The sequence below is a fragment of the Leptospira mtsangambouensis genome, from assembly GCF_004770475.1.
Lineage (GTDB): Bacteria > Spirochaetota > Leptospiria > Leptospirales > Leptospiraceae > Leptospira_A > Leptospira_A mtsangambouensis.
On sequence record NZ_RQHK01000015.1, the window covers coordinates 230,685 to 343,949 of the forward strand.

At 38.4% G+C, this 113,265-nt stretch carries 117 protein-coding genes and 3 tRNA genes (1 of these 120 cut by a window edge); 55 read left to right on the forward strand and 65 right to left on the reverse strand.

All coding sequences use genetic code 11. The features are described from left to right. Nucleotides 1-48, forward strand: the 3' portion of a protein-coding gene (locus EHR01_RS11685) for a P83/100 family protein (RefSeq protein ID WP_135694954.1). The gene continues 1,629 nt to the left of window position 1, outside the view; the window shows 48 of its 1,677 coding nt (coding positions 1,630-1,677); its start codon lies beyond the left edge, outside the window; it ends in the stop codon at nt 46-48. Nucleotides 49-162: 114 nt separating this feature from the next. Here EHR01_RS11685 and EHR01_RS11690 read toward each other — a convergent pair whose 3' ends face one another. Further along, a complete protein-coding gene (locus tag EHR01_RS11690) occupies nt 163-1,269 on the reverse strand; it encodes a tetratricopeptide repeat protein (protein WP_135694955.1) in 1,107 nt (368 codons plus the stop codon). Between the two features lie 112 nt (nt 1,270-1,381). On the opposite strand from EHR01_RS11690, the gene ilvB reads away from it, so the two are divergent. From ilvB to EHR01_RS11705, 3 genes are all read left to right on the forward strand, one after another. Continuing rightward, entirely contained in the window at nt 1,382-3,088 is a 1,707-nt protein-coding gene (gene ilvB, locus EHR01_RS11695; RefSeq protein WP_135694956.1) for a biosynthetic-type acetolactate synthase large subunit, read from the forward strand. After that, complete coding sequence (gene ilvN / locus EHR01_RS11700) at nt 3,085-3,573, forward strand: acetolactate synthase small subunit (protein ID WP_135694957.1); 489 nt, start codon at nt 3,085-3,087, stop codon at nt 3,571-3,573. The genes ilvB and ilvN overlap by 4 nt, the downstream gene beginning before the upstream one ends. A gap of 65 nt (nt 3,574-3,638) precedes the next feature. After that, nucleotides 3,639-5,390, forward strand: coding sequence for a peptidase MA family protein (locus tag EHR01_RS11705; protein ID WP_135694958.1), 1,752 nt, complete (start codon nt 3,639-3,641; stop codon nt 5,388-5,390). On the opposite strand, the gene trxB is transcribed toward EHR01_RS11705, so the two are convergent. Further along, nucleotides 5,387-6,328 (reverse strand): thioredoxin-disulfide reductase, encoded by a 942-nt coding sequence (trxB, locus tag EHR01_RS11710; RefSeq protein WP_135694959.1) that lies wholly within the window; start codon nt 6,326-6,328, stop codon nt 5,387-5,389. The genes EHR01_RS11705 and trxB overlap by 4 nt on opposite strands. Nucleotides 6,329-6,388: 60 nt before the next feature. Further along, nucleotides 6,389-6,910: a tetratricopeptide repeat protein gene (locus tag EHR01_RS11715; RefSeq protein ID WP_135694960.1), complete on the reverse strand. Its 522-nt coding sequence runs from the start codon at nt 6,908-6,910 to the stop codon at nt 6,389-6,391. A 97-nt stretch (nt 6,911-7,007) separates the two neighbouring features. Between EHR01_RS11715 and xerD the strand changes: the two genes are divergently transcribed. The 4 genes from xerD to hslU are packed head-to-tail and all read left to right on the forward strand — an operon-like array spanning nt 7,008 to nt 10,347. Further along, nucleotides 7,008-7,916 (forward strand): site-specific tyrosine recombinase XerD, encoded by a 909-nt coding sequence (gene xerD / locus EHR01_RS11720; RefSeq protein WP_004787041.1) that lies wholly within the window; start codon nt 7,008-7,010, stop codon nt 7,914-7,916. Beyond that, on the forward strand, nt 7,916-8,347 hold the full coding sequence (locus EHR01_RS11725; RefSeq protein WP_004787643.1) for an ATP-binding protein: 432 nt from the start codon (nt 7,916-7,918) through the stop codon (nt 8,345-8,347). Before xerD ends, EHR01_RS11725 begins: the two co-directional genes overlap by 1 nt. Nucleotides 8,348-8,393: 46 nt before the next feature. Continuing rightward, nucleotides 8,394-8,927: an ATP-dependent protease subunit HslV gene (gene hslV / locus EHR01_RS11730; protein ID WP_100744608.1), complete on the forward strand. Its 534-nt coding sequence runs from the start codon at nt 8,394-8,396 to the stop codon at nt 8,925-8,927. 1 nt (nt 8,928) lies between these two features. Beyond that, complete coding sequence (gene hslU, locus EHR01_RS11735) at nt 8,929-10,347, forward strand: ATP-dependent protease ATPase subunit HslU (protein ID WP_135694961.1); 1,419 nt, start codon at nt 8,929-8,931, stop codon at nt 10,345-10,347. 57 nt (nt 10,348-10,404) lie between these two features. On the opposite strand, the gene EHR01_RS11740 is transcribed toward hslU, so the two are convergent. Together EHR01_RS11740 and EHR01_RS11745 are read right to left on the reverse strand one after the other, a co-directional pair. After that, nucleotides 10,405-12,267 carry a chorismate-binding protein gene (locus tag EHR01_RS11740; protein ID WP_135694962.1) on the reverse strand — a complete coding sequence of 621 codons (1,863 nt, stop codon included), beginning with the start codon at nt 12,265-12,267 and terminating at the stop codon, nt 10,405-10,407. Beyond that, complete coding sequence (locus EHR01_RS11745; protein ID WP_135694963.1) at nt 12,264-13,100, reverse strand: hypothetical protein; 837 nt, start codon at nt 13,098-13,100, stop codon at nt 12,264-12,266. Before EHR01_RS11745 ends, EHR01_RS11740 begins: the two co-directional genes overlap by 4 nt. An 87-nt stretch (nt 13,101-13,187) precedes the next feature. Here EHR01_RS11745 and EHR01_RS11750 point away from each other — a divergent pair, with 87 nt between their 5' ends. From EHR01_RS11750 to EHR01_RS11775, 6 genes are read left to right on the forward strand one after another with little or no spacing between them, the layout of a single operon-like run. Beyond that, nucleotides 13,188-13,430 carry a biotin/lipoyl-containing protein gene (locus EHR01_RS11750; RefSeq protein ID WP_135694964.1) on the forward strand — a complete coding sequence of 81 codons (243 nt, stop codon included), beginning with the start codon at nt 13,188-13,190 and terminating at the stop codon, nt 13,428-13,430. Further along, nucleotides 13,427-14,290: a metallophosphoesterase family protein gene (locus EHR01_RS11755; RefSeq protein WP_135694965.1), complete on the forward strand. Its 864-nt coding sequence runs from the start codon at nt 13,427-13,429 to the stop codon at nt 14,288-14,290. The genes EHR01_RS11750 and EHR01_RS11755 overlap by 4 nt, the downstream gene beginning before the upstream one ends. An 11-nt stretch (nt 14,291-14,301) precedes the next feature. Further along, the gene (locus EHR01_RS11760; protein ID WP_100718354.1) at nt 14,302-15,354 is read left to right on the forward strand and encodes an Mrp/NBP35 family ATP-binding protein; all 1,053 of its coding nucleotides are present in this window, start codon (nt 14,302-14,304) and stop codon (nt 15,352-15,354) included. Nucleotides 15,355-15,401: 47 nt separating this feature from the next. Continuing rightward, complete coding sequence (locus EHR01_RS11765) at nt 15,402-16,094, forward strand: hypothetical protein (protein WP_135694966.1); 693 nt, start codon at nt 15,402-15,404, stop codon at nt 16,092-16,094. 50 nt (nt 16,095-16,144) lie between these two features. Continuing rightward, nucleotides 16,145-16,531, forward strand: a complete 387-nt coding sequence (locus tag EHR01_RS11770; protein WP_135694967.1) for a peptide chain release factor family protein — start codon at nt 16,145-16,147, stop codon at nt 16,529-16,531. After that, the gene (locus EHR01_RS11775; RefSeq protein ID WP_135694968.1) at nt 16,513-18,438 is read left to right on the forward strand and encodes a PP2C family protein-serine/threonine phosphatase; all 1,926 of its coding nucleotides are present in this window, start codon (nt 16,513-16,515) and stop codon (nt 18,436-18,438) included. Before EHR01_RS11770 ends, EHR01_RS11775 begins: the two co-directional genes overlap by 19 nt. Before the next feature lie 94 nt (nt 18,439-18,532). Here the strand turns inward: EHR01_RS11775 and groL are convergent, their stop codons facing one another. The 3 genes from groL to EHR01_RS11790 form a co-directional block, all read right to left on the reverse strand. After that, on the reverse strand, nt 18,533-20,179 hold the full coding sequence (groL, locus tag EHR01_RS11780) for a chaperonin GroEL (protein WP_135694969.1): 1,647 nt from the start codon (nt 20,177-20,179) through the stop codon (nt 18,533-18,535). A 24-nt stretch (nt 20,180-20,203) separates the two neighbouring features. Further along, nucleotides 20,204-20,494: a co-chaperone GroES gene (groES, locus tag EHR01_RS11785; RefSeq protein WP_004784852.1), complete on the reverse strand. Its 291-nt coding sequence runs from the start codon at nt 20,492-20,494 to the stop codon at nt 20,204-20,206. A gap of 137 nt (nt 20,495-20,631) precedes the next feature. Next, a complete protein-coding gene (locus tag EHR01_RS11790; RefSeq protein ID WP_135694970.1) occupies nt 20,632-22,215 on the reverse strand; it encodes a helicase HerA-like domain-containing protein in 1,584 nt (527 codons plus the stop codon). A gap of 163 nt (nt 22,216-22,378) precedes the next feature. Here EHR01_RS11790 and EHR01_RS11795 point away from each other — a divergent pair, with 163 nt between their 5' ends. Further along, complete coding sequence (locus EHR01_RS11795; RefSeq protein WP_135694971.1) at nt 22,379-24,796, forward strand: hybrid sensor histidine kinase/response regulator; 2,418 nt, start codon at nt 22,379-22,381, stop codon at nt 24,794-24,796. Here EHR01_RS11795 and EHR01_RS11800 read toward each other — a convergent pair. Beyond that, entirely contained in the window at nt 24,793-25,413 is a 621-nt protein-coding gene (locus EHR01_RS11800) for a response regulator transcription factor (protein WP_004785732.1), read from the reverse strand. The two genes, EHR01_RS11795 and EHR01_RS11800, sit on opposite strands and share 4 nt — an antisense overlap. A gap of 187 nt (nt 25,414-25,600) precedes the next feature. On the opposite strand from EHR01_RS11800, the gene EHR01_RS11805 reads away from it, so the two are divergent. The 5 genes from EHR01_RS11805 (at nt 25,601) to greA (ending at nt 31,166) form a co-directional block, all read left to right on the forward strand. Continuing rightward, on the forward strand, nt 25,601-26,071 hold the full coding sequence (locus EHR01_RS11805) for a cyclic nucleotide-binding domain-containing protein (RefSeq protein ID WP_004786276.1): 471 nt from the start codon (nt 25,601-25,603) through the stop codon (nt 26,069-26,071). Nucleotides 26,072-26,223: 152 nt separating this feature from the next. Beyond that, the gene (locus EHR01_RS11810; protein WP_002975368.1) at nt 26,224-26,460 is read left to right on the forward strand and encodes a DNA-binding protein; all 237 of its coding nucleotides are present in this window, start codon (nt 26,224-26,226) and stop codon (nt 26,458-26,460) included. 11 nt (nt 26,461-26,471) lie between these two features. Then, nucleotides 26,472-27,188: a flagellar filament outer layer protein FlaA2 gene (gene flaA2, locus EHR01_RS11815; protein ID WP_004786860.1), complete on the forward strand. Its 717-nt coding sequence runs from the start codon at nt 26,472-26,474 to the stop codon at nt 27,186-27,188. Nucleotides 27,189-27,204: 16 nt separating this feature from the next. Beyond that, nucleotides 27,205-28,191, forward strand: a complete 987-nt coding sequence (gene flaA1 / locus EHR01_RS11820; RefSeq protein ID WP_135694972.1) for a flagellar filament outer layer protein FlaA1 — start codon at nt 27,205-27,207, stop codon at nt 28,189-28,191. 209 nt (nt 28,192-28,400) lie between these two features. After that, nucleotides 28,401-31,166, forward strand: coding sequence for a transcription elongation factor GreA (greA, locus tag EHR01_RS11825; RefSeq protein WP_135694973.1), 2,766 nt, complete (start codon nt 28,401-28,403; stop codon nt 31,164-31,166). Here the strand turns inward: greA and EHR01_RS11830 are convergent. Next, nucleotides 31,139-32,950: a M23 family peptidase gene (locus tag EHR01_RS11830; protein ID WP_135694974.1), complete on the reverse strand. Its 1,812-nt coding sequence runs from the start codon at nt 32,948-32,950 to the stop codon at nt 31,139-31,141. The genes greA and EHR01_RS11830 overlap by 28 nt on opposite strands. Before the next feature lie 123 nt (nt 32,951-33,073). Between EHR01_RS11830 and EHR01_RS11835 the strand changes: the two genes are divergently transcribed. The 7 genes from EHR01_RS11835 to EHR01_RS11865 all read left to right on the forward strand — a co-directional run bounded on the left by EHR01_RS11835 (nt 33,074) and on the right by EHR01_RS11865 (nt 40,134). Beyond that, the gene (locus EHR01_RS11835; protein ID WP_135694975.1) at nt 33,074-33,628 is read left to right on the forward strand and encodes an LPS assembly lipoprotein LptE; all 555 of its coding nucleotides are present in this window, start codon (nt 33,074-33,076) and stop codon (nt 33,626-33,628) included. Nucleotides 33,629-33,693: 65 nt separating this feature from the next. Further along, entirely contained in the window at nt 33,694-34,131 is a 438-nt protein-coding gene (locus tag EHR01_RS11840) for a Fur family transcriptional regulator (RefSeq protein WP_238838654.1), read from the forward strand. Further along, a complete protein-coding gene (tgt, locus tag EHR01_RS11845) occupies nt 34,131-35,246 on the forward strand; it encodes a tRNA guanosine(34) transglycosylase Tgt (RefSeq protein ID WP_135694977.1) in 1,116 nt (371 codons plus the stop codon). The genes EHR01_RS11840 and tgt overlap by 1 nt, the downstream gene beginning before the upstream one ends. Nucleotides 35,247-35,339: 93 nt before the next feature. After that, complete coding sequence (locus tag EHR01_RS11850; RefSeq protein WP_002975418.1) at nt 35,340-35,675, forward strand: STAS domain-containing protein; 336 nt, start codon at nt 35,340-35,342, stop codon at nt 35,673-35,675. A gap of 66 nt (nt 35,676-35,741) precedes the next feature. Beyond that, entirely contained in the window at nt 35,742-37,145 is a 1,404-nt protein-coding gene (locus tag EHR01_RS11855; RefSeq protein ID WP_135694978.1) for a lipoprotein LipL71, read from the forward strand. A 71-nt stretch (nt 37,146-37,216) separates the two neighbouring features. Beyond that, a complete protein-coding gene (gene nadC / locus EHR01_RS11860) occupies nt 37,217-38,080 on the forward strand; it encodes a carboxylating nicotinate-nucleotide diphosphorylase (protein ID WP_135694979.1) in 864 nt (287 codons plus the stop codon). Continuing rightward, nucleotides 38,080-40,134: a RelA/SpoT family protein gene (locus EHR01_RS11865; protein ID WP_135694980.1), complete on the forward strand. Its 2,055-nt coding sequence runs from the start codon at nt 38,080-38,082 to the stop codon at nt 40,132-40,134. The genes nadC and EHR01_RS11865 overlap by 1 nt, the downstream gene beginning before the upstream one ends. Here EHR01_RS11865 and EHR01_RS11870 read toward each other — a convergent pair. Continuing rightward, entirely contained in the window at nt 40,124-41,452 is a 1,329-nt protein-coding gene (locus EHR01_RS11870) for an alpha-amylase family protein (protein ID WP_135694981.1), read from the reverse strand. The genes EHR01_RS11865 and EHR01_RS11870 overlap by 11 nt on opposite strands. Before the next feature lie 54 nt (nt 41,453-41,506). Between EHR01_RS11870 and EHR01_RS11875 the strand changes: the two genes are divergently transcribed. The 4 genes from EHR01_RS11875 to EHR01_RS11890 are packed head-to-tail and all read left to right on the forward strand — an operon-like array spanning nt 41,507 to nt 46,754. Next, nucleotides 41,507-43,354: an extracellular solute-binding protein gene (locus EHR01_RS11875; RefSeq protein ID WP_425269985.1), complete on the forward strand. Its 1,848-nt coding sequence runs from the start codon at nt 41,507-41,509 to the stop codon at nt 43,352-43,354. Nucleotides 43,355-43,384: 30 nt separating this feature from the next. Next, nucleotides 43,385-44,446: a hypothetical protein gene (locus EHR01_RS11880; protein WP_238838653.1), complete on the forward strand. Its 1,062-nt coding sequence runs from the start codon at nt 43,385-43,387 to the stop codon at nt 44,444-44,446. A 3-nt stretch (nt 44,447-44,449) separates the two neighbouring features. Beyond that, nucleotides 44,450-46,006: a hypothetical protein gene (locus EHR01_RS11885; protein ID WP_135694983.1), complete on the forward strand. Its 1,557-nt coding sequence runs from the start codon at nt 44,450-44,452 to the stop codon at nt 46,004-46,006. 1 nt (nt 46,007) lies between these two features. Further along, a complete protein-coding gene (locus tag EHR01_RS11890; RefSeq protein ID WP_135694984.1) occupies nt 46,008-46,754 on the forward strand; it encodes a purine nucleoside phosphorylase YfiH/LACC1 family protein in 747 nt (248 codons plus the stop codon). Here EHR01_RS11890 and EHR01_RS11895 read toward each other — a convergent pair. From EHR01_RS11895 to EHR01_RS11910, 4 genes are read right to left on the reverse strand one after another with little or no spacing between them, the layout of a single operon-like run. After that, on the reverse strand, nt 46,735-47,145 hold the full coding sequence (locus tag EHR01_RS11895) for a response regulator (protein WP_004785265.1): 411 nt from the start codon (nt 47,143-47,145) through the stop codon (nt 46,735-46,737). The genes EHR01_RS11890 and EHR01_RS11895 overlap by 20 nt on opposite strands. 17 nt (nt 47,146-47,162) lie before the next feature. Beyond that, entirely contained in the window at nt 47,163-48,242 is a 1,080-nt protein-coding gene (gene leuB / locus EHR01_RS11900; RefSeq protein WP_135694985.1) for a 3-isopropylmalate dehydrogenase, read from the reverse strand. Then, nucleotides 48,239-49,456, reverse strand: coding sequence for an aspartate aminotransferase family protein (locus EHR01_RS11905; RefSeq protein ID WP_135694986.1), 1,218 nt, complete (start codon nt 49,454-49,456; stop codon nt 48,239-48,241). The genes leuB and EHR01_RS11905 overlap by 4 nt, the downstream gene beginning before the upstream one ends. Next, the gene (locus EHR01_RS11910; RefSeq protein ID WP_135694987.1) at nt 49,453-51,207 is read right to left on the reverse strand and encodes a phospho-sugar mutase; all 1,755 of its coding nucleotides are present in this window, start codon (nt 51,205-51,207) and stop codon (nt 49,453-49,455) included. Before EHR01_RS11910 ends, EHR01_RS11905 begins: the two co-directional genes overlap by 4 nt. Before the next feature lie 46 nt (nt 51,208-51,253). On the opposite strand from EHR01_RS11910, the gene EHR01_RS11915 reads away from it, so the two are divergent. Both EHR01_RS11915 and EHR01_RS11920 read left to right on the forward strand, forming a co-directional pair. Beyond that, nucleotides 51,254-52,342 carry a pyridoxal phosphate-dependent aminotransferase gene (locus EHR01_RS11915; RefSeq protein ID WP_135694988.1) on the forward strand — a complete coding sequence of 363 codons (1,089 nt, stop codon included), beginning with the start codon at nt 51,254-51,256 and terminating at the stop codon, nt 52,340-52,342. Then, on the forward strand, nt 52,324-53,082 hold the full coding sequence (locus tag EHR01_RS11920; protein WP_135694989.1) for a ribonuclease H-like domain-containing protein: 759 nt from the start codon (nt 52,324-52,326) through the stop codon (nt 53,080-53,082). The genes EHR01_RS11915 and EHR01_RS11920 overlap by 19 nt, the downstream gene beginning before the upstream one ends. On the opposite strand, the gene EHR01_RS11925 is transcribed toward EHR01_RS11920, so the two are convergent. The 4 genes from EHR01_RS11925 to hemW all read right to left on the reverse strand — a co-directional run bounded on the left by EHR01_RS11925 (nt 53,079) and on the right by hemW (nt 54,994). Next, nucleotides 53,079-53,510, reverse strand: coding sequence for a CBS domain-containing protein (locus EHR01_RS11925; protein WP_135694990.1), 432 nt, complete (start codon nt 53,508-53,510; stop codon nt 53,079-53,081). The genes EHR01_RS11920 and EHR01_RS11925 overlap by 4 nt on opposite strands. A gap of 75 nt (nt 53,511-53,585) precedes the next feature. After that, a tRNA-Ala gene (locus EHR01_RS11930) sits at nt 53,586-53,658 on the reverse strand. A 9-nt stretch (nt 53,659-53,667) separates the two neighbouring features. Continuing rightward, nucleotides 53,668-53,741, reverse strand: a tRNA-Ile gene (locus EHR01_RS11935). Nucleotides 53,742-53,821: 80 nt separating this feature from the next. Next, on the reverse strand, nt 53,822-54,994 hold the full coding sequence (gene hemW / locus EHR01_RS11940) for a radical SAM family heme chaperone HemW (protein ID WP_135694991.1): 1,173 nt from the start codon (nt 54,992-54,994) through the stop codon (nt 53,822-53,824). Between the two features lie 4 nt (nt 54,995-54,998). Between hemW and EHR01_RS11945 the strand changes: the two genes are divergently transcribed. From EHR01_RS11945 to EHR01_RS11965, 5 genes are all read left to right on the forward strand, one after another. Then, the gene (locus EHR01_RS11945) at nt 54,999-55,481 is read left to right on the forward strand and encodes a hypothetical protein (protein ID WP_135695084.1); all 483 of its coding nucleotides are present in this window, start codon (nt 54,999-55,001) and stop codon (nt 55,479-55,481) included. Nucleotides 55,482-55,542: 61 nt separating this feature from the next. Next, a tRNA-Ile gene (locus tag EHR01_RS11950) sits at nt 55,543-55,616 on the forward strand. Between the two features lie 26 nt (nt 55,617-55,642). Beyond that, nucleotides 55,643-56,218 (forward strand): bifunctional nuclease family protein, encoded by a 576-nt coding sequence (locus EHR01_RS11955; RefSeq protein ID WP_100719440.1) that lies wholly within the window; start codon nt 55,643-55,645, stop codon nt 56,216-56,218. Between the two features lie 132 nt (nt 56,219-56,350). Next, a complete protein-coding gene (locus EHR01_RS11960; RefSeq protein ID WP_135694992.1) occupies nt 56,351-56,716 on the forward strand; it encodes a phasin-related domain-containing protein in 366 nt (121 codons plus the stop codon). An 87-nt stretch (nt 56,717-56,803) separates the two neighbouring features. Then, a complete protein-coding gene (locus EHR01_RS11965) occupies nt 56,804-58,084 on the forward strand; it encodes an MFS transporter (protein WP_135694993.1) in 1,281 nt (426 codons plus the stop codon). Here EHR01_RS11965 and EHR01_RS11970 read toward each other — a convergent pair. Together EHR01_RS11970 and EHR01_RS11975 are read right to left on the reverse strand one after the other, a co-directional pair. Continuing rightward, nucleotides 58,081-58,704: a hypothetical protein gene (locus EHR01_RS11970; RefSeq protein WP_135694994.1), complete on the reverse strand. Its 624-nt coding sequence runs from the start codon at nt 58,702-58,704 to the stop codon at nt 58,081-58,083. The two genes, EHR01_RS11965 and EHR01_RS11970, sit on opposite strands and share 4 nt — an antisense overlap. 122 nt (nt 58,705-58,826) lie before the next feature. Further along, on the reverse strand, nt 58,827-59,984 hold the full coding sequence (locus tag EHR01_RS11975) for an Lsa36 family surface (lipo)protein (RefSeq protein ID WP_135694995.1): 1,158 nt from the start codon (nt 59,982-59,984) through the stop codon (nt 58,827-58,829). 108 nt (nt 59,985-60,092) lie between these two features. Here EHR01_RS11975 and EHR01_RS11980 point away from each other — a divergent pair, with 108 nt between their 5' ends. Then, the gene (locus EHR01_RS11980; RefSeq protein WP_135694996.1) at nt 60,093-60,464 is read left to right on the forward strand and encodes a PilZ domain-containing protein; all 372 of its coding nucleotides are present in this window, start codon (nt 60,093-60,095) and stop codon (nt 60,462-60,464) included. Between the two features lie 268 nt (nt 60,465-60,732). Then, complete coding sequence (thiC, locus tag EHR01_RS11985) at nt 60,733-62,241, forward strand: phosphomethylpyrimidine synthase ThiC (RefSeq protein ID WP_135694997.1); 1,509 nt, start codon at nt 60,733-60,735, stop codon at nt 62,239-62,241. A 254-nt stretch (nt 62,242-62,495) separates the two neighbouring features. On the opposite strand, the gene EHR01_RS11990 is transcribed toward thiC, so the two are convergent. From EHR01_RS11990 to EHR01_RS12005, 4 genes are all read right to left on the reverse strand, one after another. Then, entirely contained in the window at nt 62,496-63,626 is a 1,131-nt protein-coding gene (locus tag EHR01_RS11990) for an acyl-CoA dehydrogenase family protein (protein WP_135694998.1), read from the reverse strand. A 51-nt stretch (nt 63,627-63,677) separates the two neighbouring features. Further along, nucleotides 63,678-65,831, reverse strand: a complete 2,154-nt coding sequence (locus EHR01_RS11995) for a cAMP/cGMP-dependent 3',5'-cyclic-AMP/GMP phosphodiesterase (protein ID WP_135694999.1) — start codon at nt 65,829-65,831, stop codon at nt 63,678-63,680. 18 nt (nt 65,832-65,849) lie between these two features. Continuing rightward, on the reverse strand, nt 65,850-66,161 hold the full coding sequence (gene trxA, locus EHR01_RS12000; protein ID WP_004786415.1) for a thioredoxin: 312 nt from the start codon (nt 66,159-66,161) through the stop codon (nt 65,850-65,852). A 73-nt stretch (nt 66,162-66,234) separates the two neighbouring features. Then, complete coding sequence (locus EHR01_RS12005; RefSeq protein WP_135695000.1) at nt 66,235-67,044, reverse strand: hypothetical protein; 810 nt, start codon at nt 67,042-67,044, stop codon at nt 66,235-66,237. An 86-nt stretch (nt 67,045-67,130) separates the two neighbouring features. Here EHR01_RS12005 and EHR01_RS12010 point away from each other — a divergent pair, with 86 nt between their 5' ends. After that, on the forward strand, nt 67,131-67,343 hold the full coding sequence (locus EHR01_RS12010) for a hypothetical protein (protein WP_004787634.1): 213 nt from the start codon (nt 67,131-67,133) through the stop codon (nt 67,341-67,343). Between the two features lie 70 nt (nt 67,344-67,413). Here the strand turns inward: EHR01_RS12010 and EHR01_RS12015 are convergent, their stop codons facing one another. The 3 genes from EHR01_RS12015 to EHR01_RS12025 all read right to left on the reverse strand — a co-directional run bounded on the left by EHR01_RS12015 (nt 67,414) and on the right by EHR01_RS12025 (nt 69,220). After that, entirely contained in the window at nt 67,414-68,268 is an 855-nt protein-coding gene (locus tag EHR01_RS12015) for a hypothetical protein (RefSeq protein WP_135695001.1), read from the reverse strand. A 65-nt stretch (nt 68,269-68,333) separates the two neighbouring features. Then, a complete protein-coding gene (panD, locus tag EHR01_RS12020) occupies nt 68,334-68,690 on the reverse strand; it encodes an aspartate 1-decarboxylase (RefSeq protein ID WP_004785828.1) in 357 nt (118 codons plus the stop codon). Next, entirely contained in the window at nt 68,687-69,220 is a 534-nt protein-coding gene (locus EHR01_RS12025) for a type II toxin-antitoxin system antitoxin SocA domain-containing protein (protein ID WP_135695002.1), read from the reverse strand. The genes panD and EHR01_RS12025 overlap by 4 nt, the downstream gene beginning before the upstream one ends. Here EHR01_RS12025 and lipB point away from each other — a divergent pair. Genes lipB through murJ form a run of 4 tightly spaced genes read left to right on the forward strand, consistent with a single transcriptional unit; the run spans nt 69,203 to nt 73,407 of the window. After that, on the forward strand, nt 69,203-69,862 hold the full coding sequence (lipB, locus tag EHR01_RS12030; RefSeq protein ID WP_135695003.1) for a lipoyl(octanoyl) transferase LipB: 660 nt from the start codon (nt 69,203-69,205) through the stop codon (nt 69,860-69,862). The two genes, EHR01_RS12025 and lipB, sit on opposite strands and share 18 nt — an antisense overlap. Before the next feature lie 60 nt (nt 69,863-69,922). Continuing rightward, nucleotides 69,923-70,903, forward strand: coding sequence for an LIC_12071 family protein (locus EHR01_RS12035; protein ID WP_135695004.1), 981 nt, complete (start codon nt 69,923-69,925; stop codon nt 70,901-70,903). A gap of 3 nt (nt 70,904-70,906) precedes the next feature. Further along, a complete protein-coding gene (locus EHR01_RS12040) occupies nt 70,907-71,770 on the forward strand; it encodes an STAS domain-containing protein (protein WP_135695005.1) in 864 nt (287 codons plus the stop codon). Nucleotides 71,771-71,781: 11 nt separating this feature from the next. After that, nucleotides 71,782-73,407: a murein biosynthesis integral membrane protein MurJ gene (gene murJ, locus EHR01_RS12045; protein ID WP_135695006.1), complete on the forward strand. Its 1,626-nt coding sequence runs from the start codon at nt 71,782-71,784 to the stop codon at nt 73,405-73,407. 165 nt (nt 73,408-73,572) lie between these two features. Here murJ and ileS read toward each other — a convergent pair whose 3' ends face one another. Genes ileS through EHR01_RS12060 form a run of 3 tightly spaced genes read right to left on the reverse strand, consistent with a single transcriptional unit; the run spans nt 73,573 to nt 79,190 of the window. Further along, on the reverse strand, nt 73,573-76,314 hold the full coding sequence (gene ileS, locus EHR01_RS12050; RefSeq protein WP_135695007.1) for an isoleucine--tRNA ligase: 2,742 nt from the start codon (nt 76,312-76,314) through the stop codon (nt 73,573-73,575). A gap of 58 nt (nt 76,315-76,372) precedes the next feature. Next, the gene (locus EHR01_RS12055) at nt 76,373-77,002 is read right to left on the reverse strand and encodes a leucine-rich repeat domain-containing protein (RefSeq protein WP_135695008.1); all 630 of its coding nucleotides are present in this window, start codon (nt 77,000-77,002) and stop codon (nt 76,373-76,375) included. Nucleotides 77,003-77,015: 13 nt separating this feature from the next. Further along, complete coding sequence (locus EHR01_RS12060; protein ID WP_135695009.1) at nt 77,016-79,190, reverse strand: hypothetical protein; 2,175 nt, start codon at nt 79,188-79,190, stop codon at nt 77,016-77,018. 268 nt (nt 79,191-79,458) lie between these two features. Between EHR01_RS12060 and EHR01_RS12065 the strand changes: the two genes are divergently transcribed. Together EHR01_RS12065 and EHR01_RS12070 are read left to right on the forward strand one after the other, a co-directional pair. Next, a complete protein-coding gene (locus EHR01_RS12065) occupies nt 79,459-80,988 on the forward strand; it encodes a methyl-accepting chemotaxis protein (protein WP_135695010.1) in 1,530 nt (509 codons plus the stop codon). Continuing rightward, nucleotides 80,975-81,538, forward strand: a complete 564-nt coding sequence (locus EHR01_RS12070; RefSeq protein ID WP_167482951.1) for a hypothetical protein — start codon at nt 80,975-80,977, stop codon at nt 81,536-81,538. Before EHR01_RS12065 ends, EHR01_RS12070 begins: the two co-directional genes overlap by 14 nt. A gap of 6 nt (nt 81,539-81,544) precedes the next feature. Here the strand turns inward: EHR01_RS12070 and speD are convergent, their stop codons facing one another. Then, complete coding sequence (gene speD / locus EHR01_RS12075; protein WP_135695011.1) at nt 81,545-82,306, reverse strand: adenosylmethionine decarboxylase; 762 nt, start codon at nt 82,304-82,306, stop codon at nt 81,545-81,547. A gap of 81 nt (nt 82,307-82,387) precedes the next feature. Between speD and EHR01_RS12080 the strand changes: the two genes are divergently transcribed. Continuing rightward, the gene (locus tag EHR01_RS12080) at nt 82,388-84,019 is read left to right on the forward strand and encodes an alpha-glucosidase (protein ID WP_208721770.1); all 1,632 of its coding nucleotides are present in this window, start codon (nt 82,388-82,390) and stop codon (nt 84,017-84,019) included. On the opposite strand, the gene EHR01_RS12085 is transcribed toward EHR01_RS12080, so the two are convergent. The 7 genes from EHR01_RS12085 to EHR01_RS12115 form a co-directional block, all read right to left on the reverse strand. After that, complete coding sequence (locus EHR01_RS12085; RefSeq protein ID WP_135695013.1) at nt 84,008-84,301, reverse strand: STAS domain-containing protein; 294 nt, start codon at nt 84,299-84,301, stop codon at nt 84,008-84,010. The genes EHR01_RS12080 and EHR01_RS12085 overlap by 12 nt on opposite strands. A gap of 119 nt (nt 84,302-84,420) precedes the next feature. Then, entirely contained in the window at nt 84,421-85,179 is a 759-nt protein-coding gene (locus EHR01_RS12090) for a polyprenol monophosphomannose synthase (RefSeq protein ID WP_135695014.1), read from the reverse strand. A 26-nt stretch (nt 85,180-85,205) separates the two neighbouring features. Further along, entirely contained in the window at nt 85,206-85,520 is a 315-nt protein-coding gene (locus EHR01_RS12095) for a hypothetical protein (RefSeq protein WP_135695015.1), read from the reverse strand. Continuing rightward, the gene (locus EHR01_RS12100) at nt 85,517-87,124 is read right to left on the reverse strand and encodes an ArnT family glycosyltransferase (protein WP_135695016.1); all 1,608 of its coding nucleotides are present in this window, start codon (nt 87,122-87,124) and stop codon (nt 85,517-85,519) included. Before EHR01_RS12100 ends, EHR01_RS12095 begins: the two co-directional genes overlap by 4 nt. A gap of 433 nt (nt 87,125-87,557) precedes the next feature. Then, nucleotides 87,558-89,078 carry an SDR family oxidoreductase gene (locus tag EHR01_RS12105; RefSeq protein ID WP_135695017.1) on the reverse strand — a complete coding sequence of 507 codons (1,521 nt, stop codon included), beginning with the start codon at nt 89,076-89,078 and terminating at the stop codon, nt 87,558-87,560. A 70-nt stretch (nt 89,079-89,148) separates the two neighbouring features. After that, entirely contained in the window at nt 89,149-90,273 is a 1,125-nt protein-coding gene (locus EHR01_RS12110; protein ID WP_135695018.1) for a methyl-accepting chemotaxis protein, read from the reverse strand. Nucleotides 90,274-90,332: 59 nt separating this feature from the next. Beyond that, entirely contained in the window at nt 90,333-92,135 is a 1,803-nt protein-coding gene (locus tag EHR01_RS12115; RefSeq protein ID WP_135695019.1) for an ABC transporter ATP-binding protein, read from the reverse strand. 117 nt (nt 92,136-92,252) lie between these two features. On the opposite strand from EHR01_RS12115, the gene EHR01_RS12120 reads away from it, so the two are divergent. Beyond that, nucleotides 92,253-92,984, forward strand: a complete 732-nt coding sequence (locus EHR01_RS12120; RefSeq protein ID WP_135695020.1) for a pseudouridine synthase — start codon at nt 92,253-92,255, stop codon at nt 92,982-92,984. Here EHR01_RS12120 and EHR01_RS12125 read toward each other — a convergent pair. Both EHR01_RS12125 and EHR01_RS12130 read right to left on the reverse strand, forming a co-directional pair. Continuing rightward, entirely contained in the window at nt 92,974-93,804 is an 831-nt protein-coding gene (locus EHR01_RS12125; protein WP_135695021.1) for a thioesterase family protein, read from the reverse strand. The two genes, EHR01_RS12120 and EHR01_RS12125, sit on opposite strands and share 11 nt — an antisense overlap. 79 nt (nt 93,805-93,883) lie before the next feature. Continuing rightward, the gene (locus EHR01_RS12130; protein ID WP_135695022.1) at nt 93,884-94,324 is read right to left on the reverse strand and encodes an LIC_13387 family protein; all 441 of its coding nucleotides are present in this window, start codon (nt 94,322-94,324) and stop codon (nt 93,884-93,886) included. Between the two features lie 92 nt (nt 94,325-94,416). Between EHR01_RS12130 and EHR01_RS12135 the strand changes: the two genes are divergently transcribed. Beyond that, on the forward strand, nt 94,417-95,241 hold the full coding sequence (locus EHR01_RS12135; RefSeq protein ID WP_135695023.1) for a helix-turn-helix domain-containing protein: 825 nt from the start codon (nt 94,417-94,419) through the stop codon (nt 95,239-95,241). Here the strand turns inward: EHR01_RS12135 and EHR01_RS12140 are convergent. Together EHR01_RS12140 and EHR01_RS12145 are read right to left on the reverse strand one after the other, a co-directional pair. After that, nucleotides 95,221-95,751 (reverse strand): MepB family protein, encoded by a 531-nt coding sequence (locus tag EHR01_RS12140; RefSeq protein ID WP_425269986.1) that lies wholly within the window; start codon nt 95,749-95,751, stop codon nt 95,221-95,223. The two genes, EHR01_RS12135 and EHR01_RS12140, sit on opposite strands and share 21 nt — an antisense overlap. Nucleotides 95,752-95,760: 9 nt before the next feature. Beyond that, entirely contained in the window at nt 95,761-96,087 is a 327-nt protein-coding gene (locus EHR01_RS12145) for a DMT family transporter (RefSeq protein WP_135695025.1), read from the reverse strand. A 224-nt stretch (nt 96,088-96,311) separates the two neighbouring features. On the opposite strand from EHR01_RS12145, the gene EHR01_RS12150 reads away from it, so the two are divergent. The 3 genes from EHR01_RS12150 to EHR01_RS12160 are packed head-to-tail and all read left to right on the forward strand — an operon-like array spanning nt 96,312 to nt 97,649. Further along, nucleotides 96,312-96,692, forward strand: coding sequence for an ArsR/SmtB family transcription factor (locus EHR01_RS12150; RefSeq protein WP_135695026.1), 381 nt, complete (start codon nt 96,312-96,314; stop codon nt 96,690-96,692). Beyond that, nucleotides 96,655-97,131 carry an SRPBCC family protein gene (locus EHR01_RS12155; protein WP_135695027.1) on the forward strand — a complete coding sequence of 159 codons (477 nt, stop codon included), beginning with the start codon at nt 96,655-96,657 and terminating at the stop codon, nt 97,129-97,131. Before EHR01_RS12150 ends, EHR01_RS12155 begins: the two co-directional genes overlap by 38 nt. Before the next feature lie 47 nt (nt 97,132-97,178). Next, a complete protein-coding gene (locus EHR01_RS12160) occupies nt 97,179-97,649 on the forward strand; it encodes an SRPBCC family protein (protein WP_135695028.1) in 471 nt (156 codons plus the stop codon). A gap of 67 nt (nt 97,650-97,716) precedes the next feature. Here the strand turns inward: EHR01_RS12160 and EHR01_RS12165 are convergent, their stop codons facing one another. Continuing rightward, complete coding sequence (locus EHR01_RS12165) at nt 97,717-98,112, reverse strand: DoxX family membrane protein (protein WP_135695029.1); 396 nt, start codon at nt 98,110-98,112, stop codon at nt 97,717-97,719. A gap of 108 nt (nt 98,113-98,220) precedes the next feature. On the opposite strand from EHR01_RS12165, the gene EHR01_RS12170 reads away from it, so the two are divergent. Together EHR01_RS12170 and EHR01_RS12175 are read left to right on the forward strand one after the other, a co-directional pair. Then, the gene (locus EHR01_RS12170) at nt 98,221-98,658 is read left to right on the forward strand and encodes a MarR family winged helix-turn-helix transcriptional regulator (RefSeq protein WP_135695030.1); all 438 of its coding nucleotides are present in this window, start codon (nt 98,221-98,223) and stop codon (nt 98,656-98,658) included. 126 nt (nt 98,659-98,784) lie between these two features. Beyond that, nucleotides 98,785-99,414, forward strand: a complete 630-nt coding sequence (locus EHR01_RS12175; RefSeq protein ID WP_208721771.1) for a glutathione S-transferase family protein — start codon at nt 98,785-98,787, stop codon at nt 99,412-99,414. On the opposite strand, the gene EHR01_RS12180 is transcribed toward EHR01_RS12175, so the two are convergent. From EHR01_RS12180 to EHR01_RS19350, 21 genes are all read right to left on the reverse strand, one after another. Beyond that, nucleotides 99,403-100,056 carry an SOS response-associated peptidase family protein gene (locus tag EHR01_RS12180; protein ID WP_135695031.1) on the reverse strand — a complete coding sequence of 218 codons (654 nt, stop codon included), beginning with the start codon at nt 100,054-100,056 and terminating at the stop codon, nt 99,403-99,405. The two genes, EHR01_RS12175 and EHR01_RS12180, sit on opposite strands and share 12 nt — an antisense overlap. A 303-nt stretch (nt 100,057-100,359) precedes the next feature. Next, the gene (locus EHR01_RS12185; protein ID WP_135695032.1) at nt 100,360-100,923 is read right to left on the reverse strand and encodes a DUF4256 domain-containing protein; all 564 of its coding nucleotides are present in this window, start codon (nt 100,921-100,923) and stop codon (nt 100,360-100,362) included. Nucleotides 100,924-101,282: 359 nt separating this feature from the next. Then, nucleotides 101,283-101,618 (reverse strand): hypothetical protein, encoded by a 336-nt coding sequence (locus EHR01_RS19340; RefSeq protein WP_244310098.1) that lies wholly within the window; start codon nt 101,616-101,618, stop codon nt 101,283-101,285. Then, nucleotides 101,579-102,169, reverse strand: a complete 591-nt coding sequence (locus tag EHR01_RS12195) for an LBF_2127 family putative lipoprotein (RefSeq protein WP_135695033.1) — start codon at nt 102,167-102,169, stop codon at nt 101,579-101,581. The genes EHR01_RS19340 and EHR01_RS12195 overlap by 40 nt, the downstream gene beginning before the upstream one ends. A gap of 260 nt (nt 102,170-102,429) precedes the next feature. Next, nucleotides 102,430-103,050, reverse strand: a complete 621-nt coding sequence (locus EHR01_RS12200) for a hypothetical protein (RefSeq protein WP_135695034.1) — start codon at nt 103,048-103,050, stop codon at nt 102,430-102,432. Nucleotides 103,051-103,322: 272 nt separating this feature from the next. Next, nucleotides 103,323-103,655, reverse strand: a complete 333-nt coding sequence (locus tag EHR01_RS12205) for a helix-turn-helix domain-containing protein (RefSeq protein ID WP_244310099.1) — start codon at nt 103,653-103,655, stop codon at nt 103,323-103,325. Continuing rightward, complete coding sequence (locus tag EHR01_RS12210; protein ID WP_135695035.1) at nt 103,612-104,004, reverse strand: type II toxin-antitoxin system RelE/ParE family toxin; 393 nt, start codon at nt 104,002-104,004, stop codon at nt 103,612-103,614. Before EHR01_RS12210 ends, EHR01_RS12205 begins: the two co-directional genes overlap by 44 nt. Nucleotides 104,005-104,274: 270 nt before the next feature. Beyond that, nucleotides 104,275-104,673: a type II toxin-antitoxin system tRNA(fMet)-specific endonuclease VapC gene (gene vapC / locus EHR01_RS12215; RefSeq protein ID WP_135695036.1), complete on the reverse strand. Its 399-nt coding sequence runs from the start codon at nt 104,671-104,673 to the stop codon at nt 104,275-104,277. Continuing rightward, nucleotides 104,673-104,903: a type II toxin-antitoxin system antitoxin VapB gene (vapB, locus tag EHR01_RS12220; RefSeq protein WP_135695089.1), complete on the reverse strand. Its 231-nt coding sequence runs from the start codon at nt 104,901-104,903 to the stop codon at nt 104,673-104,675. Before vapB ends, vapC (EHR01_RS12215) begins: the two co-directional genes overlap by 1 nt. A gap of 260 nt (nt 104,904-105,163) precedes the next feature. Continuing rightward, a complete protein-coding gene (locus EHR01_RS12225; RefSeq protein WP_135636116.1) occupies nt 105,164-105,424 on the reverse strand; it encodes a toxin-antitoxin system HicB family antitoxin in 261 nt (86 codons plus the stop codon). Next, nucleotides 105,417-105,854 carry a putative toxin-antitoxin system toxin component, PIN family gene (locus EHR01_RS12230; RefSeq protein WP_135695037.1) on the reverse strand — a complete coding sequence of 146 codons (438 nt, stop codon included), beginning with the start codon at nt 105,852-105,854 and terminating at the stop codon, nt 105,417-105,419. The genes EHR01_RS12225 and EHR01_RS12230 overlap by 8 nt, the downstream gene beginning before the upstream one ends. Before the next feature lie 704 nt (nt 105,855-106,558). Continuing rightward, nucleotides 106,559-106,984 carry a type II toxin-antitoxin system VapC family toxin gene (gene vapC / locus EHR01_RS12235; protein WP_135695038.1) on the reverse strand — a complete coding sequence of 142 codons (426 nt, stop codon included), beginning with the start codon at nt 106,982-106,984 and terminating at the stop codon, nt 106,559-106,561. 21 nt (nt 106,985-107,005) lie between these two features. Next, complete coding sequence (locus EHR01_RS12240; protein WP_135637608.1) at nt 107,006-107,200, reverse strand: type II toxin-antitoxin system VapB family antitoxin; 195 nt, start codon at nt 107,198-107,200, stop codon at nt 107,006-107,008. A gap of 306 nt (nt 107,201-107,506) precedes the next feature. Continuing rightward, nucleotides 107,507-108,199 (reverse strand): hypothetical protein, encoded by a 693-nt coding sequence (locus EHR01_RS12245; protein WP_135695039.1) that lies wholly within the window; start codon nt 108,197-108,199, stop codon nt 107,507-107,509. Between the two features lie 207 nt (nt 108,200-108,406). Continuing rightward, entirely contained in the window at nt 108,407-108,769 is a 363-nt protein-coding gene (locus EHR01_RS12250) for a DUF5615 family PIN-like protein (protein ID WP_135695040.1), read from the reverse strand. Then, a complete protein-coding gene (locus tag EHR01_RS12255; RefSeq protein ID WP_135695041.1) occupies nt 108,759-108,983 on the reverse strand; it encodes a DUF433 domain-containing protein in 225 nt (74 codons plus the stop codon). Before EHR01_RS12255 ends, EHR01_RS12250 begins: the two co-directional genes overlap by 11 nt. A gap of 309 nt (nt 108,984-109,292) precedes the next feature. Next, the gene (locus EHR01_RS12260) at nt 109,293-110,411 is read right to left on the reverse strand and encodes an HNH endonuclease (RefSeq protein ID WP_135695042.1); all 1,119 of its coding nucleotides are present in this window, start codon (nt 110,409-110,411) and stop codon (nt 109,293-109,295) included. 192 nt (nt 110,412-110,603) lie between these two features. Further along, the gene (locus tag EHR01_RS12265; RefSeq protein ID WP_135695043.1) at nt 110,604-111,437 is read right to left on the reverse strand and encodes a restriction endonuclease; all 834 of its coding nucleotides are present in this window, start codon (nt 111,435-111,437) and stop codon (nt 110,604-110,606) included. Beyond that, nucleotides 111,437-112,282, reverse strand: a complete 846-nt coding sequence (locus tag EHR01_RS12270) for a class I SAM-dependent methyltransferase (RefSeq protein WP_135695044.1) — start codon at nt 112,280-112,282, stop codon at nt 111,437-111,439. The genes EHR01_RS12265 and EHR01_RS12270 overlap by 1 nt, the downstream gene beginning before the upstream one ends. A gap of 225 nt (nt 112,283-112,507) precedes the next feature. Then, a complete protein-coding gene (locus EHR01_RS19345) occupies nt 112,508-112,813 on the reverse strand; it encodes a HigA family addiction module antitoxin (protein ID WP_135637398.1) in 306 nt (101 codons plus the stop codon). Nucleotides 112,814-112,825: 12 nt separating this feature from the next. Next, nucleotides 112,826-113,107: a type II toxin-antitoxin system RelE/ParE family toxin gene (locus EHR01_RS19350; RefSeq protein WP_135637400.1), complete on the reverse strand. Its 282-nt coding sequence runs from the start codon at nt 113,105-113,107 to the stop codon at nt 112,826-112,828. Nucleotides 113,108-113,265: the final 158 nt, after the last annotated feature.

The window sequence follows — 113,265 nt, forward strand, 5'->3', positions numbered from 1 at the left end:
GTATTTAAAAAAGAAGATTTAAGCCTACTCAAAACCATCGCTCCGTAAGGGGGCGTGGTTCCCTTCGTTTTTGAAATTCATATCAAAAACGGTTTGGGGGTTGTTTTCTCTTTTTGTTTTTTTATACTTTTTGACGACAAAGATTTCGGAAAATTCAGAAGTTTAATCTTTTAAGTATTCGATCCTTTCTCGGATGGCTTCGTTGGATGGATTTTTCTTTGCTAAATCTTCCAGGAGTTTGATGGCCTGTGTTTTTTTACCCATAATGTCCCAAAGATCTGATAACTCCAATGCAGGTCTTGGATCGCTTGGAGATTTGGTGAGAAGTCCTAAATAAATTTCTTCTGCTTTCTCAAGGTCACCTATCAAGCGTAAAGCTGCAGCTTTTCCTAAAAGGGCAAAGTAGTCATCCCCGCTGGCAAGAATTTTGTTAAAACATTCCAAAGCTTTGTCGTAATTTCCAAGACCTCGAAGGGAATCCGCATACCTGTTGATGATGAGTTTGTTTTCAGGGTCGGACTCAAGAATTTTTTCCCAATACGTGATGGCCGTTTTAAAATCCTTTTTACCGCGATAAGATTCGGCAAGGCCATAGAGGGCAAAAAAGTTTTTGGGATCAAGTTCTTTGGCACGATCGTAATAGAGAATGGCTTTATCGAAGTCTTTAATTTTGCGGTAACTGTTTCCAATCTCTGTTAGGATTTTGATATTGTTTGGTTGGCTTGAAAGTAATTTTTCCCACCACTGAATGGCATCTACATATCTTTGGCATGCAAAGTATAAATGTCCAAGTCCCACAATCACATACTGGTCATTTGGATTGATTTGAAGTGCTTCCATATAATAAACTTCGGATTCTTTGAAGTTTTTTAATTTTCTATGTGCATCGGCCACTCGGGAAAGTATACTAGCATCTGTGATTGTTATGTGGTGAAATTCTTCCGCTACTTCAATGATTCGTTTGAGGCTATTTAAATCTCTGTAGGCATTCATAAGTCCCATAAGTGAGAACTTATTGGTTGTATCTCCTGCCAAACATTTGCGGTAGTATTGGATTGCCTGTTCTGGTTGTTTGGTTTTTGCGTAATAATCACCAAGGCCAACGAGGCCGTATGTATTGGATGGGTCTTCATCAAGTAATATGTCTAATCGTTCTTTCGCTTCTTTGAAACGTCCCTGATCAAGAAAACGATAGGCCTCTTTTGCAAGGGCTTTTATTTTTGTGAACTTTTCATCTTCTTGTGGCTTTTCAATATCTGTATTTTCCATATCCCCGGTCCAATTTTCAGCATTCTTTTTTAGACAGTAAAAATCGACTCAAAAACGTGAGAACATTGACAACAGGCTCTTTTTTGCAGAAATGACAAAGAGGGGGAAACGTATGTCATCTACAACCGAAGCAATTACTGGCGGCCGACTGATGGTCGAATTATTGGAAGAAGCGGGTGTGGAAATCGTCTTCGGATACCCTGGTGGAGCCATCCTCCCTTTTTACGACGAACTCTATCATAGTAAAAAAATTAAACATATCCTGGTTCGACACGAACAGGGTGCCATCCATATGGCAGAAGGGTATGCTCGGTCTACAGGTAAGTTAGGTGTTTGTATTGCCACTTCCGGTCCCGGTGCTACCAATTTGATCACAGGCCTTACCGATGCCAAATTAGATTCCATTCCCATCCTTGCCATCACAGGCCAAGTGGCAACAGATGCCATTGGAACCGATGCTTTTCAAGAAGCTGATATTTTTGGAATCACAATCCCCATTACCAAATACAATGCACTCATCAAAAAAGCTGACGATCTTTCTCGTCATTTTGAAGAAGCCATCAAAATTGCAATGGGAGGAAGACCAGGTCCTGTGCTTTTGGATTTTCCGAAAGATGTGCAATTAGAAAAAACAACTGTCAGAAAAGCAACTTCGCTCAAAATTGCTCCCCATCATTATGAAAGACCAAAAGTCAAAGGCGATCCACAAGAATTTGCGGAAGCTTTAAATGGGGCCAAACGCCCGTTACTCTATGTTGGTGGTGGTGCCATCAATTCCTTTGCGTCAGCAGAAATCAAAGCACTAGCAGAAAAAGCAAATGCCCCAGTCACTACCACTCTTATGGGACTTGGTGCTTTTCCTGGAACCCATCCACTATCTGTAGGAATGCTCGGAATGCATGGAACTGCTTATGCCAACAAAGCAGTGTTAGAATGTGATTATATTTTAAATTTAGGTGCCAGGTTTGATGATCGTGTTGCCAAATACCAAGACTTTGCACCGAATGCAGTTCGTGCACACGTAGACATTGATGCTGCTGAGTTCAACAAACGAATCAATGTGGATTATATCCTTCATGGAGATTTAAAAGATGCCATCAGGGAAATCCTTCCATTTGTGAAAGGGGGGGACCGAACTTCTTGGATTGAAAACATCCAAAGTTTAAAGAAAAACCATCCTCTTGATTTTGATAACAGTGGAGATAGTATCAAACCACAAGATTTTTTACAAAGAGTGTATGCCAAAACCAAAGGAGAAGCCATTGTTTCTACCGATGTGGGCCAACACCAAATGTGGGCAGCGCAGTATTATTTATTTGATAAACCAAATACTTGGTTAACCTCAGGGGGACTCGGTACTATGGGGTATGGACTTCCTGCTGCCATTGGTGCTAAATTTGGAAACCCAGATAAAATGGTCATCTGTGTAACGGGAGACGGGTCCTTTCAAATGTGTATCCAAGAGTTGGCCACTATCGCACAATCTCAGTTAGGCGTTAAGATTTTGCTTTTTAATAATAACTTTCTTGGAATGGTTCGTCAATGGCAGGAACTATTTTATGAAGAGAGATTCAGCGAGTCACAATGGACCTACAATCCTAACTTTGTCAAATTAGCGGATGCTTATGGGATTCCGGCCATGCGAATCGAACATAAATCAGAAATTGATAAGGGTGTTGAATTTTTCTTAAAAGATAATGGATCGGCTCTCATTGAAGTAATGATCCCTGCAGAAGAAAAAGTTTTTCCAATGATCCCTGCCGGAAAATCACAACAAGATCTAATCGAATTCAAAGACTTGGGGAAAATGAAAAAATGAAACACACTCTAAGTATTTTAGTAAATAACCATCCGGGCGTTATGAGCCATGTTTCTGGACTTTTTACTCGTCGCGGTTACAATATTGATTCCATTGCTGTTGGTGTGACTGACAACCCTGATGTTTCGTCTATGACCATTGTTTTGAATGGGGATGATTTTATTGTGGGTCAGGTAAAAAACCAACTCCTTAAACTTCCAGACGTTCTAAAAGTTCAAGATATGGCTTATGCTAGTTCCGTACAAAGAGAACTGGTGCTCATTTCCTTTTCGATTACCGAAGGCAATCGAAGTGAAGCTCTTACGATTTGTAATGGATTTGATGTCAAAATTTTAGAAATGACAGAAGACTCCCTTCTCATTGAATTTTCTGGAAATTCAAGACAAGTAAGTAATATCATCTCAGTTCTCAAACCTTTTGGAATTCGGGAGATTTCTCGTACTGGCCAAATTGCCATTGCTTATCGAAACCAAAACTCCGTTTAGAATCCACTTGACAGTGGCCAATTTTGGGGAGAGCATTGGGTCGTTAAGTGGGTCAATGTTTCTCCATGGTTCGCAAATCAATTGTATTTTGTCTTCTTTTCCTAACTATCGTTATCTACGCTGAATCTGAGCGTTTGACCATTCCTCTCAAACGAGGGCAGGGTTCCGATGTTTTGTATTTTGACTTCGGAGAAACAGCACCTACCTCGTTTCTGGCAGTGGAAAGACTCCAAGAACCAAAACTAGAAGATTTAAAACTAGGTTTTTTAGATCCAACACCTGGATACTTCAACGGACCAGATGGTGGGGAGGTATACCAATGGTCCAAAAACCATTACCAATGGAAACGTGCGGATGGGAGTATATACACCGAATGGGCCAACGGGACATTTAAGTTGGATTTTCCGTCAGGGGTCGGTTTTATATCTGCTCCCTTGCCTTGTAACGGTTGTTCGTCGACACTCGTGTGGAATTATCCAGATTTAACCAAAATCACAAAGTATTGGATTTCACATCGAAAGGAATATGATTATATTTACCAAAAACCACATAACTTTGAAAATTACCTACTTGTTGATGAAAAAAAATACGGGAAACCCAAATTAGAATTCGGAAATTATGTGTTTTATGGATCAGACAAATGGAAGGAATACTTGCGTGTGTTTGGTGATATTTTTAAAATGAAATCCTTTTTACAATATGTAAAATCAGAATTTCAATTGGAAAACCGAGGAAAAATTCCCGTTTTACTTTTCGATCAATATGAGGATTTCAAGGAATATGTTGGTGTTGAAATCCCTGGAGGAATTGAAGAAGGAGGGTTTGGGGGAAGGGATTCTGTGACTCTTTGCTGCGGAGAAAAAATGCCGCAAACCACAGGGGAAATAGAGTTTGATTCAGATGCACTCCGTCGTATACATTTCGGAACTTTTTACCATATCGCTCTTCATAATTTAGAACAAGTAAGTTGTTTTAAAATTCAGTCAGAAACAGGAAAGATTCCTCCAGCAGAAATTTCCGATCCATGGTTCGAAGCGGGACTTGCAAGTTATATTGAAGCAAAATTTTTTGAACGAAAACAATTCTATATTTATAATGATGCTGAAAAGTTAATTCGAGAAAATAAAGTTCCAAAAACATTCAAATCATTGTTAGATGCAAAATATAAAGATTTAATTCCTTATTCCATTGGACCAGTTCTTATCAAACACATCCATGAAACCTACGGAAAAGAAGCCATCATTTCCTATCAAAAAGAAACATGTTTGGGAACCTCTCCAGCGCTTGCTTTACAAAATGCAACAGGAGTTTCACCTGACCAAATTTTAAAAGATAGTTTGTTGCGTTTTGAAAAAGACAAAGACCCTATTTTAAAAATGGGAAAAAAATTGCAACTTTCTGGTTATTCCACCATGAATGCAAAGTTTCCCGCCGAGTTTAAAAATTTTTTAGAAAAAGGTTTTGAGCTCCCTGAATCCGCATTGGATATCAAAACTTATACTGAACTTCCCGACTTACAAAAAATCTTTCCTGCACATGTAGAATCTTTTTCTGGAAAATTGGAAGGTGATTTTTTAGGACCTAATTCCAGTTATTTTTATCTTTGGAAAAAAGGAAACTATCGTTGGTATGGAGATTCTTGGGAGGCAAATGTGTTTCCCGGAAACCAAATCCTCTATAGAGGTTCTAACTTTACTTTGATTGAATGGGAAGGTGGAAAAAAACAATATATATCACCGAAAGGAGATTCGGTGATATTTTTTAATTTGGAATCCAAATCATATTTGGATGCAAGCGGAAATCAGATCACTCCTTAGTGACCTTCTAACCAACGTTCGGCTTCGAGTGCCGCCATACAACCGCTACCTGCTGCGGTAATGGCTTGGCGGTACACTTTGTCCTGAACATCCCCTGCAGCAAATACACCGGCAATGTTGGTTTGTGTGGTTCCTGGTTTTGTAACGATATAACCTGTTTCGTCCAAATCCAATTGTCCTTGGAACACTTGTGTGTTGGGCACATGGCCAATCGCATAAAATAGTCCACCGACCTCTAAATCTTTTTTGGATTTGTCTTTTGTGCTTTCGAGAACGATAGAAGTAAGGCCACCCGTACCACCTTTGGCTTCTACTACCGTTTGGTTCCAAAGAATTTCAATTTTTGGATGTTCCATTGCCCGTTTTTGCATGATTTGGGAAGCACGGAGTTGGTCACGTCTCACCACTAAGTACACTTTGGACGCAAACTTCGTGAGGTGGTTTGCTTCTTCCACAGCGGAGTCACCTCCACCCACAACGGCAAGTGCTTTGTTTCGGTAAATGGGAAGTGCTCCATCACAAACGGCACATGCAGAGATCCCGCGTTGCCAGTATGTTTCTTCCCCTGGGACATGCATACGTTTGGCAGTGGCACCAGTGGCGATGATCACCGATTCTGCTTTGATTTCTTCGTCATCTGACCAGATGGTAAAAGGGCGTTTGGAAAAATCCACTTTGGTGATGGTTTGGGTGTGGATGGTGGTTCCGTACTTAGAGGATTGTTCCCGGAACAGTTGGGTGAGTTTGGTCCCGTCGATTCCTTCAGGGAAACCAGGAAAGTTTTCGACTTCTGTCGTGGTGGTGAGCTGTCCACCGGCAGCCACTCCTCCTGCCATAAATCCTTCATACATCACCGGGTTTAAATTGGCTCTAGCGGCGTAAATGGCTGCGGTATGTCCTGCGGGACCGGATCCGATGATGACAACTTTATGGTTCATAATTTCTCCTATTCTGTATCTTGTTCTTTATTGTTTAGACGGGATTTCCAGGTTTCCTGTCTATTTTGTTTCGCAAGCCCGGACCCAAGGCGCATAGTAGGGATCCCCTGCGAGAGGGCTTTTTTCCAAGGTCAAAAGGTAGTCCTTCTGTTTGAATCCTCTGGTTAGGCAAAGGTAAGTGGTTTCGAAAAATTCCAAAGTTTCTTTTTTCCCTTGGAAACGAATTTCTTCCAAAATTTCCAATGCTTCTTTTTCGTAACCTGTGGTAAGATAAAGCCGGAAGAGTTCACGTTGTACTTCCGTGTCGTCCTTTTTTTGTTTGTGATATTTTTCCAAATAAAAAATGGCTGTGGCAATGGACTGGTTGCTTTCTGCAAGAAGGAGTCCCATTCTTTTCAAAACGGGGTCATACTCTGGATTTTCACGCAGAGACAGTTCGTAGTAGTAGAGGGCTTTGGTTTTTTCTCCTACCATTTCCCATTTTTTTCCCTCTTCAAAAAGGGACCTTTCCTTTCGGCCGCAATTAACGACTAACAGGGCAGCAAACGTGAGTAAAAAAATAAGGGAGTTTCTATGAACCACATCTCCTTTTTTCCTGACATAGCCATTTGTGGCAAAAAAAATAATAAGTCTCTTTAAGCTTTTTGTCCGACTCTTTAAGTAACATAAGAGAGTAAAGATGGGTTCCAAATTGCCAGTTTCTCAAAATCAGCTTTTACAAACATTCCAAGAGTACCTGTCCGTAGAAAAAGGACTGAGCGATAATTCGATATATTCCTACGGATACGATCTCAATAAGTTTGCGATCTTCTTGGAAAAAGAACATATCAACTTCTTAGAAGTAAAAGCAAACGACATTATGCGTTTTTTAGAAGAAGAAAGAGAACGCAAAATCTCTGCAAAAACACTGGCTCGCGAAGTGGTGGCAATCAGACAGTTTTATAAGTATCTACGAGACGAAAAAAGGTTAGATTCTAATCCAACTGAAAAAATTGAAACTCCTGAAGTTGCAAGAACCATCCCCGATTATTTAACTCAAACCGAAATTGATGAACTCTTTCGTAATATCAAAGAGGACAATTTGTACGAACTTCGTGATAAATGTATCTTTGAACTTTTATATTCTTCTGGGCTTCGTATCTCGGAAGCATGTAATTTAAAAATGACTGATATCGACATGGAAAACATGACGATCACTGTAGAAGGAAAAGGGGGACGCCAACGTCTAGTTCCTTTTGGTGAAAAGTCATTGGAAATTTTGAAAAAATATCTAACGGAAAGTCGTACAGAAATTTTGAAAAAAAGAACTTGTGAATTTGTATTTGTTTCCAAAAAAGGATCGTATATCAACCGTAAGTCGGTTTGGAGACTTCTGAATCACTATATCAAACGCACAAAAATAAAGAAAAAAGTAACACCACACACTCTTCGCCACTCTTTTGCTACTCACCTACTTGAGAATCATGCAGATCTCAAATCGGTTCAGGAACTTTTGGGTCATATCGATATTTCGACGACTCAAATTTACACTCATATGGCAAATAAAACTCTGAAGGAAGTTCATAAGAAATTCCATCCGAGAGGCTAATGTCGAACCAAAAGAAACCTACGGACTACGGAAAAGTAGTCCGTATCCAAATTCCTTCCAACCCCCGTTTTGTTTCTCACACCCGTAATTATTTTTTTAATCTTTGTTTAGAACATGGATTTTCTCTTTTTGATTCCATGGATTTAAAACTGGTGATTGGCGAAGCCATTGTCAATATCATCCGCCATGCTTATTCAGGAAATACTGGAAAACCCATTTTTATTGAATTTCAATTTGATAAAGACCGAGTGGAAATTCGGTTGAGGGATTATGGAAAAAAAGTGGAACCGGGCGAACTTCGCAGTTTTGATTTGAGTGATTACCGTGAACATGGGATTGGACTTTTTATGATCAAAGAACTCACCGACTATTATTTTCTTGACCAATCTTTTGAAGTAGGGAACCAGATGGTTCTCATCAAAAGAAAGTAGTCTCCATTTTTCTCGACAACACTCACCAATTTGGAATTTTATCCGTATGGAAACAATTCACGCAACGACCATCCTTTCTGTTCGTAAAAACGGCAAAATTGCTGTAGGGGGAGACGGTCAAGTATCCATGGGAAATACCGTGATGAAACATACCGCCAAAAAAGTCAGAAGACTTTACAACGGTAAGGTGATCGCCGGATTTGCTGGAAGTGCTGCTGATGCATTTACTCTATTTGAACTCTTTGAAAAAAAATTAATTGAACATGGTGGATCTGTCTCTCGGGCAGCAGTGGAGCTTGCTCGCGAATGGAGGATGGACAGGATGCTTCGTAGGCTTGAGGCACTTCTCATTGTTTGTGATGCCAATGAATCTTTTTTAATTTCAGGAACAGGTGATGTGATCTCACCGGATGATGGTGTACTTGCCATTGGTTCTGGTGGAAATTTTGCTCTTTCGGCTGCTCGTGCTCTTGTACAAAATACGGATATGGATCCAAAAGACATCATTACAAAGGCAATGGGGATCACTGCGGATATTTGTATATACACTAACCATAATTTGGTGATTGAGGAATTATAAAATGACATACCCTACTATAATCGCAGAAGTTGCCGGATCTCAAAATCCTGCCGAGGAATTAACTCCTCGTCAAATTGTAGAAAAATTAGATGAACATATCATTGGACAAACCAAAGCCAAACGAGCTGTGGCTGTGGCGCTTCGGAATCGTTCCAGACGTCGTAAACTCGACGAGTCTCTAAGAGAAGAAATTTATCCAAAAAATATCATTATGATTGGGCCAACGGGTGTGGGGAAAACGGAAATTGCACGTCGTCTGTCAAAGTTATGTGGTGCACCTTTTTTAAAAGTAGAAGCCACTAAGTATACAGAAGTAGGTTATGTTGGCCGTGATGTAGAATCCATGATTCGCGATTTGGCAATGGGTGCATTGAATTTGGTGAAAGCAGAATTTCGGGATCGAGTCAAAGACAAAGCCACAGAAAAGGCAGAAGAGTTAATCCTCGATGCCATTTTACCACCCATCTTCCATAAAAAAGAAGAAGATCTGAATCCAGATGAAAAAGAAAGACAAAACAGTTATAAAGAATCTAGAGAAAAGTTTAGAGAAAAACTTCGCAAAGGTGTCTTAAATGATAGGGAAATCGAAATCGATATTCCCAAACCTTCGGCACCTGCGGGAATGCCCATGTTGCAAGTGTTTGGTGCAGGGAATATGGAAGACATGGACAATCAATTACAAAGTTTACTTGGTGATTTGATGCCGAAAAAAACTGGCAAACGAAAGGTAAAAGTTTTGGATGCTGGGAAACTTCTCACTGAATCAGAAGCAGAAAAACTGATCGATGCTGACAAAATCCAATCGGAAGCCGTCAGACGTGTGGAAGAAATGGGAATTATCTTTTTAGATGAAATTGATAAAATTGCCGGTCGAGAAGGAAGGCAAGGAGCCGACGTATCCCGGGAAGGAGTCCAAAGAGACTTACTTCCGATTGTCGAAGGATCCACAGTGAATACAAAGATTGGTCCGATCAAAACCGATCATATTCTTTTTATCGCGGCAGGTGCTTTTCATATGACAAAACCATCTGACCTGATTCCGGAACTCCAAGGTCGGTTTCCAATTCGAGTGGAACTGGAAACATTAACAGAATCTGACTTTATCAAAATCCTAACAACTCCCAAATCTTCTCTCACCAAACAATATGAAGCCCTTCTTGCCACAGAAGGTGTAAAAATCAATTACACAACTGATGGGATTGCGGAGATCGCCAAACTAGCGTTTCAGATGAATGAAAAAAATGAGAACATTGGTGCCAGAAGACTTAATACCATTATGGAAAAACTTTTGGAAGACACTAGTTTTGATGCACCTGATTTGCCTGAAGACCAAAAAGAAGTTGTCATTAACGAAGGTTATGTGTCTTCAAAACTAAAAGGAATTATCGAAGATAAGGACCTAAGCCGGTTCATTTTATAATTTGAAAAGAGGCAAATCCACCATTTGCCTCTTCCGATTTCTTTTAATGTTTATCTGTTAAAGAATCAAATCCGCTCTTTCAAAACCGCGAAGGGAATTTCCCACAAGGATCTCGTCTGCTTCTAACAAGTCAGATTGGAAAAGAACCGTTTCTTTGACCCAGCCTTTTCGGATGACTGCTTCCCGAAACACACCGGGGAGGCCTCCTGTTTCGAGCGTTGGGGTAAACCAAAACTTACCTTTTTTCAAAAATAGATTTCGAATATTGGTTTCTAGAATCCGTCCATCCCGATCAAACAAAACACAATCATCAATGGAATTTGTTTGGCATTCTTCTAACATCTTTTGATAAAAAGAACGGTTTGTTGTTTTGTGGTATAAAAACAAATCGTTGGAATCCACTGGCTGACTCGCAAATCCAAGTCGGATTTTTGGACGAATTTTAGGTTTCGTGAGTGGAAAACTTTCCAAACGAAATTCTCCCCTTTCATTCAGTAAAAACCGCAGACGAAAAACACTTCCACCTATAGCAGAATGGGTGTGTGCTTTTAAACAGGATTCCGCCTTTTGTTTAGAAAAGGGATAACCAAAACGATTTGCCGTTTCTTCCATTCGTTCCAAGTGGAGATCTTTTAAAAAATAATGGCCTTTTCTGAATCGTATCGTTTCCAAAATTTCAACACTGGGAAGGTTGGGGTTTGTGATGAATTTTAATTTTGATAGGCATTCCTTGTATTCAGCCTCGGCATCGGAAAGAACTGTAATTCCACTTCCCACCCCATAGTTCCCTGTCCAAAGATGATTATCTTTTGTTAGATTTAAAGTTCTTATGGAAACATTGGAACGAATCCATGGGGCACCATCTAACATTTCTGAGACGAATATGGAACCTGTATACAATCCTCTGTTTGTATTTTCTAATTCTCTTAAGAGTTCAAAGGACCTTTTTTTGGGGGCACCAATCACAGAACCGGAAGGAAAAAGAGCCTTAAGGACAGGAAACCAAGAAAAGGGATTTTTTAATTTGGCTTCCACTTTGGAAACCATTTGCCAAACCGTTTCCAGACCTTTTACTAAAAAAAGATCTGTCACTTGGACTGTTCCTTGTTTGGCGATCCTTCCTAAATCATTTCGATACAAATCGGTAATCATTACATTTTCTGCTCTCTCTTTGGCAGATGATTGTAGGATGGTTTTGTTTTCTTTATCTTGTTTGGATGTAAGACCTCGAAGGTTGGTTCCTTTCATTGGTTCTGTTTGGATCTCGTTACCTTTGACTTCAAAAAACAATTCTGGTGATAAAGATAAAGTCCTTGTATCTACAAAAGGATAATAAACAGAGTATTTGGTTTTTTGTTTTGCTTTTAGAGATTGGTAGTATAAAAACAAATCCCCTTCGATGGAAAGTGAAACGGGAAAACATAAATTTAATTCGTAACTTTCGCCAAGTAAAAGTGCTTCTCTTGTTTTTTCGAAACGTTCTTTGTATGTTTCTTTATCCCATAAGACAGTAATATTTTTTAATTCCGTATTGCCAAAGTTGAGAGAAGAGGGACTCTGATACTTGATTCTTTTTTTTTGTTTGTAAATGGAATACTGGAGGAGGGGAGTCCCTTCTGCAAGAGGAGAATTGTCTAGATCCAATCCCTCAATGAAAAAATATCCTAGTTCGAAAAAAAGGGCACCACAAGGATAAAATCCTTTTTCTCTATAGTCATCTAACTTGGATAAGTTGGCTTTGATTGTTTCTGCGACTGGTTTTTTTTCTGTATAGAGGATTTCTATTTCCTCTTCTAAGTCAAAATACCAATCGCAAAGAGTATAACCTGGTTCGGACCTGGAATCTTCAAAAAGAAAACCTCCAATTTTTCGGTATTCTTTTTCAAAAGACTCCCAAGTAAGTTCTAAAACCTGTATCAAAACTCCATCTTTTGGAGAGCCTCTAACGGATAGTTGAGGTAAACCGTAGTTGTTTTTTTGCTAGTTTGGATATCGAAACAATCCAATGGATCAAGTCCTAAGTTATAAAAACCTTCATCAATCATTGCAATTCCAAACCCGGCACTTTCTTTTTCATCCAAAAAGTCAGGCCTGAAAAATTCTGCGGAGTTGCCTTGTTTGGCAAGTTCCGCATGTCTTTCTCTACTTTTACGAATTCGATTTAGATCCATTCCCATAATGGGGGAATCATTCCGGATTCTGATGTAAACAGAAGTAGGTCTGATTTCAATTTTCATTGAAATTTTAAGATCATATTTTTTTACTTTTTCTCTAACGATTGTTAAGAATTCTTTTTCATCGATGGAGAGATTGTGTTTTTTTGATCTTTTTTTGTCCGATAAAGTTAGAATCTTTTGAACCACTTTTTTGATTTTATCAGGAACAATGTAACGTTGCATTGCATCCCGAAGTGGTTCTGTTTCTAAAATAATGTCGAGTAACTCTTCTGCTTCTTCTTCTGGAGTTTGTCCCTGTGCTGTAAGTTTATTCAAAAGTTCATCTTGAAAAATCACAAAACGTGTGTTTGCTTTTACAGCATTTAATAGGGCTTCCATTAGACCGCTAAACAAATGAAATGAAGTAAGTGGATTTGCACCAACTCGGTTTAAGATTCCTTGAACTACTTCATTGACGATATCTCTTGTTGACTTGGTGAGTCCTTTTAGTTCAAAATGGAAATAGTCCTTTTGAATCAATTGGTCCAAGTTTTCGATGATTTCGGTGCCTTTATATTTGATTTTCTCGTTTCCCATTGAGGTTCGCTAAACTTTTATGTTAAAAAAACGGGAAAACATGGTTTTGTAAACCAGTTTTCAATTCCGTGGCAAAGGATTGTGTCCATGAAAGAATTCCTCTTAAAAACTCCTGATTTGGGTGATACAGAAAAGATCGAATTGGTTCGTTGGCTCCGAAAGGTAGGTGATTCCGTGTCAAAAGGGGACGAAATGATCGAACTTGTCACCGACAAAGCAGCTTTCCCTGTCGAATCTCCATATTCTGGAATCTTAAAAAAAATCATAATGGAAGAAGGATCTGTAGTGAAAAAAGGAGATATCCTCGGAATCATGGAAATTAACGAATGAAAATCCTACACATTTCCGATTTACATTTCCCGAAGAAACTTCCTTTGTTTTCTCTTCGTGGAAAGGCAATCGTCGGTTATCTCAGCTATCGGTTGAGACGAAAATCAAAACATCCACTTGTCTTGGTTTCGGCAATGATTGAGGCCATTAGTAAATTAGAATATGATGCACTCATCATTTCAGGCGATTTGACAAACGTTTCACATCCAGGTGAATTTCAAAATGCCAAAGAAATTTTACGTCCTCTTCTTACAGACAAAACGTTTTTAATTCCGGGAAACCATGATCGTTATCAAAAACGAGCCATTGGACCAAATCCATTATTTGAAAAAACATTTAGTGAATGGATGGGAGACTCTCTCGATCCAAAGTTATACATTCGCTCAAAAAAAATTGGCGGAAAACTTTTTATCGGTTGGGATTCCAATTATGCCATCCCTCGGATCACTGCGAATGGTTATGTTGCACCGGAAGTGATTGAAAAAACGATGCATTTGGTTCAGGAACCCTATGTACTGGTTTGTCACCATCCACTTTGGAATCCCAAAACAGAAATTGAATCCAAAGCTCACCAAATGACAAACCGGACGGAAGTGGTTGATAAACTAAAAGTTCATCCACCAGAGTTGTATTTGCATGGGCATACGCATACCAATTGGGTCAAACTTCCTGGATCTAGTGCTTCTTTTCCCATTGTTAATTCGGCATCCAGTACAAGACTTTCCGATAGAAATCACGAATGTGGATTTCATTTGATTGAGATAGAAAAGTCTATTTCATACCGTCGTTTCATTTATTCAGAAGACAAATTCATTGAGACCAATCCAATTTTTTATGAAGAATCGGAAGGAGTCATTTAAAAGGACAAACCATGGCAAATTCAAAAGTTGATTTAACATCCATCCAAAGACAACTCATGCAGGTAAAACACCCTGAGTTAAAAAAAGACATCGTAAGTTTGGGAATGGTCGCATCAGTCACACCTACCGATGATGGAATCGAAATTTTAATCAAAACTCCAAATGCGGACAGAAGATTACAAATTGGACTGGAAGCACAAACAAGACAGCTCATCTCCAAAATCGAAGGAGCAGGTAAGGTCAAAATCAAATTCGAAGTAGACCAAAACCTAAAGATGGAAGATGGAAATCGTATCATCGGAGTTAAAAAAGTCATCGCTGTTGGATCAGGAAAAGGTGGTGTTGGAAAATCGACTGTCACTGCAAACCTTGCTTCTACCCTTGCACGTAACGGAAAGAAGGTGGGAATTCTTGATGCAGATATCTACGGACCTTCCCTTGGTAAAATGTTTGGAATCAATGGTCGTGTTGCTTTAAAATCTGAAGAAGATAAAATTTATCCCATTGAAAAACATGGAATCAAACTCATTTCGTTTTCATTTCTTGTGACAGAAGACCAACCGGTGGTATGGAGAGGGCCAATGCTCGGGAAAGCCATCGAACAGTTCTTATACGATGTTGTTTGGGGAGAGTTGGATTATCTTTTTATCGACTTACCTCCTGGAACAGGAGATGTCCAACTTTCTCTTGCCCAACTCATTGATTTGGATGGGGCAGTGATTGTGACAACTCCGCAAGAAGTAGCGGTTCTTGATGCAGGACGGGCTGCGGCCATGTTCAAACAAGTAAAAGTACCAATTCTCGGAATTGTGGAAAACATGTCTGGATTTGCTTGTCCGAAATGTGGTCATGTAACGGATGTTTTTTCGAAAGGAGGAGGGGAAAAACTCTCCAAACAAGTCGGAGTACCGGAACTTGGCTCAGTTCCATTGACACTAGACGTCATGAGCTCAGGTGAGTCAGGAAAACCGGCACTCCTCGAGGCAGGGGATTCTCCTTTAAAAGAAGCCTATTTCCGCATCGCAAAAAATTTGGAAAACCAAATCGCCGAGTGGGAAGATTAAAAATCACTTGTTTCTTCAGAGCTTTTTCTTAGTCTAAAAGATACACTATGAATTTTGAACGCGGTTCCAAACCAAACCCTACCGGTAACTTGATCGCATACTGCCATGTATTCGGTGAAAATCCGATTGCACCCGGCGGTAAAATCATAGCATCGAATGTGGTCGTAAGTTTTTTAAAGATTGGTGACAACTACCCAGTGGTCACCTTTCCTCCTGTGGGTTTACCTTCTAAAGAGGAACTCATGAAAATTCTTTCGGACAATATCCATCTTTATGATGTCGTACAACTCCCAGACTTTCAAATGCCTGAAAACAAAGAGTTGGCCAATCAGTACATCCAAGAGAGGATGGAGCAGTTCAATTCAATGGTCATGCGTTATGTAGAATTTTGTAAGGCCAAAGAAAAGAAAACGCAAACCACTAGCCTCACAGAACATTTAGACCAAGTCAGTGAACCCTTAGAAACTTTAGCAAGCCTCTCATTAGAATTTCGAAACACTTCTGGAATTGCTAGGGAAGCTACTAGGCTTAAGATGGAAAGGATCGTTGATTACTTCCATAACAACCATCCCACTCTTGATATAGATAACTTTAAAAAAGCATTGTCTGTTCCTGGAAAGATGGGAGATGAACTAGTGGGATTATACATACAAAAGTTTAACGCCATTCAAATTGAAAATTATGAAACTGCTTCTGATTTGCGAAAACGCATTTTAGAAATAGAATCTACATCTCCTTAACTCTTTAGGAAAAAAATTTCTTGACCAATTTTCTCTAAGGCCTATCTTAAATGCCCTTAACCTTTCCCGTTTCTGTTGAAAAAAATTTATCACTACAGAGACGGATGGAAGTACTAGGACTTTCTGAAAAAGATCTAAACGAACGGTTCATTCAGTCCGGTGGTAAGGGTGGACAAAACGTAAATAAAGTTGCTACAGCAGTGCATTTGGTTCACATACCTTCGGGTAAACAAATCAAATGTTCCGTTTATAGAACCCAAGGTCTCAATCGTTATAAAGCGAGAGATTTGTTATGTTTGGAATTAGAAAGAGAATTGGATCCAACAAAGTCTGAATCCTCTATTCAAAAACTTCGTAAGAAAAAACAAAACAAATATCGTAAGGCTATCAAAAAGAAATTGGAGAAAGAAAAACTGGAATGGAACGATCCTATGTAAAACGAATCTTCATTTTCCTATTTCCCTTGTTTTGTTTTGTATCTTGTTTTGATTCATTTCTTCCTTATCAATCTGTAAAATGGTCCCACGAATGGGAATTTCGATTTCTCACAGAAGAGGAGTTAGTTGGTTTTCGCCCGGCCATAGAGGATCTTTCTCTCGAATACCAACACTATTCTATTCCTTACATCAGTTTGGAAAAACCAATACCCAAATATCTTTCCGCCAGGATCCGTTTTCGTGATCGTTTTGGGTATGAAGAACCAGCACTGTTATTGCGTGGACTAGTTACTTTTTTTGATTCTTATTGTGGAGAGACGAAGTTACAAACCCAATTTTTTCGTATCCCATCCCAAGATCCTTCGTCCTCCCAACCAATGATTGTTTACAATCGGAGTTTTATTCCTATTTTACCTTTGCCCAAAGAATGTTTGGGGAATTATATTTATATTGTATTTTTTTCAGATGGAATATTACCAATTGGATTCTCTGAACCTCCATTGTTTGGTGACCCCACTGACCACTACAAAGCAATTGCCAATCGGACACAGTCATTTGCTTCACTTGGATTTTTCTTTTTGATTTTGGGCCTTTTTTCTTTTTACCTTTATGAAAGGAGAAAGAAAAAACAATTATTGGCCTTCACTTGGTTTTCGTCCATATCGGGGATTCACTTTTTATCCCAGTCTGGATTTTTTGGACTTTTTTATTACGATTCGATTCATCCTAGTTTTATCATTTTTATCCTTACTTTGTTTTTAATTCCCATCAGTTGTTTGTATTTTTTTGAGAAGTTGGTTGGGTCGGGTCGTTGGAACGTCATTCGAATGATGTGGCAGTTTCATGTTTTGTTTTCCATTCTGATTTTAACCTTAGCATTTACGGATACGATTTCAATGTCCGTAGGAATTCTAACATTTGTTTGGTTGTGTTTGCCAACCCTGGTCATACAGATCATTGTGGCTTGGGGGCAAGTTGTTTTACGAAAACCAAAAGCAAGTTTACTTGTGATTGGTGCATCCGCTCTATTTGTCTTAAATGCACACGATATTTTATCTTCTCTAGGAATTTTAGATTCAGTCCCAAGAGCTTCCCATTGGGGATTTTTTATTTTTGTGGTTTGTCTTACACTTTATGGAGAAAATTTGTTTCGCAATTCGGAAATAAAGTATGGAACTCTACAAAGAGAAATTGTCACTGCAGCAAGAATCCAAAGTGCCATCCTTCCTCCTTCCGCTCCGCATTGGGACCAAATGGATATATCTGTCCACTACCAACCATCCCATGAAGTCGGTGGGGATTTCTATGACTTTCAAGCATTAGGTGGTCGAAAATTTGGAATCCTGATTGCTGATGTGGTGGGGCATGGGTTAGGTGCATCCATCATTGCTTCTCTTTCCAAATTTGCTTTTTTTAAGGCATATAAACATTGGTCAAACCCTTCGTTTTTACTATCAGCGATGAACGAGGATTTGGTGAAAAAATCTTTTGGTCGATTTACCACTGCGACTTACTTTCATATCGATTTGGAATCTCAAAAATTTATGGTTTCGAGTGCAGGCCATCCCTCTTTTTTTCATTGGAAATCCGAATCAAATGAACTTGTGGAAATCAAACCCAAAGGAAAACCCCTTGGAATTATGCCAGGACTTACCTATGGGGAAGAAGAATATCCATTTAAGATTGGTGATCAGTTTTTATTTTATACAGATGGGTTAACGGAAGAAGAAAATGCGGACCGGTTGGAATACGGAGAAAAACGTCTTGCCAAATCCTTTTTGGAAACGATCGCCAAACAATCGATAGATCCTATGAGTAGTTTACTAGAAAACTTTCATTATTTTACAGGACTTTCTGGAGCCCCGCATGATGATATCACAGTCATTCATTTGCATGTAAAAGCATAAAAAAAGCCTTGGATTGACTCCAAGGCTTTGGTCTTTCGATCCATCGATTTCGATAAGAGATCGACGGAACCTGGAAAGAGAATGTGCGAATGATTTACATCATGCCGCCCATTCCTCCCATACCACCCATTCCTCCCATACCGGCCATGCCAGCACCTGCATCTTTCGGTTCTGGTTTGTCAGTAATGGTAACTTCTGTCGTGAGGATCATTGCTCCAATGGACGCTGCGTTTTGAAGAGCAGAACGAACCACTTTTGCTGGGTCAACAACACCTGCTTTGATTAGGTCTTCCCAAACCATAGTGAGTGCGTTGAATCCTTCGTTTCCTTTGCGGGCACGAGCTTGTTCTACAATTACAGATCCTTCAAGACCAGCATTGGAAGTGATCATACGGATAGGTTCTTCTAATGCACGTAAGATGATGTTAGCACCTGTTTGTTCGTCACCACTGAGTTTAAGAGCTTTTACAGCATCTTGCGCACGTAGTAGTGTGAGTCCACCACCAGGAACAATACCTTCTTCTACAGCCGCGCGAGTTGCAGAAAGAGCATCTTCTACACGAGCTTTTTTCTCTTTCATTTCTACTTCAGTCGCTGCACCAACGTGGATTACCGCAACACCACCAGCAAGTTTTGCAAGGCGTTCTTGGAGTTTTTCACGATCGTAATCAGAAGTTGTATCTTCGATTTGTTTTTTGATTTGGTTGACTCGACCTTGGATGTCTTTAGAAGCACCAGCACCTTCGATGATGGTTGTGTTTTCTTTATCCACTACCACTTTTTTAGCGCGACCGAGCATCTTCACATCAGCGTTTTCAAGTTTCATTCCGAGGTCTTCAGAAATCACTTGTCCGCCAGTAAGGATTGCAATGTCTTCAAGCATTGCTTTTCTTCTATCACCAAAACCAGGAGCTTTTACAGCCACACATTGGATGGTTTTACGAAGAGTGTTTACTACGATAGTAGCAAGAGCTTCGCCTTCTACTTCTTCTGCGATGATGACGAGTGGTCTTCCTGCTTGTGCAATTTTTTCGAGCACAGGAAGAAGGTCTTTCATCGAAGCAATTTTTTTGTCGTAAATTAAGATGAATGGATCGTTAAAAGTTGCGATCATTGCTTCTGGATCAGTTACCATATAAGGTGATACGTATCCACGATCAAATTGCATACCTTCTACGATATCAAGAGTGGTTTCAATTGATTTTGCTTCATCAACAGTGATCACACCTTCTTTACCTACTTTGTCAAAAGCTTGCGCAATTAGGTTACCGATTTCTGGATCATTGTTTGCAGAGATAGTGGCAACGTTTGCGTATTCTGCTTTGCTATTGATTTTAATAGCGTGTTTTTTGATTTCTTCAACAGCTGCAAGAACTGCTTTGTCAATCCCGTGTTTGAGAGCCATTGGGTTTGCACCCGCAGTTACGTTTTTCAAACCTTCGTTGATGATAGCTTGTGCAAGGATGGTAGCAGTTGTTGTTCCGTCACCTGCGATGTCGTTAGTTTTTGTAGAAACTTCCTTCACCATTTGCGCGCCCATGTTTTCGATTGCGTCTTCTAATTCGATTTCTTTAGCAACCGTTACACCGTCTTTAGTGATAGTAGGTGCTCCAAATTTTTTGTCGATGACTACGTTACGACCTTTTGGTCCAAGAGTCACCTTTACTGCGTTAGCAAGTTTGTTTACTCCGCTAAGAAGTTTTCTACGTGCTGATTCATCAAATTCAATTGTTTTAGCCATGATTGATTATTTCCTTCTATAAAATTAGTTTGTCACAACACCGAGGATGTCGCTTTCACGGATGATGAGTAGATCACGTCCGCCTTGTTTGATCTCTGTTCCGGAGTATTTTCCGTAGAGAACTGTATCTCCTACCTTTACTTCTAAAGGAACGAGTTTTCCGTCTTCATAACGACCTTGTCCTACTGCGATGACTTTCCCTTCTTGTGGTTTTTCTTTCGCTGTGTCCGGTACGATGATGGATCCGATTTTTTCTTCTGACTCATTCTTTGGCTCTACGACCACTCGGTCGCCTAAAGGTTTGATTGATGCCATGAGTAACTCCTTGTATGCAATCTACTAATGATTCCGAGTTTAGCAACAATCTGAAAAGAGTGCTAAACTCTAGCACCATAAAATGATTGCCCGAAAGAACCGTCAAGCACTTTGAGCCAAAGAGTGCTAATTCGTGCTTAGAACCCGAATAGTCCGGTTTTTTTGCGTTTAGAGCCCCGTTTGGGTGTGACCCCAAGCATTCCGAGAAGCCCTCGTGTAACCTCTTTGGCAACGGTCCGTCCCACTTCCCGAGCCAGCGGGTTTTTGGAAAGGGTTTCCACAAAACTCGGGTCTTCCTTTTCTTTGGCCCGTTTGGACTTGGTTTTTTTCTCACCTGACTCTTCTTCGGCTGCCTCGGTTTCCTCAGCGATGGTTTCCATTTTTTTAGAAAGCATTTCGTGCGCACTTTCGCGGTCGAGAGTGGTTTCGTATTTTTTAACAAGATCTGATTTTTTAATTTTGGCAGCAAGTTCGTCAGGATTCAAAGTCCCCATTCGCGAAGCTGGCGGTGCAAGGAGGGTATGGACGAGGGGAGTGGGACTTCCTTTGGGACTAAGGGCAGTGATAAAAGCTTCCCCAATTCCCAGTGTGGTGATCACTTCTTTGGTGTCATAAAATTCTGTTTCGGGATAATTTTCAGAAGCGGTTTTGATCGCCTTGCGGTCGTTTGCTGTGAAGGCCCGCAGGGCATGTTGGATTTTTAATCCCAATTGGCCTAAAATTTCTTTGGGTAAGTCTGTGGGAGATTGGGTACAAAAAATAATTCCCACACCTTTGGAGCGAATGAGTCGCACCATGGTTTCTAGTTGTTTCAGTAAATCATTCGAAGCTTCGTCAAAAACTAAGTGGGCTTCATCAATGAATAAAACAAGTTTTGGTTTATCTAAATCTCCTTCTTCAGGAAAGGTCGCATAAATTTCTGTGAGTAGGGACAACATAAAAGTGGAGAATAGTCTAGGTTTGGTTTGAATGTCTGTTAGGCGAATGATGGACACATTTCCCTTTTTGGATTCTGTCTGCAAAAGATCATTCACATCAAAAGATGGTTCCCCAAAAAAATCTTCGCCTCCTTGGCCTTCGAGTTCGATCAGTTTTCGCAAAATGATGGAAATACTTTGGGAAGAAACGGTTCCGTATTCTTTTTCTAATTCCTCTTTTCCGGCATCATTGATGTATTGGAGGGCTTTTTTAAAATCTTTGGTGTCGAGGATGGGAAGACCCAAATCGTCGCAGTATTTGAAAACAAGAGAGACCACACTGCTTTGTGTATCATTTAATTCCAAAATTCGTGAAATGAGGACAGGGCCAAATTCCGCAATGGTGGCCCGAAGCCTTACTCCTGGTTCTTTGGATAAAGATAAAAATTCTACCGGATAAGAGGAAGGTTTCCAATCGATCCCAAGGGCCTTCGTTCTTTCTTTGATTTTATCGTTTTCTTCGCCCGGTTCGGCAAGGCCCGAAAGGTCTCCCTTGATGTCCATAAGGACAACCGGAACTCCTGATGCAGATAAACCTTCGGTTAAAAGTTGTAAAGTTTTGGTTTTGCCGGTTCCTGTGGCCCCAGCAATCAGTCCGTGCCTGTTGAGAGTGGAGAGGGGGATGGAAACGGTTGCTTCCTTAAATGTTTCTCCATCAAACACTCCGGAACCTAGGTAAAGTGCCCCTTGAGATGGATACCCTTCTTTTATTTTTGAAACAAATGCATCTGATTTTTTAGCCATTACTTCCCCCGAATCCTCTATTCCGTGGGGTTTCGAATCCTTCGTCAATGTTTTCTAGGGCAGAGGGAATGAGGGGAACCAATCGAAACATTCGGGACAGAAAGAATAAATTTCTCGTACTCGTACTAATATGGTTTGAGTTTTTCGAAATTCTTTTTAAGGTTTGGATGTGGCACGTCTCCCTATCGTTTCTCTTTCGAAATACATTCTAATCCCTCTCTTTGTTTCTGTTTTTGTCCAATGCAATCGCTCCATACCTTCTTTGGCCCAGGCGAAGAACATTTCTGCAGGTGTTCTTGATCTTTCCAAGGAAGATCCAAAAACTTTGGATCCCTTTCCCCTTGCCGGTGAGTGGGATGCCTTTCCGGGAGAACTCCCCGAAACAGAAGAAGAATTCAAAGCACTCGAGAATAAGGAACCTACAAAATTAGCAGTTCCCGCTTACTGGGTGAACCAAAACCTCCCCGCTCATGGTTTTGTTACATATCGTTTGAAACTAAAGGTAAACGAACCAATCAACCTAATGTTTTATTTGAGGGAAACTTCCTCTGCCTACCGGGCCTATTACCATAACGTAGAACGAGGACTTGTATTACTTGGTTCTGCAGGAAAGGTTTCCAAAACCAAAGAAGGGTCGATTGGTTATTATTTAGAAACTGCACGCTCATTTCGAGCCACTCCTTCCACAGTCATCTACTTACAAATTTCCAATTACCTTTACTCACGAGGTGGTCCTTATTATTCCCCTGTACTCGGTGAAGTGGGAAAAACCTTGTTGTATCTAAGATTCAAAGAACGAAAAAAAGCATTTTTCTTTGCGACGTTTTTTGTCCTGGCACTTTCTCATTTGTTTCTTTTTATCCATCGTAAAAAAGACAAATCTCCTCTTTGGTTTTCCTTACTTTGTATTTCATGGCTTGTTCGTATTTTACTCTTTGATCGAGTGTCTAGGGATTGGTTTGTGGCTTCCGATTGGCTTGAGATGTTCCAGATCCGTTTGGAATACATTGCTTTTTGTGGGATCCAAGTTTTTAGTCTTTTGTTTTTCTTTCAAAACCAAACAAACTTTTTTCCTCAAAAATACAAAAGGTATCTTTTGTTGCCAATTCTATTAGAATTTTTGGTAATTCTGACCACACCGTACGCTGTGTACACAAAACTTCTTATCTTCAGTCAAGCTTATATGGCTTTCATTCTTACCCTTGCGATGGTTGCTTCCTTTCGTTCTTGTTTAGAAAAGGAAACCAGATACATAGGAAGTATCATTTTGTTTGGGACATTCGTCATCCTTTCTGCAACAATTTATGACTCAGTTGTCTTTTTTAAACGATGGGATTTGCCCATGCTTACTGAACTAGGGTTTGCTATTTTTTGTATGTGCCTTGCCATCGTGATTTCCAAACAAAATGCACATACTTGGGAAACTGCCGAATACCTAACACTGAATTTACGAAAAGAAGTAGAATGGAAAACATTAGAATTAAAAAAAGAAAAAGAAAAAGCTGAAAAAACAGGAGAACTCAAGGATAAATTTATCTCCATCGTTTCTCATGACATTCGTTCTCCACTATTTGGAATTTCATCTGTTTTCAATTTGCTTACAGAATCTCCTCCTTCCCTTTCTCCAGAAAGAGCCAAACAAGTACTAGGTGAAGCATCTACTGGACTTAAAAATATCCTCAGTATGGTTGAGGAACTTATCAAATACTCAAGGTTCCAGAACGCATCTGTTTTTCCTGATTACCAACTTTTTGATTTTCGACAAATCACAGACCAACTGATCGAAAGAGTCCAAGAAATGGCTGGTCCAAAAAATATCACAATCATCACTCATATGGAAGAATCCTCCATTGGAATTGGAGATCCCAACCTAATCGAACATCTGATTTGGAATTTACTCACCAATGCAGTAAAATTCACAAAAGAATCGGGAACCGTTGAAATTTCTTTAACAGAATCCAATAAACATTGGAGTTTGAAGGTAATTGATACGGGGATTGGAATGCCTCCGTATTGGGCAGAACACATTCTAGAGGAAGGATTCCTGTTCGTTAGGAAAGGTACTGCGGATGAGATGGGAGCCGGTGTTGGGATTGCTTTTTGCAAAGAAGTGGCAGAACGTCATGGAGCCGAACTCATTGTTCGCTCGGAAGAAGACCATGGAACTTCCGTTGAGTTACTCCTTCCTAACTTTGAAAAGATTGTTTTGGTTTTGGATGACAATCCAGGTTATCGAAAACAAATCCGAAAGGTTTTAAAAGATCTACCTTGTATCCTTTGGGAAGAGGAATACCCAGACCATGCCCTCCTTTCCGTGGGCCGTTTGAAACCTGACCTCATCATCGTGGATTATTCCATGCCAGAAAAAACCGGACTCGATTTTTTACGTGATTTGTATTCCAACTCGGAAATGGAAGAAATTCGTTCTCTCCTTGTTTCCAGTTCCCATACAGATCCTAACACTGGTTATAAACTCGAAACAACGGTGATTGAAATCGGAGGAGATGCTTTTTTAACAAAAACATCTCCTGATGAAAAAATGGTAGAAGCAGTAAAACGATTGTTAGACCTAGAAGTTTAGATTAACATTTGTTCTTTGGCACGCCCAATGAGTTCCGCTACAGTTTTAGCGTTGAACCGGTCTTTTAGGCGGCCAACATGGTATTCCACTGTTCGTTTGGAAAGGCCAATCTCTGTTCCGATTTCTTGGTAGGTTTTTCCGTGTCCAAGAAGGGTCAAAATTTGTTTTTCCTTTTTGTTTGCCACTTTCCCATCTTGGGGTTTGCGGTTGAAACTGAGTTTTAGATTTTTGGAATATACTGTTTTTCCCGATGCAATTTCGTTTAGGTTTTTTGTTAAACTGCTAAGGTCATCGCTTTTTAAAAGATATCCATCCACTCCAGCTTCAATGGCTGAATGAACAATGGGTTGTTCATCGAGCATCGTGAGGGTGACCACTTTTAAATTGGGATGTTCTTTTTTCCAATCCTTCACCATATTGAGCACGTTTTCACCCGGGATTCGCAAATCGAGTAGGACAAAGTCGGGCCTAGTATCATTTAAGAGAGGGGCAATTTGCGACGAATGTTCCGCCTCCCCCACGACTTCAAAATCAGTCGAAGAGTTCACAACATGTTTTACGCCAACGCGCGTAACGGCGTGGTCTTCAACCAGTAATACCTTCTTTTTAGGTGTCATAAATTTCCCTTTGTTTGGAACCAGGAACCTTTTGTCCCTAGCGTTTCCCCCTAGTAGACGAGGAGAATTGAAAATATTAGTACTATCCCGTCCCATTTGTCCATAAAAAATCATGGGTCATTCTACTTAATTTTCTCTTGCAAATTCGCTAAATTCCCCCATTTTCAGAGAAATCCTAGGAGTATGAATGAATACTAAAGTAGAGAGTCTCAAAAAAATATATCTCTTCCAAAAGTTAAACCAAGACGAACTGTTACACATTGCTGAAAAAATTCGGGAAGTCCACCTGCCTCCTAGAAATGTTTTGTATGATATGGGCGAAGATGCTGAGTCCATGTACATTGTGAAGTATGGAACTTTACAAATTTCCACAGCCACAAGCCACGGGGACGACGTGAACCTCATCACCCTCGGAGAAGGGGATCACTTTGGGGAATTGCCTTTTTTTGATGATGAAAAACGTTCCGCAAAAGTAGAAGCCAAAGAAAATTCCGAACTTTATGAACTCCGTTACGCTGATTTGCACGATATGTTTTCCAAAAACAAAGAAATGGAGCTTAAATTCTATAAAGAAGTGACCCATTATTACATCCGAAGACTCCGAAAGCTAACCCATGACCTGGCATATGCTCGGGAGCTTAGGAAACGATTCGCGTAAGTCCACAAAGAGACAAAATTCATACAAATCGGGATTTTTTATCGACTACTATCGAAAAAACCTTTTCCATTCCTCAGTTTCTACTTAATACAGCTAAGGAATGGGTTTCGGAATCCGATACTATTTACGTAGGCAGGGAGAAGGAATGCATGGTGGACCCCGAAATCCTAACCGAGAAGATCGTAACACAAAATAAGACCTTCTTGGTGGATTTGAAGAAAAACCAGGCTGGATTCTACCTGAAAGTATCGGAATGGTCGAATAGCAAAAAATCCTCGATCTTTCTTCCGGCAGAAGGAATCGATCGTATGATCGAAATCTTGAATCAATTTAAAAGCCGGATATCCGATAATGAGAATACGAAAGACCCGGAGTTAGGAGCCTTTTAGGAGTGAGTTTCATGGGGAAATTAGGAATGACCAAACTGTTGTTAGGCCTCTTCCTTTCAATAGGAATGTTGTACGCACAGGCAGATACTGGCGGACAAAATACAGCTAACACTGCAAATGATGAGGATAGCCCTCTTAGAAAAATCGTTTTAGATGATTTTGAAGAGGCTGAGGATTGGAGAGTAAAAGCTACCACTCCACTCGGAGAAACAAGAACTTTGAAACTCGTTCAACGCGGGCTCATCAAAGATGTATTCGATGAAAAAACTGTTCCAGAAGATGGCGGTGATAAAGTCGAAAAGAACCATATTTTAGGAGTCAAAACACATTTTGCTGCTAAAGGTTTGGATCGGGTTGAATTATCCCCTCCACATGAATACATCATCAAAGGGAAAGTAAGACAAATCTCTGTTTGGGTTCTCGGAAGAAAATACAGACATACTTTATTTGCAAAATTTAGAGATTATAAAGACGTAACACATAATATCCGTTTGGGTCGTTTGGATTTCTTCGGATGGAGAAAACTGACTGCGACCATTCCAGGTTTTATTCCACAAAGTACAAGATTTGCACTTTTAGATAAAAACCTTCATTTCGTTTCTCTTTTTGTGACATCTGATGTTCACGAAGTAGCAGGGGACTTTTACTTTTATGTAGATGACCTCCAAGTGAGAACCGACAGATCCGAAGCAAAATACCCTGGATCTGAAATTAAGGACAATTGGTAAGCGGGAGAAAGGAACAATGGAAAACAAAAAAACAAAAATCCTAACATTACTTGCTCTATCGTCCATCGCATTGATTGGTTTTGCCCAAGCACAATACAAAGTATCCAATGGAGTGGCAACACCAATTGGAAACGATATTGGAGCTCTGGAACTTAAAGCCATTACTATTGAATCTTGGGACTCTCCCGTTTCTTCTGCGCCATTTGGCTGGGAAGTGTTCACTGATAAAGATGGTGTGAACAAAGATGGTACAGGGGACATGAAATATGATGAGAACAATAAATATTCACCTGTTCTCAATGACCCTGTGAAATCTCCTCTTGTGATGAGAGAAGTGAAACTGATTCCTGGAAAACCGGGAGACGTGAAAAACGTAGATGCGGGAAATGCAAAAGTTTTGGCTGTGAAGTTTCAATTCACTTTTCCTGGAAATAACGTAGTAACGGTTCGCCCTCCGCGTGCTCCAGAATATGAAGTCACTCGTGCAAGACCTTATATCGATGCAGACAACAAAAAGAAAATCGAAAAAGTTTACGGAATTGAAGCTCCAGGAAATGTGAAAGCAATTTCCGTTTGGGTTCTTGGCCGTGGTAACGAATACGATTTAGAAGGCTGGATCGAAGACTACAATGGCAATAGCCATATTTTCCCTTTCGGATCCTTGGACTTTGTGGGTTGGAGACCTCTCCACATCATCATCCCTCCAGGAATTCCGCAAGAGGCAAATGCTTTCCCTGCGACAAGAAACCTGATCTTCAAGCAGTTTAAGATTCGTTCCAGACACAACACAGGGCCTGAAGCAGTATATCTCTTCTTTGATGAACTCCGTGTCCTAGCGGATACTTTTGAAGTTCATTTTGATGGGGCAAACCTTGACTTTGACGAAGAAGATTGTAAAAGCAAAGTTAAGATGGAGCAAATGCTTCAAAAGTCCGGAGCCATCTCCACAGGAGCAAAAATTCGTGATTGTGGTGGAAGCAACGGTTCGTCCCAAAACAAGTAGAATCCTCACTCACTCTAAAGAAAGGTTCCTTAGGAACCAAAGAAAACCCAGCCAATCGGCTGGGTTTTTTGACTTTACAGAATCGAACGGACCTGAAAAATGAACTCTAGGACTGTTCTTTTTGCGGATTCATCGCTAAATTTACCGTAACAACTTTATAGGAACAATGAACACCCTTTATTGGAAATACGAAGAGGGAGATTCTTTTCATGCCTGATACTATCACCGAAGACAAATCAAACAAAATCGCCGAAAACGACAAACTAACTCCTCTTTTTAATGAGGAAATTTATGTACGTGCTGATGCAGGAACGGTTCCCGTTTCTAAATTCAAAATCTTTGACGATGTCATAGATGCATATAAGGCAGAAAATCGTTTAGCAGAAGCTAAACAAAAAATTGAAGACCATTTCAAAGAACATCCTGAGTCTATCTCCGCCAAATATATGTTAATGATCATTTCTTTCATGGAAGACTCCATGGGAGATGCCAATTTGGTGAAGAACATTTTGGATTCTTTCAAATCTCACGCCAAATGGACTATTATTGAATACATTACAGATTCTATTTTACGATTCGGCGATCATAGACTTGCCCTCCGTGTGAAAGCAGAGGCCCTCGACAAACTCAAGAAAAACAAAGAACTCAAAGTTGTTCTGGAAAAACTCGCAAAACAAGATCGGAAGAACCCTGAGATTGCAAAAAAATATGGTTTTTCCATTATGGAAGAGGATAAACCAAAAGCCATCTCCTATCTAAAACTTGCAGTTGAGATGTATGCCAAAAATAAAGAATACGTTCAGATGGAGGAGATTTGGCCTACCATCGTTCAAAACAATTATGAAGATGTTTCTTTCTTCGATAAAATTGAACGTATCCTTCTTGGCCAAAGAGAAAAGACTCGGTTAGTTGGTCTTCTTTATCCAATCGTAGAACCATTTAAAGCAATGGAAGATTGGGATCATGTGATCTACTTCCTAAAAAAGATTTTAGAACACGAAGCTGCTTCTCAAAAAGCAAGAAACGAACTCATTCGCGCTTACAAACAGAAATACGTTGCACACTCACTTCTTGAAGATTTCCTCAAGATGAGCGAACTTGGTAACAACCGTAAACCTGTTAAACTTTGTATCACTAACTTCGAAAGAAATATTGTATTTGATACTGGTAACTATGTAATGCATAGAAATTGGGGTGTTGGTAAAATCACATCCATCTCCCAAACTGGTGACTCTATCTTTGTTGATTTTGAAGAAAAGAAAGACCATAAACTTTCTATCCAAATGGCGATCACTTCACTTAAACCGTTGAAGAAAGATCATATTTGGGTGCAACACTACGAAGACAAACAAGCCATTAATACAATGTTTAATGAGAACTTAGCAGAGTTCTTAAAACAACTTCTTACTTCTTACGACAACCGAATGATCATCGCTGATATGAAGAACGAACTGATCGGAACCTTCCTAAAAGCTGATGAGTGGTCAAAATGGTGGGCGAAAGTAAAATCGGTTCTGAAAAAAGAAGCGAACATCGGAATGAACCCTAAGAAAAAGGATGAAGTGGTTTATCACGAAAAACCAATCACTCATTCAGAAACACTCACACAAAAATTCCAAGCAAGCAATGATGCTAACAAAAAGCTAGAAATTGCTATGGAAGCAGTCCGTGATGCTGATGAAGCAGCGGAAGCAGGTGAGTTTTTCATTGCTCATTATAACGAAGAAGAATCGGCAAAAGATCCAATTCGTCGCCTTTCTGCTTATTTGTATTTAGAAGAAGCAGGGAAAGCATGGCCGACAGAAGAGTTTTCTCATAAAATCCGTGATCCTGAACTAAAGGCACTTATCCAATCATTCTCCAAAGAGGATGCTTTAAAAATATCCAAAGCTTTGGAAAATACGGATATCAAAAAAGGATTCAAGGATCTGATTCGTGCCCACCATCCAGAAGCTATCAATATTTTGATTGGGCTTTTATTTGAAGTTCCTGTCAAAGTTAACCGTTCCGTTTTCCAAAACCTTGTTTCTGATGATAAGTTTGCAGAACTCAATTTGTTTGTGGAAACAGTTTGTAACAAATCCAAAGAAAACCCTGAAGTTTTCCTTTGGGTTGCCAAATCGATTTTATCTCATACTTGGAAGTTTGATTGGTTAAAGGTAAGTGAAGAAGATTTAGTTCTTCGTGTATTCCGTATCTTAAAACCTCTTGCGAAGATTGAAGACAAGGGAACCAAACTGAAAAACCAAGCGATGGACATTTTGTTCGGAAAAGACAATAGTCTTCTTCGTGACATTCTATCCAATGCGGATGATGAATACGTTCGTAAACTTTTTGCATTATTCAAAGAAGTTCCTTATGTAACTGATTTGGAAAAAGACCAACTGTATGCTCTCATCAACGAACTCAAACCAAACATTGTTTGGGATGAATACGATTCCGAAGAAGATGCAGATGATGATCCTTTGGCAAACCTTCCTAGTGATGTTGTACTTGTCACTCGTCGTGCTTTCAATGCAAAGAAACTTGAATTTGAACACCTTGTGAATGTAGAAATGGCTGAAAACTCTCGTGATATCGGAGAGGCCCAAGAAAAAGGGGACTTAAGAGAAAACGCAGAATACAAAGCGGCTATGGAAAAACAAGCTCAGTTGCAAGCAGCCATCAAACGTTTGGAAGCAGAACTGAAAAGTGCAAGGATTCTCGACCTAAGTGATGTCAAAACTGAGAAAGTAGGAATTGGAACCACAGTCCGTTTGAAAAACAAACAAACTGGGGAAGTGGTGACTTATTCCATCCTTGGTGCTTGGGATGCGGATACAGAAAAGAATATTATTTCTTACCAATCGCCGCTCGCAAAATCACTGCTTGGAAAACACTCAGGCAACGAAGCAACATTGGTATTCGGTGCCACTGAGACTGTTTATGAAGTATTGGATATTGCTCGTTATTCCATGACAGGACAAGAGGCCTGAAGTTCTTCCTTCCAACCTCGAGTAGAAATTAAATCCACAAACGGTTCGGAAACATTTCCGGCGAAGTCAAAGGCCTTAGCTTCCAAAAGAAGATAAGGCCTTTCTTTTTGTAAACTTTTCGGAATGGTCACTCGAATGGCTCGTCTATCGGGATCATACTCATATGGATAGGATTGCCCATCAATTGTGAGTTCTACGTTTGTTCGAAATCCACTTCCTGTATCACCCAAAACATAATACCTTTCCTCAAAACATTGGTTTCTGATTTCTGGAAGTTCAATGTAACGGGCAAGAGATGTCATTGGAAAAATTGTGGGAGGTGTTTCGTCAGATAAAACCATAACAAAACCAAGTTTGGTGAGTTTAAAACTAAATCCGTTTGATTTTCTTTTTTGGGTGATTGATTGGAATTTTCCAATGGAAGAATCGTAGAAATAAAGAGATTCTTTGATTGGAATCGGGTAACCTAAGTTCCATTCTCCTGATCCTTCCCCCTTCCAACTCAGCTTCTTTGTATCCAATTGGTAGATTTTTCCTTTGAGGGGAAGCCCACTTGGAATTTTAAAAGGAATGTTTTGTGAGTTGATTTCAGTAATTTGTAAAGATCCTTCTCCAGAAACTTCTACCTTAGATAAATCAACCGTTAGTTTGCCATCTAATGAATTGTAAATGTTTCCGGTCTTTTTGTTTTTTGATAACCTATCACTCACTTTTTCGTCTTTTTCATGAATAACAGTGAAATAAACAGAAGATTTGTTTCCTGTGGCATCACGAAGGGAAACTTCTAAAGATAATTTTTCCTTTGGTTTGTATCCATCTAAATCTAAGGAAAATCCTTCTTCTTTGAAATTTTTGGACTGTTCATACATATGATAAAAATAAACAGGTGGGGCAAGCGATGACCTATTGATATCGTAGAACTGGTGTTTTTTGGAACCATCTTCATAAGCTAAAAAATCAAAATTCCGGGTGAAAGTCGTTTTTCCATTCACTGCCAAATCCATTCCGTAAACATTGTTTTTGTTACGTGAACGAATGAAATCATACCCACTCATCCGAATGCGAATTTTGCCCGTTAGGGCTATGGATTCAAACAAATCTCCTTTATCTGTATACAATTCATACTTACCTTTTGTTTTTTCCTTCGCTGAGAGAAGGATCGGGTTTTCTAAATGATCACCTTCTAAATACAAAGAAAGGATGGTAGGGGGAGTTTTATCTTTTTGGTGGATTTCAGGAAAATAGAGGGGATTGATGATTCCTTTTTCTGCACGAAACTCGAGGTGGAGATGAGAAATTCCCGATCCCGATTCTCCTGTTTTGCCGAGAGAAACTCCTTTTTTTGCCGCAAACATTCCTGGTGGAAGTTTGAGTTGGAACCCAGTGGGGTCTCCCATCAGAAGGATGGCCCGGCGAAGAAGCTCTAAATCATTTAGGCTCCCGCCAAAGGAATGTAAGTGGGCATATTTTGATTTGAGTTTGTATTTGGGACTGTAAAGATTTAGGGAAAGTCCATACCCAGTTTTAGAATAACTAATTTCTTCGATATATCCATCAAACGTGGCTAAGATGCTATGACCATTCAGCCCATAGGATTTAAAATCAGAACCCAAATGTAAGTTGTGATTTCGGATTTCAGCAAAGGTTCCAGAAACTGGAGAATAGTAGGGAAGTGGAAAACCCACTTCGTCTAGAGGGATGTCTGGAATTTTTGACTCACCCCATAGTAGACCGGAAGAAAAAAAGAGAAGGACCGCCAAATTACGCAAGTGAGAGAACCTCATGGGAGAATCAGAATCCTCCCACTTCCTTTGTCATGCCTTTCCCGAAACCCAGAGAATTTCCCTTCGTTTCGATTCCCTTGACAAACTAGACTTAGGACCTAAGATGACAGGGAACATTTCTGTATGAAACAAGGCATTGTTTTCTTCTTCTTTATTTTCGCCTTTTCTGGTTGTGCCTTTTTATTTAAGGAACCAGGCCGACCTCCCAAAATTGACGGGGTTCCTATCCCTGATTCGAAACGTTTGATTTACATCCAAAATGTCAGAAACAATACCTATTCCCCGGGAATGCACACTCGTTTGACTCAGATGATCATAGAAGAAATTGACAGACGGGGAAGGTTTATCACCACCCGTGAAAAAACTCTCGCGAAATACCGGTTGTATGCAGAGATTGTCCACTACCAACAAGTCGGAGATCTTATGGATCTTGCTGACAGACAAATTACCTCGGAACTATTCGTAGTCACTCGAGTGGAAATCATTGAGGCGGAGACGGGAAATAAAATCCCTATGGAACGCAGTGAAATTCCTGGAAGGGTCCATTTTTCGACCCAAGTTGGATTTCGGGAATCAGAATTAGAAGCACAAAATCGCCTACTTCGGGTGATGGCGCTTCGAATTGCAGAAGAATCAGAAAGAGCATGGTATTATTCTCTTTCTGGAATTTTGAATTAAGTTGAATCATCAGGAGATAAACCTTGCAAAACGATCCTATTTCCAGCGACGACACAAAAAAAGAGATGCTTGCTTTTGAAGAGTATCTCAAAGAAAAAGGACTAAAAATCACCAACCAACGTTTGTTAGTTGCGCAAAAGATTTTTTCTTCACATAATCATTTTACTGCCGAAGGTCTTTTGGACGAACTAAAAGACAATAAAGATCGAATTTCCAAGGCAACCATCTATAGAATCCTCGCGATTATGGTAGAGGCGGGATTACTCGAAGAACATGACTTTGGTAAAGATTATAAATATTATGAACATATCATTGGTCATGAACACCATGATCATATTATCTGTATGCAGTGCGGACGGATTGTTGAATTCATTGATGAACGAATTGAAGAACTACAAAACAAAGCAGCTTCAGAAAATGGATTTACCATCACTGGACATAGTTTGAATATCTTTGGCAATTGTTTGAATTTTGCCACTTGCGAACATAAAACAAAAAAATAGTGTCCTCTATTTTTAAAGAAAAATCGAAGGATCCTGGATCTTACGCAAGGACCGGCACTCTCAATTTAAATGGAATTCAAATTGAAACTCCCATCTTTATGCCGGTGGGAACCAGAGGGAGTATCAAATCTCTTTCCTCTTCGGACATCGATGAGTTGGGATATAACTTAATCCTTGCCAATACTTATCATTTATATTTAAGACCAGGAAAAGAGGTTTTGGACCACTTCCATGGGCTTAAAAATTTCATGTCATACAAACGAGCGTTACTCACGGATTCGGGTGGGTTCCAAGTGTTTAGTCTTGCGAGCCTTTTCAAATTTGAAGAAGATGGAGTCCGGTTCCAATCTCATATCGATGGTAGCCATCATAAATTCACTCCTTCCTCAGTCATTGATATGCAACGTTCCATCGGATCTGATATTATGATGGTTTTGGATGATTGTGCTCCCTATGGCAGTGATCTGGGACGATTGGAATTGGCTTTGGATCGTACCCACCGCTGGGCAAAGGAATCATACAATTATTGGATGGAAAACCCAGGTGGACAGAATGTATTCCCCATTGTCCAGGGTGGTGTGAACGAATCCCTTAGAAAACGAAGCTTAGATACACTACAAAATATAAATTTTCCAGGGATTGCCATTGGAGGCCTCAGTGTTGGGGAACCCAGGCCAGAATACATTCGAATTTTAGAATGTATGGCACCATTTTTTGATGCGGCTCGCCCTCGTTACCTAATGGGTGTAGGGACCGTTGTTGACATCTTGGAAGGTGTAAAGAATGGAATCGATATGTTTGATTGTGTTTTGCCGACAAGGAATGCGAGGAACGGCCAAGTGTTCACTTCTTTGGGCAAAATCAATTTAAGGAATGAATCACATCGATTGTCAGATGGCCCCATTGACCCAGAGTGTGGATGTAAAGTTTGTGTAACATATAGCCTTGGATATATTCGGCATTTACATAAAGTGAAAGAATTGACTGCTTTTTCGCTCTCAACGTACCATAACTTATTTTTTATGCAAAGCTTCATGGAAAAGATGCGAAAGTCCATAGAAATAGGCAATTTTCAGGGTTTTTATGACCATTGGAAAAATTTGTTTGGTAGCTAAAATTATTAGGTTGACGTATCTCTTTTTTTTGAATGCAATTGTACCGTCATTTCTACATTGATTGTAGCTTCACTGAGGAGTCTCTAGACACACATGGAAATCACCAGAAGGGAAAAAGATAAAATCGTAGTCCTTGATATTAACGGGGAAATCGACCTTTATAACGCGCCTGAGATCAAGGATGTAATCGCCAAATTGATCGAAGAACAAAAATATTGCATCGTCATCAATCTCGAGAAGGTTTCCTACATCGACTCTTCCGGAATTGGAGCTTTAATTTCAAGTTTGTCCAACTTGAAGAAATACCAAGGTGGGCTTAAAATCATCAACGTAGCTGGTTCAGTACGTAAGGTATTTGAACTCACAAAGTTGACTTCATTTTTTGAAATTTTCGACAGCGAAGACGAAGCCGTCACAGCTTTCAAGTAATTGGGGAAGCGTGTTTTGCGCTTCTCTCTTACAAAATCCCCCGAAGAAAAATTTAAGGAGTTCGTTATGTTAAGAAAGAAAAAGACAGCAGTCTTTCTCTCTGGTTTGGTATTGTTTTCCGTTGGATTTGTTAATTGTGCCCAAGAACTACCATTAAAAGAACTGGAGCTTGCAAAGTCGCAAGTAGAAAGAGCAGAAAGACTTTCAGCAGAAGAATATGCTCCTGAAGAATATTCGGAAGCCAAAAAAAGTTTAGTATCTGCGAATGAATATGCATCTGAAGAAAAAGCTTCTGATTCTAAAAAAAGTGCGGACTATGCGATTTCTAAAGCTTACGATGCTTTAGAAAAAACCTTACCAAAACTTGCTGCAAAATCTCGTGAAGAAGCAGTGACAGCCATTGATGCTGCCGATGAAGCCTATGCTTCTGAATACGCACCAGAAGAATTTAAAAAAGCTGTAACGGCACGTGATGCAGGTGAATCTAAGTTAGCACAAGCAGATGCAAGCCTTGCTTCTTACCTACGTGAAGACAAAGACGAAACTGCAAAAGAACTGAAACGAACAGTTGCCTTACAAGAATATGAAGATGCACATAATAATTTTGTGGAAGCTGCGAAGATCAGTCAAAATGCAAAAAAAGTAGCTCTCGACAGATCTGGTTCTATACGCCAATCAGCTGATGAAGTGGATGCAGTATTAGAAAAAGCTTATACTTATTCCAAAGGTGGAAATCCTGCCATCGATGAAGAAAAAGCTAGAGTTGCTTCCGCTCGTGAAGACATTGAAGCTGGACGTTTGAAAACTGCTGACGAAAAGATTAAAACGGCTCGATTGGCTTCTGCTTCTTTACTTGCCACTGCAGTCAAAGACCATGCCAAAAACCGCAACTTACAAGCTCGTGAAGTAGTAGAAGATGCCAATGCACGTTTTGGTGAATTGAATGCCGAAACATATTTGAAATCTAATGCAAAAGAATCATATGCAAGCACACAAGAAAACTTAGGTGCTTCCAATGAATCCCTCCAAGCTTCCGGAAATCTTTTGGAGCAAGAAAAGTTTGATGATTCCATTTCCCAATCGGAAGAAGCCATTCGATTGGCAGAGATTTCGATCGACCAAATCGAAACTTTGAAAGGAAAAACCACAGTAGCGAAAAAAGATCGCAAAACAACAGAACCGGAAACAACAACTACCACTACGACAGAAGAGACAACAGAGAAGGCATCTTCTTCACAAGTAGAAGAACTTTCTGGCGGATGGAAACGGTATACAGTTGAAAAATCCAACCCTGCTGATTGCCTTTGGAGAATTGCTGATAGAGAAGACATTTATAGTGATGCAAAACTCTGGCCAAGAATTTTTGAAGCTAATCGTAAATCAATTCGTAACAAAAATTTGATTTATCCAAAACAAAAATTGAATATCCCTCCTAAAACAGGGAAAATCGGAAAAGCCCCTAAACAATAAACATGGTTTAGGTGAATGGAAAAAAAGCTGTCGTAAGGGCAGCTTTTTTTTTGTCTAAATAATAGGACAATATGATCAGAGGATACACAACACCTGTCACAGAAATTTCAGAAAAAGACTTTGAGGCATTGGTAACGCTTGCCTTAGAAGAAGATTTGCCTGCGGGAGATATCACCACAGATTCTCTATTCAACTCGAATGAAAATTGTAAGGCAGTGTTACTTGCCAAAGAAGAAGGGGTTTTGTGTGGGCTTGCGGTATTACCTTGCCTCATCCGAAAAACCGGGGCGGATGTGAAATGGAATCAAACTCTTTCCGATGGCGCTCCTCTTTCCAAAGGAACTATTATTGGAACTTTGGAAGGATCACTTGTGGATGTTCTGAAAATGGAACGGATTTTATTAAATTTTATCCAATACCTTTCAGGTATTGCAACAAATGCCAGTAAGGTGGCAAAAGAATTCCCGAATCTCCTGATTTTAGATACGAGAAAAACTTTGCCAGGTTATAGAAAACTTGCTAAGTATGCGGTTTATACAGGTGGGGGAGCCAACCACCGCTTAAATTTGTCTGAGATGGCTATGTTAAAAGACAACCATGTAGCAAAAGCAGGATCCATCCAATCCGCTGTACAAATTGTTCGAAATGCTAATCCAGGCAAAAAAATAGAACTAGAAATCGATGGCCTATCACAATTAAGTGAAGCTATCGCCTCAAATCCTGATATTATTTTGTTAGATAATTTTTCCGATTCAGACACAGAAAAAGCAATTGAACTCATCAAAGAGCAATCACCAAAAATTCGTATTGAATGTTCTGGTGGAATCACTCCTGATAAATTAAAATTTCTATCTAAATTTCAAGATATAGGTGTGAGTATGGGTTACTTAACTCATACCGTAAAATTTTTAGATATAAGTTTGGATATTAAATAATGGGATTATACCAAGATATAAAAGATAAACAGGAGTTATTCGAAGCGGTCCAAAAAAGACTTGGGCCAGAAAAAGCCAAATTAATTGAGAAAGCATATCATATTGCAGACAAAATGCACGAAGGCCAAAAACGTTTATCGGGGGAACCTTATATCATCCATCCTATGAATGTGGCTTCCGTTTTGGACGAACTTGGTTTGGATGAAAGAGCTATAGCTGCGGGACTTTTGCACGATGTTGTAGAAGATACAAGTTATAGTAAAGAAGATATGGCCCGGGAGTTTGGGGAAGATATTGCCGCCCTTGTGGAAGGTGTGACCAAAATTTCGGAAATCAAATCCCAATCCAAAGAAACGGAAGCGGCAGAAAATATCCGCAAAATGTTATTGGCCACCATCAAAGATGTGCGCGTGATGCTCATCAAACTTGCTGACAAAACTCATAATGTTCGCACTTTAAAATTCCAACCAGAAGAAAAACAGAAACGAATTGCAAAAGAAGTTTTATCCCTCTATGCACCCATTGCAGGAAGATTAGGGGTTTATAAGGTTAAGTTTGAGTTGGAAGATTTGGCTTTCCAATCTCTACACCCAGAAGAATACCAAGAAATTAAAAAACGAGTTTCCGCTAAAAAATCAGAACGCGACGAATATATAGAAAAAATAAAAATTATCCTAAAACAAAGGTTAGCTGAGATAAGTATTGATGCTCGGATTGATGGTAGGGCTAAACATTTTTATTCAATTTACAGAAAGATGGTCACAAAAGAAAAATCTTTTTCTGAAATTTTTGACCTTCGTGCGGTTCGGATCATCACAAGTGAAATCAAAGATTGTTATGGAGTTCTTGGAATTGTACATACTCTTTGGACACCCATTCCGGGAAGGTTCAAAGATTATATTGCCACTCCGAAAACGAACCTTTACCAATCCTTACATACAACAGTCTTTGGGCCTGATGGTCGTCCGATGGAAGTACAAATCCGAACTAAAGACATGAATGCCATCGCAGAGAATGGGGTTGCGGCCCACTGGGCTTATAAAGAATCCACTAACCTTTCCAAAACTTCCGTCATTTTGCAAAACGGTGTAGAAAATGCCTTCCGAATGAAGTGGTTGGAGATTTTAAAATCTTGGCAAGACCCAAGCCTTGATTCCAAAGAATTTATGGAGGAACTACAGTATGATCTCCATGAAGATGAGGTCTTTGTTTTTACTCCTAAAGGTGAAATCATTGAGATGCCAAAAGGAGCAACGGTTCTTGATTATGCGTTCCGAATTCATACTGATGTGGGTTTACATGCTCGTGGTGGAAAGGTCAACGGTAGGATGGTTACACTTCGTACGGAGTTAAAGTCTGGAGACCAGGTCGAGATCATCACTGAAAAAAGTTCCAAACCATCTCCTATTTGGTTGCGGATTGTAAAAACATCAGGCGCTCGACAGAAGTTACGTGCTTATTTTCGAAAATTACAAGAAGACTCACAACGAGAGACCATTGGTTCTGTTTTGGAAACGCAAACACCTGCGATTGATGAAAACACAATCAAAGAAATCAAAAAAGTAAAAATTAAAAAACCTCATAAAACAAATCCACACCAAGAAGATTCCAAAGAATTTGGAATTTCCGTTGCCGGTTGGAATGATGTGCCTGTACGTGTGGCTTCGTGTTGTACTCCTATCCCTGGAGATGAAATCATTGGATTTATCACAAGGGGAAGGGGCGTGAGTGTTCATAAAAAAGATTGTACGACGGCAAGTAAACAACTTGAGTGGATGAAAACCATTCCGGTTCGTTGGGAAGGCCCAGGAGAACCAATTCCAATCCAAATTGAAGTGCGTGCCAAAGATGTTCAAGGGATCTATCTATCGATGGTGGAATCCATTTCCAGCACTGAAACTAATATTTTGGAAGCTGGGGCATCATCGCATCCCAATGGAACACTTACCGCCAAATTTATGTTAGAAGTAGATCACTTAGACCAACTGAAAGAAATTTTAGAAAATTTACGAATGATCCAAGGTGTGGTTTTTGCCGAAAGGGTTAAAAAATAAACCACTGCACCTGGTTGGGTCCTAATTTGAAATAAATTCCTTCATCCGACTTGGTTTGTGGGAATTCGACCCCAGTGACTAAATCGGTTAGTGTTTCCCTTGGCTGGATTCCTTCTTGGAAGGGAATCCAACCAGAAACTTCTCTATTGGTTTCATTCCATAAAATCAGTTCCGTTAGGTTTTCCGTTTGGATGGCTTTGGTAAAAATTGGCAAACCATTCCATTCTTTGTAATTTGGTTGGAAGGAGATGCTACTCGAATTTCGTTTGGCGGTGATCGTTAGTGCACGTTTGTAAAATTCTTCTGTGATAGGATTTACATTTTCTGAATCCGTCTGAATCATTTGGATGGGAATTTTTTTAGTCAAACCCAGATTTTGACCTTCGTGGAATAATAAAATACATTCGCTCGCTAAAAGTAAACAAAAGTAAGATTCTGAATTGTCACCAAACTTAAGTTTGGCTCTTTCTTCATCATGGTTTTCTAAAAACCTGATTTTGGTTTTTTTTCCGTTTTCTTTTAGACATTCAGAAACAAAAGGGAAATGATTCTCTTTCAGAGCATCGTAAATAGATTTGTCATAAGCGGCATCAAACCCTAAGTCGGTTAATCTATTTTCCATTCCCCAGTATGCCTCGGCATAAAATTTGAAATTGGGATAGTCTTGTCTTATTGTTTTTATGACTCGATTCCAATCATAAACGGATTTTTTTCCATGAGTCCTTTCAAATACATCTGGGAGGAGTAACATCGCCATATCACAGCGAACACCATCGCATTGTTTTGCGATTTCCTTTAAAATTTGAATGTGTTTATCTTCGACACTATGATTTGAAAAATCCCATTGGATGGTATCGGTCCATCCATCAAAATAAGGATCGCGGCCATGAACATATCGGTTCCCATTCGGATGTAAAAATGAATTTTGTGTAGAGACCGATTCGCTGGCGGTGAGAAATAAATGAGGATCTGATTCAATGAGAGGGGAATCAATCGCCATATGGTTTGGCACAAAGTCTAGGATTAATTTTTTATTCCACTGGTGGATGAGTTCATATACATGAGTTAGGTTACCCTTAGTGGAAACTAAGGGATCTGGTGTGTAAGAATAAATAGAATATGGTGATCCATAAACATCTTCTGGAAGGAGTGGGTGTTTGGCTTCTTGGAAACCTTGCTGCAGTTCTGGCATAGAACGAGCAATGGACTGCGACTTAGGGCTATTTTTCCAGACACCCATTAGCCAAATTTCATCTGCCCAAAGGAAAGGTAGGGAATTCTTTAGGGAAGGGAGAGCCGATTCGATAGGTTCCTTCATTTTTGTACAAAAAAGCCTTGAGCCTATCTCGTACAAATGGATTTGATGGAAGGGATGTTTCATAACAAAGTTCAAATATTCAAGTATAGTTCCTCCCTACGCAAGATAGTTTTGTTTGGTTTGACAGGACTTTTGTCAATGGCCTTCTTCCTCCATTGTTCGGAAGAAGATACAAAAGAATCCTTATCCAAGGTAAATGATCTTCCTTGGGAAGGGGATGTGGCCTCCATTCCCAGTGCCCTTCGTATGAAAAATCCAGTGGCCGATCCTATGGCAAAAAAGGGGGGAAGGATTCGAATTTATTCTCATCAATTCCCAAAATCTTTGAATTATTATTTGGACCAGTTTACAACCACTGCTAGGATCTTTACCAGTTTGTATGAACCACTTACTGGATACCACCCGCTGACATTGGAAACCATTCCTCATCTTGCAAGAGAGTGGAAAATTTCTCCCGATAAAAAGAAATTTACATTCTATTTAGATCCTAATGCGAGATGGTCCGATGGCAAGGCTGTGACTGCTGATGATGTGATCTTTACTTATAATACCATCATGAATCCAAAAAATGGAACTGCAGTGTTTCGTGTATCTTTGTCTAGATTTTTAAAACCTGTGAAGTTAGATGATTTAACCGTTGTATTTGAGGCAAAGGAAGTTCACTGGAATAATTTTAATGATATTGCATCATCCATTTTTATCTTACCAAAACATCATTTCGAAGGAAAAGATTTTAATAAGGAAAATATGGAGTTTCCAGTTGTTTCGGGTCCTTATAAAATCACGGAAGTGAAAAAGAACCGTTATATCAAACTAGAAAGAAGAGGGGACTGGTGGCAAAGAGCTTATCCTTTCAATGAAGGTCGCAATAATTTTGACCAAATTGTCTATAAGGTTTATAATGAAGAAGCTGTGGCACTCCAAGCATTCAAAAAGGGAGATATCGATATTTATCCTGTTTACTCTGCTTTTGTTTGGGTGGAAGAAGCCAAAGGAGATGCTTTTGATAAAAATTGGATCGCCAAACAAAGGATCTTCAATTTAAAACCGATTGGATTCCAAGGTTGGGCGATGAACTCAAGGCGGGCCATCTTCTCCGATAAACGAGTACGAGAAGCAATGAATCTACTTGTCGATCGTAAACTCATGATCGACAAACTTGCGTATGGTGAATACGATCCAACAAATAGTTATTATCCAGATTTCTATTTAGGTGGAGAAAAAAATCCGAACCAACCTACAGAATTTAATATTGAATTAGCGAGGAAACTTTTAGCAGAAGCCGGTTGGAAACCAAATGCCGAAGGAATTTTGGAAAAAGATGGAAAACCATTTCAGTTTTCTATTTTAGACCGAGATAAAAAAACAGAAAAGTATTTCACTGTATTTTTAGAAAAGGCAAAGGAAGTCGGAATCCGCGCTTCTATCGACACTTTGGATTTGGCTGCTTGGAGTGAACGAGTGGATAAATATGACTTCGATATGACCTGGGCTGCTTGGGGTTCCGGTGTATTTAAAGATCCTGAATCACAATGGCTTTCTAAATATGCGGACGAAGAGGGACAACCAAACTTACCTGGATTAAAAATTTCGGAAGTTGATAAACTCATCGAAAGACAAAAAACAGAATTTTCTGTTACCAAACGAAATGAAATCTTAAAACAAATCGATCGAATTGTTTATAAAGAATATCCTTATGTTTTGTTATGGCATTTACCAAGTACAAGATTACTCTATTGGCAAAAATATGGAGTTCCCAATTTGCCTTTGGGTAAATATGGAGATGAAAGTTTTTCTTCCGACTACTGGTGGTATGATGAAGAAAAAGATAAAAAATTATCAGATGCCGTTTCTCGTAAGGAAAAATTTTCAGATTACGAAGCTGTTGTTCGCTGGAAGTAGAATTTAGAAGTGTCTGAAAAAAAGGGACCGATCAAAGGGATCCGTGATCGGATCACACAACTATGGAACCAATATCCAAACTGGGGAAAAATTCCCCAGTTTTTGGAACTTTTGGAGAAAGGTCTCGACAAAGAGTTGTTTGTCGATCCTGACAAAAAAGAAATCCCCATACCTATTGAGGACCTCCCTGTTGATGAAGTATTACGAAAGTCAGGTTTTTTTCGTAATCTTTATGAAAAACTTTTTCCTGTTTCCCATGTTTTTCGAATCACCTACCGTTATGATCGTGAATTTTTAGATAACTTTATGCCTTTGTCTCAAGGTGGATACATTGGCCGCGGATCTTATAAATTTGTTTACCAACTTCCCTGGAACCAAGTGGTCAAAATTGGAAAGTCCAAGTTACCTTCTGATGCAATTTTTGGATCTTTGTTCAAAGAGGTAGGAAAAGACCTTTCTCGATTTTTAAAACCGGAAGAGATGGAGTTACGAAATTTTTTAAAAAACCAAACCTCGCGTGATTCCAAAAAAGATGAAATCGATTTTAAATTCAAACGTTTGGGTTTGGAAAGATTACACTATTGGAAATTAAAGTCCCTCATACCCGACTTAGTGGTACCCACTCGTTTTTTTATGGGAATGCGTGTCAGAAACAACCCATTTGGAATTCCCAATGTCACTTTAACACCTTGCGACCAACAACCGTTACTTGCCGGTAAACATTTAAAAGAATTTACCATTCGCAATGAAAAATTAGACCAAAATCCAATTTTGGATAAATTTTTTCCTAAGTGGAAATTAAACTTTGATTCTCATCGGTTTGGTGTTATTTCAAAATCCAAACTAAAAAAAATCGCAGTTGATTTCAATCGTGTGATCGAAGTGACAAAGTATTTGGCCGAAGAAGAGAAATTGATCTTTGATATTCATGCTGAAAATATCATCATCACATTACCAGACTTTGAGTTAAAGATTTTTGATTTTCACGTTTTTGATGATTATTTGTATGAACCTTCCGAAGAAAATCCAACTCCAGAGATGGATCACATTCAAATCATTGAAGAATTTATTAAATCATTCGAACTGGACTAATCCATGTTGTTTTTGAAACGAAACCTAATCTCTTTTTACATTATTTCTTTTGTTTTTTTTCTTTTTGCCATTTCCCAAACTTACAAGTGGAAGTGGATCTGCGATGACGCATATATTAGTTTTGTTTATGCAAGGAATTTGTATGAAGGTTCAGGACTTGTTTTTAATTTAGGGGAAAGGGTTGAAGGTTATACCAATTTCCTTTGGACAATCTTACTTTCCTTAGGTTATTTCTTAAAACTGGAACCACAATTTCTCTCTCTATTCCTTGGGATTTTCTTTTATTTGATGACACTTTTGGTTTTCTTTTATGAAGAGAATCGTATCTCCTTCGGTAAAATTTATCCCCTCCTTTTGGTGCATTTGGCATTATTTTTTCACCTTCATATCTTTGCCACTTCGGGATTAGAAACTTCCCTTTTTACATTTTTAGTCTGTTTTGGTTTTCTTTTGTGGGAAAAGGAAAGTGACTTTCTTTTTTTAATTTTTTTCCTTTCCGCACTTGTTCGTCCCGAAGGAGCACTTTTTTTATCCATTGTTTCCCTTGATTGGCTCTTTCGAAAGAGGAGTTGGAAACCCATTTTATTCTGCTTTTTGTTTTTGGGATTTTTGTGTTTTCGTTTTTTTTATTATGATGATTTCCTTCCGAATACTTTTTATGCAAAAGGAAATAAGGGAGCATATTTTTCCCAAGGGTTTTATTATTTTCTATATTTCTTAAAGTCTTATCCTCTTTATTCTTTTGTATTTGTCCTTAGCGGAATTCAAATTTATAAGACCTTCCTGGATCGAAAAGAATACAGATTCCTTCTTTCCTCAGTTGTTTTATACATCCTATATGTTTTGTATGTGGGTGGAGATTTTATGGGGATTCGATTTTGGATTCCCATTTTACCGTATCTCTCTTATTTGGCATTTCGGCAGATACATGAATGGGATATGAATTCTCAGATAGAATCTAAAAAATCATCTTTCTTTTTGTCTTTGTATACAAAGAACCAAATCCTTGTGGCATTTTTATTTATTTTATCAACAGCAGTATATACTGATCCTCTAAAAATAAAAGGAACAAGAATTCCTGATTGGCACGGAATCGTCGAAGAACGAATGTTTTATGAGGACCATTTGATTCAGACAAGTGGTTATGATAGAGGTGCACTTTCAGATTTCCGTGTAGCCTTTTTTGGTGCGCAGGCACATTTTATTTATTATCTAAGACCTTTATTTGCCTTTGAAGCGGAATCAGGTTTAACAGATCGGGAATTTGCTAAAAAGAAAGTTGGAACTCGGGGAAGGATTGGCCACGAAAGTGAATTGGAGTTAAAAGATTTACTCGACCGAAAGGTCGAGATCTTACTCGACAATCGACTCCATGGATTCACTTTCCCTCATATCGAATATACTTGGAGAAATATTCCGATCAAATTTTATCTTTTATCCTATAACCCAGAAAAAATGAAATCCCTATGTGAACGTATCGATTGGAATTGTTCCGATTTATTCCAAACTTTTCAGAAGAATCAATGGGACAGAACCAAAGCAAAATCTTTTGTGGAGTAAAATGGAATACAATAGGGAAATTTCTGTTTCTTACGGGAAAATCAAATTTGGAACTGCCGGCAAACAAAGTTTAGTTGGAATAAAGGAATTTTATCCTACTTATCCTAAAAATGCCGAAACCTGGAAAACATATACAGAAGATTGGGCAAAGAAGGAATGGAAACACAAATCACCAAAGATTGTGACTCTCAACCAAATTCATGGTGATTTGATCCATCAAGTCAGTAAAAATACATTTGCAGAAGATGGGAAATCGAACTTCATTTGGGAAGGGGATGGGTTATATACAGAATTACAGAATCAATTGCTTGTGGTTCGCACCGCAGATTGTGTTCCTGTTTTTTTATATTCCAATAAACAACCGTTTGTTGCCATGATTCATTCTGGATGGAAGGGCACAAACCTTGGCATTACAGAACGAATGATTGAAAGAGCCATAGAAATTGGTTACACGCAAGGTGATCTTTATATGGAAATTGGCCCTTATATCCAAGGATCTGATTATGAAGTCGGAATTGACGTTGCTAATTTTTTCTCTGAATTAGGGGAAGAGGTGTGTTGTCCCAAGGGAAACGAGAAGTTTTTACTAGATGTGGGACTTGCAATAGAGAAGAGGGTAAAAGAAAAATTTCCGAGTTTAGGTGGAATCAAAAATTCGCATAAGAATGTTTACAAAAGCCCCCTTTACTTTAGCCATAGAGCTAAAGAAGAAGGCCGGAATTTAAATTTTATACTTTGGGAATCTTAAGTAAGGTTTCCTTTATTTTTTCTAGGATTTTTTCTCGTTTGATTGGTTTGACAATATAGTCCATTGCCCCATTTTCCAAAAGAGCTTTGATCACAGAAGGTGTGTTCTCTTCAGAGATAAAAAGAATCCGAGGAAGAACACCCATTTCTTTCATGTCCCAGAAAGCGGCATAACCGTCGACCTCGGGAAGAAAAATCTCAATGGTCACAAGGTCAATCTGTTGGCGATTGTCTTTGTACATTTGCAAAAGTTCTTTTCCCGTTTCGGCAACTCCGATGATTTTGAAACCTTCCGATTCCAAAATTTGTTGGAGTTGTTTTGATTGGAATTTGGAATTCTCAGCAATGAGAATTTGGTAAGGTCTGCCTGTCGGTCCGATGCCTGTTTGCATAATAGTTCTTCCGTAGTTTAGCCAAGTGCCTTTTCGATTTCAACACCAATTTCTTTCGTACCGAGGACAGATGTGCCTTCTTCGGCGATATCTCTTGTGCGAAATCCCTTCTTTAGAACCGTTCGAATGGCATTTTCAATCGCCACAGCCTCGTTTTCCAATCCGAAGGAGTATCGTAACATAAGGGCACCCGATAGGATTTGTGCGATTGGGTTTGCAATTCCTTTTCCTGCAATGTCTGGAGCCGAGCCACCTGATGGTTCATAGAGCCCAAACCCTGATTCAGAAAGAGAGGCCGAAGGCAACATTCCTATGGATCCTGTGATGATGGAAGCTTCATCGGATAGGATATCTCCGAACATATTTTCACAGAGCATGACATCAAATTGTTTTGGTTTCACGATGAGCTGCATCGCTGCATTATCCACGTAAAGATGTTCCAAAACACAATCCGAGTATTCTGCTTTATGAAGTGCGACTACCACTTCCCGCCAAAGAACCGATGTTGTTAAAACATTTGCTTTGTCGATACTGGTTACTTTTTTATTTCGTTTTCTTGCGGCATCAAAGGCTGTGCGTGCAATTCGTTCGATTTCACGGCGAGAATATCTCATTGTGTCGAATGCAAATTCTTCTGATCCACTCCCTTCTCTCCCTTTTGGTTTTCCAAAATAGATTCCAGATGTTAATTCCCTAAGGATTAAAATATCCAGACCATCACCGATGATGTCACCACGGATGGGACTTGCTTTTTTTAATTCTGGATAAATGATCGCAGGACGTAGGTTGGCAAATAAATCAAAATGTTTTCGAAGTGGGAGGAGGGCACCACGTTCTGGTTGTCTATCTGGCGGAAGGGTTTCCCATTTGGGTCCACCCACAGATCCAAAAAAGATAGCACTGGATGATTCACAAAGTTTAAGGGTTTCCTCAGGAAGGGGAAATCCTGTGGCATCGATGGCTGCTCCACCAACTAATGCATGTTCAAAGGTAAATTCAGAAGATTTGTTTCCTAATGCTTTTTTGACCACTGATAGGGCCACATCCATTACTTCTGGTCCAATTCCGTCACCGGCAAGTACTGCTACTTTTTTCATTTCATATCCTTTAATACTGATTCTAAAATATCCAATCCTTCTGTCGCTTTTTCGATGCTTAAGATGAGAGGAGGTATAATACGAATGACATTCCCTGCTGTGCTATTCACAACAAGTCCACGTTTCAAACATTCTTCTACAACGGGTCTTGATTCGGAATACAATTCCACACCAATATGTAATCCTCGTCCTCTGACTTGTTTGATTTTTCCTGTTGATTCCATCATGGTTTTCAAACGGGCAAACATTTGTTCTGAGATGGTAGACACATGGTCGAGTAAGTTACGTGATAAAATGATTTTGAATGTTTCGTAAGCGGCAACGCAGGCCAAATGGTTTCCGCCAAATGTAGAACCATGCATCCCTCGTTCTAAAATGCCTTCGTATTCTTTCGCTACGACAAGAGCACCAATCGGAAAACCAGAACCCAGAGCTTTGGCAAGAGTAAAAGCATCAGGATACATTCCGTAATGCTCAAAACAAAACATCTTTCCGGTTCTACCCATTCCTGTTTGGATTTCATCGAAAACAAGGAGGGAACCCGTTTCTTCTGTGAGTTTGCGAGCTAAGTTGACAAACGATTGGCTCAGTGGAATGACTCCACCTTCCCCAATGATGAGTTCCATAATGATTCCGGCAACAGAGTCTCCATACTGTTCGAAGGCTTGGATGAGAGAATCTTCGTTATTGGCTTCCACAAAGTAAACATCAGATGCCAATTCTCCAAATCCAGAACGAACGGCTTCGTTTCCAGTCATCGTCATGGCCGAAAGAGTCCTTCCATGAAAGCTGGAGTGGAGCGCAAGGATCACTGGTTTATCGATATTTTTTTTCACTCCATGTCTACGCATCAGTTTAAAAGCGGCTTCGTTTGCCTCTGTTCCTGAGTTACATAAAAACACTTTTCCAGGAATACTATTTTCGATAATGACCTCGGCAAGTTTTGCCTGTTCTTCCGAATAATAGAGATTAGACGAATGGAGAATTTTGTCCATTTGGTTTCGCATGGCTTCAATTAAATCCGCTTCACCATGTCCTAAATTGGAAACGGCAATTCCGGCTAAGAAATCAATATAACCTTTGTTATCTTGATCGAAGATCATCTCTCCCACACCATATTCAAAAGCAACCGGATAACGGTTGTATGTGTTTAGGAGATACTTGTCGGAAAGTTTTTTGATTTCTTCAAATTTGGTTTTGGTATCGTTACTCATTTTAGACCTGCTAATTGTAAAAACTCTGTTTCTGCCCTAGAGATTTCTTGTCCGAGAGAATCCCAAAGTCCGGAGATTTCTGATTGTTTTTTCGGTTTTTTTAGAGAAGCAAAGGAAGAATACACTTTTACCTTTGGTTCTGTTCCTGAAGGACGAATGGTAAGTTTGGCATTTCCTTCTAGTTCCACTTGGATGACATTGGATTTTGGCATTCCTTTGAACACAGAGGTCTTGGCTTTCCCATCCGCTTTTTGTGTTTCGTAATCAAGGACTCCTATAACCTTTCTTCCACCAATGATTTTCCCAATTAAATTTTCCGACCGAAGTGTCTCGATGGATTTTTTAATTTTGTCTTGGCCAGAACTTCCTTCTAACGTTAGTGAATACAAACTTTCACGATACAATCCGTATTTTAAATAGATGGCATCCAAGTAGGAAAGTAGGTCGCCTTTTTCTGCTAGGATTTCTACAAAAAGTAAAGCACTAGAGAGAGAATCTTTGTCCCGAACAAAGGGAACTGGCAAATATCCATAGGATTCTTCACCACCAAACAAGAAGATATTGTTCTTCTTTTTCTCAATTTGTTTCATCTCTTCTGCAATGTATTTAAATCCAGTGAGTACGTTTTTAATTTTGATTCCGTTTTTTTTGGCAATCGCTTCTTGTAAGTCCGTAGTCACAATGGTTTTTACCAAATGGTAGGTTTTGGTTTTCGATTTTTTTCGTTCCGAAAGGTAAGCTGCCATAATGGAACCAATTTGGTTTCCATTTAGGTATTCATATTCTCCATCGGGCCTGAGAACTCCCACACCAAGTCTATCCGCATCTGGATCTGTGGCAATGAAAGTGGCAGCCTTTTTCTTTTTGGCGTGAAACTCACATAAGGCGAGAGCTTCTTTTTCTTCTGGGTTAGGATATTTTACTGTTGGGAATTCCCCATCCGGTTTTTTTTGTTCAGGAACTAAAAATACAGATTTGTATCCAAAGAAATTTAACAATTCTTTCATATAATCTCCGCCTGTTCCATGTAACGGTGAATATACGATCCGCAGATCATTTCTTGTTTTGGGTTTAACCGAAGATAGAATTCCTGCTTGTTTTAAATCCTTTAAGTAGGTTTTGAAAACGACAGGTCCAACCGGTTTTACGAATTTTTTATAATCTTTATCTGTTTTACTGACAAGAGGAATGGTCGACCAATCGTTTATCCCACTAATCCTTCCTATGATGAGAGAATCATCCGGGGGAACCAGTTGTCCTCCATCCGCAAGATAGGCTTTGAATCCATTGTATTCAGGTGGGTTATGGGAAGCAGTGATGACAATCCCACCACTGGCTTTGTAATAACGGATGGCATAAGAGAGAAGTGGGGTAGGTGTCACTTTCGGAAAAATAAAAACTTTTACTCCCAATTTGGCACCAATGCCTGCAGAGAGTTCTGCAAATTCTTTAGAGAGTCTTCTCGAATCGTAAGCAATGACAATCGATGGATCTTTTTGTGTATCTCGTAAGTAACTGATAAAACCAAGGGCAGCACGACCCACCGTATAGAGGTTCATCTTGCCGATTCCATTTCCAATTTTCCCGCGAATTCCTCCCGTTCCAAATGTAAGGGGGACAGCATAAGAATCAACGAGTTCGGAGCTCTTTCCTTCCTTCCAATCTTCGTAAGCCTTTTTGGCTTCATTCTGGATTTCCGATGAAAAAGGTGATTTCGTCCAAGATAGGATATTGTCTTCTGGTTTCAACATAGCTTACATACTAGTCTTTTGAAGCTAAGTAGTCTGGAAATCAATTTTGGAACCTAGAGAATTTTTCATTGAAGATCGATTGGAACGATTTCGCTTAAAGGCATTTTGCAATTTAGGAGAGAGTGGGCTTGGGTATTTTCGTTTAGAAGAAGTGCTAGGGATGGCAGGTATTTCCTTTTCTGACCTTCTCGACCTTCCCATGAACGATGCACCGAACCAAGGTTCCCTGGCACTGCGTCGTGCCATCGCCAACCTCTATCCCGGAGTATCACCCGAGCAGGTGCTTGTCACAACTGGAACTGGTGAGGCCTTGTACTTAGCATTTCATATGCTGGTAAAACCCAAAACCAAGGTGGCACTCATTTGGCCTGCCTTCCAAGCTCTCTATGAAATTCCAAAAATGCTTGGTGCCGAAATCATCCCAGTCCCACATGAATCTGGATTCCTTGTTTCCACTTGGAAAGAGATTGATGCTGATCTTTATATTCTCAATCACCCCCACAATCCCACAGGAAAAACTTTTTCTGATTTAGAATGGGAGAAACTCCTCAGTTGGTTTCGGGAAAAAAAGAAACTAGTTCTTTTTGATGAACACTATCGTTTTTTGCCGAGTGAAGGTTTTCTTGGAAAAACAGGAGTGGATCCCGATCATACTTTTTATGGAACTGGTTCCTTTACCAAATGTTTTGGAGTCACAGGTCTTAGGGTCGGATGGCTTGTCGCAGAAGAATCTTTTTTACAAAGGGCACGTTCTTTTAAAGACTACTTAACTCATACTGTTTCTCCCATTTCCGAACGAATTGCACTGGGACTTTTGGAAAACAAAGAATCATTTTTACCTGGGATCCAAACACGGGTGAGAAACAATATTGTTAGGTTTACTTCTCTTTGGAGGAAACTCCCCCATACCAAAGACTTTACTGTACCACAAGGGGGACTTGTGGGTTGGCTTATGTTAGAGCCGGGTATATCTTCCGAAGAATATGCCGATAGGCTTTTTGAAAAAACAGGTGTGTTTGTTTTGCCTGGATCTAATTTTGAAGAAGAAGGTTTCCTTCGGATTGGATTTGGGGAAACAGAAGAGCGAATGGCCGAAGGCCTAAAGCGATGGAGTGAATGTACGGATCTCATTTAAAGTCTAGTTTGCAATTGTTTCCAGGAATTGGTGAAAAAAAAGAGAAACAACTGTTTGGTGTTGGAGTATATGATTGGGAATCTCTCCTCCAATACCAAAATCAAAAAAACGATCCTCTGCTTCCTTCTGTTTCCATTTTAGAGGAACGAAGAGAAGAATTAGAACACGAACTTTCCGAAGCCAATTTTTCTTTTTTTACCAATGAACTTCCGAGTCTTGAATACTGGAGGCTTTGGCAAAACTTCCCCGAACGATTTTGTTTTTTAGACATTGAGACAACTGGAATTTCGGAATCATCGGTCACCACGGTTGTGAGTCTCTACCAAGATAAACGGATGTTAACGTTTGAAAGAGGAAAAGATTTAGAATTTCTTTTTGATTCCATTTCTCCAAAAGATATCCTTGTGACTTACAATGGGAAAAGATTTGATGTACCCTTTTTAGAAAGGGAATTTCGTTATCGCGTCACCAATCCACAACTTGATTTGATGAATCTTTTGCACTCCATTGGAATCAAAGGTGGATTAAAAAAATCCGAAGTGTTACTGGGTCTTGTTCGTCCAGAGGAGATTGCTGGGATGGATGGAAGACAAGCTCCACTGCTTTGGTTTGAATACCAAAGAACGAATAACAAAGAAGCTCTGGAAAAACTAATTGCTTACAACAGAGAAGATACTAAAAACCTGGAAATTGTTTTGGAAAAAACAATTGATCGCCTAACAGAAAATCGATTGTTTTAGTGCGGCCCGTACATATACTCTCTGAGTATACTCATTTCTGCCTGTGTCCTAGTCAGTTTGGTTTTGACTGCGTCTCCTATGGAGATAAGGCCAATGATTTTATCTCCGTCTAGCACTGGCATATGGCGGAACCTTTTGGTGATCATATTATTTAAGATATCATCTACGTCTTCATCGGGTCCAGCCACGGTGAGTTGTGTTGTCATTACATCTTTTAATTTGATTTTGTCTAGATTGGAATGGTCTTTGGCAACCACTCGCATCAAATCTCGTTCCGTAAAGATTCCTACCAATTTTCCTTGGAAGGTAACAATCAGAGATCCTACTTTCGCACCCACCATCATTTGGGTGGCTTCCAATACATTTCTATCTTCTTCGATGGAAAGAACAGAGGACGCTTTGTCTTTTAGAATATCTTTTACGGACATGTTTCAAGGTTTATAGGAATTCTAACTAGATAGCAAGAAATTTTTAAAATGGTGGGGAAACTAAAAACAGGTTTTTGGAGCGTATCGGGATCGAACCGATGACCTTCTGAATGCAAATCAGATGCTCTCCCAGCTGAGCTAACGCCCCGTTTCTTTATGGGCCTGACAAGACTTGAACTTGTGACCCCTCGCTTATCAAGCGAGTGCTCTAACCAACTGAGCTACAGGCCCGGGATACGAACAGTATTTTTCGAGAGGGGTCTATGGGCAATCTTTTTTTAAGATAATTTTAAGAAAGAAATCTGAAAAATTTAGAGTGAAATTTCTAAAATAAGATCATCTAACAAGAGTAATGCCGGTGGTTTCCATTGAAAGATTTCATTTTCAATCGAACATAAACCTTTTTTTTCCCAACCTTCAATGGTTCTTATGTATTTGGATTTTGATTTTGTATCCAAATACGTTTCAATAAAATCCAAATACCGAAAAGGAGAAAAGAGCCGAAATAAGGTAAGGCTAAGTTCTGTAGAAGGATCGATTTTTTCATACTTAGTGGATGTTTCTTTTCTCTGATAGAGTGCAGCATTTCTTGGATTGCCATACCTATGCCCTGCAATCATCCCATGCGCTCCCGGACCTATACCCAAATAGGGTTCATACGTCCAATACTTCAAATTGTGTAAGGACTCAAATCCTGGTTTGGCATAATTGGAAACCTCGTACCAAAGGTATCCCTGTTCTTTTAAAAGATTGGGTAACTGGGTGAGGATTTCGGATTGGAGGTTTTCTTCTGGTTCCAACTTTTTATGGTCTGTCACATCACGAGAATACTGGGTTCCTTTTTCTAAAGTTAAGGAATACAAACTCAAATGGGGAAGGCCAGCCTTTAAAAATAGATCTAAATCTGATAAAAAAGATTCTTTTGCGACACCTGGAATTCCATACATCAAATCGATTCCTACTCTTTGGATGGGCGATTTGGTGAGAATTTCCACTAGAGAATGGTAACGATCTTCGTCATAATGACGACCGAGGAATTCGAGTCCCTTTTTTTCTAAGGTTTGGACACCGACATTCACTCGGTTGATCCCGATGGAATGGTAATTCGCAAGAAGTTCCGAACTTAAATCTTCTGGGTTTACCTCGATGGAAATCTCTGGGTTTTCCGAAAAAGAAAACTCGGAACGTAAAAAATCCAAAAGGTTTTTCCAATGTTCAGGCGATGCTTTGGATGGAGTACCTCCACCAAAAAAAACGGTGTCGATGGTGCGTTTTTTAATTTCAGGAAAATGAGAGATCCTATCTAAAATTTCTTTTTGGTAGGATTGAAAAAGCGACTGTTCATCGTTAGCTGGTGCAGCTCCAATCCCTTCTGAATAAAAATCACAATAATCGCATTTTTTAAAACAGTAGGGGAAGTGGACATAGACTCCTAAATAGGAATTTCGGACTTGCCAGATAGATTGTTTGTCTGCTATTTTCATGAGTATGAAAGGGTTTTGGATGATTTTTCTATTTTTGGGAATCTCAACCTTTTCGATCCTTTCACAGACGGTTGTAGAACCAAATCAAAAGTTTGTTTGGGAGACATTTTCTTTTGTGTTTCCGGAACCTGTGGTGGTAAAACTAGAATCTACCACAAACAAAAAACTCACCATCTATCCTGCCAAACGAGATGGATTTTTTATGGTGGTACGAACTCTTCCTTGGAATGAACCATTAATGGAAAAAGTTCTTTGGAAAGAGTCTGTATTTACAAGGGGAATCGAACCCAAAGAGATCCAAAAGACAGTCGGGAATCGAAACTTTCAAGTTTTCCAGGCAGACCAAATTCGTAACCAAAATGCCCTTCGCAACCAAGTTTGGATTAGCCTGGATACCAAACCTGCATTGTGGATCTGGATCCAATGGAAAAGTGATCGTAAAGACCTTACCGAGTTCTTTGAATCCAACCTGTTTCTTCCGCTTTAACGTCTAATCTTTTGTTTTATGCTTGTCTCTACTTATTTCCTCGAAAGATTGGAAGTCAGTGGGGCCTATAGCTCAGTTGGTTAGAGCAGCAGACTCATAATCTGCGGGTCGAAGGTTCGAGCCCTTCTGGGCCCACAAAACAGGAAAGGTAACGATATTCTATGGAGTTTTATGAAGTAAAAATCTCTGATATCAGCCTGACCAATGTGGGTTTTGCTGTATTCCTGCGACCGAAAGATTCGGAAGACAAACGTGTGGTTCCTATCTTCATCGGACCATTGGAAACTCATTCCATCACCACCGTGATCGATGGAACCAAACCCCCAAGACCAATGACACATGACCTTATGTTGTACATGTTGACTTCTCTTGGAGCCACAGTTCTCAAGATCACCATCGAAGAAATCATAGATAGTACGTTTTATGCTAAAATCCAACTTCGGAAAGACGAAGAGATCATCACATTGGATGCAAGGCCTTCTGATTCGATTGCCCTTGCCTTAAGGGCAAATGCTCCCATCTACATCGCTAAATCTGTGTTAGACGAAACTGGAATTATTATGAAAGAAGATGAAATCCAAGGGGACAGTATTTCTTCTGAGAAAAAAATCCAAGCTCTACCAAAATCAAATCTTCAAATACTAGAAGAAACTTTGGAAAACGCTTTAAAAACAGAAGATTACGAAACAGCTGCAAAGATCAGAGACCAAATCAAAAAGCTCATCGAAAATAGTTGACCTTTCGTTCTTCACTTAACTATGTCACATAGAAAATCCGTACATTAGAATTTTTTAATTGTAATCCCATATCGATTTTCCTAAACTTAGATTCCAAAAATAGGTGCGTTTGCCCTTCTATAGGAAAGTTGTATGGAAAAATTGGTTATGGATGTTGTCAATGCTGGAATTGCTCTGTTTCGCTCCGGAGAAGAAAAGTTAAAAACAGCAGTTGTTGATTTAGAAAAAGTTTATAATGATCTAAAGTCGAAAGGGGAATTGGATAAATCCGCTGAGTCCCAAAAGATACGTGACCTTTTAAGCAAAACGATTTCTGATGCACAAGGTGCCATTGGAAAAACAAACGCAAGTTATGACGAAGTTCTCGCAAAACTTCAGGCTAATTACCAATCAATTTATCAACAAATTGATACGGCAATCCCTCCTCAAGTGAAAGAGAAGTTAAAACAAACGTTAGATGAATTAAAAGTCCTAATTGAAAAAGCAAAATCGAAATAAGAAATTTCAATTTTGTCCTGGAAATTTAAGAAAAAAGCCACAGAGTTTTCTGTGGCTTTTTTTATTTGTTTTTGGAGAGTAGCCTAGATGAGTACGTCCCCAAAACGAATCAAATTCATTCTTTTCCTGATTGTTTTTACGGACATGATGGGTTTTTCCCTCTTGTTTCCTTTGTTCCCCAAAACCTTAGAATTCTTCTTATTAAAAGGTGATGATGCTTTGTTCAGAATGTTCTATTCTGCGGCAAACCATTTGTCTTTTGGCGGGGATACAAAATACACCTTTGTATTGTTTGGTGGAATTTTGGGCAGTATTTACAGTTTTTTACAATTTATCGCAGCACCAGTTTGGGGAAGGTTTTCAGACCACTCGGGAAGGCGTGCCATTTTACTTTTTACAACCCTTGGAAACACCATTGGATATATCCTTTGGTTGTTTTCCTCCCAGTTCTGGATGTTTGTCCTCAGCCGTGTGATTACGGGAATGATGGGAGGTAACTTGTCTGTGGCTTCTGCCGCAATGGCCGACCAAACCGATGAAAAATCTAGAGCGGCTGGGATGGGGTTTTTGGGAGCTGGGATTGGTCTTGGGTTTGTGATGGGTCCACTTCTTGGAGGGATTAGTTCGCAGTGGAATTTTTTGGATTCCTTTTATAAGGAAGGAAGCGTTGTCGTGTTTCCTGCTTCTGCATTTTTTGCGATTCTTGTTTCGCTTCTGACTGTTATTTTAGTTTTTGTATTTTTACCACATAACAAACCAGAAGTGGTTCCTGAAAAAGAAATCCACCCATTCCTTTCTTTGAAAAAAATAGAATCTCGAAATTTAGTTCGTATTTCTTTATTAAATCTACTATTTGTTCTTAGTTTTTCTGGATTTGAATTTGTTGTGAATTTTTTCCTTTCCGATACCTTCCAGTTTTCTCCCAAAGAAATAGGATTCACTTTTTTATATATCGGAATCATCATCATACTGGTACAAGGTGGGGTGGTGCGGAGACTTTCTGGGAAAATCTCTGAAAAACGAATTTCTCTTTATGGGGCAGTCCTTGTCGTGATTGGAATGGGCCTTCTTGTATCGATTGGAACAAATTTCCCTGGGCTTTTTGTTTCCTTATTCTTTTTGGCTTTCGGAAGTGCATTGGTCAATCCAGGATTATCTTCATTTGCCTCATTAGAAAGTGGAAAAGGGGATCTCGGACGATCCCTCGGACTCTTTCGAAGTTTTGGATCCCTCGGAAGAGCCGTGTCTCCTGTCGCATTCTCTTTGTTATACTTTCAGAAAGGACCAAACCTGGCTTTCTTCGTATCCTTTGTCCTTCTTGTTGGATTTGGATTTTTACTGTTTACGCAAAAAGAAAAAACAACTTAAAGAAAGGATTCTAACTTGGCACGAAGCATGGGAAACATCAGTTTCTCATCTAACTTCTCACCAGTCAGGGAAGTGCGGAGTAGGAAACTATCTCGGATTTTACCGTCAAAACTATTGGCGGTAAAACTAATGATATCGATTCCTAAATGATAGAGAGATTCCGTAATTTGAAATAAAATTCCTGGAGTGTCTTTCATTCGCAAATCCATAACCGTAAAGTCAGAAGAAATGGGATTGTAAAGTTTGAGTGTTGCTTCAGAATCTCCAATTTTACGAACAAGGACTTCTTCTTTTGCATTTTCCCTTAAATACATCGCCACCGTTTTCCCCTCATAAAATAGAGAATACAGGTCGGTTCTAATTTGAGAGAGAAGTTCTTCTGTCATTTCTCCCCCGTCCCAACTGCGGATCACAAATAAATCTTGGACATGTCCATCGCTTGCTGTTTCTGCCACCGCTTCTAAAATATCCCAACGATGGTTGTAGAGGACAGAGGTGACCCGGTAGAGGATACCTAGATCATCTTGCGAAAGAGAAATTTTCAGTAGGGTTGTATCCTTTCTTGGAACACAAGACACGTGTAGGATGGGTTTTTTGATTTCTTGTATTGTCTGTGCCATAGAGCTCTCCCTTAAAATCGGCATTCTGCTTAGAACGTAAACAATCGGTGGCCGGAAATGCCCGGGCCGGTTCTAAAACATCCGTTCTCTAAAGAAATTGCAAAAAAGATGCCAAGTATCGCTTAGAAGGAAAATTTTGCTCCGACCATCACTGATTGGACATTTTGTGCGACAATGGCTTCTACGGTGAGTTTAGTGATGAGGGCATTGATTTCGATTCCTGCAATGAGGAAGTTTGTGGTGTTGGGAGCTTGTGCCTTTCCACTCAAGTCCATGGTAAGAGTTCCTGTTTTCGTTTGTCCGAGAGCAGAGGCTGGGATGAGAGCCGCAATCTCTGGAGAAAGCGAAGCAGAAATGGCGGCGGAATCCAAGGCCAAAGTCAATGGACCTGAACGAGATAAATTAAGACTGGAACTTCCAAAGTTCATAGAAGCTCCGGCACCTGCAAAGATCGTAAAGAAATAAAACATCCTAAATCCTGTACGAATGTCAACAGGTACACTTGTGACCGTACTTGAATAGTTGAAGGTTGTGGATCCACCCCAAGTTCCAATCGCAGGGCCGAGTGTCAGGGTTTGTGTTTTTTTATCATTATAAGTGACATCGATTTCTTGTCTTTGGTAGTGAAGCCCAAGCCCCATGGAGATCCCAGAAAATTCAAATAGTCCAATTCCATCCGAGTAGTTTTCAATGATATGGAATCGTAAAGTGAATCCACCAGTGGTAATGTCTCCACCAAGTTCCACGTTTTTATTTTGTGCTTCTACCGCCTTTTGGACATCCCCTTGTGCAAAGTTGAATTTAAAACCATGTAAGTACAAATTGAACCGATGGAGGAAGGTTTTGAGTTCTGGTTCAGTATCTGATGGACCTCCTCCCATAAGCCATCCCAAGTTTACCGCCACCACAAAGTTAGGTGCAAGTGATGCCCCAACGTTTGGAAGTTTTTGAAAACTTAAATTTTGATAAGCCACATTGATGTCTTCTTTTTGTTGGCCGGCGACTGTCATACCCGCTCCCACTTGGAATCGATTGACGATTCCTGGTCCCATCAGTGAGGAGTTGATATTGGAAATCACTGCCGCTTCAGACATTGTTGCAAGGACTTTGTCTGTGTATTGGAGTTGGAGGGCTGTGTCCAAACTATTGATCTGTGATTGGATGGATGCGGGCAAAATGGTACAAGCATCCCCTGTACAGGTGACTTTTGCCTGGACGGAACCGCTTGGAATCAGGCCAAAACAAATGGTGCAAAAAAAGATACCAATACGGAATTTCATGTCGTCCCTAGTATACCAAATATCGGAGATTGGTCTATGCTTTCTTAACAAATGGAGCCCATTCTATTTCCTAGTTTACACGCAAGAATTTGTAGAGAAAATAGAAGCATGGCACCCATCCAAGAAAAGCGGAAACACGTCCGAGTACAACCACTAGAAAAAGAACCAGTTGAAATCCATTTGATGGGGACAGCCCTCCTGGATGTCCTAAAAGCAAGTGACATAAGTTTGGGAGGCGTTGGGGTCATCGCACCCAATCATTTTGATGAATGGGATATGAATGAAATAGTTGAAATCCTTGTGGCATTACCTGGAGATTTGGAAGACTTTTTAGCCCGTGGTGTGATCAAACAAATTGGCAAAAAATCAAAAGAAACGGGGCTTTATGGGGTTCAGTTCACTGAAATAGGTCCCAAAGGAAAACAGGACCTGCAAGTTTACGTCAATCGTATGATTCGCCAAGGTCGCGAAGTAAAATAATCCAATTTAGGTTGTCAAAAAAATACAACCTTGGTATATGTTAGGGAACCGTTAGGGGTGCTATTTCCTTTTCCCATTCATTTGGGGGAAGGGATCTGCTGAGAAATACCCTTTTGAACCTGATCTTGGTAATGCTTGCGAAGGGAAACGAGAAAAAAAACTAAAATCTTTGTTAGGTGCTACTCTCTACAGGTTTTAGATTTGAGTCATTCTTTTCCTTTTCACAAGTTTTTTCCATTGGGTCAGTTCCGGCTAAGGAAATCTCAAAATGGAAACAAATTCCACCCATCCCATTCAAATCCCAGAAACCACCATTACACTTTCTAACAATACTAAGTTTCAGTCTTACCGAACAGAAGGTATGTTTTGTATTCATGAAAATGAATATGATTATAAAAAAGGAATTCCCAAACTCAGAGAACCCTGGATCCAAACAAGAGAATCGAGAGGGGATAGGAATTTTTCGCAACTCTATTATGCCAAAAGAAATATCATCACGGAAGAAATGATGTATGTGGCCAAAAGGGAAGGGATGACTCCTGAATTTGTTTTGAATGAGGTAAAAATTGGCCGGGCCATCATTCCATCGAACAAACGTCATTCGGAACTAGAACCAATGATCATTGGTAAAAAGTTTTTAGTCAAAATCAATGCCAATATTGGAAATTCGGCCATTCTTTCTTCCATAGATGATGAAGTAGAAAAACTTCGTTGGTCACTCCACTGGGGAGCTGACACAGTGATGGATCTTTCTACCGGAAAAAATATTCATGAAACAAGAGAATGGATCATTCGAAACTCTCCAGTTCCAATTGGAACCGTTCCTCTCTACCAAACTTTGGAGAAGGTAAAAGGGAAGGTAGAAGATCTAAACATTGGTGTCTTTTTAGAAACTCTGGAAGAACAGGCAGAACAAGGTGTGGATTATTTTACCATCCATGCGGGAGTTCTTCGTGATTATATCCACCTAACAGATAAAAGAATCACTGGGATTGTGTCTCGGGGAGGATCGATTCTTGCGAAGTGGTGTAATCATCATAAAAAAGAAAATTTTCTTTATGAACATTTTGATGCGATTTCCAAAGTGATGCAGAAATACGGAGTTTCTTATTCTTTGGGGGACGGCCTCCGGCCAGGTTGTATCAATGATGCCAATGATGAAGCCCAGTTTGCCGAATTAAAAACATTGGGAGAACTCACAAAACGTGCCTGGGCTGATGATGTACAGGTCATGGTGGAAGGGCCAGGGCATGTGCCAATGCACCTCATCCAAGAGAATGTCCGTCTCCAAGAAGAAATTTGTATGGAAGCGCCCTTTTATACACTGGGTCCCCTAGTGACAGACATTGCTCCGGGGTATGACCATATCACCTCTGCCATTGGTGCTGCGATGATCGCTTGGTATGGAACGGCTATGCTTTGTTATGTGACACCGAAGGAACATTTGGGACTTCCGAACAAACAAGATGTTAAGGATGGGGTGATTGCATATAAAATTGCAGCCCATGCGGCCGATCTTGCCAAAGGACATCCCGGTGCCAAAGAAAGAGATGATCTTCTCAGCAAAGCCCGGTTTGAATTTCGATGGGAAGACCAATTTGCCCTTTCCCTTGATCCGGAACTCGCGCGTTCGTATCATGATGAATCACTCCCACAGGATGGGATGAAAAAAGCCCATTTTTGTTCAATGTGCGGCCCTCATTTTTGTTCGATGAGGCTGACTACCGACTTAAGAAAAGAAACAGAAGAAGTCGGTGCGATAGATTCAAAAGAATAGCTTGAAGCATTTTTTGATTTGGCGGAACTAAGCTAACCGATGTAAATCGACCCGGAGTTCTGAATGGAACTTCGGGGTTTGACAAGATCTCTTATAGGGAGTAAAAGAAGTAGTGGTCATCCACCGTTTCTGATTTTTACGTTATAAATGAATGTCTCTAATTCTAAAAAAAACCCGGGCGTTATGCTCCGGGCTCTCGATAAGACTTTTACCAATTCTATTTTAAGAATTGGTAACTTTGGTTTTGTAAGAAACTAGAGTCCCAAGCTGCGACCAATGATTTCTTTCATAATCTCAGTGGTTCCTGCATAAATGGTTTGAATCCTTGCGTCGAGGTAGGCTCTTGCAATTGGATATTCCATCATATAACCGTATCCACCAAAGAATTGTAAACATTCATCGGTATGGCGTTTTTGCATCTCGGTAGTGTACCATTTACACATAGAGGCTTCGGCAGTTGTGTTTTCGCCTTTCATATGTTCCATGACCACTTTATCACAGAACACTTGTGCCATTTCGAGTTCCGTTGCCATTTCCGCCATTTTGAATTTTGTATTTTGGAAAGACCCAATCTTTTGTCCAAAAGCTTTTCTTTCTTTGATGTATTGGAGGGTTAAGGATTGGACAAGTCTTGTTGCTTCCACTGCCGCCACAGAAAGAACCAAACGTTCCTGTGCTAGTTTTTGCATTAGGTAACGGAAACCTTGCCCTTGTTTGCCGATCAGGTTTGATTTTGGAACAATCACATCGTTGAAGTACAATTCAGAAGTGTCTTGGGCTTTGAGTCCGATTTTATCTAAGTTACGTCCTCTTTCAAATCCTTTCATTCCTTCTTCAATCATCACAAGGGAAATGGTTCCATTATCATGTTTCACTGCAGTGATGATAAGATCTGCCAATTGTCCATTCGAGATAAATGTTTTTTGCCCGTTCACCACAAAGTGGTCACCTTTGTCGACTGCACTCGTACGAAGGGATTTTAAGTCAGATCCAGCACCGGGTTCCGTCATCGCAACAGCAAGGATAGATTCACCAGTAGCACATTTCGGCAGCCAACGTTTCTTTTGTTCATCACTGGCAAAAGCAGAGATATAAGGAGCGATCACATCGTTATGAAGGGAGATAAAAAATCCACTATTTCCCACACGAGAAGATTCTTCGATGATGATGATATTATAAAGAAAGTCGGCTCCTGAGCCACCGTATTCTGCGGGTACATCGGGACAGAGTAGGCCGTTTTCACCCGCCTTTCTCCAAACTTCTTTGGGTACGATATGGTTTTTTTCCCATTCTTCGTGGTGTGGTTTTACTTCTGTTTCAAAAAATTTCCGAGCCATCTCGCGGAATTGATGGTGTTCTTCAGTAAAGGGGAGGATACGCTCCATATGATTTGTGACTCCTTGATATGGAAATGCTACAAAAATGGCGAATTGAGGTCAATTATAAACAGTGTTCAGCTTCATGTAAACACCCGGATTTTTCTTGATGTATTGGATGGCGTCTTCTTCCGAAAGGACATAGAGTTCTGTTCCCGGCCAAGCCACAAAGCTGAAATTAGAAGGAAGGTTTTTGGTGAGAGAATAGATTTCCCCAACAAAGTCCCCAGCACCCAGCTCCCGGATGGTTTTGTGGTTTTGCATGACCACAACCGTTCCCGACCTGACGATAAATGCATTGTGAAAGGTTTGTCCTTCTTCAATTAGGGCCGCTTCTTTTTTCACAGTTTCGAGTTTGAGGATGAGTTCGAGTTGGGTGACTTGGTAACTGGTAAGACCACGAAACGTTTGGGACTCAGTGAGGGTTTTCCAAGTATTGGTTTCCCGGATGCTATTTAGTTTGGTGAGGTTTTCGTGGAGTTTGGATCCGCGGATGAACTGGAAAAATCTGGTTTTTTCAATGGTAAGGGCGAGGACATCTGTTTCCGCATAAACATCCGCTTGGCGAGCCGTATCTAAAATTAAAGATGCTTCCCCAAAGTATTCATAAGTTCCATACCGTTTAACGGCCGTTGGGTCTCCAGACAATCCTTCAAAACGAACATTCCCCGAAGCAATGATAAAAAACCTGTCTCCGTGGGTTCCTTTTTTGATGATTTGTTCCCCTCGGCGAAATTTTTCTTCCTTAACGATTTGTAAAAATTCTTTAGCCTTCTCTATCGGGAATCCTGAGAAAATATCGATTTGCGAAAGAATTTCTAAAAGTTGAAAAGCTTCTTGGTGTTTAGGGGGAGTGATTTCCGGATATAAAGTATTTTCAATCCCAAACTTAGCAAGTGTAAGGTGGTTTCCTGCTGGCATATCTTTGGCAGCAATATGATAGACTGTGATTCGTTTTTGTACTTCTTCTGGTAAAGATGCCAGGTAACTGATCTTTGTATGAAGAGGAGGAACACCTGCTTCATGATAAATGATTTTACGATCCCAAGGAAAATCTTTTAGAAACTGGTATCTAGTTTCTGGAAATACCCCTTTTTTGTACATTTCATCCAAGGCGTCTGGGTCATTTAAGTGGTCCGAAGTATAATAAAAGGACTGATCTTGGAAAAAGAATTCAAATCCCACGGATGGAATGGAGTGAAGCGCGTAGTGAAAATAAAATTCCCCACCGTTGATGATGGTAGGTCTTCCAATGACAACAGGTATAAAATCAAATAGGTCTGTGATTTCTCTTCGCGGAATCTTTGTGAGACTACAATATTTTTTGAGAAAGGATTCCATCACAGTGGCAGTTGCATAGATCGTAATTTTAGATTCTTCTAAAATTTTTTGGAAAGTGCCCGCATCATGGTCGGCATGGCAGTGGGTGAGGATGATGGAGTTAATAAACTTAGGATTGACATTGGATTCTCGTAACCACTCGGTTGAGTTCACCGGTGGGTCCACCATAATCCCTTGGCCATTCAACCAAATGATAAATCCAGAAGTATTGTCTGTAGGATCAAACCCGTGAGAGGGACCTAGGCAAGTAATCCCGATGAGTGGTGGTTGGAAAGGTTCTTCTAATCTTTTTCCAATATCATACTTCACATGAAAGTCAACTTCACCCGGAGTTTTGATATGTTTCTCTCCATCCACAATGAGAAACTCATTGGAGGGAAGTTGTTCGATTGTGATCTTTCCAAACTTAGCTTTGTGGTTTTCATCAAAAAGAACAAACTCAACCACTTCTTCCATTGTTTTGTAACTACGGAAATGGGCCATTTCTGCTTTGATATCGGGAAAACCAAAACTCTCAGTTCCATCAATAAACTCTGATGCGAGGTTTAGTTCTTGTGGACCCATAAGAGATTCCCCGAGAACAATAGTTAGCTGTTCTTTTTGTTCAGGAGAACAAACGATAAAAGTCTTTTTACCACCACGAAAGAAGAAATTGAAGTAAATGGGGAATTCTAACTCCGCTATGGAGATGCCTTTTTCGACATGAAAGAATTTATTGGGAAGAACAAACACCAGAGGGGTTTTCTTTTCGAGCCCCATGGTGTCTTTAATTGTTTCCGGAGGGGATCCAATTTGGATGTACCCTTCGGATGTATCGACTAAATATCCCCCTCTAGGGAGAGCGGTAAAACCATTCGGTTCAGAACTGACCATTAGGGGATAATTTATTTCCTACTTGTGATTTTCTATAAATTTTTTAATTTGTGGTTTTGGTAAAGCACCAATTGCTTTATCCACTAAAACTCCGTCTTTATAGAGAAGAAGGGTAGGGATGGACTGGATTCCCAATTCCTGAGCCGTCTTCTGATTGAAATCAACATTTAGCTTTGTAATTTTGATATCAGCCATTTCTTGTGATAATTCATCAAGAACAGGAGCCACCATGCGACAAGGTCCACACCATTCCGCCCAACAATCCACGAGTACTACGCCCTTAGCAGTTTCTGCTTTGAAATTGGCGTCTGTGACTTCCGTTAGTGCCATATTTCGAAATCTCCTTTTGAAAAGTATTGCCCTTTCTATAAACTAGACTGGGGATTCTGGGGAAAAACGTCGATTATTGTTTCTTTTTTTTCTTTTTATCGTCTGACTCGAGGTCGGTGATTTTTTGTTGGAAGGACTCAATGAGTGTTTTTGTTTTTTCCAAATCCTCATTTTCGCCAGTAATTTGGAAAATTTTGCGGTTCATCTCTAACATTTCAACAGAATGTTTCAAATCTGTGGAATCTTGTGTAGACATTTCAAATTTTGTCCTATAATCCTGGGCTGCTTGGTTAGCAAGTTCAATGACAAGATTGAAATGTTCTTTGCGGATGTAGTAATACGGATTTTCTAAATCTTGTTCCCTTTCATAAGCAATGAAGTCAAAAAGATTCTTTGTACAAGCTGCCACTCTGAAATTGATATCTGGCCAAGACCATTTCCATTTGGAGTTTGTTCCAAAAGCAGTGATTGTTTTTTTCATGGCTTGGATCAGGCCTTTGATAAGGTTCAGTCTCTGTGTAGGAGTGAACCTTTCAATCTTTGCCAATTGTTCTTTGTTTTCGGAAAGGGAACCGTCTACGTTGTTTCCCACAGTTTTTTCAATATAGGAAATACAGTTATAAATTTCCTTTCTTGCAGTTTCCAAATAGTTGTTGTTATTGATTTCTAAAATCGCAGTAGAAAGTTCATTGATCACAATACAGGTGTTAATTGTTTTGATGGAGTTGATGGCGAGGGAGAGATTAAAATAAGGCTCCATATCCTTACTTTTTTTGGCCTGTGCCTTGTAGATATTGGCTTCTTTTTTCAGTTCTTCTAGGTAGTTTTTGAAATCTACCAGTTTGTCGTTGAAATCAGCCTTTTTTTCCTTTGTGATCGCCATAGTCTGGTATCATTTTCGGCAGATCCGAGTGGATTTGTCCATAAAAAACGTCGACCCGGCGGGTAACTTACCGAAACTGGAATAGAATGGAAAATTCTCCACGAAAACAAAGGGATCTACTCGATCTCCTCGACACCTACAAATACATGAACCAGGCGATTTTCTGGGATTTTTTGGATTTGGATGGTCGTTGGGATTTTGCAAACGGTTGGTTGCATTTGAACCATCCGGAAGACGAGTGGAGGGTGAGGGCTTCGGAACAATTTCCCCCCATCCGCCCGGAAGGCACCGACCACTAAAAATCCAAATGGATTTTGAATGGCCAGTTGTCGGAACTCCAAGACCAAACCTGGTCTTGGAAACAATCACTTAATAAGTAATTCTTAAATCAGAGATATCGATGAACTTTCTAAAAAGAAGGCCATTGGTTGGTTTTTTTGTATCAAAAACCAAAACTGCCACTTTGTTGAAAGAAAGGAAGTTGGGACGGTATTGTGTGTAGTGGTGGCTTGTGATGGTTGTACGATATTTGTTATTGTAGATCGTATAAGTATGTTTAGGAAGAGTTTCGTGCACTTGCCGTTTTTTCTCATCCTCTGTTTGTGCCACATAATTATACATCACTTGTTTTTCTTTGGAAGGACCTGTTTCACCAAATAATGTGAAAGGAAGTGCTTTTGCATTGTTTTTACAAAGGTAATCCACTACTTCTGTAAACGTTGGCTCTGGCATCTCTGCTTCGAACCCTGCATAGTGACGTTTTTCTACTTCTGCTTTTTTCTTTGCATAAGTTTCTTCTCCCCAAATTTCTTTGGCAGTCACTGGAGTAGGCATTACATTGGAAAAGTATAAAGTTCTTTCATCCTTTTCTGGATCAGCTTTTCTCCATGTAGGATAAGGAATTAGTTTTCTTTCATCTGGATTGGAACGGTCTCCCTCAAATCCTGCAAGAACGTAGATCGCATATTCTTGGTTTTCTGGAACTCTGGATTCTAATTCCACTTGGACATCCAAAAATTCACCTTTTCCTGTATCTGCATGTCGCCTAACAAAGTTTACACCTTTTAGGCGAATCCTTGAATCATACATAGAGAGTGGATACAAGTCACGGTTGTCTTTGGAAGAGGCAACTGAGTTCCCTGTCCCTTGGGTATTCCCCGATTCTTGGGCAAAGAGTGCACAAGTGAGCAGGGTGAATGAAATGGCAAATATTGTTTTGTTCATGTTCCGACTACCAATTTGGTTTATACAGATAGTATCGAAGAAAAGCCCTGGAAAAATTAGGGAAATTAGGCTTTTTTCGGGCGATTGTTCTCATCCACGAAGACTACTTTGGGTTTGTAATCTGCGGGAAGGTCTTTTTCATCCACCTGGCCATAGGTGATGATGATGACTTTGTCCCCCTTCATTCCAAGCCTTGCCGCTGCCCCGTTCAAACAAATGGTTCCCGAACCTCGTTCACCCACAATCAGGTAGGTTTCGAATCGTGCCCCGTTATTTACGTTCACTACGCTAACTTGTTCATAAGGTTTCATTCCGGCCAAGTCCATGAGGTCTTGGTCAACCGTGAGGCTACCTTCGTAGTGGAGTTCCGCCTCAGTGACGACGGCTCTATGGACTTTGCCTTTGCAAACAGTGATGATCATTCTGACCTCTCAAATAAAACTCTAAACATTTTGCCCGATAGATTCAAAAGGCTTTTTTGTACAAGAACATGGATTTTCGTATTGATCCGATCAACCGAAAAGGGAATGGCATCGAAGAGCGGGGTGACTACGTAGTTTTCATAAAGATTGGGATAATGGCGATTTTCATCTACCACTCGGCCACGAAATGCCTCCACCACCTTCATCATCACTCGTTTGTCTTCGCGAGAAAGGTCAAGTCCTTCCATGGGTTTTAAAAAACGCAAAGTAAACCCTTGGATTCCATTTCCTTCAATTTTGGGAATGGCATCGATATGGCCTTTTTCTTTCAAAAATAAAAGTGCTTCGTTCAGTTTGACGGGGTAAGGGGAGTCTTCTAAGTGGATATAGTCTCCTCTTGTGATCATCTCCGCATGTTTTTGGAAATGAACACCATCCGAATAGTAGAGCAGTTTCGCCAAATCCAGGCGAGCTCTCCCATTGGGTGATTTTTCGAGGATCCAAAGGATCGCATGACAAAGTTTCTCCATCGAAAAGGACTTCCTTCCTACCTGTTTCCTTCGATCGTTTCGTACCAAAGATACGTGAAATTCCAGGAAAATTCCAGGAAAAATCGAAGGGAATCCATGCTCTTTTTAGAACACAGTCCATGTTTGACAGGGGGCATAGGTGCGAAAGCGGAAAATCTTTTGGTTTCACCCACAGTCCTTTCCTCTCTTGGTGTGGAGCTTGTCACTTTGTCCCGAGGTGGAGATTTTACGGCCCATGAACCTGGCCAAATTGTGGGATACTTACATATCGATTTGAAAAAAAGGAACTTAAGTTTGGGTGATTTTTTACATATCTTAAACCAAAGTTTGGTGGCTTCGATAGAAAAAACTTGGGATCTTTCTGTGGAAGAAAATCCAAAAGCACCTGGCCTTTATACAATAGAGGAGCCCAAACGGAAATTGGTTTCGGAAGGGATTTATGCTAAGTCTTATTTTACAAGCTTTGGGTTTGCCTTAAATGGTGTGAACAATCTCTCTACCTTTTCTCTCATCAATCCTTGTGGGGCCAAGTCAGAAGATATGACCTCCCTCCTGCGGTTGGGAAAAGAAAAGGATTTCCCGAAGAAACGAAAGGAGTTTGTCCTAAATTTTACGCAAAACTTCATAGACCAACTCCCTTAAATTCCTTTGTATTTTCCTCTGTAAATCTTGGGATTTGGCCGAAAGGTATAAGGGGGATCTATGAAATATTCACGTTTTTTTCTATCCTTTATTCTTTTCTTTTTCCTCTGTGAAACCTTGGCCCTCAGTGCTGTGGTTTGGACTTTTTATGAATCTTTGCAAAATGCTCTCACCCAAGAACAGTTTGTTTCGGACCATAGAGCTCGTGATTTAACCTTGGCTTTGGCAAAAAGTTCGGAACAAAGGCTACAAAACGAAGGTTATGTGGAACTTGAAAAAATGTTCCACCGATATGTGGAACAATCTAAAAATGATCCAGAAGAGTTTTACATCCAAAAGATCAGTTTGTATTCTGTGGATGCCACTCTCCTTGTTTCCACTGATACGATTTACACCCCAGAGGAATTAAAAAATAGAAAACCCGATGAGGCACTCCTTCATTCCACCTTTTTCAAAAAAGGGATTCGGATGAAAAAATGGCAATGGTCAGAACCAGAAAATGGTGAGAATCCCATTTTAAATTCCAAACGAGATCCGAAAGTTCGTTCTGGGTTCGAATGGGTTCTTTCTTATTTGCCGCTTGCCAAATCAAACACAGTAAGGCTCACTTCACCACTTTACAAACCAGGAACACTCGATGTTTCCGGGCTTGTGATTTTAGTATATGAAAGAGGAAACTTAGGCTTACTCTTTGAAAACCAATGGAAACTTGTGGAATGGATGGTTTTCAATTATGTTGTTTTTGCTTTTGTTGTCAGTTTGATTTTAACAGGTGCTTTTGTGACCTATACAATGTTAGTGGCAAGAGACTCTTCAGTGATACCAAAAGAATCTACGAATCTCCCTCTTTTTGAGAAAAAAACAATCGAAAGAAAAGTTTCGGAAATAGAACCAATTGTGGATCTAACAGAAAGTCCAGGTCAGGTGACAACTTCTGGGGAAGAGAGTGGTGTAGAGATTTTGTCTGAAGGACCACTTGTTTCGAATGTTTCTCCAGATCCCCACCAAACACCAATTCGCGATGCGATCTTTTTAGGATAGATTATGGAACCAAAAGACAAAGTATTTTCCATTCAGTTGAAAGGTGGTTTGGACGGAACCAGTGCGGAAGATTTTTATCGATATTTCGAATCACAACTGAACAAGGGGTATCGAAAGTTTTTATTTCAGTTTGGTGCATTGGATTTTATCACATCCAATGGAATCAGTGTATTGGTTAAAATTCATAAACAAACTAGAAAGCTTGGAGCTGTGTATTCTATTTACGGAGTGAAACAAGAAATCGAAGATGTCCTAGGCCTCGTGGGACTTTTTGATAAATTACCGATCTTTCGTGACCATACCCAAGCCGAAGCATTTTTATTACAGGCCGAACTAAGACGGCCAGTATCAAAAGAACCAAAACCATCCGATTCGGAACTAGACCCGAGTCCCACATCTTCAAAAGAAGAAAACAGAATCAGGTTTTATTTTACTGGAAAATCTAAGGGGAGTGACCCTTCGATTGGTTCTAAAGAACCGGTATCTCAATTGGAATCCATTTCCGAAGTAGAAGAAAATCCGAACACTCCTGTAAAGAGTTCTTCTCCTATGGAATCATTATTGGAAGAGAAACTGAATAGCCTTCGGTTGGAAATCAAAGACACTCTCAATCACGAGTTAGAAAGGCGATTTGCGGTTTATAAAACAAATCCTGAACTCCAAGAAAAACCAATCACAATTCCAAGTTACATCCAATCCAAAACAAAACAATTGGAAGCGGTGGAGCGGATCATCCAATGTGAAGTTTGTGGGACAAGATTACGAATCCATAAGTTTGGAAAACATGAATGTCCCGGATGTTCCACGCAGTTCCAAATGAGTACGAGTGGCTCCATCCGTTTTCTTGAAAAATTGAATCCCATCTAAAACCTGGTCTTATGACAAAACAAGCCAAGGGAAATGAGTCAAGTGCCAGGCGTTCACTTGCTCTTTCTTTTTATACTTTTTTATCCCGGATTTTGGGTCTTGTTCGTGACCATTTTATGGCTGTTAGTTTTGGAACAGGTATGGTTGCTTCTGCTTTTAGTGTGGCCTATCGCCTCCCCAATATGTTTCGGAACTTACTTGCGGAAGGAACACTTAGCCAATCCTTCATGCCAATTTTTTCTGAATATGAAAAGATAGGTGTAATGGATGCCCGTGTGATGGCAGGAACTGTTCTTAGTTTCCTTTTCCTTTGTTTGTCTCTTTTTGTGGCTTTGTTTTGGTTTTTTGCTGCTGGTTTTTTACCCGCACTTGTGGGTGGATCACCTGAATACGGAGCACTTGTCGTTGAACTTTCGTTAGTTTTATTTTTTCTTATTATGACTGCAAGTTTGTCTTCGATTTTTATGTCGATTTCCAACTCACATCATAAATATTTTGTTCCTTCCTTATCTCCCATCATCCTTAACTTCAGTTATTTGATCGTTTTTATTTTTATATTTCCTTTTTATCATGAGATTCGGGAAAAAGTTTTTGTTCTTGCTTATGGAATAGTAACGGGAGGGGTTTTACAACTCCTCGTCCAAGCTTGGTATGTGTACAAAAATGGATATGGTCCCATCTTTCGTTTGAATTTTAAACATCCTGCCATTCGTAAAATCTTTAAATTGATGTTACCAGCGGCCCTTGGAGGAAGTTTTTATCAGATTGGACTTCTAGTCGATATTTTCCTAGCCAACTACATCCAAAACCAAAACCCAGGACTTGGGGCTGTGGTGAGTTTGGATTATTCCCAAAGACTTGTCCAACTTCCGACTGGAATCATTGGAGTGGCACTTGCGACGACCATCCTGCCTTCCCTTTTGAAAGACCTTCGCGAAGGAAGAGAAGAAAATGTTCCAAAAGAAATATCAGATGTACTATCGTTTGCATTTTTTTTAACATTACCAGCAAGCATAGGTTTGGCGGTTCTTGGGGAAACAGTTTTGGATTCGATTTATTTCGGAGGACGTTGGGACCATTTAGCAACGATCACTGCTTTTTATCCTTTGGTATTTTATTCTTTTGCGATTCCGTTTTATAGCATTAATAAAGTTTTGGTTTCTTCCTATTATGCTTTTGCTGACACAAAAACTCCATTAAGGATCCAGTTGGTTTCTTTTTTCTTAAGTATTTTGGTGAGCATTGGTCTCATGTTCTTTTTGAAACATTCTGCCATTGCTTTGGCCTCGGCTCTGAGTGCTTCTGTGACATCTTCGTTATTATTGTATTATTTAAAATCTCACCAAGTAAAAATTCCATTTCTGACAGTTTGGTTCCGCATTTTGAAAATGGTGCCGGCACTCTTTGGGCTTTTTCTTTGGTTGGTGTTTTCTGAATGGGTAACAAAACCCATCTTGGTTTCGTATCTATCGGAAACGTTAGGACTAGGTTTTGCCAATGTGAGTCGGCTTTGTCTTATGGTTTCAATTCTCCCTGCAGTGATCATTTATTTTACGGTGGCCGGGATTACAAAACTACCTGAAGCAGATATTATTTTGGGAAGATTTTTTAGAAAGTTACGTAAAAAATCCTCTTAAGGAATTTTGCACCAAACTTTTGATTGGTGAAGTCGTTTCTTTTGTCTGGAGAGGAAATCGTATCAGATAAAAAAAGACCGATGGTGGTTTGACTTTATTCAAAACATCCATCGGTTTTTTAGTCTAGAGTCTGCTTTTGGTAATTATATTGCCTCGAACCTAACTTTAGAGTTTGGACACAACAGATTCGCAGCGTTTACAAAGTTTTCCTTCTGTTTCGGAAACATGGCGCCAGCACCTTGGGCATTCATGGTGGCGAGGTTTACGAATTTGGATGGAATCTTTTTCTCCTTTCCACTCAGAGAACACTTCACTAATTTCATTGCGATCAAATGACACTTCCGAGACTACAAAGAATAAGCTAAGGTCGTCTTTGGAAAACTTTGTATCTTTTAAGGAATCTCCAGAGATGAGAACTTCTGCCTCCAGTGACTTTCCAAGTTTTCCTAATTTTCTTGCTTCTTCTAAGGCTTTTTGCACCACTTCTTTCGTTTCAAATACAGGTGCAAATTGGGATTCTAAGTCGGAATCAAGTAAGGAAGATAAGTCTGAAAAATCAGAATAAAAAACAGAATCTTTTAAACCAAATTCTGACCATACTTCTTCTGTTGTAAAAGAAAGGATCGGCGAAAGAAGTTTGGTTAAGGTTTCTAAAATGACTGCCAAAACAAATTCGGAAGACTTTCTCGTTTTCGAATCTTTGCCATCACAGTACATTCTGTCCCGAATGATTTCAAAGTAGTCTTGGGATAAATCCACCGTACAGAAAACTAGAACTCGATGATAAACCTGATGGAACTGGTAGTTCTCATATAATTTTTTAACATCTTCATTCAGTTTGGCTAATTTATGAAGGTAATACTGATCGATGGCTTCTAAATTTTCTTTTTTGAAATTCCACTGAAGAGCCTCTGCCTTTGTATTCCCTAGGAGATAACGGAAGGTATTTCTGATCTTACGATAGGCTTCTGCTACAGTTTTGATCGAGTCTTTTCCGATTTTCACATCGTCTCGGAAATCTTGGGTGGAAACCCAAAGCCTAAGGATATCGGCTCCGAATTGGTTGATGATGTCTGTTGTGGGATTGATCACGTTTCCAAGGGATTTAGACATAGCGTGACCTTTTTCATCCAACACATAACCATGTGTTAGGACAGATTTATAAGGAGGTCTTTTGCGAATTGCCATGGATGGCCAAAGAGAAGATTGGAACCATCCTCTATGTTGGTCAGAACCTTCTAAATACAAATCGGCAGGTTCACGGTCGAGAGAATCACCAAACACAGCAAAGCTGGAAACGCCTGAATCAAACCAAACATCCAAAATATCTTTGTCCTGTTTTAGGTCATCGGAGCCACATTTTGTACATTTGGTTCCTTCCGGCAAAAGGTCTTTCGCTTCTCTTTCATACCAAACTTCGATCCCTTCTTTTTTGACAATCTGGATGAAGTGTTTTATTGTTTTGTCATCAAGGTGTGTGAATCCGCAAGATTTACAAGTAAAGGAAGGAATGGGAACTCCCCAGTTTCTTTGTCTCGACAAACACCAGTCAGGTCTTGATTCCACCATAGAACGGATGCGAGTGATTCCCCAATCGGGAATCCATTGTACTTTGTCTATAGCTTTGAGAGAATCTTCTCGGAGGCCTGCATGGTCGATGGAAAAAAACCATTGTGGGGTCGCACGAAAGATCAGCGGTTTTTTACTCCTCCAACTATGTGGATAGGAGTGAGTGAATTCAGAATAATGGACGAGGGCATTTTTTTCCCGTAGTAGTTCCACAATTTTAGGATTGGCATCCCAAATTTTAATTCCCTTCATCATTTCAAATTCGTCCGTATAACGGCCGTAATCATCGACTGGAGAAAGTGGAGGAAGCCCAGCTGCCGTTCCGACACGGTAGTCATCCGTTCCGTGGCCTGGAGCTGTGTGGACACAACCTGTTCCCGCATCGAGTGTCACATGATTTCCAAAAAGAGGGATGGATTCACGATCGATAAACGGATGTAAGAAGGTCATCTTTACCAGTTCTGCACTCGTTAAAGATTTAATCTTTGTGAGTGTGATTCCTGTTTTTTGTTCTACTGCTTCTTTTAATCCATCGGCCAAGATCAGCCTTCCGTGGGAATCGGATTGGAAAAGAGAGTAGTCAAGTTCCTCATTAAAACAAATCGCAAGGTTTGCAGGGAGTGTCCAGGGAGTTGTGGTCCAGATCAGGCAATAGGTATCATTTTCACCTTTTACAGCAAACTTTACATAGATGGAAGGAGAAACATGGTTTTGGTATTCGATCTCTGCTTCCGCATGGGCCGTTGCCAAATCAATACACCAATACACAGGTTTTTTCCCTTTGTAGATATATCCTTTTTCGAAAAGTGATCCAAAAACTTCCACAATCCTTGCTTCAAATTCAGGAGCCATGGTGAGATACTTTTTATCTTCTTCCCAGAAACATAAAAAACGACTTAAGTCTTCTCCTTGTTTTCCAACAAACTCAGCTGCATACTCACGGCATTTTTTTCTAAGTTCACTAGGACTTGTGTTCCTTGCTTCTTTTCCTAGATTCTTTAACACCTGTACTTCGATCGGAAGTCCGTGGCAGTCCCAACCAGGAATCATATCGGTTTGGAAACCAGAAAGAGTTTTGGATTTAACAATGATATCTTTTAGAATTTTATTGAGAGAGTGGCCCACATGGAAATTTCCATTGGCATAAGGAGGTCCATCGTGTAATACAAACGAAGGTTTGGTTTTACGAATTTCCTTCATAGTTTGGAAGACTTTTTTCTCCTTCCAAATTTTAATTTGACCTGGTTCGCGATTTGCCAGGTCGGCTTTCATGGGAAAGTTGGTCTGTGGTAGGAGAACCGTTTTAGAATAGGGATTTTCCGTTTCTGGTTTGGCCATAGTAAGACCAATGTTTGTGGTCTAGGCCAAAGAGAAAACGGAAAAAAAATCGGTAACCCTAGAGTTTGACTCGGACATTGGGGAGTTCGTCCCGCAGTCTTACCACATCGGATTTTTCGAGTAGGGTTTTTTGTAAAACTAGTTGTTTTAGATGGTTTAGTTTTGTCAGGTTTTTGGGGAGAGTTTTGTATTCGCGCATTAAGCTTAGGTCAAGGATTTCCAAATGAGGGAGTGAGGCGATCACTTCCACATCAGCTTCTGTTAGTTGCACTTTGGTTTCGTCCAGTGCCAGCGTTTTTAATTTTTGCAAACGGCCAATGAAGGGAGGAATCTCGCTTAGTTCCGTTCTTCCGAGAAGTAATACTTCTAAGTTTTCCAAATTTCCAATTTCTTCTGGTAAAGTGGGGAGGGGGTTTCCGAAAAGATTGAGGATTTTTAATTGTTTGAGGTTTCCCATTTCTTTGGGAACTGTTTTGAGTGAGTCGTATTGGAGAGTTAGTTCTTCTACCTTTGTCAAATTTCCAATGGATGCGGGTAGGACTCCTACTTCTTTATTCGAGAGGTTTAGGACTCGGTCTTCTTTGTGGTTTTCAAACCATTCCTCTGCATTGACTACATCCTTATTCGTACAATGGGAAAAGGATGTTAGAAATAAAATAGTAAGTGTTGTGTATACAAAAGACTTCATAAAACCAGAATTATCATTTCAGATATTTATTATAGCCAAATTCTAATTCTCGAATGATAAACTGGATGTAATCCATTTGGTCTCGGTCTGATTTATAAATGCTTGCTTCTTTACGATAGTATTCCGCAAGTTGGGTTCGAAATAAAATGGTGCGAAAGTCTGCTTTGGAAAGAATAAGTTCCTTGGGCCTATTTTTTAATTGGATGGCTTCGGGGATTTTCATCACAACGGAGATTTGTATGATGGCATGTTCAATTTCTGCTACAATTTTGTTGGAATCTTTTTTTTGATCTATTGCCGGTAGTTGGATTTTGATATCTTCTACACAGTCTTCTATATGGTTTCGTAAGCGTTTGAAATCATAAACTTTTTCGGCAATGCTGTTGAATTTTTTAGGATAAATAAACCCTTCCGCAATTTTTGCAATACTCTGTGATCGATTTTCTTTGGGAGAGGTTGGAAAAGATTGTTTTTCTGTGATTTGTTTCTTTTTCCCGTCACTTCGGTAGAGATAACCTAACGTAAGTCCCACAAGGAAACTGAGAATAAAGCCACTCACAATGTATTCCAATGAACCAATGATCAGTGAGATAACAGTGATTAAAGAAGCTAATGTTAAAAAACTAAAAACTCCAATGGGCACATGAAATTTTTCTTGGAGCGCTGAAAAAGAGATCCGAGGTTCATTGGGAGTAATTTGGTTTGAGTCTTTTTCTTCTTCGAATTCTTTTTCTGGGATTTCTTCTTTGTCGATATTTTCATCGGACCTGTTCTTTAAGATCACGCGGATTTGGTCGAGAATGGGAAGTTCGTTTCTATAATTCGAATCTGTTTTTGCTAGTGTTAAGGTATTGGTCTCTACTTTAGAAAGTTTTTTTTGGTCCAAGGCAAAAAGAACATGAAAGGTATCTTCTTTCATTTCCAAACAACCGTAAGTTTCGGAAAGTGAAGAAACTATTTTAGAAATGGCATCGGTTACTTCCTTCTCGGTTTTTAAGCCTAAAGTTTTTACTTCCGCATTCAAATCTATTTTTGTAAGGGTGAGGGTATTTGTGGTATTGTCTTCGATTTTGGTTCCCAAAAGTTTGATGAGAGTTATGACTGCTTCTTCAGCATCTTCTTTTTTTTGTTCTCTCAGTCGTTTCGAAAGTTTATCTAAAATGATAAGGCTTTCTCTGATGGAAAAACTGATCCGTTTCCCTTCCTCGTTTGTGATTTTATCAAAAGGAAATTCTTCCAATAGGGCAGTTATTTGTGGGACAAGGTTACTACCTATTTTGAGTAGTTCTTCCGTCTTATTTGGAATTACAATTTCTAGTTGGGTGAGTTTTTCTAAAAAACCGATATATTTGTTTTCATTGGCAATTCGTTTGAGATAAGGAAAGGAAAAATTTTTTAGTCCGTCCAATTGGACAACGAGATGGCGCGCATATTCAGGGTTATGTGAACCATTTGGCAAAATCAGGTGGTATCCAGGAATGATCTCTACTAGTTTTGCTGTTTCTTTCCCTCTTGTGATCACATCTTGGATAAAATCCTTCATGGGAATGTAACCAAAAGTCTCCATTGTTTTGCGGATCATAATTTCGAGTTCTGTTTCATAACTGAGTTTAGTAGGAAAAAAATATGTATTTCCTTTTTGGTCCGTTCGAACTAGGGAGGCACCAGGATTTTCTTCTTCTAAAATAAATTCTCGGTTAACTCTGTTTTTGAAAAGTAGATCAATCAAATCAATGCTGTATTTGAAACAGGCGCGACGAAAAGGAACAATGTCCGTCTTGTCTTTGTTTTGTGGTGCAATCATGCTGATTCGCATAGTGAGTTTTTGATCCACTTGCAGTAAAAAGGGGTAAAAATAAACCACAGGTTCTTTGTTATGTTCAGTAAGACCGGCTAGTTCCTTAAATGCTTCTGCGATGGCAACTTGTGATTTATGTGCTTCTGTGAGTTGCACTTGTTTCGAAAGTAATTCAGGGATGGAGTCAACTGTCAAAAGAAGAGAAGGTGTGATCTCGGCACTTCCATGCATTTCGAGTCGTCTATGCCGCACTCGAAGTTCTTCCAATATGGCCTGCGAAGTCATGGAGTAACTGGCGATATTCTTAGGCAATTGGATAAAGAAAGAAGGATCTGTTGTTTCGCCCGTAAGCGGAGTTTCTGAATCTGAGGGATTTGAGAATGGTTCCAAAATATACCTTCTGCGAACAAGTATCAGAATCTATTTTCCCCAAAGCAAGAGAGAATTCAGGCTTTCTTAGGTTTCATTCTGCAAAACAAATCGGCTAGAATTGGATCAAAACGGACCCAATACATTTGTATTTGTACGTATAAAAATAAAAAAACACAAACGGAACTTTTATCATTTCAGAACATTAAAGTATCTAATTTTATAATCAAATAATTTATTGATTAGACTCTCTCACTTTTTTTTCGTCTATTAACATATGGATATTAGATTGGCGGCAGTTCTGTTGGAACGCCAAAAAAAAGTAGATACATTTTTTATTTGGGCCATTTTAGCCCACACTCCTCTGGTGTTTTTTCTTTCCTTAGGTTATGGTGCCACAACTGTTGTCAGCCTTTCTGCAGTAGTTATTTCCTTAGTTTCTTTTTTATTTTATAAGATTGCTCGTGGTTCTTTTTTCTTACGAGCTTGGAATGGGGCAACGATTATGATGTTTAGTGCTCTTATGATCCAAGCTCAGTTTGGCCGGATCGAGATGCATTTCCATGTATTCAGTGCTCTTGCCATTCTCTTTGTTTATGAAGATTGGCGGGTTTTGTTTGTTGCCGCTGCCACCATCGCCGTACACCACTTAGTGGGAAATTATGTCCAAGAATTTGGTACAGTGATTTGGGGAACCAAGGTGATGGTTTATAGTTATGGAACAGGACTTGAAATCGTATTAACTCATGCACTATTTGTAGTATTTGAAACTGGGATCTTAATTTATTTTTCCATTCGTTCTGTTTCGGAACTAAGAAAACAAATCGAAACACAAACCAATTTAGAAACAGTGATTGCTGGTGTTACCTCCGCAGTGAATGAGGTATCTTCAGGGACAAAAACTTTTATTGAAAACTCCAACTACCTTTCCCAGAAGGTTAAGGAATTTCAAACTTCTTTTCAAACACAATCCTCTTCCATAGAGGCCATTTCTGCTGCCACTGAAGAAACAGCAGCTTCCAGCCAATTGATTTTAGAAGGATCCAACCGACAAATTGGTGAAGTCAAAACGGTCGAAGAATTGAACCGAAATTTATTTAGTTTGAGTGAAGGATTTGTAACCTCCCTAGAAGTGATGCGTTCCAAAATCCAAGAGTCCGCCGATAGTGTTAAAAAAACAGAAACGGAATTTACTGGTCTTTACCAATCAATGGAAGTAGCTGTTGATGATTCGGAAAAAATGGAAGAAATTTTAGAATTGATTTCTGATATCGCCGAAAAAGTCAACTTACTATCGTTAAATGCATCCATTGAAGCGGCTCGTGCGGGAGATGCAGGTCGTGGATTTGCTGTGGTTGCATCTGAGATTTCAAAACTAGCAGATTCAACAGCAGAAGCCACAAAGAATATTTCTGCCATCTCAGGAAAAATCAAATCGGCCATCCAAGTCAGTTTCAAACAATCCAATCAAATCAACCAAACCGTTCAAAGTTTTGTAAAATCCATTCTTTCTTCGGAAGAAGGGATGCGAGAACTCACAGTCAAAATTACGGGCACTCTTTCTGCTTTTGAAAAACAAGAACAAGCTTTACTCACATTGGACCATATCGCTCAAGAGATGCAAGTTTCCAGTAAGGAACAATCCACAAGTATGGATGATATTTCCAATTCTATCATTGACCTAAATGTAAAAACACAAACAAATTTAGGAACCTGTTCCAATATGATTGGTCTGATTGATAAAGGGAATGTAATCTTCAATGGTTTGAAAGAATCCGTAGATTCCTTAGCAGCTATCATTGATGATGACAAATCATAATCAATTTTTGGTTAGGTTCGGGGTTTTCGGCTTTGGACTTTTGTTTCTCTTCGTGATGAGTTTTGTCATCGTTTCCTTTGGTGGAAAGTTTCGGTTTGTTGATTGTCCTTTCTGTTCAGAAAAATTTTCGAAAGAACCAAAAGACACTTGGGTTTGGATTTATCCGGGCCTTGTGGGCTGTGGTAAAAAATGTCCCTTGGCCTTGGAAGCCCTTCGTAGTTTTAAGGAAAGATTTCCAGAAATCCAATCTTCTTTTTATTTTTTAGTCACAGACCCCAGTGAATCAGAAGAGGCGATAAACTCCTATTTGGCTTATTACCAAAAAAGTATAGAAATCAAATCACTTAGACCAGAATCAGAAGGTGAGATTGGTTTTTATCGAAAGTTAGGTGCTTATTTGCCAATCCATCCTTCCTTAAAACAAAGAGATGAACATGGAACTCAGTTTTTTTTGGTCCCACCCAATCGCAAAATTATGTATTTAATTCCGAAATTGGGAGAGAAAGAATGGTTGGAAATTCAAAAAGAAATAGAATCTAACGTCCAGTAATAAATGTTAATGGATCATGTGATAAACTTCTTTCATTTCCTCCCTCAGGAGTTTCATTTTGTTCGGAACATCAGGATGGGAAATATCGGCTGGATTCAGTAAATAATTCTCAGGACCAAGTTCTCTTATCATCATTTTCGTTTGCCATGTATTGTCTTGTGGCATATTGATATCGGAAAGGAAGGTATAGTTTCTTTTGATTTCTGGTTTGATAAAATCCAAAATCGAATTGAAATGGTGGTCGTTATAAATTTTTCTTCCGTCCGCCAAACGAGTGTATCCGCGAACTACGTAATCAATGTAAACTACATCACATTCAAAGGCTTCAAATAAAAAATTAATGGAGTCGAGTGGAATGATCTCACCACAAGTAGAAATATCAATGTCCACTCGGAAGGAACAAATTCCATCTGGATCGGCCGCATCTGGATAGGTATGTACGGTGATATGTGATTTGTCTAAGTGCATACTGACCTGTGCCGTAGGGATTGGATTGCCACCACCTTTGACATCGCTCATAAGAACCATAGCAGAAGCACCTACAGGATCGTAGTCTTGTGCCGAGACCGAAAGGATATTGGCATCAATTCGTTTGACAATCTCTTTTGAGATTTCTGTAATTTTGCTAGCATTGTATTTGTCGTGGATATAACTTACGTATCTACCTTTTTGTTCGTCATCCAAAGTGATGCAAAAATCGTAGAGGTTAAAACTCAAAACTTTTGTCAGATTGTTGAAACCGGAAAGTTTGATTTTTTCTTTATCCATTGCTACCTGCTTGTATAAAGAACAGAAATTCGGTATTTAGGTAAGAGGCAACTGAAATAACGGGGAAGTTTTAGAAAAGTCATGGAAAACAAAATGGAATGGTGGAAACAAACTTCAATTTATCAAATTTACCCTTGGTCCTTTCAGGATTCCAATGGAGATGGGATTGGCGATTTACAAGGGATTCTTGGGCGTTTGGACCAGATTCGTGATTTGGGTGTGGAGACCATTTGGTTTTCCCCTTTTTACAGAAGCCCAGGCGAAGACTTTGGATACGATATTTCCGACTACACCGCTATTGACCCTCGATTTGGGACAATGGAAGACTGCGACAAACTCATTAAAGAAATCCACAAACGGAAGATGCGAGTGGTTCTAGATATGGTGATGAACCATACATCGGACAAACACCCTTGGTTTTTAGAATCCAAATCTTCGAAAGAAAATTCCAAAAGGGATTTTTATATTTGGAGGAAGGGGAATGGGAAAAAGCCAAACAATTGGATTTCTATGGTGGGAACATCTGGTTGGAACTACGACAAAACCACAGATGAGTATTTTTATAGTAACTTTTTATCGTTTCAGCCGGATCTCAATTACCGAAACCCAAATGTAAAAAAAGCTATGTTTGGAGTTTTGGACTTTTGGTTAAAAAAAGGAGTCGATGGGTTTCGATTGGATATCTTTAACTCCATTTATAAAGATGAAAGTTTTCGAGACAATCCTTCTAGTTTGCGATACTTTCCCACACCAGATAACCATGATGAGGCGTTTTTCCAGAAAAAAACTTACAATCTCAACTTACCCGAATCGTTTCAATTTGCAAAGGAAGTTCGAAAACATATATCTAAATACAAACAAAAACCATTTCTCATTGGAGAAGTGAGTGGGTCGGATAAAGTTTTAAAATCCTTTTTAGGCGAAAAAGGCGATGGGCTCAATTTGGTATTTCAATTTGAGTTAATTCATTTTGATTATCATGCCAAATTTTTTAAAGATCTTTTAGAAAAAAACGAAAAAGAATTTCAGGCACCGTTCACTCCTACCTATGTTTTGGGTAATCACGACCAAAGACGATATATTGATAGGTTAGGTGGTGATATTCGTAAGGCAAAAGTTCTTTCAGCCTTTCAGTTTTTAGCAAGAGGGGTACCCATTGTTTATTATGGGGAAGAAATTGGAAGAAAAGAAGGAAGGATCGCAAATTTTCTTGGAAAAGATCCCATTGCCAAAATGAATCGATTTGTTCCTTTGTTTTTATCCAATCTTCTTGGGATTTATATCAACAGAGACAATTGTCGTCTGCCTATGTTATGGGATACAGTTGAAAATGCAGGATTTTCAAAAGGAGATCCTTGGTTGCCTATTGGCAAAGTGAAAGTTACTGATACAGTAATTGGCCAAAGAAAAAAAGAAGATTCTCTCTGGAACCATTACAAATCCCTATTCCATTTACGAAAAGAATCTGCTGTTTTAAAAGAGGGGACTGTCAGAACGAAGGACACGAATCATAGTGATTTATTGTGTTTTGAGAGGGTTCTTGGTGCCAAGGGAATCACTGTGTATTTAAACTTCGGAGAGAAGGAAAGTTCGGAGCCTATCATCAAAGGTTCCAAGGTTTTGTACAAGTTTGGTGGTGCCGCTGTATTAGGGGATGTATTTCAGTTGCCTCCTCATTCGGGCCTTGTTTTAGAAACCAAACTAAAGAAGTAAGTGGGAGTTGAGATTTAGAATTTTTAAAATCTTTTGGATCTGCGGGTTGACATTGATGAGTAAAAGTCGTACACCTTGTTTTCCGTAGACCATCTTTTTGTATAAAAGAAGCCCGAGAACAGAAGAAGAAACCTCCTCTACATTGGAAAAATCTAAGTAGAGAGAGGTGACTCCTTTTTCTAAGATATTTGTCATATCTTCTTCTAAACTTGCGGCCGAGTATACATCCAGTCGATTGGACTCAATTCGATAACAACTTTCCTCTACCGTTTTTGTGACCATGTTTTCCCTCACAAAACAATGGACGGTAAAAGTAAAAAATACCTGAGAGTTTGGAAAAGAAAAACGATTCGAAATATTTTTTATATCTCTAATTTTTTCACATTCGCCCTAAAGTTTGATTACGGATGGATATGTGAATTTCTTCTTTTCGAACGGAACTGAAAGGAGTGGGAAGACCTCCACTGGTTCCATTTAATCGAAATTAGGTCCCAAATGAAATAAAAGATAACACCCGAATCAAGTTTTGATTGTCCCCAAGTGCGAAGGCCAAACGTATATCCAACCTCTGCGATCTTTTCTGTATGAACAGAACCCAAAATTTCAAATAGAATTTTATAACCTCTGGGATGAAGTTTTTCTTTGGTTTCTAAATAAATTGACTTTCGAATTCCAAAAAATCCACTCATTGGATCCGAAATTGGAACAGGGAACAACCATTCAGAGATTTTGGTTGCAAACTGACTTGCTAACTTTCTTAGAATGGGAAAATTTCCATAACCACCATCGGCACTGCGTCGTGTTGCAACAACAATGTCGTTTTCATTTAGCAACCGAATCACATCGGGAATTTTGGTATAATCGTGTTGAAAGTCGGCATCCACAACCACCAAATTATCACCTTCAGCTTTTTCATACCCATAAGTTACGGCAGAACTCAGTCCTCTTTCGGTAGTACGAACAAAGGGTTTGATTCGTTTGTCGTATTCCGCAAGGACTTTGGCGACTTCGAAAGTTCCATCAGGGGAGTTATCATCCACAATGACAATTTCAAACTCTAAAGATTCTTTTTCTAAAATTTTAGAGATGGTTTCAGCACAGTTTTTAATATTACCGGCTTCGTTATAAGTTGGGAGTATAATACTTGTTTTATTTTGCATGACTGGTCATTTAACTTCTTTTGTTTTTAAAAAAGCCCCTTTGTTTGATTTTTGATACATAACTCACCACTTTCACAAGAGGTTGCGATTGCTTTGGAACATTCGCCAAACAATTGGAATTGTTTAGTGCAAAGAATTTCACAGGCAAATTGGTACATCTTAGGATCTTGTAACTGTTTTTGGTCGTCCTTTAAACAATGACTTGCCCTTTCACAAAGTAATTTGCATTCCGATGACTGTTCTAGTTTTGCCTTCTGTCCAAATTTAGGAGCGTTGTCTTTGGAAATATCCCAAAGAGAAACGATTGCTAAAAGGAAAAGAAGGAATCCGTATTTTTTCATAGATTTTCCTCCTTTTTCCAAACACTCACTTCTGATTGGAAAGAACGTTTATCCATCTTTAGTAAGGCTTTTATTGTTTGATTAGAATCTAAGTTTAAATGTTGTTTCCATTGGAACCAAGAAGATTCCTTTTTCCATTCTTCGCCAAAACTTGTTTCTTGAAATGCCACCATGACAGCGCTTGAAGCACAGGTCTCATGGTAAGTGAGCGGCAATGCAAAATATACTTTTGAACTTTTTAGTTTGTTTTGTACATCCATAGCAGTCCAAGGGTTTTCTGCGATGACACAGATTTCTTTTCCTTCTAACCCAACAAGTTGTTTCGTGATATCAGGATCTGCCATTGGCCGAATGAGAAAAAACATTGTTATTGGAACAAGTAGTAGTTGAGGAATTAAAATTCCATAAAAACGTAACTTTTGATTTTGGAAGGCAAAGATTGCACTAATAGAAATAATAATTCCTAAAAGTGAGACTAAAAATAACAAAGGAAGTCTTAAGATGATCGCAACCGCAACAAATAGAAAGTAAATGATAGGAATTGAAAATTGATTTAGTTTGGAAAGAATCAATGCCTCCCAATTTGTCCTTTTAATTGCAGGTAATAAAAACAATAAAGTTACAAATGGAGTTACATAATAAGGATCTTTTCGGTTGGGTAATAAATGAAAGATTGTAACAAGTAACAAAAATACAATCACTACCATGGACCAAACTTTGTTTTTTTCATTTGTTGGTTTTGAAATAGTTAACCAAGTGATATGCAGAAGTGGAATGGTAAACGGGATTGTGTAAAGAAGCCAACCTCCCCATATTCTGAGCCCAGATTGGTTTGCTGCATAAAATTTTCCCATGTTCTCTGTAATAAAAAAGAATCTTAATAATTCTTTTCCAGACGTTGTAAATAAATACAAATAGGAAATCCAAAGTAAAGGAATGATGAAGGAAAGTGAAAACAAAAGAAGAGTTTGTTTTTCATCAATGATTGGTTTGAAAGAAAAATGAAATTGGCCCTTTCTGATTCGAATCATTTTTACATAGAGGTAGCTGAGTAAAAATAAAACGATATAGATATGAAGGATTGGCCCTTTGAGTAGATATCCAAAACCAATCAAAAAACTTCCTAAAACTAAATAAACTTGATTCTTCGTTTTTTTGGATTGGTAAAACAGAAATATGTAGAGAAGGGTGAAAAACACCATCGCACCTTCCATCATCAGAAGACCAAAAAATTTTAATGAAAGGAAGGAGAATGCAAGGGTTAACGTTGCAAGTTTTGATTCTTTTGGCGATTTGCTAAAGGAAAGATAAAGCTTATAAAACAAACCTAAAGTTCCAAGTCCTAAAATAAAAGAAACAAATCGTTCTGCAAAATAACCGATTCCAAAGATTTTATCAAAGAACATTCCCATCCAGAAGAGGAGTGGTGGTTTGTAAGGATTTGGGAGTCCAGATAAAACAGGTAGGGTATAACTTCCCGCTTCCAAACTTTCTCGAATGGAACGAATGTGCATGATTTCGTCACCCTGTGGGAAGGTGGCATCGGGAATACCGAGAGTCATTGCAAATAAAGCAGAAAGAAATATGAAAAGTACGAAATACATTTTCACCCCTTTTATCCATAAACGAAGATACTGACCAGTCAGTCAACGTGTTTAAGTTTAAAATGTGAATGAATTATTTCTAAGAAAATTAGTATTGTTTTTTTGTTTGGAAAGGTAGGGGGATCAGTTGTAACTTAGACCAGGTTTTGCAGCAACCTAAGGGCCCTATTTGTTAGGAATGAAGGCTATGACAGGGAAAAAAAGACCTCCACTAGGGCAAAATCTTAGAATTTGGTTCTAAACGGAACCTCTCTCTTTTACCCGTTCTTTTTTGAACGCCAATCTTTTTTGCAAAGTGGTGAGAGTGGTCAAATTTTTTTAAGATCTTATATCACACGAAAGGTATAAACAATTGGTAATGAAATTCAATTGTTTCAGGAATTTGGTTTTGATTGAGTTCGTAAAGTTTGATAGGTTAGTGATACGAACTTACTTACCAATCAATAGGGAAATAATCTTTGAGAAATTTCCCAATCCAATGTTTTCCTGTGTTGACACCATCAAACAGAGGATCAACGACTCTTGCTGCTCCATCGACTATATCGAGAGGTGGTTGGAAATCATGAAGATCCTGTTTTCTTTTTGCTAGTTCAATTGGATCTTCATCGGTGACCCAACCTGTATCCACAGCATTCATAAAGATTCCATCTTTTGCAAAATCTTCTGCTGATGTATGAGTCATCATATTGAGAGCAGCTTTTGCCATGTTTGTGTGTGGGTGGCGGTCTTCTTTTTTAAACCTATGGAATTTTCCTTCCATCGCAGAAACATTGATAATATGTTTTTTTCCTGTATTGTCCCTTCGCATAATACCAACAAGTCGATTGCAAAGTACAAACGGTGCCACTGCATTTACTAACTGGACTTCCAACATTTCAGATGTATTGATTTCGCCGAGTTTCAATCGCCAACTATTTGTTTTGCGAAGGTCAACTTGTTGTAAGTCCGCATCTAACTGGCCTTCTGGAAATACTGCTTCTAATTCATTGGAATTGTCATGAGAATATGGGATTTGCGATAAAGCAGCCGAAGAACGAATTCCTACACCTGGTGTTTTGTGATTCCAACTCACTGCAAGTGCAGTGGCTGTATCTTTCATCTCAGAATCTGATCGATAGGAATCTAACTCTTGTTTGCAATGTTGGTAAAAACTGAGTAATTTTTGTGCCTCAGGAGGTAATTCCGATAGAGTCAATTTTTCCGCATCAAGTAGATGACCATAAAAACCGGGAGGTCGTCTGACAGTTTGAGCTGCGTTGTTGATGAGAATATCCAATCGTTCTAAATGGTTTTCTAAAAATTTACAAAAAATTTCTACGCTTGGTGTGTGTCGTAAGTCGAGTCCAAATACTTGTAACCGGTCTTTCCATAAATGAAAATCAGATTCTTTGGAAAATCGAATCGCCGAATCATTTGGAAATCTGGTCGTTGCAATGACCCTAGCACCAGAACGTAACAAGAGTAAGGTTGCCTGATACCCAATTTTTAAACGAGATCCAGTAATAACAGCAACAGTTCCACGGAGGTCAGCTGTTTGGAATCGTTTGGAATAGTTAAGTTCTGCGCAGTTGGGGCACATCGCATCGTAAAAAAAATGTAGTTTCGTAAATGGTGTTTTACAGATGTAACATGGTTTAGGATTTGAAAGTTCTTCTGCTTTGTCCCAGGACCATCCGGCAGTATTTGAAATTTGTAAAGGAGCTTTGAAAACGGCTGTTTCTCTTGCTCGTCTGATCCCTGTTAACGCAGTTTTTTGTTTTTCCTGAATTTTAAGAGTCTGCTTTTTTTCAATGCGAACAGTTTTGTTTCTTTTGCGGACTTCGTTTCGGTCGGGGCGAGAAATTTTTCCGCAGAGGATCATCAGTTCTAAGCGTTTTTCCTCTGAAATTGTTACAAGTTCCTTTGGCGAATCCAAAAGATTTTTTAAATCCTGTAACAAGGAATCAATGTCCATACAACCAGAGTTTTGATTCGCGATGGCGAATCAAGTATCTAATCGTCTAGCTTGGATAGGTAGGGTATGATTACTTCTTAAGAATAGAAAGTAAGTTGAATTCTACGAGGATGCTCCAAGGTCGCTTGCTTTGTCCAATTCGGACTGGCTTTAAAATTCTAGCTATGTTCGATTTGTCGATATAGGTAAAACTTTCACCTCTCTGGACAGCTCGTTTTGCCTCTTCGGTAAGTGATCCTGCAGGGGTACCTAAAAAATCAATCTCCGGATGTGAGGCATAGTTCCCATTATAAGTGATGAGTGAGGTTGTACCAAATCCAAAAAGTTTTTTTGGTGATAGTTCTGATTGTAATTGTTCTAGCGAAAAGTCTGCGCCAAGAATACCGGCAAATTTGGAATGTAAAAATAAATTAGTCATGAGGCTTGTCATTTTTACTGTTTTACCTTCGATCGGATAATCATATGGTTCCATCATAACATCTTCACCTAAATCTCGGGGGAGAGTATACCACTCGTTTTCACCTGGTATATCATAACCTTGTAATGGTTCAATGGATATCCGGCCAGTATGTCTATGGCAATAAGGAACAAATCTACCTTGAGAATCATGACCTTCTTTCCCAGAATACTCCGAATCCATAAGATCAATTACATTTGATTCACAACAGATTGCATAAGCCAGTTGTTGTTCATTCTGAATCAAATATTCTTGTAGAATGAGCAGTAAATGTTCTCTTTTCATTCCAATATTCGCATGGACTAAACTTTGAATTAAAAATTTTAAACCATAAAGCGAAGTAGCCATAATGTAAAATTTTGATTCCAGCTCTTTTGCAATGTTGTTTGTCCAAAGTTCAGCATATTCAACAATGGATTGTTTTTCCATTTCCATGACATCTGAATTGGCAGATTGATTTTCAATATTAATGCGAGATAAAATATCTGAAATTTTTTTGGTAGCTTCTGAGGTTTGAAATGATAGTTTTGTCACTTCATTGGCTACAATTTCAAATCCACGTCCGTGTTCTCCGGCTCGTGCAGCTTCAATCGAAGCATTTAGCGCTAGTAAGTTGGTCTGTTTTGCAACCTGTTGAATAGATGCTGCGACAGAACCGATTTCTTTAGATCTTTCTCCAAATGAATCGATCAGGTCTTTTAATTTTCGCATCCCCAAATTAGAGTAACTTTCTTCCATGCCTAGTCCTTGTTTTACTGACTCACTTACACTAAAGAGTATCGGATATTTTGTATCCGCTATTGATATCCTGCTTGTTGCAATCGAAATAGTTTTTCGTATTTTCCTTTTTTGATCAGAAGTTCTTCATGACTTCCCCATTCTGTTTTTTTTCCATTTTCTAGTACTAGGATTTGATCGGCCATTCGTACAGTGGAAAATCGATGAGAAATAAGAATGACTGTTTTTCCTTGTGTGTGTTCTCTAAAATGTTCAAAAACTTTCATTTCAGCTTCTGCATCAATGGCAGAGGTAGGCTCATCTAAAATTAAGATGTCTGCACTGGAACGCATAAAGGCGCGAGAAAGAGCCACTTTTTGCCATTGTCCTCCAGACAATTCACGTCCATCTTTAAACCATTTACCAAGTCTTGTTTCGTATCCTTTTTCTAAGTTCGTAACAAATTCATGGGCCATTCCCAACTTTGCAGCTGGAATCCATTCGGCTTCTGATTGATTTTTTTGTACATCACCCATTCCAATATTTTCACCAACTTTGAATTGATACTGAACAAAATTTTGAAAAATAACACCGAACCTTTTACGTAAGGCTTCTTCATCCCAATCTTCTAGGTTAATTCCATCTAAGTATATTTTTCCTGATGTAGGCGAATACAAACGAGTTAATAGTTTAATCAGTGTTGTTTTGCCGGATCCGTTTTCGCCAACGATTGCAAGTTTTTCTTCTGGTTTTAATTCAAAGCTAACATTGGATAATGAAGGTTGTTTGGAACCAGGATATTGAAATGAAACAGAATCAAAAACAATTCCAAGTTTTTTATGATTTCCTTTGTGGTTCCCGTATTGTTTTAAGATTGGTAGATCTAAAAATTCCAATAGGTTTTCAATATATAAATGGTCTTCATAAATTCCTCCAAAAGCGGAGAGTGCATTGGAAAAAGTATTTTGTCCTTGTCGAAAGATGACTAGATACATAGTCATTTCACCTAGGGAAATTTTGTGTAACAAAGCCAAACATACAATCCAGATATAAGAACCGTAAAATGCAAATTGGCTGAGTAATCCAAGTAGGAAACTAAAAATGCCTTTATAGATCGTTAGTTTTTTATCTTCTGCATAGATTCGTTGAAAGTTGTTTTTGTATCGATTTAAAAATTCTTTCCCTAAGTTAAACAGTAAAATTTCTTTGGCATTGTCTTCTCTTGCCATAAGTGTTTCTAAGTAAATTTGTTCTCTAGTTTCTTTCGCTTTCCATCGAAACAAACGAAAACTATGATTTGAAAATTTTGTTTCTGCAATAAAAGAAGGAATGGCTGCAATGACTAAGATGAATGACGCGAGTGGTGAAAGTTTAACAAGTAGACCAAAAAAACTAATAATAGTAACAGACGACTGTGCAATTGTAAAAAACCTTGTAACCATTGAAAGTGGCTTTGAGGATGCTTCTGTCCTTGCCTGTGTCATTTTATCGTAAGTTTCTGAATCTTCGAAATGAGTAAGTTCCAAATGAATTGCTTTGGAAAGAATTCGTTCGTTGACTTCCTGGCCCAAACGAATTCGTAGTAAGGTATAAGATATATTGTATATTTTTTGTGATCCAAAAAATAATATTGTGAGTATTGCCTCTAAATAAACCAATTGAACTGCATCTGATTGTAATAAATCCATCCAATGATTTGTTGCTGTTTGCGAGAGTAAGATGGAATCGATGATTAGTTTTCCAATCCAAACAAGTAAGGAAGGGAATAATCCGTTTATCACAGTAAGAACGGAAATGAAAACGGTTAAAACAGGGGAACTTTTGTAGGCCAAATCAAAGGCAGTGCGAGAAGTTTTCAGAATCCTTAAAAAGGTATCAAACATAGTAGTTAGATTGTTTTTCTTATTTGTTTTCGATACCTTTTTTTGTTTCAATCGGTAGGTAACTCTGAGAATTCCTGATTGCAATATCCCTTTAGGATTTAGAAGTTGAAACAGAATATGGCAAAAGATCGGTTGGATAAGGTACTTGGAAATTTTGGACTTGGTTCTCGTTCAGATGTCAAAAAGGAAATCCATCAGGGCCTTGTGAAAGTCAATGGGATTGTAACAAAGGATCCCGGTTTTAAAGTATCTCTTGCTGATGAAGTCACTTATTATGAAGAAACATTAATTCGTAAAGAGTTCTACTACTTCATGATGAACAAAGCCCCCGATTGTATTACGGCAACGGAAGATCCAAGGGAAAAAACGGTGATGGATTATTTAACGGAAAGGCATCAGAATATGAATCTTTTTCCAGTGGGTCGTTTGGATAAAGAAACGGAAGGTTTGTTACTATTCACTACGGATGGAACTTTGGCGCATTATTATACTTCACCCAAACATTTTGTTGAAAAAGAATATTATGCTGAAATTTCGGATCCTGTCACAAACGAGGACATCCTTTCCTTTGAGAAAGGAATTGTTTTGGATGATGGTTACAAAACGTTACCGGCAAAACTGGCAATACCTGATCCAAACAAACCAAACGTTGTCACTGTCTGGCTAAAAGAAGGGAAATATAGACAAATTCGAAGAATGTTTCAAAGTTTAGGTAAAGAAGTCGTTTATCTCAAACGAATGAAAATGGGAAATTTGGAATTGGATCCTACTTTAACATTGGGTTGTTATCGGGAACTTACATTGGCTGAAGAAACTTTACTCAAAGAAAAAACGCCGATCATTCAATAAATCGTTCTATTTTATCAAAAAAAGCTGCAGGTGCCCTCCTTGGCCTTGAACTTGAAAGAGAGACAAACAGTTGTTCGTCTTTCATGCTAACTAATAAATTGCCTTGAAGATCAACTATGTCTTGCCTAAAATAAAAACGAATTTTTTCAAAACTTTCAATCCAACTTAAGATTCTTACATGAGAGCCTGGTTCTGGTTGTTTGTGGATGATAATTTCACCACCCATAAAAAAAGTAGTGGAGTCTGTTTCTTTAATTAAGTTTAAATCAACGATTTCCTTAAAAAAAAGAAAACGACCTTCTTCGAAAATTTTCCAAATTGAATCCGATGGTAAATTCCAAAAACAATTCATATCACTAAAAGGTATGTAGTAATCATGTTCTACGGTATTTTGTGTGCTCGGTTTAGGATGAATGGTAAATTCATAAGAGGGAACATTGATTTTGGGAATATTTTCGATATGGATGTTTTTGCCATCCTGAACCAAACGAGAAGTTGTTTCTAATTCACAGGCTTTTTTACCATCTGGTCCCAAAACTGATTGTTTCCAAAGGAGTGTTCCATCTTCCAATCTGTAAACATGAGTTTCTACTGTCATCTCTGCATTTACAAATTGTTGATTTAGAAAACGAACATAAGTGGAACCAGGAACATAACTTATGTTTTCATTTAACATTTGTTCTATAAGATAACCGTATTCTTTTAATACTTCGCACCTAGCATCATAACCAAATTTTTCATAGGTCCTACTTGTGACATGGCGGTTCCAGTCCAAATCAAAGTGTCTAGTAGATAAAGTTTTACGAAAAATTTGACTCATTCCACCTTTCTTTTGATTTTAATGGAATGGTAAAGAAAAATTCAGGAACCAATCTAGCTTCTCAAAGTAACTTAATTTGTTAAACATTCTTGGGTGAAAACTGAACTTTATACCATTCTAAGGTTAATAGAGCCGCACAAATCAGACAGGTGAAAGCTGGGACTGGAAAGATATAAAGAAAACTTAAGACTGAAATACTTGTGGTCCAAAAGATTACAAATAAAAGAAGTTTGTTTTTTGACCGACTCTGAAGTTGCCCATCAGTCAAACAAATGATTAAAAGTCCTATGACAAGCAGGATCGATGCATCTAATGAAAAACTCATACCTTGATAAAATTCGTCAACTGTATGATTTGATAAACCACTAGGCAGTTCGACAAACGTAGTTTCCATCGCGTGCAAGGTTTGAATTGAATTTTCAAGTTTTAAGTCTTTTCTAGTAAGACTACCGATTGTATGACCAATAAGAAAAAAAATCATTAATCCTATTGCCGTGTAAATTCTCCAATTTGATTTCATTTTTTAAACTTCCTGTGATTTGAAATATTTGAAATATGGTTCAAGTTTACAATAAAAATGAGATAAAGTATTGTAAAAAGGGGAACTAACTATTGAAAATATTATCACTTAAGATTCGCCCTGAACTGGCCCAAATTATTGAAAGTATCTGGTGGTTTGAAAGTGGGGTAGGAATTCCAAGTTCAGATAGTTCGATCGTTGTACCACACAGTAGTGCAAAGTTAATCGTTCCTGTTCGTGGAAAGCTAAAAACTGAAGAATTTGACTTAACGAGAGAATATCCAATATCAAAGATTTTGGTTACTGGGATATGGGATCATCCAGTTTCAATTCGATCATCAGATTTTCAAATCAATACACTTATTTTTCGATTTACCACTATTGGCGGTTATCAAATTTTTCCGTTCCCTATGCATGAATCAACCAATAAGATTTTATATTTCACCGATATTTTTGGTAAGTCAGCAGACAAATTAGAAGAATCATTAAGTAACAGTAACGATCCGTATCAGATTTCAGACTTCATTCAAGAATTCTTAATCTCCTCAAAAATTTTATTAAATAGAGAAAATCGAATCGTGAATTATGTAGTTGATCAAATACAATTACAAAAAGGACAGCATTTGATTCAGGATATTTTCGAAGATATCGGATACAGCAAACGTTACATTGATAAATTATTTTTATCTTATGTCGGTGTTTCCCCAAAATTAGTTTCTTCTATTGAAAGGTTTCAGTCTATCTACAAAACTTGGGCAAAAACGGATATCCTTCATTTTCAGAAACTAGGGTTGTTGGATTTATATTATGATCAGGCTCATTTTATTAAAGAATTTAAAAAATATACAGGCCAGACTCCTGGTCGATTTAGTTCCAACAACAATCAATTTGGTAAGTTATTTTATAAAAATCTCTAAATGACTTCTCAAGGAATCTAAATCATTTTTATCTTCAGACTTATCAAGAAAATAGGACAATTGCCATTTTTTGGTGGATATTCCTTGTTTGTTGTTTGGTTCATCCCAAGTTGGATAAACTCTAAATCCACGTTTTCCTTCATATTTACCAAAAAGAATTCCCTTTTCATATAATATCTCTTTGGTGAAAATAAAATATCCAATATGATTCTTATATTGAGTTTCGATAATATATAAATCCATTTTGTCTTTATAGTGATAAGGTTCAATGGGACCTTTTTGACTTCGCTTCCATAATGTTACAAATTGTCCTATTTTTTTAGGAGTAACTTTAGCACTTCGAAAGGTTATTCTTTTTTCATTACATTGGAAGTGGCAGGCATTGTATTCCGCACTTTCTTCTTCTAAAAAGACATTTGTAATGATTAATTTTAAAGGATCAAATAATGTTTTTTGTGCATTTTTTAAAAATGCCGGAGGTGCTTTTTTAAAATGAGATTTTTGGTTCAAGATTTGCATTTAATGTGATACGAATTTAAGTCCAATAACAGAGATTACTAAAGTAGAAAGGAAAAAAATCCTCCAAAATTCCATTGGCTCTTTGAAAAAGATAACCCCAATCAAAATTGTCCCAACAGCCCCGATTCCGGTCCATACCGCATAACTGGTTCCAATCGGTAGGACCTGGGTTACTTTGATGAGTAAACCCATGCTGATTAGTAGTGAAATCAAAAAGCCAAAATACCAATAATAGGTTTGATATCCGGACGTTTCTTTTGCTTTGCCTAAACAAAAAGCAAATAAAACTTCAAAAAGGCCGGCCACTACAAGGAAAATCCAGTTCATACAAGCTCCCTGGAGTATATTTTACATTAGCTCATCCCTTGTAAACTCCATACGTAGGATACCAATTCCGCAGTTTCTTTTGTCGTTTATCATCGGGCAATTTCCATTCCATAGAGAAATGATATGCATATGGATTTGTCAGAGTTGGTTCTTTTTTATAAAAAATATTTAACTATTTGGTTTAATAATTGACTAAAAAAAAGGATTAAAATTAATTCTACTAAATGGTTGAATTAAAAAAGAAAGAACAAATTCTAGATCGGGTTTTTTCTGCACTTGCTGATCATTCAAGAAGGCAAATGTTGGCAAGGCTTCGAAAAGGATCCTTGAGTATTTCTGAACTTGCTGAACCCTTTTCCATGTCCTTTGCTGGGGTTGCCAAACACATAGAAGTGCTGACTGAAGCGCAACTGATTCGAAAAGTTCGTGCTCCCGAAGACGGTCGTAGCTTTCGTTTGGAACTGCAAAATCAGACTCTTTCAGAAGCAACCGAATGGATCACTTATCACCAAGAGTTTTGGACAAACAAATTGGCAAAACTTGAGGCATTTATAGAGGAGAAGGAAAATGAATCCAAAGGTATTAAGAGTAGAAAAAAGAATTAATGCTGAACCATCAAAACTCTTTCGGGCATGGCTCAATCCAGAAGATTTTTCACGTTGGTTTATATCTGGTGAAGGAATTGGTATCGAATCTGTTACGTTAGATGCAAGGCCAGGTGGAAAATTTTTAATCAATATGTCCCTCGATGGAAAAATTCTCCCGCACGAAGGTGAGTATATAACGATAGAAGAACCTACTAAATTAGTATTTACCTGGCGTTCACAAGCTACGGAAAATAGAGATACACTGGTAACAATTACATTTCAGGAAATATTTGATGATCTTGGAAAAACTACAAATGATTCGAGGCAAAAACCAAAAACTTTGATAACTCTGATCCAAGAAGAACTTGTCACTGATATCCAGGTCAAAATGCATGAACATGGTTGGACTTGCATTCTTGAAGGTTTAGATTCTTGGATGGGTGAATATATAAAATAATAAAAAATAGAAAAGATTTTTGAATCATATGAAACAAGAGGGAATGTATGAATGGAATATATCACAAAATAGGCATTAGATCTTCTGAAAAAGAAGTGCTGAATGCTCTCACTACAAAAGTAGGATTATCAAATTGGTGGACAAAGGAAGTCGATGGTAATTTTTCCTCAGGTGTATCCTTGGTTGGAAATTCAATATTTTTTGGATTTGGACATGGAAACGCTATGGAAATGAAAGTTCAGGAAATTAGTACCAAACATGTGTTATGGGAATGTATTTCTGGTCCAGAGGATTGGATTGGTTCTCATATTGATTTTCAGTGGGACAATGGCAAAGCTCCAGATGGAGGAAGTATGACAATTCTATACTTCCGTCATCAAGATTGGAAAAAAGAGTCCGAATTTACTGCTCATTGTAGTATGAAATGGGCAATCTTTTTGCTAAGTCTAAGAGATTCAATTGAACTGGGAATGGGTAGGCCATCGCCCAACGATATAAAAATTGATGACTTAAATTAAATAAAATCAGGGTTTCTTTCTAAGTTACCCTGATTGCTAATCATAGGTTATGAAAATGTTTTTATTGTTACAACGAATGGTTGTAAAACAACGTTAACCATTGTTTTCTTCTTTGCCATGCGATGAGACCGGAGCTAGATAACAAAAACAATATCATGATGTACGGAGCAGGACCAATCGTATATTGCAAAAATCCTAAATAGAGTGTGATATTTACAATGATGGGGGCTAAGATCATTAATCCAAGAGTGGTAGTTTTTGGGAAGATGACAAGTAGTCCTCCGCAAATTTCCAAAAAGCCAACTAGTTTCCATAAATAGCCGGTGGTAATGATGGCCGCAATAAAATTCGCTGCTGCGGGTGTCATTGGTGGCGTTGGCATAAAAGCGTAAAATTTACTACTCCCGAACAAAATAAAAATAATTCCTAACAACATACGAAAAACCAAATCAATTTGTTTCATTTTTGAACTCCCATTTACTTGTCTAGACAAGTAAATGGGAGTTGTTTTGATTGTCAATAGATTATTGTCTGGACAAGTAAATGCGGATATAAAATCCTAATCGATATTATGTTTTTACTTGATGATCAAATCGGCTTTAATTTAAACCGAGTTGCGCTTCTCTTTCGAAGGGAATTGATACGTTGTCTCAAAGAATTCCAATTATCACCTGAGCAGTGGCAGGTATTAGCAATGCTTTGGCAAAAGGATACTTTGAGTCAAAAACAGATCATTGAATTGACCTTACAAGATGCACCATCTGCCTCGAAAATGATTCGTCGTATGGAATTGGCGGGTCTGATTCAGGTGGAGGTTTCTAAACTTGATAAAAGATCTACGCTGATCAGTCTTTCCACAAAAGGAAAATCATTAGAAAAGGTTTTACCAAAAAAAATCTTATTACACTTTGAACCAATCCTGAGCACAATTTCTGAAAAAAATAGAAAAACTTTTTTGAATTTATTAAAAGATTTTCGAACGGTTTTTGGTGATGAGACAAAGAAATAATTTTTTAATATGATCTAAGGATAAATTTTTTTTGAATAAATTGAATGTTATTTTGCATTGTTCTTAAGGTTTCTTTTATAATTTCAAAAAAATTATTGCCAACTCTTAAGGGTAGTTGGTACTGAAATGGATATGATTGAATTATTCGAATTTTCTCTTTCTGGAAATAGCTACAAAATAAGGCTAATGTTATCATTTTTAAATCTTAAATATGAAAGTCGAATTTTTAATCCAGTCGACAAAGAACATAAATCGGAAAAATTCCTAGAACTAAATCCTTTTGGTCAAGTTCCTGTTCTTAAGGATGGAAATTTGATCCTTCGAGATAGCCAAGCGATTTTAGTATATTTGGCTCGTGCTTATGGCGAGAGTCATTGGTTTCCTGATGATCCTATAAAGTCAGCCGAAATCGTTGCTTGGCTTTCCACTGCGGCCAATGAAGTATCTCGTGGTCCCAGTGCATTAAGAGTACATTATTTGCTTGGAAGAACAATTAATTTAGAAGAAGCAAAGCAGGTTACAGAAAATCTTCTCAATTTGTTAGAAAAAAGATTAAGTTCGAGAAATTGGTTAGCAATAGATGAATTGAGTATAGCTGATATCGCTATGTATCCTTATATCGCCCTGTGCCATCAAGGACAGGTAGATCTATCAGAATATAAAAATATAAGAAAATGGATGCATAGGATTGAAGCCCTGCCAAATTATATCACTATGCCTGGAATTGAGCCACAGATTACAAAATCAATCGAATAATGTTTGTTCGTAGTCTAAATCTTCTGTAGTGATATCATTCTCTTGGAACTGCGTTATTAATTTTTTGATTTCTGATTCAGAGTTTAACTTGGGGTTTAGCCAGAACCTTTGGTTTTCTTTTCTGATTACGATGGGTTGCCTATGTTTATTATCCCCATAATTATGAATTTCTGCAGTTTTCTCGTTTGCAGTTTGCGTAAGAATCGTGACCCAAGTCAAATTTTCTGGTAATGGTCCCCAAATTCCTCCAAAGAATGAGTTTTTATCTTTAAACTCAATTTTAAGCTTATGTTTTTTTCCAGTCCTTTGCATTTGCCATTCAAAATAAGCTGTCACTGGAATCAAACATCGATTTGCTGAGAATTTCTTCCATAAAGATGAAGAGTATAAATGTTCTGATTGAGTTGTTGTGATCAATCGATTTGCAATCGACTGTTTTGTTCCCCATGTTCCAGTGGAGAGCAAAACGCTATTTTCTTTTTCTCTTATATACCAAAAGACATCATTTGGCTTTACTGCAAGTTCAAGTTTACTATTTTGTTTGTAAGTTTGATATTCGGTGGTGTCAGGCACCAAGAAATTTTCCCATTCCAATCGATAATTCTCTATAGGAATCAAACGATTGATAAACAAATTTGACATAAATTCTTATAAGCCGCAACCGATAGAGAAAGCTAGCTGCGTTAATGCGCAAGCTAAGGTGCATTGGTTATATAGAGTAGAACAATATGAAGTTCTACTTGTATCAGGATTACAACTGCTATAATCGGAACTTTGTGCTATGGCACAAGCGATTGCCGCATTTTTTTGACTCTTGGTCTTTTTGTTACCATCTGAATTTAATATTTCTAATTCCCCAAAACAATTGTAATATAGAAGCGGTGCTACGAAAAACATAAAGTAACTTTGTTTCATACTGTCTCGACCCAAAGGTATGTCCATTTTTTAAACCAAGAGAGATCCACGAAATCCTCTTGCTGCATAGTAAGATTCAGCACCATTGTGGTAGATAAATACTTGGCCATATCGAAAGTCTGCAAATAGAGCTCCACCTAAATCTCTGATATTCGTTGGTGTTAAAATCCAGCTAGATGTTTTTGTGTCGAAGTCTCCAAAAGTTTGTAGTTCTCTGTATTGTTCTTCAGTAAGCAATTCTATCCCCATTGCACTAGCTAAATCAAAAACGTTATTCTTCGGTTTATTTTCTTTTCTTGAATCCAATGCTTTTCGATCGTAACAAAGACTTCTCCTATCTTTGGGAGTTTCTTTCGAGCAATCATAGAAGATATATTGGTTCCTTTTCTGGTCATACCTAATAACATCCGGTTCACCGCCAGTTCTTTCCATTTCAAAAAGGGACCAAAGTTTTTCGGAGTTTGTTTCTATCTTTTTTTGTATTTCAGACCATATTAAATTTTCATGTCGATTCATATTCGTTTCGAATCGCTCTTTTAAAGCATTGAGAAGTTCTTCTATTTGTTTCGGGGATAGTTTCCGTTTGGTAATCATTATGTATAGTTCCTTTTTTTCTTGTTAGTGAATATTCTATATTTTAATATTTCTCTTGTAGCTGTTAAGAATTATTCCTCTTGGATTTATTTCTGCAATTAGTATTTCCTGCATTGAGATTAATTCGAAGGTGATTTTTCATAGCCAAATTTAGTTGCAATGGGTTTTGTATGCTCGTATCTAAAAATGATACCTTATTGTTTACATAAAGTGTAAAAGGTAGACTTTAATTTTTCCTACCTTTCTTAAATATTTCTTATATTGAATCTTCTTTTTCTTCGAGAACTTTTGCAAAAGTAAATTTGCCTGCAAGAATACATAGGTTTTATTTTTTTGGTTATGGAGAACTATATATTTCATTAACCACTGTTAAGTTTTTCTTTTTGACTACAGTGCATTTTTTGATAACTTTCGTAAATTTCATTTGCTTCTCGATTCTGAATATAGAGGAAATAAGGTAAAATTGTTAACGGGAATAATCCGTCAATGCCTGCAGCCCAAGCTAGTGAGAGAGAAATGTATGATATGCCGGCAGTTATACTCCATTGTCCTTCTCGAATATCTTTAATTTTAGATCGAGTTTCAAAAAAATGGGCCAAACAAGCAGGTGATTCATTTTTAGGTAAGTCGGGAATTGTAACACAAGAGGATAAAGTTAAAATTGATAAAGATATAATGAAATTTCGGATACGCATTTTTCTATTGCCTTTTTATTAATATCTTCGATAAATTCTTCAAATATGAAAGTTCTAGATAATCCATAGAAATAGATTTCTAAGAATTCTTTTAGTTCAAAGTGGTCACTAATAATTTTTTTCCCATTTTTCGATATTGAATATTCTATAGAAACGGTATACTCTAACTTTCTGTAATGAATTGGCCAGATTAACGTTATCGGATAGATTACAGGTATGCTCCACCAGTAATTTCTTTCTTCTTTTTGATTTGGTTTGATTGTAATATCAACTAAAAATAACTCTTTACTTAAGTCATTGGAGTCAGTAATGAGAAAATTTTTATTTAGAAAGCTATCATTTTTTAAGTATGAAATGAGTATATACTTCCAAGCACTTTCTATTTCGGATAATTCATTACTTGATATTTTTAAATCTCTGATTGTTAGAATTTTTTTATATTCAGTCTGTTGATTGTTAGGATTTTTTTTTGGACCAGGTAATTGTCTAATATCAATTGAACAACTTGTTAAAGTTAGGAAAGCGATTGTTGGTATTATTAAATATTTCATAGAAGGTTGCGATTTTTATAATAGAGTGTATGACTAACTAATCTTACCCACGTTTTTCAACCATGAGTCCCGGTAACGGGACGTTATGGACTGGCCCGTAGCTTGCTTATGCGAGCGTGTGACAGGAGGACAATTTGGCGCAGCCCAAGCGAGGCCGTAAGTGCCGATGCGAAGTGGTTAGCGGAAGTTAACCGAAGTCGCCAAATTGAAATTAGGACTTCGGAATTTAGATTACGGTGTTGAATAGAGTAATTTAGAATTTAATTGGAATCAAATGAATATAGTTTATCTCGATAAATATCATTTACAAAGTTATCAGGTACGTTTTGGTTAGTGATATAACTTCTTTGTGTAAATGGCATAGCAAAAATCAAAAGGAGTTGTCTTACTTCCACAACATCATTTTCGTAAGAATATCTTTTGATTTCCTTTCCTTGACTAAAAGCAATAAATTCAGTTTTCCCATTAAATTCGGCGAAAAGCGGAAATAAGCCGGCAGTTATAACATGAAGAGTAGTTGTTATAAAAAAAGCACTATTCGGTTTTACTCTACTGGTTACTTCAATATTTACTAAATTTTTATTATTAACTTTGCTTAAGTCGTCTAGTCCATCTACATATACATTGAATTTGCTTATACATTTACATCCAGCGATAATTTCGGTAAATGCTTGTTTATTTGCTTTATGAACAGCTTCTGAAACTGGAAATTTTTCACCTATAGCATTGAAACTTTTATAGAATAAAACAAAATCTACATTAGATATTTTCTTCTCTACTTTTGCGGGATTATATGCGGGTATATCTTTCTTTAAGTAAGTGATACATTGATTAAGTGTACTAATAAGTAATATTGTCATTGCGAATTTTAAAAATTTCATTTGTTACCTTAAAACGTTTGAGTAGATTTAGTAAAAATTTACGAATATTAGCAGTTGGTCAAGATTTAAAAAACTGTTTGTATTTAATTAATTATTGGCGATTTCGGTTAACGAACTAGTCTTAACGAAGTTTCCCGCCCTGAACCTGCGCAGTAGGCGTTAGGAGTAGCGGGAAATTTGCCGTAGGCCGAGTGAGGCCTTGTGCCGAAACGTAGCGGGAAGACGCTGTTATGCGAAGGCCCCAACTATAGAATGATATTATTTAAGAATACTTAGGATGCTTTTAGGAGAACAAATTCTTTTTTAGACTTTCCATCTTTCTTATTTCTGAGTCTTGCTTTTATTTCTAAATCCATTCCGAGACTGTCCAAATAATCAATTAGAGTAGAAATTTTCATATCTTTCCTAGATTCGAGTTTAGAGAGTCCAGATTGTGAAAAATTAGTAATATCTTCTTGTCTTAGTCCGACAAGTTTTCGTAATTCGGCGAGATTAATATGAAAAAGCATTTGTTCAGCTTTATGTTTCGCTTTTGCGATACTTTCTGCAGGAAGTGATTTTTCAAGATTTTCTATTGGATTTCTTTTTACTTTTGCTTTCATCATTATTCACCCCGTTTTCGATTAACCAATTTTTGTAAATTTTTTCTACCATCGGAATCATTTGTTCATAAAACCGTTTATCATTTCCTCTTTTATCGCCACCGGCAAGCAATAGGCCAATTCTACCTTCTGTAAAAACGAAAAAGATTCTAATTACTTTTAACTTAACTTGAATACGAAGTTCTTTGAGATTTTTAATCTTTGAACCTTGTATTGAATCAGCAAAAGGTCTTCCGAGTAGAGGTCCTTTTTCTCGTAAAAGATAAAAGTGGGCTAATATTTCTTCTTTAGTGTTTAAATCGAGTTTTCGAAGCCAATTATCTATTTCTTCAGTAGATTCAATTTCCCACACACTCAATTTGAGGCTTAAAAACTTAATTCAGTCAAGTGAATATTCACTTAAATTCATATTTTTTTAATCTTAAAAGAAATTTCCTGGGGCTTTCGTATAACGAACTAGGGGAGACGACGTTCCCTGACCCTGAGTCCCGAATGGGACGTTAGGGACTGGAACGACGCTTGCGCAAGCAAGAGGAGTGCCAGAAGCCTATGTGTCGGAGACCGAGCGAGGGCGCAAGTCCCGAAGCGAAGCGGTTAGTCGCTGTTATTTGCAGTGGCGTAATTATTGAGTCCAATCTTCGATATTTAAATTTTTAACTCTCTTGAACTCTTTTGTATTATTCGTAATAAATGTAAGATTTCTAGAAATGGCTTGTGAAGCTAATAAAGCATCTATAGAACCAATTAAATTACCTGTTCTTTTCAGATCTGCTTTAATGATTCCAAAGGCTTGAGTGTCTTTTTCTTCAAAAGGTAATATTTCGAAAATGGTAAGGAATTCAATGAGTGAAATTCTATTTTTTTCCTTTTGTTCACTATTCTGAATTCCAAATTCTAATTCAGCGAGTGTTAAAGTTGAAATGAAAATACCTTTATTGTAATTCTTTTTAATTTTATCTAAGAGAAATTGGTTTTTCTTTTTAATGAGAAAAATGCAAATATTTGTATCGAGAAGAAACATTATATAGAGTCTCTTTCCGAATCAGGCAATTCATTTCTCCCATCATTCATAAAATTCTCTGAAAAACCATTTAAACCGTCAAGAAAAGCGTTCCATGCTTTATTCTTTGGAACCAGAATAACCGCTTCCCCAACTTTTTGAATGAAGACCTCATCTCCCTTAAATTGAAATTCTTTTGGAATTCTAACTGCTTGGCTTCTTCCGTTGATAAAGATTTTTGCTGTTTGCATGAGTAGAGTATATATCATAGTATATACTGCAGTCAATCTTGATTTTCCTTGATTTAAGATTTATTTTTCGCCATTGCAAATAACGAACTAGACTAACCGACGTAGGCTGACCCCGAGTCCCGAACGGGACGTTAGGGATTGGCGCGACGCTTGCGTAAGCAAGAGGAGTGACAAAAGCCTATGTGTCGGAGACCGAACGAGGGCGCAAGTCCCGAAGTGAAGCGGTTAGTTGCTGTTATACGCTGGTTGCTACTATAAGATTAAAGCTTATCCCAGTTAGGAAGTTTATCTTTCTTTCCAACTTTCCCCATAACTTTCTTGAATCCATCTTCAATTGATTCTTTAGTTTTTCCTTGAATTCGTTTTTTGAGAAGGTTTGCAGTATCAATATCGCTTATACCTCTTGTAAAAGCGTATAAAGCAAATTGATTAAGAGAAACCCCTTGCGTAGCAGCAGTTTTTTCAATTCTCTCTTTCAAGTCTTCAGGAATACGAATAGTTAAAACATTTTTCTTATTCATAATTTAATCTCCAGAATTTAGCAAAATCAGTAGGTGTGATAACTTTAAAAGAATCAAATTTGAGTTCACTTTTAAGATTAAAATCCTTAATATTAGAAGTAATTAAGTATCTACTGTTACTAGCAAAAGCAAGTTCGACAAAGAGATTGTCATTTTCGTCAGTAAGATTAGGTCTAAGTAGATAGTTGATAGAAAAAGGCGTAGCCACAAAAGCTAAGAAGTCCAAAACCAAATTGATGTCCTTCTTTGACAAAGCTAGATCAGAAAGTGACTTATCTCTTAATAAAACGTCTGAATATTCGGTAAAGACAGGCGTAGATAAAGCTAACTCAATTCTTCTGTTTTCAACTAAGTTAAGTATAAAATGTGAAGCCCCTCTATTGTCCCTAAGAGCTTGGTAAATCACATTTGTATCAATAGTAACTCGCACAGTTAAATGATATCATATATGCTATCATAAATATAGCAAAAATTTTCCTGAAAATTACCTTTCTTCGTAAAAACGGCATTTTTTTCGTGATGAATTGAGTTTTAGCAACTTGTGTATAACGAACTAGCCTTCCCGAAGTTGTCCGACCCTGAGTCCCGAATGGGACGTTAGGGACTGGCACGTAGCTTGCGTATGCGAGCGAGTGACAGAAAGGGAATGTGGCGTAGCCCGAACGAGGGCCCCGCGAAGTGCAGGACTTCAGCGCAGCGAAACAGAAGTCCGTAACGAGCGGATAAGGACCCAAGCGAAGCGAGAAACCGTTGTTAATTGCAGTTGGTCCGTATTTAATGAAATTTCTATCGCAAGCCAAAACTTTCGAGCGCAAATTTTCTCTTATTTCTTAAAAAAGCACTAATCATTAAAAACCCGTAAATGGAGTAACACAGCGTTGTATTTCTTCTAGCTGAAATCGACAACACTCACATAAAAAATTTGCGCGTTTTCTTCTACTGATTGACCAATTGCAAATAACGAACTAGACTAACCGACGTAGGCTGACCCTGAGTCCCGTTAACGGGACGTTAGGGACTGGAACGACGCTTGCGCAAGCAAGAGGAGTGCCAGAGGCCTATGTGTCGCAGACCAAGCGAGGCCGTAAGTGCCGAAGCGCAGCGTTTCCCCGTTGTTAGTCGCAGTTGCGTGGTTTATATTTTACTGAGATATTTTTCAAAGTTTATTATTTTTAATTTCGAATTTTCAGCAATTTTGTTGAAATCAGAATCGTAAGTCGCAATGGTTAAATTGTTTGAAATAGCGATTTGTGCAATTAAAACATCGATCGAAGCCACAGTGATTCCCTTTTTTGCTAAATCATTTCTTAACTGTGCTGCCAGAATATGATCCTTGTTCGTAGGGGTTACATAATTAAAGAAACGGAGATGATTATTAATTTCATCAAAAAGCTTCTGATTTTTAATTCCTGTTAATATTTCCTGTAGTATAATACCAGTTAAGAATATTTCTTCTTCGTTTTTAACTATTTGAAAAAGAAAAGTATCTTCAGAGTTAACAGATTTGTTTTTTCGTCTAAGAGCTTCTGACCAAACAGAAGTATCAATAAGTAAGTTCACTATATGGTAGTTGAATTATGACTATTTTCTGAGTTTTTTATAATCGGCTTTTGGATCATATTCAATAGTATTGAAAAATTTAATAATTTCTTTTTGTTTATGTTTTTTTATAAACTCGATAAGTGCAGTGTTTACAGTTTCTCTTTTTGTTTTTAGGCCACTTAATGAATATGCTTCATCAAGTAATTCTGAGTCAATGTTCAGGTTTGTTGCCATGGTTGTCTAAATTCTTACACATTGCATTGTGTGAGTCAATCAAAATATTTAGTCTTATTTCTTAATTTTTTTGTATTTAAGGTTATATTTTCACGCTATTTCGCATAACGAACTAGGCTAATCGACGTTCCTCGTAGCTGAGCCTGCGTAGTAGGCGTTAGCGTCGGCGCGAATCTTGCGAAGGCAAGAGACGTGACGGAAGGGAATTTGCCGCAGGCCGAGTGAGGCCTTGTGCCGAAACGTAGCGGGAAGATGCTGTTATACGAAGTAAACCATGTATGAGATTGATTTATATAAATATCACTTTTAAAAGTTGTCGTAGTTATCGAAGTTGATTGTTGTGTCCCGTACGGTAAAGCCAAATAGACCCTGTAAGATTAATAAGACAGCATATGGATACGGTTGGGGTCCGTGTAATGCAGCGTAGGAAAAACTAGGCCAAAGTAAGAGAAGTGTTCTCAATTCATTGATCTGATTTTTATCGCTAATCGAAAATTCCAAGAATAAATCTTTTTTATTTGTTTCAAAGTAGTTACATTGTGTTTTTGTACTTATTCTATCTAAATCAGTATCAAAGAATTTTATTTGCGTACACCCTTTGCTAAAATCCGTTGTTTTTTTGTATTCTTTATTAATTCCAAAATAGACATTATGGCCGCCGTGAATTGTTCTATAAAATGGAATGCTATCTTTCGACCAAATATTTAAAAAACCTACAAATTTGCCTTGTGGAACTGAAAATTTTATTCTATCTGATTTGAATGAGTCGCTGAAATAGTAAGTAGGTAAGAATTGAGTGGGATTTTTTTCAAAAGAATCGGAATCCTGGATATATAAATCAACATAGATTTTCGCATCCTTCCTTTCTTTAATTGTAATAGTAAGGTTTGAATGGTTATTTTCGAATACCTTTAGAGGCTGTTCCTCCAATCTTGTAGCTGTTCTAGATAAGCATGATAATGAAAAAATAAGAATCAGATATAGTGAGATTTTTTTCATATAATATTTGATTTGGTTTATTTCGTATAACGAACTAGGGGAGACGACGTTCCCTGACCCTGAGTCCCGGAACGGGACGTTAGGGACTGGCACGTAGCTTGCGTATGCGAGCGAGTGACAGAAAGGGAATGTGGCGTAGCCCAAGCAAGGCCGTAAGTGCCGAAGCGAAGCGTTTCCCCGCTGTTATACGAAGTGCCCGTAATTAAGTTATAAGTGAATATCTCTTATTCTGATTTTGTTTTTAGAAAGTACGATAAACTTTCCATATATTTCATCAGAAGTTTTCTGAAGAAGAAAATTTAAGGCATTAAAGATTTCATTGTATTCATTTGGGCTATAACGAAGGAATATAATTCCATTTGAGTATTCTTTATGTGAAAAGACCCATTCTCCAAAATCTTTGTCTAATGTTAGAATGACTGCTTTTAGTGAGATTGCTAGGTTAATAACTTGAATATCAGAAATACCTTTATGTTCTTCCTGAACTGAGAAAACCGAGTGTCCAGAGTTTCTTAGAAGTTTTATTAAACGAAAATCGACATTTTCGTCTGCAAGTATTTTAACTTGCAAGTAAGCTTTCTCTGCTAATTACATCACTTGAATAAGAGATACATGCAAGAATATCTTCTCTCTCAATTGACGGATAAGCTTCTAGAATATGTTCAATTGACATTCCTTCGCCGAGTCTTTCCAGAATGAAATCAACTGCGATTCTAGTATTTTTAATCACTGGCTTCCCAAGTAAAACTTCCGGTGATGATGTTAATCTAGCTTTGTAATCCATGTGATCATATTATCATGAATTTGCTTACAAAGTCAAGTTGAGTTGTGCTGGAAAATTGGTCTTTCTTGAATACTTTCTTCTCTTTTTTGGTTAAACTTATAGAATTTCATTGCAAAGAAGTATTTTCGGGCATTTCGTATAACGAACTAGACTTTCCGAAGTTGTCCGACCCTGAGTCTCAACGGGACGTTAGGGACTGGCATGTAGCTTGCGTAAGCAAGGCGAATGCCAGGAGGACAATTTGCCGGAGGCCGAGCGAGGGCGTAAGTCCCGAAGCGAAGCGGTTAGTCGCTGTTATGTGCAGTGCCATTAATTTCTGCTTTTTTTGGGAAAAATATATTTTGAAAGTTTTCCAACTACTTCAGAGATTAATAATCTCAATGCTTCATCTGTTATTGGTTCGCCTTGTGGTATTAATTTATCAACGGTATTTTTCCATGCTGATCTAAAGATTCGGGAAACTAAATTGTCAAAATTTCTTTTTTCTGCAATCTTCATTACTCTATCTACTCTCTCTTGAAGAAAATGAGATTTTGGTTCTGAATTCGGATATGTATATTGAAAGATGAAGCTTGGAAGGTAATTAAATTTGATTTTTTTTGGAACTTCTTTTTTTGAGAAAATATCATAAACATAAAGTAATGAAATATCTTCACCACAGTATTCATCACTTAATTTTACTATATAGTGGTAGATATTGAAATACTCAACTATTGCATATAACCTTTTTTCTTTTTGATTACCATGAATAAAGATACTGTGGTTTATATCCGATGTTTCTATATCATAAAGGGAAAATTCAGGTATTATTGGTTCAACTAAATCTAGGTTATATATTTTTAACTGTTCAATTGCTTTTTTGACTGGTTCTATGTTTTGAGTTTTATAGATGTAATAGTTTAATGCTGTTTTTAGAATAGATGGGAATATTTCTTTTCCACCAATGGAAAGTTCTGCGTGTATAGGTTCTATGAACTCTTCCTCTACGCTAATTGCTTGATTTAGAAATTTTTCTACGTTTAATTTTGGATAATTCTTTTTTAGGCCTTCTAGAATATTTTTACCTTCTTTTATGGTTCTTGCAGTAATTTTTATACTAACCTTTTCTCCTGTTACTTTTTGAACAACTTTAGGATCTTTTAATTGAAATTTACCGTCTGATGTGACTTTAAATTTCTCTCCCGTTTTAATCTTTTCAACAATGATTGGTTGTGGTTTGCCATCTTCTCTATCAATATTCAAGATATTACATATAAAATTGAATTGTTTAGCGAATTCTGCATCAGATGTGGCTCCGAAATCTGAATTGCATGTATTACATAATAAATCAAATGATTTTAGTCTTCCTCCGATTGAATTCGGAAGGATATGTTCTTTTGATTGATTTTGTTCTTTTATTTCATTATTGCAAATATAGCAGATTTTCATTTGATTATCAAAAATTCTTAATTTTTATGGCATTGCACATAACGAACTAGTCTTCCCGAAGTTCCCTGTAGCCGAGCCTACGAAGTAGGCGTTGGCGTCGGCGCGTCTTCTTGCGAAGCAAGAAGCGTGCCGGAAGGGAATTTGCCGCAGGCCGAGTGAGGCCTTGTGCCGAAGCGTAGCGGGAAGATGCTGTTATACGCAGTATTTTTTTAATTTGTCTTTATATTCTTCATAGAATGTTGCTAGTGTGTATAACTTTACTTTTTCTCTTAGTTTTTCTGCAAAATTTAATGCGGACGCTGTATACTGACTAGAAGTTATATAAATACCAAATTGAGCATTGTTTGCCATGACTACTCCATAAAATTGTTCGATTTGACTGATCGAAATTTTTGATTGGTAATTGTATTTTTTTATTTCGACAATCGCATTATCATACTTTTCGTAATTTTCTAATTTAAAATCAAAGCGATTATCGTTTAAACTATTAAATTTCTTAGGAGAGAAAGATAAGCATTCAAAAATCTCAAAGAATATCTCTTCTAACTCCTGTGGAGTTAGATTCTCAAACTCCTTTTTTTCTCCTTTGTGTTTTGAAAGGAAAAATTCATTTGCTTCTATTATTCTACTGTCTTGTATATTGACCTCAATTTGGCCAATTATTTTGTTTAAAGTACCAAAAACATCTTCAAAATTCATTTTGTTTAATATTATGACAGATGTATTGGACAAAAACTCTGGTATTTCAAATTCATCCTCAGTTATTAGAACGATCGGTTTGCGTAATGCGTAGGCCATTCCTAATTCAAAATGAACAAAATTATTACTCTTTTGATACATTGAAATCATAATACTGCAGTTGCGAATCAGGGTTTCGGTAGTTTCTTCTAACGTTTCTTCAAAGTTTGATTCTTTAATTGACGTTGTTGTTTTATAACCTATGTATTCTAATTCATTTTTAATAATATTGATGAAATTATCCGTTTGATGAATGTTTTGTGAATTTGAAAAGTATATTGATTTCATTATTTTTCTCCCAAGGCTTTATGTAGCGCCCAAAAATCGTATAGAGATGTATATATATGCTTTTTATCCTCGGAGGTTTCTGAATCTGTTTCTGTATGAGCAGTGAGTATATTTTTAGTCATTTCAAATTTTATTTGAATTTGCTTTTCGATTTGTTTTTCTACATTTGTAATAATCCGCTGTTTATTTTTCAATATTTCTTCATGTGAGATTTTTATATGTCTTCTTTGGAGTGTATAACTCCAGCCTTGTGTTGATTTAAATTTCCATTGTGAAACCTCTGGGATATAAGATGGAGTTTCAATTTCGATATAGAATGTCTTGATAATTTCGATAATTTCATGTTTCTTCCAAGGAATGGCACCGAGTTCTAATGGATTTAGTGTTTCCATATCGAATATATATAATATACCATTCTCCGTGAGTCTATTGAGAATATTTATTAGTAATGAAGCTAAAAGCTTTGGAGGCAATTCATGAACAACATTTATTAGCGTAATGAAATTGAAATTCCCGAGTGAAGGAAAGAGTGTTTCGAAATCTGCTATTTCACCAATTTTTTCATTGTATTTCAATAATGATAATGCTTTTGCTTTTTCTTTCACTATTTTTAAGTATGTAGCATCGCCTTCAAAGGCAGTAAAATTTATTTTCGATCTATATTTTTCATCCAAATTACTATCTAAGTATTTTATTATTTGTCCTTGACCGCAAGCTATATCAAGCCATTGATATTCACTTACCTGAGGATCTGAAAGATGAGTCTGAAGAAGAGTGAGTACTGCTTGGTGTTGAGGTAATATTCTATCTTCATTAACGGCGGAAGAGTCTGAAATAATGGTCATAGTTATTTTCCTGAAAAGATTAAAAAAAATATTGCGTATAACGAACTAGACTAACCGACGTAGGCTGGCCCTGAGTCCCGAATGGGACGTTAGGGATTGGCGCGACGCTTGCGCAAGCAAGAGGAGTGACAAAAGCCTATGTGTCGTAGACCGAACGAGGGCGTCAGTCCCGAAGTGAAGCGGTTAGTCGCTGTTATACGACGTCACCGAGGTAATAATAAAGAATTAAGAAGCTATTGCTAAATCTTTATAATTGTGAATTCCGTTAAATTCTTTTTGCTTTTTCAACATTTCTTCTTCCAGATCATAATCATTTTGTAAACCAAGCCAGAATTGAGGAGTAGTTCCAAAAAATTTTGATAAGCGTATTGCCGTATCAGCAGAAACGGATCTTTTATAGAGTAGAATTTGACTGATTCTTGTTTGTGGAATACCGGTTTCCTTTGCCAGTCGATAGGCAGTAATTTTTAATGGAGTAAGAAACTCTTCCGATAGTATTTGTCCGGGATGTATGTTTGCTAAACGTTTCATATAATCTCCTTTTTAATGGTAATCAACAATTTCTACTAAAGAAGCGTTATTTCCGTCCCAGTTAAAACAGATACGCCATTGATCATTGATTCGAATACTATGCTGACCTTTTCTGTCACCTTTTAGAAGTTCTAACTTATTGCCTGGTGGAACTTTAAGGTCTTCAATATTATGAGCATTATTAATCATCCTAAGCTTTTTTCTGCCTTGATTCTGAACTTCTGTTGGTAGATCTTTAGAAAACTCACCTTTCCAAACTTTTTCAGTTTTTTTGTCGGCAAAACCTATGATCACAATCAAATACTGACGTATTGCGATAGTATTGTCAATAGTTATTTTATACTTTGGATTAAATTTTAGGTGATGTCGTATAACGAATTAGTCTTCCCGAAGTTCCCTGTAGCTGAGCCTCCGAAGGAGGCGTTAGCGTCGGCGCGACTTGTTGCGAAGCA

Excerpts from the sequence above, each read along its gene's own strand:
- EHR01_RS11980 (WP_135694996.1), top strand. The coding sequence starts at position 60,093 with ATGGCACCCATCCAAGAAAAGCGGAAACACGTCCGAGTACAACCACTA.
- EHR01_RS12270 (WP_135695044.1), bottom strand. The coding sequence starts at position 112,282 with ATGACCATTATTTCAGACTCTTCCGCCGTTAATGAAGATAGAATATTA.
- EHR01_RS11790 (WP_135694970.1), bottom strand. The coding sequence starts at position 22,215 with ATGGCTAAAAAATCAGATGCATTTGTTTCAAAAATAAAAGAAGGGTAT.
- flaA1 (WP_135694972.1), top strand. The coding sequence starts at position 27,205 with ATGGAAAACAAAAAAACAAAAATCCTAACATTACTTGCTCTATCGTCC.
- EHR01_RS12115 (WP_135695019.1), bottom strand. The coding sequence starts at position 92,135 with ATGTTTGATACCTTTTTAAGGATTCTGAAAACTTCTCGCACTGCCTTT.
- ileS (WP_135695007.1), bottom strand. The coding sequence starts at position 76,314 with ATGGCCAAACCAGAAACGGAAAATCCCTATTCTAAAACGGTTCTCCTA.
- EHR01_RS12185 (WP_135695032.1), bottom strand. The coding sequence starts at position 100,923 with ATGATTACCAAACGGAAACTATCCCCGAAACAAATAGAAGAACTTCTC.
- EHR01_RS11745 (WP_135694963.1), bottom strand. The coding sequence starts at position 13,100 with ATGGGAAACGAGAAAATCAAATATAAAGGCACCGAAATCATCGAAAAC.
- EHR01_RS12105 (WP_135695017.1), bottom strand. The coding sequence starts at position 89,078 with ATGGACATTGATTCCTTGTTACAGGATTTAAAAAATCTTTTGGATTCG.
- EHR01_RS11800 (WP_004785732.1), bottom strand. The coding sequence starts at position 25,413 with ATGACACCTAAAAAGAAGGTATTACTGGTTGAAGACCACGCCGTTACG.
- EHR01_RS11895 (WP_004785265.1), bottom strand. The coding sequence starts at position 47,145 with ATGCAAACAGGCATCGGACCGACAGGCAGACCTTACCAAATTCTCATT.
- EHR01_RS12005 (WP_135695000.1), bottom strand. The coding sequence starts at position 67,044 with ATGGCGATCACAAAGGAAAAAAAGGCTGATTTCAACGACAAACTGGTA.
- greA (WP_135694973.1), top strand. The coding sequence starts at position 28,401 with ATGCCTGATACTATCACCGAAGACAAATCAAACAAAATCGCCGAAAAC.
- lipB (WP_135695003.1), top strand. The coding sequence starts at position 69,203 with ATGACAAAGTTTCTCCATCGAAAAGGACTTCCTTCCTACCTGTTTCCT.
- EHR01_RS19340 (WP_244310098.1), bottom strand. The coding sequence starts at position 101,618 with ATGCGTATCCGAAATTTCATTATATCTTTATCAATTTTAACTTTATCC.
- ilvN (WP_135694957.1), top strand. The coding sequence starts at position 3,085 with ATGAAACACACTCTAAGTATTTTAGTAAATAACCATCCGGGCGTTATG.
- EHR01_RS12145 (WP_135695025.1), bottom strand. The coding sequence starts at position 96,087 with ATGAACTGGATTTTCCTTGTAGTGGCCGGCCTTTTTGAAGTTTTATTT.
- EHR01_RS12175 (WP_208721771.1), top strand. The coding sequence starts at position 98,785 with ATGGATATGATTGAATTATTCGAATTTTCTCTTTCTGGAAATAGCTAC.
- EHR01_RS12180 (WP_135695031.1), bottom strand. The coding sequence starts at position 100,056 with ATGTCAAATTTGTTTATCAATCGTTTGATTCCTATAGAGAATTATCGA.
- EHR01_RS11805 (WP_004786276.1), top strand. The coding sequence starts at position 25,601 with ATGAATACTAAAGTAGAGAGTCTCAAAAAAATATATCTCTTCCAAAAG.
- EHR01_RS11770 (WP_135694967.1), top strand. The coding sequence starts at position 16,145 with ATGCCCTTAACCTTTCCCGTTTCTGTTGAAAAAAATTTATCACTACAG.
- xerD (WP_004787041.1), top strand. The coding sequence starts at position 7,008 with ATGGGTTCCAAATTGCCAGTTTCTCAAAATCAGCTTTTACAAACATTC.
- EHR01_RS12035 (WP_135695004.1), top strand. The coding sequence starts at position 69,923 with ATGAAATATTCACGTTTTTTTCTATCCTTTATTCTTTTCTTTTTCCTC.
- EHR01_RS12200 (WP_135695034.1), bottom strand. The coding sequence starts at position 103,050 with ATGAAATTTTTAAAATTCGCAATGACAATATTACTTATTAGTACACTT.
- EHR01_RS11925 (WP_135694990.1), bottom strand. The coding sequence starts at position 53,510 with ATGTCCGTAAAAGATATTCTAAAAGACAAAGCGTCCTCTGTTCTTTCC.
- EHR01_RS11850 (WP_002975418.1), top strand. The coding sequence starts at position 35,340 with ATGGAAATCACCAGAAGGGAAAAAGATAAAATCGTAGTCCTTGATATT.
- EHR01_RS11760 (WP_100718354.1), top strand. The coding sequence starts at position 14,302 with ATGGCAAATTCAAAAGTTGATTTAACATCCATCCAAAGACAACTCATG.
- vapC (WP_135695036.1), bottom strand. The coding sequence starts at position 104,673 with ATGTTTCTTCTCGATACAAATATTTGCATTTTTCTCATTAAAAAGAAA.
- EHR01_RS11865 (WP_135694980.1), top strand. The coding sequence starts at position 38,080 with ATGGGATTATACCAAGATATAAAAGATAAACAGGAGTTATTCGAAGCG.
- EHR01_RS11855 (WP_135694978.1), top strand. The coding sequence starts at position 35,742 with ATGTTAAGAAAGAAAAAGACAGCAGTCTTTCTCTCTGGTTTGGTATTG.
- trxA (WP_004786415.1), bottom strand. The coding sequence starts at position 66,161 with ATGGCACTAACGGAAGTCACAGACGCCAATTTCAAAGCAGAAACTGCT.
- EHR01_RS12100 (WP_135695016.1), bottom strand. The coding sequence starts at position 87,124 with ATGTATTTCGTACTTTTCATATTTCTTTCTGCTTTATTTGCAATGACT.
- EHR01_RS11870 (WP_135694981.1), bottom strand. The coding sequence starts at position 41,452 with ATGAAGGAACCTATCGAATCGGCTCTCCCTTCCCTAAAGAATTCCCTA.
- EHR01_RS11910 (WP_135694987.1), bottom strand. The coding sequence starts at position 51,207 with ATGTTGAAACCAGAAGACAATATCCTATCTTGGACGAAATCACCTTTT.
- EHR01_RS12070 (WP_167482951.1), top strand. The coding sequence starts at position 80,975 with ATGACAAATCATAATCAATTTTTGGTTAGGTTCGGGGTTTTCGGCTTT.
- EHR01_RS11725 (WP_004787643.1), top strand. The coding sequence starts at position 7,916 with ATGTCGAACCAAAAGAAACCTACGGACTACGGAAAAGTAGTCCGTATC.
- EHR01_RS12205 (WP_244310099.1), bottom strand. The coding sequence starts at position 103,655 with ATGATGAAAGCAAAAGTAAAAAGAAATCCAATAGAAAATCTTGAAAAA.
- groL (WP_135694969.1), bottom strand. The coding sequence starts at position 20,179 with ATGGCTAAAACAATTGAATTTGATGAATCAGCACGTAGAAAACTTCTT.
- EHR01_RS11920 (WP_135694989.1), top strand. The coding sequence starts at position 52,324 with ATGTACGGATCTCATTTAAAGTCTAGTTTGCAATTGTTTCCAGGAATT.
- EHR01_RS11830 (WP_135694974.1), bottom strand. The coding sequence starts at position 32,950 with ATGAGGTTCTCTCACTTGCGTAATTTGGCGGTCCTTCTCTTTTTTTCT.
- EHR01_RS11875 (WP_425269985.1), top strand. The coding sequence starts at position 41,507 with ATGTTTCATAACAAAGTTCAAATATTCAAGTATAGTTCCTCCCTACGC.
- EHR01_RS11690 (WP_135694955.1), bottom strand. The coding sequence starts at position 1,269 with ATGGAAAATACAGATATTGAAAAGCCACAAGAAGATGAAAAGTTCACA.
- EHR01_RS12120 (WP_135695020.1), top strand. The coding sequence starts at position 92,253 with ATGGCAAAAGATCGGTTGGATAAGGTACTTGGAAATTTTGGACTTGGT.
- EHR01_RS12170 (WP_135695030.1), top strand. The coding sequence starts at position 98,221 with ATGTTTTTACTTGATGATCAAATCGGCTTTAATTTAAACCGAGTTGCG.
- EHR01_RS11890 (WP_135694984.1), top strand. The coding sequence starts at position 46,008 with ATGGAATACAATAGGGAAATTTCTGTTTCTTACGGGAAAATCAAATTT.
- EHR01_RS12245 (WP_135695039.1), bottom strand. The coding sequence starts at position 108,199 with ATGAAAAAAATCTCACTATATCTGATTCTTATTTTTTCATTATCATGC.
- EHR01_RS12225 (WP_135636116.1), bottom strand. The coding sequence starts at position 105,424 with ATGAATAAGAAAAATGTTTTAACTATTCGTATTCCTGAAGACTTGAAA.
- EHR01_RS12155 (WP_135695027.1), top strand. The coding sequence starts at position 96,655 with ATGAATCCAAAGGTATTAAGAGTAGAAAAAAGAATTAATGCTGAACCA.
- EHR01_RS12260 (WP_135695042.1), bottom strand. The coding sequence starts at position 110,411 with ATGAAAATCTGCTATATTTGCAATAATGAAATAAAAGAACAAAATCAA.
- EHR01_RS11775 (WP_135694968.1), top strand. The coding sequence starts at position 16,513 with ATGGAACGATCCTATGTAAAACGAATCTTCATTTTCCTATTTCCCTTG.
- EHR01_RS11755 (WP_135694965.1), top strand. The coding sequence starts at position 13,427 with ATGAAAATCCTACACATTTCCGATTTACATTTCCCGAAGAAACTTCCT.
- panD (WP_004785828.1), bottom strand. The coding sequence starts at position 68,690 with ATGATCATCACTGTTTGCAAAGGCAAAGTCCATAGAGCCGTCGTCACT.
- EHR01_RS12095 (WP_135695015.1), bottom strand. The coding sequence starts at position 85,520 with ATGAAAAAATACGGATTCCTTCTTTTCCTTTTAGCAATCGTTTCTCTT.
- EHR01_RS12160 (WP_135695028.1), top strand. The coding sequence starts at position 97,179 with ATGAATGGAATATATCACAAAATAGGCATTAGATCTTCTGAAAAAGAA.
- groES (WP_004784852.1), bottom strand. The coding sequence starts at position 20,494 with ATGGCATCAATCAAACCTTTAGGCGACCGAGTGGTCGTAGAGCCAAAG.
- ilvB (WP_135694956.1), top strand. The coding sequence starts at position 1,382 with ATGTCATCTACAACCGAAGCAATTACTGGCGGCCGACTGATGGTCGAA.
- EHR01_RS12090 (WP_135695014.1), bottom strand. The coding sequence starts at position 85,179 with ATGCAAAATAAAACAAGTATTATACTCCCAACTTATAACGAAGCCGGT.
- EHR01_RS12025 (WP_135695002.1), bottom strand. The coding sequence starts at position 69,220 with ATGGAGAAACTTTGTCATGCGATCCTTTGGATCCTCGAAAAATCACCC.
- thiC (WP_135694997.1), top strand. The coding sequence starts at position 60,733 with ATGGAAACAAATTCCACCCATCCCATTCAAATCCCAGAAACCACCATT.
- EHR01_RS12150 (WP_135695026.1), top strand. The coding sequence starts at position 96,312 with ATGGTTGAATTAAAAAAGAAAGAACAAATTCTAGATCGGGTTTTTTCT.
- EHR01_RS11960 (WP_135694992.1), top strand. The coding sequence starts at position 56,351 with ATGGAAAAATTGGTTATGGATGTTGTCAATGCTGGAATTGCTCTGTTT.
- EHR01_RS12255 (WP_135695041.1), bottom strand. The coding sequence starts at position 108,983 with ATGGATTACAAAGCTAGATTAACATCATCACCGGAAGTTTTACTTGGG.
- nadC (WP_135694979.1), top strand. The coding sequence starts at position 37,217 with ATGATCAGAGGATACACAACACCTGTCACAGAAATTTCAGAAAAAGAC.
- EHR01_RS12110 (WP_135695018.1), bottom strand. The coding sequence starts at position 90,273 with ATGGAAGAAAGTTACTCTAATTTGGGGATGCGAAAATTAAAAGACCTG.
- EHR01_RS12010 (WP_004787634.1), top strand. The coding sequence starts at position 67,131 with ATGGAAAATTCTCCACGAAAACAAAGGGATCTACTCGATCTCCTCGAC.
- murJ (WP_135695006.1), top strand. The coding sequence starts at position 71,782 with ATGACAAAACAAGCCAAGGGAAATGAGTCAAGTGCCAGGCGTTCACTT.
- EHR01_RS12125 (WP_135695021.1), bottom strand. The coding sequence starts at position 93,804 with ATGAGTCAAATTTTTCGTAAAACTTTATCTACTAGACACTTTGATTTG.
- EHR01_RS12165 (WP_135695029.1), bottom strand. The coding sequence starts at position 98,112 with ATGAAACAAATTGATTTGGTTTTTCGTATGTTGTTAGGAATTATTTTT.
- EHR01_RS12040 (WP_135695005.1), top strand. The coding sequence starts at position 70,907 with ATGGAACCAAAAGACAAAGTATTTTCCATTCAGTTGAAAGGTGGTTTG.
- EHR01_RS11885 (WP_135694983.1), top strand. The coding sequence starts at position 44,450 with ATGTTGTTTTTGAAACGAAACCTAATCTCTTTTTACATTATTTCTTTT.
- EHR01_RS11905 (WP_135694986.1), bottom strand. The coding sequence starts at position 49,456 with ATGAGTAACGATACCAAAACCAAATTTGAAGAAATCAAAAAACTTTCC.
- EHR01_RS11750 (WP_135694964.1), top strand. The coding sequence starts at position 13,188 with ATGAAAGAATTCCTCTTAAAAACTCCTGATTTGGGTGATACAGAAAAG.
- leuB (WP_135694985.1), bottom strand. The coding sequence starts at position 48,242 with ATGAAAAAAGTAGCAGTACTTGCCGGTGACGGAATTGGACCAGAAGTA.
- EHR01_RS11955 (WP_100719440.1), top strand. The coding sequence starts at position 55,643 with ATGGAGTTTTATGAAGTAAAAATCTCTGATATCAGCCTGACCAATGTG.
- EHR01_RS11835 (WP_135694975.1), top strand. The coding sequence starts at position 33,074 with ATGAAACAAGGCATTGTTTTCTTCTTCTTTATTTTCGCCTTTTCTGGT.
- EHR01_RS11970 (WP_135694994.1), bottom strand. The coding sequence starts at position 58,704 with ATGGCACAGACAATACAAGAAATCAAAAAACCCATCCTACACGTGTCT.
- EHR01_RS12240 (WP_135637608.1), bottom strand. The coding sequence starts at position 107,200 with ATGGCAACAAACCTGAACATTGACTCAGAATTACTTGATGAAGCATAT.
- trxB (WP_135694959.1), bottom strand. The coding sequence starts at position 6,328 with ATGAACCATAAAGTTGTCATCATCGGATCCGGTCCCGCAGGACATACC.
- EHR01_RS12195 (WP_135695033.1), bottom strand. The coding sequence starts at position 102,169 with ATGAAATATTTAATAATACCAACAATCGCTTTCCTAACTTTAACAAGT.
- EHR01_RS12085 (WP_135695013.1), bottom strand. The coding sequence starts at position 84,301 with ATGGTCACAAAAACGGTAGAGGAAAGTTGTTATCGAATTGAGTCCAAT.
- EHR01_RS11705 (WP_135694958.1), top strand. The coding sequence starts at position 3,639 with ATGGTTCGCAAATCAATTGTATTTTGTCTTCTTTTCCTAACTATCGTT.
- EHR01_RS11840 (WP_238838654.1), top strand. The coding sequence starts at position 33,694 with ATGCTTGCTTTTGAAGAGTATCTCAAAGAAAAAGGACTAAAAATCACC.
- EHR01_RS11995 (WP_135694999.1), bottom strand. The coding sequence starts at position 65,831 with ATGGTCAGTTCTGAACCGAATGGTTTTACCGCTCTCCCTAGAGGGGGA.
- EHR01_RS12055 (WP_135695008.1), bottom strand. The coding sequence starts at position 77,002 with ATGAAGTCTTTTGTATACACAACACTTACTATTTTATTTCTAACATCC.
- flaA2 (WP_004786860.1), top strand. The coding sequence starts at position 26,472 with ATGGGGAAATTAGGAATGACCAAACTGTTGTTAGGCCTCTTCCTTTCA.
- EHR01_RS11945 (WP_135695084.1), top strand. The coding sequence starts at position 54,999 with ATGAAAGGGTTTTGGATGATTTTTCTATTTTTGGGAATCTCAACCTTT.
- EHR01_RS11765 (WP_135694966.1), top strand. The coding sequence starts at position 15,402 with ATGAATTTTGAACGCGGTTCCAAACCAAACCCTACCGGTAACTTGATC.
- EHR01_RS12080 (WP_208721770.1), top strand. The coding sequence starts at position 82,388 with ATGGAAAACAAAATGGAATGGTGGAAACAAACTTCAATTTATCAAATT.
- EHR01_RS19345 (WP_135637398.1), bottom strand. The coding sequence starts at position 112,813 with ATGAAACGTTTAGCAAACATACATCCCGGACAAATACTATCGGAAGAG.
- vapB (WP_135695089.1), bottom strand. The coding sequence starts at position 104,903 with ATGCAAACAGCAAAAATCTTTATCAACGGAAGAAGCCAAGCAGTTAGA.
- EHR01_RS12015 (WP_135695001.1), bottom strand. The coding sequence starts at position 68,268 with ATGAACAAAACAATATTTGCCATTTCATTCACCCTGCTCACTTGTGCA.
- EHR01_RS11990 (WP_135694998.1), bottom strand. The coding sequence starts at position 63,626 with ATGGAGCGTATCCTCCCCTTTACTGAAGAACACCATCAATTCCGCGAG.
- EHR01_RS12265 (WP_135695043.1), bottom strand. The coding sequence starts at position 111,437 with ATGAAATCAATATACTTTTCAAATTCACAAAACATTCATCAAACGGAT.
- hemW (WP_135694991.1), bottom strand. The coding sequence starts at position 54,994 with ATGAAAATAGCAGACAAACAATCTATCTGGCAAGTCCGAAATTCCTAT.
- hslV (WP_100744608.1), top strand. The coding sequence starts at position 8,394 with ATGGAAACAATTCACGCAACGACCATCCTTTCTGTTCGTAAAAACGGC.
- hslU (WP_135694961.1), top strand. The coding sequence starts at position 8,929 with ATGACATACCCTACTATAATCGCAGAAGTTGCCGGATCTCAAAATCCT.
- EHR01_RS11975 (WP_135694995.1), bottom strand. The coding sequence starts at position 59,984 with ATGAAATTCCGTATTGGTATCTTTTTTTGCACCATTTGTTTTGGCCTG.
- EHR01_RS12130 (WP_135695022.1), bottom strand. The coding sequence starts at position 94,324 with ATGAAATCAAATTGGAGAATTTACACGGCAATAGGATTAATGATTTTT.
- speD (WP_135695011.1), bottom strand. The coding sequence starts at position 82,306 with ATGGATAAAGAAAAAATCAAACTTTCCGGTTTCAACAATCTGACAAAA.
- EHR01_RS11965 (WP_135694993.1), top strand. The coding sequence starts at position 56,804 with ATGAGTACGTCCCCAAAACGAATCAAATTCATTCTTTTCCTGATTGTT.